At 70.3% G+C, this 111,159-nt stretch carries 113 protein-coding genes and 1 tRNA gene (1 of these 114 cut by a window edge); 38 read left to right on the forward strand and 76 right to left on the reverse strand.

Annotation, left to right across the window (positions count from 1 at the left end; all coding sequences use genetic code 11):
• Positions 1 to 361: 361 nt before the first annotated feature.
• The 6 genes from cobA to ACIBCT_RS31305 form a co-directional block, all read right to left on the reverse strand.
• Positions 362 to 1,594 (reverse strand): uroporphyrinogen-III C-methyltransferase, encoded by a 1,233-nt coding sequence (gene cobA / locus ACIBCT_RS31280; protein WP_344895543.1) that lies wholly within the window; start codon positions 1,592 to 1,594, stop codon positions 362 to 364.
• Positions 1,595 to 1,750: 156 nt separating this feature from the next.
• Entirely contained in the window at positions 1,751 to 2,833 is a 1,083-nt protein-coding gene (gene cobT / locus ACIBCT_RS31285; RefSeq protein WP_399194702.1) for a nicotinate-nucleotide--dimethylbenzimidazole phosphoribosyltransferase, read from the reverse strand.
• Between the two features lie 88 nt (positions 2,834 to 2,921).
• Positions 2,922 to 3,749: a sirohydrochlorin chelatase gene (locus ACIBCT_RS31290; RefSeq protein WP_344895537.1), complete on the reverse strand. Its 828-nt coding sequence runs from the start codon at positions 3,747 to 3,749 to the stop codon at positions 2,922 to 2,924.
• Positions 3,750 to 4,159: 410 nt separating this feature from the next.
• On the reverse strand, positions 4,160 to 4,894 hold the full coding sequence (locus tag ACIBCT_RS31295) for a lactate utilization protein C (protein ID WP_399194930.1): 735 nt from the start codon (positions 4,892 to 4,894) through the stop codon (positions 4,160 to 4,162).
• A gap of 95 nt (positions 4,895 to 4,989) precedes the next feature.
• On the reverse strand, positions 4,990 to 6,375 hold the full coding sequence (locus tag ACIBCT_RS31300) for a lactate utilization protein B (RefSeq protein ID WP_399194932.1): 1,386 nt from the start codon (positions 6,373 to 6,375) through the stop codon (positions 4,990 to 4,992).
• A 62-nt stretch (positions 6,376 to 6,437) separates the two neighbouring features.
• Positions 6,438 to 7,334, reverse strand: a complete 897-nt coding sequence (locus ACIBCT_RS31305; protein WP_399194705.1) for a (Fe-S)-binding protein — start codon at positions 7,332 to 7,334, stop codon at positions 6,438 to 6,440.
• Between the two features lie 58 nt (positions 7,335 to 7,392).
• Here ACIBCT_RS31305 and ACIBCT_RS31310 point away from each other — a divergent pair, with 58 nt between their 5' ends.
• Entirely contained in the window at positions 7,393 to 8,130 is a 738-nt protein-coding gene (locus ACIBCT_RS31310; protein ID WP_399194707.1) for a FadR/GntR family transcriptional regulator, read from the forward strand.
• Here ACIBCT_RS31310 and ACIBCT_RS31315 read toward each other — a convergent pair.
• Complete coding sequence (locus ACIBCT_RS31315) at positions 8,089 to 9,609, reverse strand: sulfatase (protein WP_399194709.1); 1,521 nt, start codon at positions 9,607 to 9,609, stop codon at positions 8,089 to 8,091. The genes ACIBCT_RS31310 and ACIBCT_RS31315 overlap by 42 nt on opposite strands.
• Before the next feature lie 110 nt (positions 9,610 to 9,719).
• Between ACIBCT_RS31315 and ACIBCT_RS31320 the strand changes: the two genes are divergently transcribed.
• The 3 genes from ACIBCT_RS31320 (at position 9,720) to ACIBCT_RS31330 (ending at position 12,675) form a co-directional block, all read left to right on the forward strand.
• The gene (locus ACIBCT_RS31320; protein ID WP_399194711.1) at positions 9,720 to 10,739 is read left to right on the forward strand and encodes an LLM class F420-dependent oxidoreductase; all 1,020 of its coding nucleotides are present in this window, start codon (positions 9,720 to 9,722) and stop codon (positions 10,737 to 10,739) included.
• A 214-nt stretch (positions 10,740 to 10,953) separates the two neighbouring features.
• Positions 10,954 to 11,604: a response regulator transcription factor gene (locus tag ACIBCT_RS31325; protein ID WP_344895518.1), complete on the forward strand. Its 651-nt coding sequence runs from the start codon at positions 10,954 to 10,956 to the stop codon at positions 11,602 to 11,604.
• A gap of 138 nt (positions 11,605 to 11,742) precedes the next feature.
• A complete protein-coding gene (locus tag ACIBCT_RS31330) occupies positions 11,743 to 12,675 on the forward strand; it encodes a DUF4328 domain-containing protein (RefSeq protein ID WP_399194713.1) in 933 nt (310 codons plus the stop codon).
• Positions 12,676 to 12,703: 28 nt separating this feature from the next.
• Here the strand turns inward: ACIBCT_RS31330 and ACIBCT_RS31335 are convergent, their stop codons facing one another.
• Complete coding sequence (locus tag ACIBCT_RS31335; RefSeq protein ID WP_344895512.1) at positions 12,704 to 12,982, reverse strand: DUF6504 family protein; 279 nt, start codon at positions 12,980 to 12,982, stop codon at positions 12,704 to 12,706.
• A 366-nt stretch (positions 12,983 to 13,348) separates the two neighbouring features.
• On the opposite strand from ACIBCT_RS31335, the gene ACIBCT_RS31340 reads away from it, so the two are divergent.
• Together ACIBCT_RS31340 and ACIBCT_RS31345 are read left to right on the forward strand one after the other, a co-directional pair.
• Complete coding sequence (locus ACIBCT_RS31340; protein WP_399194716.1) at positions 13,349 to 15,229, forward strand: serine/threonine-protein kinase; 1,881 nt, start codon at positions 13,349 to 13,351, stop codon at positions 15,227 to 15,229.
• A gap of 128 nt (positions 15,230 to 15,357) precedes the next feature.
• Positions 15,358 to 16,317, forward strand: coding sequence for a quinone oxidoreductase family protein (locus ACIBCT_RS31345; RefSeq protein ID WP_399194718.1), 960 nt, complete (start codon positions 15,358 to 15,360; stop codon positions 16,315 to 16,317).
• Between the two features lie 100 nt (positions 16,318 to 16,417).
• On the opposite strand, the gene ACIBCT_RS31350 is transcribed toward ACIBCT_RS31345, so the two are convergent.
• The 3 genes from ACIBCT_RS31350 to ACIBCT_RS31360 are packed head-to-tail and all read right to left on the reverse strand — an operon-like array spanning position 16,418 to position 19,300.
• On the reverse strand, positions 16,418 to 17,608 hold the full coding sequence (locus tag ACIBCT_RS31350) for a PucR family transcriptional regulator (protein WP_399194720.1): 1,191 nt from the start codon (positions 17,606 to 17,608) through the stop codon (positions 16,418 to 16,420).
• Complete coding sequence (locus ACIBCT_RS31355; protein WP_399194722.1) at positions 17,608 to 18,411, reverse strand: ABC transporter permease subunit; 804 nt, start codon at positions 18,409 to 18,411, stop codon at positions 17,608 to 17,610. The genes ACIBCT_RS31350 and ACIBCT_RS31355 overlap by 1 nt, the downstream gene beginning before the upstream one ends.
• Positions 18,380 to 19,300: an ABC transporter ATP-binding protein gene (locus ACIBCT_RS31360; protein WP_399194724.1), complete on the reverse strand. Its 921-nt coding sequence runs from the start codon at positions 19,298 to 19,300 to the stop codon at positions 18,380 to 18,382. The genes ACIBCT_RS31355 and ACIBCT_RS31360 overlap by 32 nt, the downstream gene beginning before the upstream one ends.
• Before the next feature lie 186 nt (positions 19,301 to 19,486).
• On the opposite strand from ACIBCT_RS31360, the gene ACIBCT_RS31365 reads away from it, so the two are divergent.
• Positions 19,487 to 20,359, forward strand: a complete 873-nt coding sequence (locus ACIBCT_RS31365) for a patatin-like phospholipase family protein (protein WP_399194726.1) — start codon at positions 19,487 to 19,489, stop codon at positions 20,357 to 20,359.
• 130 nt (positions 20,360 to 20,489) lie between these two features.
• Positions 20,490 to 21,524, forward strand: a complete 1,035-nt coding sequence (locus ACIBCT_RS31370) for a 1-acyl-sn-glycerol-3-phosphate acyltransferase (protein WP_399194728.1) — start codon at positions 20,490 to 20,492, stop codon at positions 21,522 to 21,524.
• A gap of 159 nt (positions 21,525 to 21,683) precedes the next feature.
• On the opposite strand, the gene ACIBCT_RS31375 is transcribed toward ACIBCT_RS31370, so the two are convergent.
• The 4 genes from ACIBCT_RS31375 to ACIBCT_RS31390 form a co-directional block, all read right to left on the reverse strand.
• Entirely contained in the window at positions 21,684 to 21,902 is a 219-nt protein-coding gene (locus ACIBCT_RS31375; RefSeq protein WP_344895488.1) for an SHOCT domain-containing protein, read from the reverse strand.
• A 183-nt stretch (positions 21,903 to 22,085) separates the two neighbouring features.
• Positions 22,086 to 23,597, reverse strand: a complete 1,512-nt coding sequence (locus tag ACIBCT_RS31380; RefSeq protein ID WP_399194730.1) for a cobyric acid synthase — start codon at positions 23,595 to 23,597, stop codon at positions 22,086 to 22,088.
• Between the two features lie 330 nt (positions 23,598 to 23,927).
• On the reverse strand, positions 23,928 to 24,833 hold the full coding sequence (locus ACIBCT_RS31385; protein WP_399194934.1) for a cobalamin biosynthesis protein: 906 nt from the start codon (positions 24,831 to 24,833) through the stop codon (positions 23,928 to 23,930).
• Between the two features lie 52 nt (positions 24,834 to 24,885).
• The gene (locus tag ACIBCT_RS31390) at positions 24,886 to 25,692 is read right to left on the reverse strand and encodes a phosphotransferase enzyme family protein (RefSeq protein ID WP_399194732.1); all 807 of its coding nucleotides are present in this window, start codon (positions 25,690 to 25,692) and stop codon (positions 24,886 to 24,888) included.
• A gap of 481 nt (positions 25,693 to 26,173) precedes the next feature.
• Here ACIBCT_RS31390 and ACIBCT_RS31395 point away from each other — a divergent pair.
• Positions 26,174 to 26,247 (forward strand) — tRNA-Arg (locus tag ACIBCT_RS31395).
• A gap of 407 nt (positions 26,248 to 26,654) precedes the next feature.
• Here ACIBCT_RS31395 and ACIBCT_RS31400 read toward each other — a convergent pair.
• The 22 genes from ACIBCT_RS31400 to ACIBCT_RS31505 all read right to left on the reverse strand — a co-directional run bounded on the left by ACIBCT_RS31400 (position 26,655) and on the right by ACIBCT_RS31505 (position 46,503).
• Positions 26,655 to 27,734, reverse strand: coding sequence for a hypothetical protein (locus ACIBCT_RS31400; RefSeq protein WP_399194734.1), 1,080 nt, complete (start codon positions 27,732 to 27,734; stop codon positions 26,655 to 26,657).
• 631 nt (positions 27,735 to 28,365) lie between these two features.
• Positions 28,366 to 29,781, reverse strand: a complete 1,416-nt coding sequence (locus tag ACIBCT_RS31405) for a tyrosine-type recombinase/integrase (RefSeq protein ID WP_399194736.1) — start codon at positions 29,779 to 29,781, stop codon at positions 28,366 to 28,368.
• Positions 29,781 to 29,975: a helix-turn-helix transcriptional regulator gene (locus ACIBCT_RS31410; RefSeq protein WP_399194738.1), complete on the reverse strand. Its 195-nt coding sequence runs from the start codon at positions 29,973 to 29,975 to the stop codon at positions 29,781 to 29,783. The genes ACIBCT_RS31405 and ACIBCT_RS31410 overlap by 1 nt, the downstream gene beginning before the upstream one ends.
• A 25-nt stretch (positions 29,976 to 30,000) precedes the next feature.
• Positions 30,001 to 31,782, reverse strand: a complete 1,782-nt coding sequence (locus ACIBCT_RS31415) for an ATP-binding protein (RefSeq protein ID WP_399194740.1) — start codon at positions 31,780 to 31,782, stop codon at positions 30,001 to 30,003.
• Positions 31,779 to 32,681: a bifunctional DNA primase/polymerase gene (locus ACIBCT_RS31420; RefSeq protein WP_399194742.1), complete on the reverse strand. Its 903-nt coding sequence runs from the start codon at positions 32,679 to 32,681 to the stop codon at positions 31,779 to 31,781. The genes ACIBCT_RS31415 and ACIBCT_RS31420 overlap by 4 nt, the downstream gene beginning before the upstream one ends.
• 78 nt (positions 32,682 to 32,759) lie before the next feature.
• Positions 32,760 to 33,239, reverse strand: coding sequence for a single-stranded DNA-binding protein (gene ssb, locus ACIBCT_RS31425; protein WP_399194744.1), 480 nt, complete (start codon positions 33,237 to 33,239; stop codon positions 32,760 to 32,762).
• A 189-nt stretch (positions 33,240 to 33,428) separates the two neighbouring features.
• Entirely contained in the window at positions 33,429 to 34,322 is an 894-nt protein-coding gene (locus ACIBCT_RS31430; protein WP_399194746.1) for a DNA-processing protein DprA, read from the reverse strand.
• Positions 34,312 to 34,665 carry a DUF4031 domain-containing protein gene (locus ACIBCT_RS31435; protein ID WP_399194748.1) on the reverse strand — a complete coding sequence of 118 codons (354 nt, stop codon included), beginning with the start codon at positions 34,663 to 34,665 and terminating at the stop codon, positions 34,312 to 34,314. The genes ACIBCT_RS31430 and ACIBCT_RS31435 overlap by 11 nt, the downstream gene beginning before the upstream one ends.
• Positions 34,662 to 36,536, reverse strand: a complete 1,875-nt coding sequence (locus ACIBCT_RS31440) for a DNA polymerase (RefSeq protein WP_399194750.1) — start codon at positions 36,534 to 36,536, stop codon at positions 34,662 to 34,664. The genes ACIBCT_RS31435 and ACIBCT_RS31440 overlap by 4 nt, the downstream gene beginning before the upstream one ends.
• 10 nt (positions 36,537 to 36,546) lie before the next feature.
• Entirely contained in the window at positions 36,547 to 37,968 is a 1,422-nt protein-coding gene (locus ACIBCT_RS31445) for a hypothetical protein (RefSeq protein ID WP_399194752.1), read from the reverse strand.
• The gene (locus ACIBCT_RS31450; protein ID WP_399194754.1) at positions 37,965 to 38,225 is read right to left on the reverse strand and encodes a hypothetical protein; all 261 of its coding nucleotides are present in this window, start codon (positions 38,223 to 38,225) and stop codon (positions 37,965 to 37,967) included. Before ACIBCT_RS31450 ends, ACIBCT_RS31445 begins: the two co-directional genes overlap by 4 nt.
• A 15-nt stretch (positions 38,226 to 38,240) precedes the next feature.
• Entirely contained in the window at positions 38,241 to 38,486 is a 246-nt protein-coding gene (locus ACIBCT_RS31455) for a hypothetical protein (protein ID WP_399194756.1), read from the reverse strand.
• 157 nt (positions 38,487 to 38,643) lie between these two features.
• Positions 38,644 to 39,756, reverse strand: a complete 1,113-nt coding sequence (locus ACIBCT_RS31460) for a hypothetical protein (RefSeq protein WP_399194758.1) — start codon at positions 39,754 to 39,756, stop codon at positions 38,644 to 38,646.
• Between the two features lie 153 nt (positions 39,757 to 39,909).
• Entirely contained in the window at positions 39,910 to 41,370 is a 1,461-nt protein-coding gene (locus tag ACIBCT_RS31465; RefSeq protein ID WP_399194760.1) for a hypothetical protein, read from the reverse strand.
• Entirely contained in the window at positions 41,367 to 42,251 is an 885-nt protein-coding gene (locus ACIBCT_RS31470; protein ID WP_399194762.1) for a hypothetical protein, read from the reverse strand. The genes ACIBCT_RS31465 and ACIBCT_RS31470 overlap by 4 nt, the downstream gene beginning before the upstream one ends.
• Before the next feature lie 26 nt (positions 42,252 to 42,277).
• Positions 42,278 to 42,712: a hypothetical protein gene (locus tag ACIBCT_RS31475; RefSeq protein ID WP_399194763.1), complete on the reverse strand. Its 435-nt coding sequence runs from the start codon at positions 42,710 to 42,712 to the stop codon at positions 42,278 to 42,280.
• Between the two features lie 10 nt (positions 42,713 to 42,722).
• Positions 42,723 to 44,651, reverse strand: coding sequence for a hypothetical protein (locus tag ACIBCT_RS31480; protein ID WP_399194764.1), 1,929 nt, complete (start codon positions 44,649 to 44,651; stop codon positions 42,723 to 42,725).
• 146 nt (positions 44,652 to 44,797) lie between these two features.
• Positions 44,798 to 45,022 (reverse strand): hypothetical protein, encoded by a 225-nt coding sequence (locus ACIBCT_RS31485; RefSeq protein ID WP_399194765.1) that lies wholly within the window; start codon positions 45,020 to 45,022, stop codon positions 44,798 to 44,800.
• A complete protein-coding gene (locus ACIBCT_RS31490; protein WP_399194766.1) occupies positions 45,019 to 45,612 on the reverse strand; it encodes a GIY-YIG nuclease family protein in 594 nt (197 codons plus the stop codon). The genes ACIBCT_RS31485 and ACIBCT_RS31490 overlap by 4 nt, the downstream gene beginning before the upstream one ends.
• A complete protein-coding gene (locus ACIBCT_RS31495) occupies positions 45,609 to 46,076 on the reverse strand; it encodes a hypothetical protein (protein WP_399194767.1) in 468 nt (155 codons plus the stop codon). Before ACIBCT_RS31495 ends, ACIBCT_RS31490 begins: the two co-directional genes overlap by 4 nt.
• Positions 46,076 to 46,282 carry a hypothetical protein gene (locus ACIBCT_RS31500; RefSeq protein ID WP_399194769.1) on the reverse strand — a complete coding sequence of 69 codons (207 nt, stop codon included), beginning with the start codon at positions 46,280 to 46,282 and terminating at the stop codon, positions 46,076 to 46,078. Before ACIBCT_RS31500 ends, ACIBCT_RS31495 begins: the two co-directional genes overlap by 1 nt.
• Entirely contained in the window at positions 46,282 to 46,503 is a 222-nt protein-coding gene (locus tag ACIBCT_RS31505) for a hypothetical protein (protein WP_399194771.1), read from the reverse strand. Before ACIBCT_RS31505 ends, ACIBCT_RS31500 begins: the two co-directional genes overlap by 1 nt.
• A 561-nt stretch (positions 46,504 to 47,064) precedes the next feature.
• Here ACIBCT_RS31505 and ACIBCT_RS31510 point away from each other — a divergent pair.
• Positions 47,065 to 48,426, forward strand: coding sequence for a hypothetical protein (locus ACIBCT_RS31510; protein ID WP_399194773.1), 1,362 nt, complete (start codon positions 47,065 to 47,067; stop codon positions 48,424 to 48,426).
• Here the strand turns inward: ACIBCT_RS31510 and ACIBCT_RS31515 are convergent.
• Positions 48,423 to 49,361, reverse strand: coding sequence for a phosphotransferase (locus ACIBCT_RS31515; RefSeq protein WP_399194775.1), 939 nt, complete (start codon positions 49,359 to 49,361; stop codon positions 48,423 to 48,425). The two genes, ACIBCT_RS31510 and ACIBCT_RS31515, sit on opposite strands and share 4 nt — an antisense overlap.
• Positions 49,362 to 49,370: 9 nt before the next feature.
• The gene (locus ACIBCT_RS31520) at positions 49,371 to 50,051 is read right to left on the reverse strand and encodes a GntR family transcriptional regulator (protein ID WP_399194777.1); all 681 of its coding nucleotides are present in this window, start codon (positions 50,049 to 50,051) and stop codon (positions 49,371 to 49,373) included.
• A 596-nt stretch (positions 50,052 to 50,647) separates the two neighbouring features.
• Between ACIBCT_RS31520 and ACIBCT_RS31525 the strand changes: the two genes are divergently transcribed.
• From ACIBCT_RS31525 to ACIBCT_RS31545, 5 genes are all read left to right on the forward strand, one after another.
• Positions 50,648 to 52,534 carry a DUF2075 domain-containing protein gene (locus tag ACIBCT_RS31525; RefSeq protein ID WP_399194779.1) on the forward strand — a complete coding sequence of 629 codons (1,887 nt, stop codon included), beginning with the start codon at positions 50,648 to 50,650 and terminating at the stop codon, positions 52,532 to 52,534.
• Between the two features lie 233 nt (positions 52,535 to 52,767).
• Positions 52,768 to 53,772, forward strand: a complete 1,005-nt coding sequence (locus ACIBCT_RS31530) for a hypothetical protein (protein ID WP_399194781.1) — start codon at positions 52,768 to 52,770, stop codon at positions 53,770 to 53,772.
• Between the two features lie 158 nt (positions 53,773 to 53,930).
• A complete protein-coding gene (locus tag ACIBCT_RS31535) occupies positions 53,931 to 55,352 on the forward strand; it encodes an HNH endonuclease signature motif containing protein (protein WP_399194783.1) in 1,422 nt (473 codons plus the stop codon).
• A gap of 288 nt (positions 55,353 to 55,640) precedes the next feature.
• On the forward strand, positions 55,641 to 56,237 hold the full coding sequence (locus tag ACIBCT_RS31540; RefSeq protein ID WP_399194785.1) for a hypothetical protein: 597 nt from the start codon (positions 55,641 to 55,643) through the stop codon (positions 56,235 to 56,237).
• A gap of 296 nt (positions 56,238 to 56,533) precedes the next feature.
• Positions 56,534 to 56,716: a hypothetical protein gene (locus ACIBCT_RS31545; RefSeq protein WP_399194787.1), complete on the forward strand. Its 183-nt coding sequence runs from the start codon at positions 56,534 to 56,536 to the stop codon at positions 56,714 to 56,716.
• Between the two features lie 36 nt (positions 56,717 to 56,752).
• Here ACIBCT_RS31545 and ACIBCT_RS31550 read toward each other — a convergent pair whose 3' ends face one another.
• Entirely contained in the window at positions 56,753 to 57,736 is a 984-nt protein-coding gene (locus tag ACIBCT_RS31550) for an aldo/keto reductase (protein WP_399194789.1), read from the reverse strand.
• 77 nt (positions 57,737 to 57,813) lie between these two features.
• On the opposite strand from ACIBCT_RS31550, the gene ACIBCT_RS31555 reads away from it, so the two are divergent.
• The 4 genes from ACIBCT_RS31555 (at position 57,814) to ACIBCT_RS31570 (ending at position 61,553) form a co-directional block, all read left to right on the forward strand.
• Positions 57,814 to 58,638: a helix-turn-helix transcriptional regulator gene (locus ACIBCT_RS31555; protein WP_399194791.1), complete on the forward strand. Its 825-nt coding sequence runs from the start codon at positions 57,814 to 57,816 to the stop codon at positions 58,636 to 58,638.
• 385 nt (positions 58,639 to 59,023) lie between these two features.
• On the forward strand, positions 59,024 to 59,830 hold the full coding sequence (locus tag ACIBCT_RS31560; RefSeq protein WP_399194936.1) for an NmrA family NAD(P)-binding protein: 807 nt from the start codon (positions 59,024 to 59,026) through the stop codon (positions 59,828 to 59,830).
• A 359-nt stretch (positions 59,831 to 60,189) separates the two neighbouring features.
• On the forward strand, positions 60,190 to 60,909 hold the full coding sequence (locus ACIBCT_RS31565; RefSeq protein WP_399194792.1) for a cellulose binding domain-containing protein: 720 nt from the start codon (positions 60,190 to 60,192) through the stop codon (positions 60,907 to 60,909).
• Between the two features lie 143 nt (positions 60,910 to 61,052).
• Positions 61,053 to 61,553 (forward strand): NUDIX domain-containing protein, encoded by a 501-nt coding sequence (locus ACIBCT_RS31570; RefSeq protein ID WP_399194794.1) that lies wholly within the window; start codon positions 61,053 to 61,055, stop codon positions 61,551 to 61,553.
• A gap of 110 nt (positions 61,554 to 61,663) precedes the next feature.
• Here ACIBCT_RS31570 and ACIBCT_RS31575 read toward each other — a convergent pair whose 3' ends face one another.
• The gene (locus ACIBCT_RS31575; RefSeq protein ID WP_399194796.1) at positions 61,664 to 62,059 is read right to left on the reverse strand and encodes a hypothetical protein; all 396 of its coding nucleotides are present in this window, start codon (positions 62,057 to 62,059) and stop codon (positions 61,664 to 61,666) included.
• A gap of 386 nt (positions 62,060 to 62,445) precedes the next feature.
• The gene (locus ACIBCT_RS31580) at positions 62,446 to 63,018 is read right to left on the reverse strand and encodes a TetR/AcrR family transcriptional regulator (RefSeq protein ID WP_399194798.1); all 573 of its coding nucleotides are present in this window, start codon (positions 63,016 to 63,018) and stop codon (positions 62,446 to 62,448) included.
• A 59-nt stretch (positions 63,019 to 63,077) separates the two neighbouring features.
• Here ACIBCT_RS31580 and ACIBCT_RS31585 point away from each other — a divergent pair, with 59 nt between their 5' ends.
• The gene (locus ACIBCT_RS31585) at positions 63,078 to 64,118 is read left to right on the forward strand and encodes a hypothetical protein (protein ID WP_399194800.1); all 1,041 of its coding nucleotides are present in this window, start codon (positions 63,078 to 63,080) and stop codon (positions 64,116 to 64,118) included.
• Between the two features lie 11 nt (positions 64,119 to 64,129).
• Here ACIBCT_RS31585 and ACIBCT_RS31590 read toward each other — a convergent pair whose 3' ends face one another.
• A complete protein-coding gene (locus ACIBCT_RS31590) occupies positions 64,130 to 64,705 on the reverse strand; it encodes a DUF1707 domain-containing protein (RefSeq protein ID WP_399194802.1) in 576 nt (191 codons plus the stop codon).
• Positions 64,706 to 64,824: 119 nt separating this feature from the next.
• Positions 64,825 to 65,646: an SDR family oxidoreductase gene (locus ACIBCT_RS31595; RefSeq protein WP_399194803.1), complete on the reverse strand. Its 822-nt coding sequence runs from the start codon at positions 65,644 to 65,646 to the stop codon at positions 64,825 to 64,827.
• A 401-nt stretch (positions 65,647 to 66,047) separates the two neighbouring features.
• On the opposite strand from ACIBCT_RS31595, the gene ACIBCT_RS31600 reads away from it, so the two are divergent.
• From ACIBCT_RS31600 to ACIBCT_RS31625, 6 genes are all read left to right on the forward strand, one after another.
• Entirely contained in the window at positions 66,048 to 66,302 is a 255-nt protein-coding gene (locus tag ACIBCT_RS31600; protein WP_399194805.1) for a hypothetical protein, read from the forward strand.
• Positions 66,303 to 66,525: 223 nt separating this feature from the next.
• Complete coding sequence (locus ACIBCT_RS31605; RefSeq protein WP_399194807.1) at positions 66,526 to 67,365, forward strand: MOSC domain-containing protein; 840 nt, start codon at positions 66,526 to 66,528, stop codon at positions 67,363 to 67,365.
• A gap of 357 nt (positions 67,366 to 67,722) precedes the next feature.
• Positions 67,723 to 67,986, forward strand: coding sequence for a hypothetical protein (locus ACIBCT_RS31610; RefSeq protein WP_399194809.1), 264 nt, complete (start codon positions 67,723 to 67,725; stop codon positions 67,984 to 67,986).
• Positions 67,987 to 68,198: 212 nt separating this feature from the next.
• On the forward strand, positions 68,199 to 68,816 hold the full coding sequence (locus tag ACIBCT_RS31615) for a restriction endonuclease (protein WP_399194811.1): 618 nt from the start codon (positions 68,199 to 68,201) through the stop codon (positions 68,814 to 68,816).
• Between the two features lie 140 nt (positions 68,817 to 68,956).
• Positions 68,957 to 69,619, forward strand: coding sequence for a DUF899 domain-containing protein (locus ACIBCT_RS31620; protein ID WP_399194813.1), 663 nt, complete (start codon positions 68,957 to 68,959; stop codon positions 69,617 to 69,619).
• The gene (locus ACIBCT_RS31625) at positions 69,616 to 70,137 is read left to right on the forward strand and encodes a pyridoxamine 5'-phosphate oxidase family protein (RefSeq protein WP_399194815.1); all 522 of its coding nucleotides are present in this window, start codon (positions 69,616 to 69,618) and stop codon (positions 70,135 to 70,137) included. The genes ACIBCT_RS31620 and ACIBCT_RS31625 overlap by 4 nt, the downstream gene beginning before the upstream one ends.
• A gap of 209 nt (positions 70,138 to 70,346) precedes the next feature.
• On the opposite strand, the gene ACIBCT_RS31630 is transcribed toward ACIBCT_RS31625, so the two are convergent.
• Both ACIBCT_RS31630 and ACIBCT_RS31635 read right to left on the reverse strand, forming a co-directional pair.
• Positions 70,347 to 70,490, reverse strand: a complete 144-nt coding sequence (locus ACIBCT_RS31630) for a hypothetical protein (protein WP_399194817.1) — start codon at positions 70,488 to 70,490, stop codon at positions 70,347 to 70,349.
• Entirely contained in the window at positions 70,487 to 71,515 is a 1,029-nt protein-coding gene (locus ACIBCT_RS31635; protein WP_399194819.1) for an AraC family transcriptional regulator, read from the reverse strand. The genes ACIBCT_RS31630 and ACIBCT_RS31635 overlap by 4 nt, the downstream gene beginning before the upstream one ends.
• 131 nt (positions 71,516 to 71,646) lie before the next feature.
• Here ACIBCT_RS31635 and ACIBCT_RS31640 point away from each other — a divergent pair, with 131 nt between their 5' ends.
• Positions 71,647 to 72,498 (forward strand): NAD(P)H-binding protein, encoded by an 852-nt coding sequence (locus ACIBCT_RS31640; RefSeq protein ID WP_399194821.1) that lies wholly within the window; start codon positions 71,647 to 71,649, stop codon positions 72,496 to 72,498.
• 69 nt (positions 72,499 to 72,567) lie between these two features.
• Here ACIBCT_RS31640 and ACIBCT_RS31645 read toward each other — a convergent pair whose 3' ends face one another.
• The 3 genes from ACIBCT_RS31645 to ACIBCT_RS31655 form a co-directional block, all read right to left on the reverse strand.
• Entirely contained in the window at positions 72,568 to 73,473 is a 906-nt protein-coding gene (locus ACIBCT_RS31645) for an aminoglycoside phosphotransferase family protein (RefSeq protein WP_399194823.1), read from the reverse strand.
• A 303-nt stretch (positions 73,474 to 73,776) separates the two neighbouring features.
• On the reverse strand, positions 73,777 to 74,127 hold the full coding sequence (locus ACIBCT_RS31650) for a DoxX family protein (RefSeq protein WP_399194826.1): 351 nt from the start codon (positions 74,125 to 74,127) through the stop codon (positions 73,777 to 73,779).
• Positions 74,128 to 74,142: 15 nt separating this feature from the next.
• Complete coding sequence (locus ACIBCT_RS31655) at positions 74,143 to 74,448, reverse strand: hypothetical protein (RefSeq protein WP_399194828.1); 306 nt, start codon at positions 74,446 to 74,448, stop codon at positions 74,143 to 74,145.
• Positions 74,449 to 74,553: 105 nt separating this feature from the next.
• Between ACIBCT_RS31655 and ACIBCT_RS31660 the strand changes: the two genes are divergently transcribed.
• Positions 74,554 to 75,483: a LysR family transcriptional regulator gene (locus tag ACIBCT_RS31660; protein WP_399194830.1), complete on the forward strand. Its 930-nt coding sequence runs from the start codon at positions 74,554 to 74,556 to the stop codon at positions 75,481 to 75,483.
• A gap of 54 nt (positions 75,484 to 75,537) precedes the next feature.
• Here ACIBCT_RS31660 and ACIBCT_RS31665 read toward each other — a convergent pair whose 3' ends face one another.
• Together ACIBCT_RS31665 and ACIBCT_RS31670 are read right to left on the reverse strand one after the other, a co-directional pair.
• Positions 75,538 to 75,888 (reverse strand): hypothetical protein, encoded by a 351-nt coding sequence (locus tag ACIBCT_RS31665; RefSeq protein WP_399194832.1) that lies wholly within the window; start codon positions 75,886 to 75,888, stop codon positions 75,538 to 75,540.
• Between the two features lie 440 nt (positions 75,889 to 76,328).
• Positions 76,329 to 77,357 carry a DNA-processing protein DprA gene (locus ACIBCT_RS31670; protein WP_399194834.1) on the reverse strand — a complete coding sequence of 343 codons (1,029 nt, stop codon included), beginning with the start codon at positions 77,355 to 77,357 and terminating at the stop codon, positions 76,329 to 76,331.
• Between the two features lie 255 nt (positions 77,358 to 77,612).
• Between ACIBCT_RS31670 and ACIBCT_RS31675 the strand changes: the two genes are divergently transcribed.
• Entirely contained in the window at positions 77,613 to 78,158 is a 546-nt protein-coding gene (locus tag ACIBCT_RS31675; RefSeq protein WP_399194836.1) for a GNAT family N-acetyltransferase, read from the forward strand.
• A gap of 209 nt (positions 78,159 to 78,367) precedes the next feature.
• Here ACIBCT_RS31675 and ACIBCT_RS31680 read toward each other — a convergent pair whose 3' ends face one another.
• Complete coding sequence (locus ACIBCT_RS31680) at positions 78,368 to 78,679, reverse strand: DMT family transporter (protein ID WP_399194838.1); 312 nt, start codon at positions 78,677 to 78,679, stop codon at positions 78,368 to 78,370.
• Entirely contained in the window at positions 78,676 to 79,320 is a 645-nt protein-coding gene (locus ACIBCT_RS31685) for an FMN-dependent NADH-azoreductase (RefSeq protein ID WP_399194840.1), read from the reverse strand. The genes ACIBCT_RS31680 and ACIBCT_RS31685 overlap by 4 nt, the downstream gene beginning before the upstream one ends.
• A gap of 87 nt (positions 79,321 to 79,407) precedes the next feature.
• Here ACIBCT_RS31685 and ACIBCT_RS31690 point away from each other — a divergent pair, with 87 nt between their 5' ends.
• Positions 79,408 to 79,968, forward strand: a complete 561-nt coding sequence (locus ACIBCT_RS31690; RefSeq protein WP_399194841.1) for a TetR/AcrR family transcriptional regulator — start codon at positions 79,408 to 79,410, stop codon at positions 79,966 to 79,968.
• 19 nt (positions 79,969 to 79,987) lie between these two features.
• On the opposite strand, the gene ACIBCT_RS31695 is transcribed toward ACIBCT_RS31690, so the two are convergent.
• Positions 79,988 to 80,554 (reverse strand): NADAR family protein, encoded by a 567-nt coding sequence (locus tag ACIBCT_RS31695; protein WP_399194843.1) that lies wholly within the window; start codon positions 80,552 to 80,554, stop codon positions 79,988 to 79,990.
• A gap of 153 nt (positions 80,555 to 80,707) precedes the next feature.
• Here ACIBCT_RS31695 and ACIBCT_RS31700 point away from each other — a divergent pair, with 153 nt between their 5' ends.
• A complete protein-coding gene (locus tag ACIBCT_RS31700; RefSeq protein WP_399194844.1) occupies positions 80,708 to 81,595 on the forward strand; it encodes an NAD(P)-dependent oxidoreductase in 888 nt (295 codons plus the stop codon).
• Positions 81,596 to 81,616: 21 nt separating this feature from the next.
• Here the strand turns inward: ACIBCT_RS31700 and ACIBCT_RS31705 are convergent, their stop codons facing one another.
• The 11 genes from ACIBCT_RS31705 to ACIBCT_RS31755 all read right to left on the reverse strand — a co-directional run bounded on the left by ACIBCT_RS31705 (position 81,617) and on the right by ACIBCT_RS31755 (position 91,699).
• Positions 81,617 to 82,435, reverse strand: a complete 819-nt coding sequence (locus tag ACIBCT_RS31705) for an AraC family transcriptional regulator (protein ID WP_399194846.1) — start codon at positions 82,433 to 82,435, stop codon at positions 81,617 to 81,619.
• A gap of 59 nt (positions 82,436 to 82,494) precedes the next feature.
• The gene (locus ACIBCT_RS31710; protein ID WP_399194848.1) at positions 82,495 to 83,415 is read right to left on the reverse strand and encodes a TauD/TfdA dioxygenase family protein; all 921 of its coding nucleotides are present in this window, start codon (positions 83,413 to 83,415) and stop codon (positions 82,495 to 82,497) included.
• A 28-nt stretch (positions 83,416 to 83,443) separates the two neighbouring features.
• Positions 83,444 to 84,403 carry an ABC transporter ATP-binding protein gene (locus ACIBCT_RS31715; RefSeq protein ID WP_399194850.1) on the reverse strand — a complete coding sequence of 320 codons (960 nt, stop codon included), beginning with the start codon at positions 84,401 to 84,403 and terminating at the stop codon, positions 83,444 to 83,446.
• Positions 84,387 to 85,445: an ABC transporter substrate-binding protein gene (locus ACIBCT_RS31720; RefSeq protein WP_399194852.1), complete on the reverse strand. Its 1,059-nt coding sequence runs from the start codon at positions 85,443 to 85,445 to the stop codon at positions 84,387 to 84,389. Before ACIBCT_RS31720 ends, ACIBCT_RS31715 begins: the two co-directional genes overlap by 17 nt.
• Positions 85,446 to 85,641: 196 nt before the next feature.
• Positions 85,642 to 86,400: an ABC transporter permease gene (locus ACIBCT_RS31725; RefSeq protein WP_399194854.1), complete on the reverse strand. Its 759-nt coding sequence runs from the start codon at positions 86,398 to 86,400 to the stop codon at positions 85,642 to 85,644.
• A 251-nt stretch (positions 86,401 to 86,651) separates the two neighbouring features.
• On the reverse strand, positions 86,652 to 86,729 hold the full coding sequence (locus tag ACIBCT_RS31730; protein WP_399194938.1) for a putative leader peptide: 78 nt from the start codon (positions 86,727 to 86,729) through the stop codon (positions 86,652 to 86,654).
• An 87-nt stretch (positions 86,730 to 86,816) separates the two neighbouring features.
• Positions 86,817 to 87,485 (reverse strand): response regulator, encoded by a 669-nt coding sequence (locus ACIBCT_RS31735; protein ID WP_399194856.1) that lies wholly within the window; start codon positions 87,483 to 87,485, stop codon positions 86,817 to 86,819.
• 205 nt (positions 87,486 to 87,690) lie between these two features.
• A complete protein-coding gene (locus ACIBCT_RS31740; protein ID WP_399194858.1) occupies positions 87,691 to 88,869 on the reverse strand; it encodes a sensor histidine kinase in 1,179 nt (392 codons plus the stop codon).
• 95 nt (positions 88,870 to 88,964) lie between these two features.
• Complete coding sequence (locus ACIBCT_RS31745) at positions 88,965 to 90,353, reverse strand: alpha/beta hydrolase family protein (protein WP_399194860.1); 1,389 nt, start codon at positions 90,351 to 90,353, stop codon at positions 88,965 to 88,967.
• Between the two features lie 119 nt (positions 90,354 to 90,472).
• Entirely contained in the window at positions 90,473 to 90,811 is a 339-nt protein-coding gene (locus ACIBCT_RS31750) for a hypothetical protein (protein WP_399194862.1), read from the reverse strand.
• A 270-nt stretch (positions 90,812 to 91,081) separates the two neighbouring features.
• Positions 91,082 to 91,699 carry a siderophore-interacting protein gene (locus ACIBCT_RS31755; protein WP_399194864.1) on the reverse strand — a complete coding sequence of 206 codons (618 nt, stop codon included), beginning with the start codon at positions 91,697 to 91,699 and terminating at the stop codon, positions 91,082 to 91,084.
• A 180-nt stretch (positions 91,700 to 91,879) separates the two neighbouring features.
• Between ACIBCT_RS31755 and ACIBCT_RS31760 the strand changes: the two genes are divergently transcribed.
• Entirely contained in the window at positions 91,880 to 93,127 is a 1,248-nt protein-coding gene (locus ACIBCT_RS31760; protein WP_399194866.1) for a YihY/virulence factor BrkB family protein, read from the forward strand.
• Positions 93,128 to 93,181: 54 nt separating this feature from the next.
• Here ACIBCT_RS31760 and ACIBCT_RS31765 read toward each other — a convergent pair whose 3' ends face one another.
• From ACIBCT_RS31765 to ACIBCT_RS31795, 7 genes are all read right to left on the reverse strand, one after another.
• On the reverse strand, positions 93,182 to 95,071 hold the full coding sequence (locus ACIBCT_RS31765; RefSeq protein ID WP_399194868.1) for an RICIN domain-containing protein: 1,890 nt from the start codon (positions 95,069 to 95,071) through the stop codon (positions 93,182 to 93,184).
• Positions 95,072 to 95,493: 422 nt separating this feature from the next.
• Positions 95,494 to 97,743 carry a family 2 encapsulin nanocompartment cargo protein terpene cyclase gene (locus ACIBCT_RS31770; protein ID WP_399194870.1) on the reverse strand — a complete coding sequence of 750 codons (2,250 nt, stop codon included), beginning with the start codon at positions 97,741 to 97,743 and terminating at the stop codon, positions 95,494 to 95,496.
• A 456-nt stretch (positions 97,744 to 98,199) separates the two neighbouring features.
• A complete protein-coding gene (locus tag ACIBCT_RS31775; protein WP_399194872.1) occupies positions 98,200 to 99,594 on the reverse strand; it encodes an SMI1/KNR4 family protein in 1,395 nt (464 codons plus the stop codon).
• A gap of 114 nt (positions 99,595 to 99,708) precedes the next feature.
• The gene (locus ACIBCT_RS31780; RefSeq protein ID WP_399194874.1) at positions 99,709 to 99,933 is read right to left on the reverse strand and encodes a hypothetical protein; all 225 of its coding nucleotides are present in this window, start codon (positions 99,931 to 99,933) and stop codon (positions 99,709 to 99,711) included.
• A 267-nt stretch (positions 99,934 to 100,200) separates the two neighbouring features.
• A complete protein-coding gene (locus tag ACIBCT_RS31785; RefSeq protein WP_399194876.1) occupies positions 100,201 to 100,665 on the reverse strand; it encodes a hypothetical protein in 465 nt (154 codons plus the stop codon).
• Positions 100,666 to 100,728: 63 nt separating this feature from the next.
• Positions 100,729 to 101,643: a helix-turn-helix domain-containing protein gene (locus ACIBCT_RS31790; RefSeq protein ID WP_399194878.1), complete on the reverse strand. Its 915-nt coding sequence runs from the start codon at positions 101,641 to 101,643 to the stop codon at positions 100,729 to 100,731.
• 178 nt (positions 101,644 to 101,821) lie between these two features.
• Positions 101,822 to 102,562 (reverse strand): hypothetical protein, encoded by a 741-nt coding sequence (locus tag ACIBCT_RS31795; protein WP_399194880.1) that lies wholly within the window; start codon positions 102,560 to 102,562, stop codon positions 101,822 to 101,824.
• A gap of 275 nt (positions 102,563 to 102,837) precedes the next feature.
• On the opposite strand from ACIBCT_RS31795, the gene ACIBCT_RS31800 reads away from it, so the two are divergent.
• From ACIBCT_RS31800 to ACIBCT_RS31810, 3 genes are all read left to right on the forward strand, one after another.
• Entirely contained in the window at positions 102,838 to 103,362 is a 525-nt protein-coding gene (locus ACIBCT_RS31800) for a PepSY domain-containing protein (RefSeq protein ID WP_399194882.1), read from the forward strand.
• A 435-nt stretch (positions 103,363 to 103,797) separates the two neighbouring features.
• Positions 103,798 to 103,983 carry a hypothetical protein gene (locus ACIBCT_RS31805; RefSeq protein ID WP_399194884.1) on the forward strand — a complete coding sequence of 62 codons (186 nt, stop codon included), beginning with the start codon at positions 103,798 to 103,800 and terminating at the stop codon, positions 103,981 to 103,983.
• Between the two features lie 113 nt (positions 103,984 to 104,096).
• Entirely contained in the window at positions 104,097 to 104,390 is a 294-nt protein-coding gene (locus tag ACIBCT_RS31810; protein WP_399194886.1) for a hypothetical protein, read from the forward strand.
• 89 nt (positions 104,391 to 104,479) lie between these two features.
• On the opposite strand, the gene ACIBCT_RS31815 is transcribed toward ACIBCT_RS31810, so the two are convergent.
• Positions 104,480 to 105,112 (reverse strand): uridine kinase, encoded by a 633-nt coding sequence (locus ACIBCT_RS31815; protein WP_399194888.1) that lies wholly within the window; start codon positions 105,110 to 105,112, stop codon positions 104,480 to 104,482.
• 348 nt (positions 105,113 to 105,460) lie between these two features.
• Between ACIBCT_RS31815 and ACIBCT_RS31820 the strand changes: the two genes are divergently transcribed.
• Positions 105,461 to 105,850 (forward strand): isoamylase early set domain-containing protein, encoded by a 390-nt coding sequence (locus ACIBCT_RS31820; protein WP_399194890.1) that lies wholly within the window; start codon positions 105,461 to 105,463, stop codon positions 105,848 to 105,850.
• A 72-nt stretch (positions 105,851 to 105,922) separates the two neighbouring features.
• Here the strand turns inward: ACIBCT_RS31820 and ACIBCT_RS31825 are convergent, their stop codons facing one another.
• The gene (locus ACIBCT_RS31825; protein WP_399194892.1) at positions 105,923 to 106,402 is read right to left on the reverse strand and encodes a DUF6789 family protein; all 480 of its coding nucleotides are present in this window, start codon (positions 106,400 to 106,402) and stop codon (positions 105,923 to 105,925) included.
• Between the two features lie 404 nt (positions 106,403 to 106,806).
• Between ACIBCT_RS31825 and ACIBCT_RS31830 the strand changes: the two genes are divergently transcribed.
• The gene (locus ACIBCT_RS31830; RefSeq protein ID WP_399194894.1) at positions 106,807 to 107,154 is read left to right on the forward strand and encodes an STAS domain-containing protein; all 348 of its coding nucleotides are present in this window, start codon (positions 106,807 to 106,809) and stop codon (positions 107,152 to 107,154) included.
• 106 nt (positions 107,155 to 107,260) lie between these two features.
• Here the strand turns inward: ACIBCT_RS31830 and ACIBCT_RS31835 are convergent, their stop codons facing one another.
• Entirely contained in the window at positions 107,261 to 107,665 is a 405-nt protein-coding gene (locus tag ACIBCT_RS31835) for an ATP-binding protein (RefSeq protein WP_399194896.1), read from the reverse strand.
• Positions 107,658 to 107,984 (reverse strand): STAS domain-containing protein, encoded by a 327-nt coding sequence (locus tag ACIBCT_RS31840; RefSeq protein ID WP_399194898.1) that lies wholly within the window; start codon positions 107,982 to 107,984, stop codon positions 107,658 to 107,660. Before ACIBCT_RS31840 ends, ACIBCT_RS31835 begins: the two co-directional genes overlap by 8 nt.
• Positions 107,985 to 108,049: 65 nt before the next feature.
• Here ACIBCT_RS31840 and ACIBCT_RS31845 point away from each other — a divergent pair, with 65 nt between their 5' ends.
• On the forward strand, positions 108,050 to 111,159 hold the 5' portion of the coding sequence (locus ACIBCT_RS31845) for a SpoIIE family protein phosphatase (protein WP_399194900.1). The gene runs 118 nt beyond the window's last position; 3,110 of the gene's 3,228 nt are visible here — the first part of the coding sequence; its start codon is at positions 108,050 to 108,052; the stop codon falls past the right edge of the window.

Below are 111,159 nucleotides of genomic sequence, written 5' to 3' on the forward strand. Positions count from 1 at the left end.
GAGGCGGGCGGGGCCGAGGGATTGTCCGCCCCGCCGGAGGCCCTGGGTGCGGCGGGACCGGCGGGCCGGCCCGGGGCCGGGGCGGGGCCCGCAGGCCGGAAGGTCGTGGCGGGACCGCCCTGCGGTCCTTGGTGGACGTCGGGAGAGCCCTGGGCCGGGGCCGGATCGGTCGTTCCCCCGGGTGGCCGGGCGCGGATGGAGGCGGCGTCATCGTCGGGACGGATGGCGCCGAAGGAGACCGTCTGCTCGCCGGGGGATTCGGTGTCGTCCGGCGGGGCGTCGTCGGATGGTTCCTGGGGGGTGCCGGCGAGGCGAGGATCACGGCCGCCCCCTTGTTGGGGAGGCCAGTTGGAAGCCGATATCACGGTACTCGCTCCGCTCGAACCATCTCGACCTCCTGGCCGACCTTCACGACATCGCCGATGATCACGATCGCAGGTGGCCGAATCCCAGCCGCGCTCACGCGCTCCGCCACGGTGGACAACGTGGCGTAAAGAGCTCGCTGGGTGGGAAGAGTACCGTCCTGTACCACCATTACGGGAGTCTCCGGCGAACGTCCGTCGTGGATCAGCGTCTCGGCGATCACTCCGATCCGTTCGACCGCCATCATAAGCACCAGCGTGCCACCGGATCTGGCCAGATTGGGCCAGTCGACGGTTGATCTCTCGTCGCCCGGGGGGACGTGTACGGAGATCACGTGGAATTCCTGGCTCACCCCGCGGTGCGTGACGGGCACGTTGGCGGCGGCGGGCGCCGCCACCGGGCTGGTGATGCCGGGGACCACGGTGACGGGGATGCCCTCGCGGGCGCAGGCCAGCATCTCCTCGCCGCCGCGGCCGAAGACGAACGGGTCCCCGCCCTTGAGCCGGACCACGAACTTGCCCTGCTTGGCGTGCTCGATGAGCAGCTCGTTGATCCTCTCCTGGGCCATGTAACGGCCGTAGGGGATCTTCGCGGCGTCGATCAGCTCGACGTCCGGGGAGAGCTCGTCGAGCAGGGCCTGCGGCGCGAGGCGGTCGGCGACGACCACGTCGGCCTGGGCCAGCAGCTGCCGTCCGCGTACGGTGATCAGGCCCGGGTCGCCGGGCCCGCCACCGACCAGGGCGACCCCCACCGGCTTGGCGCGGTTGCGCCGGGCCCCGACCGTGCCGTCCCTGAGGGCCCCGACGACGGCGTCCCTGATCCCGGCGGCGCGCCGGGGGTCGCCCCCGGCGGTGATCGCCACGCTGATCTCGTCCACCTTGCCGCTGGCCGGGGTCCAGGCGGCCGAGGCGTCCTTGTCGTCGGCGCGTACGCACCAGATCCGCTTGGCCTCGGCCTCCGCGGCCACCGCGGCGTTCACCGCGCGGTCGCTCGTGCACGCCTGGACCAGCCATGCCCCGTCGACGTCGCCGACCTGGTAGCGCCTGGCCTCCCACGTCACGCGGCCGGTCGCGATGAGGTCGTCGAGGGCGTGCGTCACGCTCGTCGAGACGATGGTGACCAGGGCACCCGCGTCGAGCAGCGTCGGGACCCGGCGCTGGGCGACGTGCCCGCCGCCCACGACGAGCACCCGCCGCCCGGAGAGACGCAGGCCGAGCAGGTAGGGCGACATGGCGACAGATCTCCCGTTCGCGAGTGACGGTGAAGCGGGGCGTGCTAGGAGGTAAACCTACCGGCTGGCGGCCCCGCCTTTGCTGCCACGGTGTTAACAGATGTCAAGGGGTGGCCGACCGTCCACCGTCGATCGGCTCTCCGGGGCTTTCGCAGGTCAGGCCGTCTTGTCCGTCACCCCGGCGGAATCGAACGTCGCCACCTCGTGCATGACCCTGGCCGCCGCGCAGACGAGCGGGTGGGCGAGCAGGCCGCCGGTGCCCTCGCCGAGCCGCATCCCCAGCTCGATGAGCGGGCGCAGGCCCAGGTGCTCCAGGGCGATGGCGTGGCCCGGCTCGGCCGAGCGGTGCCCGGCCACGCAGTGGTCCACGGCGTCGGGGGCCAGCGCCGCGGCGGCCAGCGCCGCGGCCCCCGCGATGACGCCGTCCAGGATGACGGGCACCCGCAGCGCCGCCCCGCCCAGGACGAATCCGGCGATCGCGGCGTGCTCCAGGCCGCCGACCGCGGCCAGCGTCTCCAGCGCGGGCACCGGCGGGGCCTCGCCCGGCCCGCGCTCCAGGCCGTTCACCCGCAGGGCCTCGCGGACCACCTCGACCTTGCGGGTCAGGGTCTCGTCGTCGACGCCGGTCCCCCTGCCGGTCACGACGGCCGCGTCCCGGCCGGTGAAGGCGCAGATCAGTGCCGCCGAGGCGGTGGTGTTGGCGATGCCCATGTCCCCGGTGACCAGGCAGCGGGCACCCTGGGCGACGAGGTCGCGGGCCACCGCGATCCCGGCCTCCAGCGCGGCGACCGCCTGCTCGCGGGTCATCGCCGGACCGCGGGACAGGTCGGCCGTGCCGTGGGCGACCTTGCTGACGATCAGGCCGGGCGCGGGGTCGAGGTCGGCGGCCACGCCGACGTCGACGACCGTCACCGAGGCGCCCACCTGGGTGGCGAAGGCGTTGGCCACGGCGCCCCCGGCGAGGAAGTTGCCGACCATCTGCAGGGTGACCTCCTGCGGCCACGGGGTCACGCCCCTGGCGTGGACGCCGTGGTCGGCCGCGAAGATCGCCAGAGCCGCGGGGGCCGGGAGCGGCGGCGGGCTGACCCCGGCCGCTCCGGCCAGCCGTACCGCCACGTCCTCCAGGGCGCCGAGCGCGCCCTGCGGCTTGGTCAGGCGGTCCTGGTGGGCTCGGGCGTCGGCGACGGCCGCCGGGTCGGCGGGAAGGATCGCCGCGACGGTCTCCTCAAGAATGGTCATGTGATCCAGTCTCTCGCGGAAACGTCGTTTCAGGAAAAGTCCGGAAAACCGGAAGCCGGGTAAGGGACGACGTCCGGACGGCCGCGGATCACCAGATGATGCCGCTGACCGCCTCCTCGTAGCGGTCGATCACCACGTCGGCCAGGCCCTCGCAGTCGCCGATGACGTCGGCGCAGCGGACGTCCAGCCCCGGGTGGCCCGCGGCGTAGGCCATGGCCTGCGCCCAGATCCGGTCGAGCAGGCTCCCGGCGAACAGCAGGTACGGCACGACGATCACGCGCTTGGCGCCCAGGCGGCGGCAGCGCTCGATGCCACCGGGGACGCCGGGCGGGGTGAGGGAGACGAAGGCCGTCTCCACGGTCATGTACTCGTGGGCGTGCATCTCCCAGAACAGCCGGGACACCCGGTGCACGTCGGCGTTGGTCTCGGGGCTGGTCGAGCCGTCCCCGACCAGGACCACCGCGGTCTCGCCGATCTCGATGCGCTCGGGCTCGTCGTCGAAAGGCCCGGCGGCCACCGGGACGAGCCGGAGGCTGGCGACCTCGGCGGCGGCGTCGGCCAGGCGCTCGGCGAGCAGCGCCAGCACCCGGGGGTCGGAGCCCAGGGGGCGGCCGTGGTCGCAGGTCAGCATGGGGTGCCTCTCCTGCTCGCGGGCCATCGCGGTGGGGATGTCCGCGCCGAGCCGCACGTCACCGGTCAGGCTCATCGGCTGGACCACCATCCGGTGGTGCCCCCGCGCGACCAGCGAGGCGACCGAGTCGCTCAGGCGCGGTCTGGCCCTGGCGATGTAGCCACCGGAGACGTCGGCCGCCGTCCGGTCCAGACGGCAGCGGAGCCGGTGGACGAACCTGCCGAACTCAGCAGATCCACTGTCATCGTGCGAGCCCTGCCCGATGAGCAGCAGCGGCGGTTTCATGGAAACAGGACTCCAATGACCTTGACCTGGGGTTACGCGAGTGCGAATCGCGACAATATCCGATCGCGGCGTCTCATGGGCAGGTAACGGATCGGTAAATGCATTTTTTAACATCGGTCGCGGCGGCCGGCGGGCCTCGTGGTCATGGGACCCGCCGGATGCCACGTCCTGGCACGGTAACCGGGCGTGCGCGGGACGTCCAGCCGCACCGCGCGGATCGTGCCGGATCCCCCCGGGCAGGCCGAGGGACCGCGGGCCGTACGGGCCGTGTCCCCAGGCCGGACGGGACCCGTCCTCGCGGGTGCCCCGAGGCCGGACGGGACCCGTCCTCGCGGGTGCCCCGAGGCCGGACGGGACCCGTCCTCGCGGGCACCGCGGGCCGGGCTCACGAGCCGCTTTACGGACGCGCCTCAGCGGATGACGACGACCTCCAGGGTGCGCGGCCCGTGCACGCCCTCCACCCGGTCCAGCTCGATGTCGCTGGTCGCCGAGGGACCGCTGATCCAGGTCAGCGGCCTGGACGGGTCGAGCCTGCCGACCGCCTCGGGGACACCGGCCGCGATCTGCCCGGCGCGCACCACGCACAGGTGGTAGTCGGGGACGAGCGTCAGCACCCGGCGTCCCTGTCCCGGCCCGGTGTCCAGCACGATCGTGCCGGTCTCCGCGATCGCCACGGCGCACCCGGTGAGGACCCCGTCCACCTCGTCCAGCTCGGCCGCGCTCAGCGGCGGATCGTCGGTGACCGGATCCGCGGGCGCCCACTCCGGCGGCAGGCCGTCCGGGACCACCACGCGGGCCGCACCCCGCCGGGCCAGCGCCGCCGCGATCGTCGCGGCCGCCTCGCCCTCGTCCACCACGTGCACGACGGCCCGGTAGTCCGCCACCCGCTCCGCGAACCGTTCCACGACCTCCGCATCCCCGGCACGCGCCCGATCCACCGGGACAGGAACCGAGCCCGAGGCCGGGACCGGGACCGAGCCCGAGGCCGGGACCGGGACCGAGCCCGAAGCCGAGGCCGGAGCCGAGCTTGGAACCGAGGTCGGAACCGAGGCCGGGACGGGAGCCGTGAGCGGCGACCCGCGGTAGGCGCGGGTGATCTCGACCTCCGGGGCTCCGGCGACGGCGGCCCGGATCCTCGCCAGGATCCGCTCCCTGCTTCCGGCGCTTCCGGCGCTTCCGGTGCTCCGCGTGCTTCCGGCGCTTCTCGTGCCGCTCGCTCCGTCGGCGGGTGTTCCGGCGGTCATCGGGCGCCTCCGTCGGTACGGTTCCACCAGTCGCGGAAGGACTCGGCGGGGATGTCGGGGACGTCGCGGGTGTCGGTCCAGGCCGCCAGCGGTCCTGGCAGGCGGCCGGGGACGAACCTGCGCAGGCGCCCGCCCAGCCGCTGGACGCCCGCCAGCCGTGCCGGGCGGTCGAACACCCAGCCCGCGGCGCGCATGCCCAGCCGCTCGGCACGCGCGTGGCGGACCTTGCCGCGCAGGTGGACCAGGACCTCGGGGATGTCGATGGCGACCGGGCAGGCGTCGAAGCAGGCACCGCACAGCGTCGAGGCGTACGGCAGCGACGCGTCCAGCTCCGAGGTGGTGCCGCGCAGCTGCGGGGTGAGGATCGCCCCGATCGGCCCGGGATAGACCGAGCCGTACGCGTGGCCTCCGGCGCGCTCGTAGACCGGGCAGACGTTCAGGCAGGCCGAGCAACGGATGCAGCGCAGCGCCTGGCGGCCGACCTCGTCGGCCAGCACGTCGGTGCGGCCGTTGTCGAGCAGCACCAGGTGGAACTCCTGCCCCTCGACCGCACCCGTCCAGGTGGAGGTGTAGGGGTTCATCCGCTCACCGGTGGAGCTCCTGGGCAGCAGCTGGAGGAAGACCTCCAGGTCCTGCCAGCTCGGCAGCAGTTTCTCGATGCCGACCACGCTGATCAGCGTCTCGGGCAGGGTCAGGCACATCCGCCCGTTGCCCTCGGACTCCAGGACCACCAGCGTGCCGGTCTCGGCGATCATGAAGTTGGCGCCGGAGATCGCGACCTTGGTCGACAGGAAGCGCTCGCGCAGGTGCAGGCGGGCCGCCTCGGCGAGGGCGCGCGGCTCGTCGGTCAGGTCCTCGGGCGCGGCACGGCCCCAGTCCGCCATCCTGTCCTGGAAGATCTCGCGGATCTCCGAACGGTTGCGGTGGATCGCCGGGACCAGGATGTGCGAGGGCCAGTCGTCGCCGAGCTGGACGATCAGCTCGGCCAGGTCGGTCTCGTACGCGGTGACGCCCTCCCGTTCGAGCGCCTCGTTGAGGCCGATCTCCTGGGTGGCCATGGACTTGACCTTGACCACGCTGGTCTCGCCGGTGGCCTTGACCAGGTCCGCCACGATCCTGTTGGCCTCCGCCGCGTCGGCGGCCCAGTGGACGTGCCCGCCCGCGGCGGTGACGGCCTCCTCCATCAGCAGCAGGTAGCGTTCCAGGTCGCGCAGGGTGTGGTCCTTGATCTCCTTGGCCGCCCGGCGGAGCTCGGCCCAGTCGGGCAGCTCGCCGACCACGGCGGCCCGCTTGCCGCGGATCGTCCGGGTGGCCTTGCGCAGGTTGTACCTGAGCTGCGAGTCCTGCACGGCCACGGCGGCGTTCGCCGGGAAGGCGGGCATGCCCAGGAACGTGCCGCCCGCCGCGGGACCGCGCGCCGTCCCGTTCCGGGGGCCGGGGGCGTTCACCGGGTCACCTCCGTGGCGGCGAGGATCTCGGCGAGGTGCATGATCCTCACTCCGGCGCGCTGGCGCCGCAGGGTCCCGCCGATGTGCATCAGGCAGGAGTTGTCGGCGGCGCAGAGCACCTCGGCGCCGGTGGCCGTGACGTTGTGCACCTTGTCCGCGCACATGGCCGCGGAGATCGCGGGGTTCTTCACCGCGAAGGTGCCGCCGAAGCCGCAGCACTCCTCGGCGCCCGGGAGCGGGACCAGCTCCAGCCCCCTGACCTGCCGGAGCAGCCGCGTGGGCCGGTCGCCCACGCGCAGGCCGCGCAGCGAGTGGCAGGTCGGGTGGTAGGTCACCCGGTGCGGGAAGTAGGCGCCCACGTCGGTGACGCCGAGGACGTCGACGAGGAACTCCGACAGGTCGTGCACCTTCGGCGCCGTCTCGGCGACCGCGGCGGCGAACGAGCCGGGCTCGGCGGCGGGGACGAGGCTCCCGGTGACCAGGCCCGGCGGGGGGCCGCCGGCCGTTCCGGACGTGACCGTGGCCGTGCCCTTCGCCGTGCCCGCCGCGACCGTGTCCTTTGAGGTCGTGGCGGGCACGGCGGGCACGGCGGGCGCGGCGGGCGCGGTCCCGGGGGTACGGGCCAGCCGGGGGTACTGCTCGCGGACCATCGCCGCGCACGACCCCGAGGGCGCCACGATCGCGTCGTACCCGGCGAAGACGTCCAGGAAGTGCGCGGCCAGCCGCCTGCCCTCGTCGGGGTACCCGGTGTTGACGTGCATCTGGCCGCAGCAGGTCTGCGCCTGGGGGAACTCGACGTCGCAGCCGAGGCGGCGCAGCAGCGTGACGACCGCCCGCCCGGTCCCGGGGAACAGCGTGTCGTTCACGCAGGTGATGAAGAGGGCGACGCGCACGGCGCTCCTTCCGTTCTATGGTCTGACCACAGTATGGTCTGACCATATTCCCCACAAGGTGGAGGGCCTGTTGAGCGGCTGGCAGCCGGTCCGGCGTACCCGGGCCTTCGAGGACGTGATCGCCCAGATCGAGCGGCGCATCGCCGGTGACGGCCTCACGGTCGGCGACCGCCTGCCCGGCGAACGACAGCTCGCCGAGCAGCTGCGGGTGAGCCGTTCCTCGGTACGCGAGGCGATGCGCGTCCTGGAGACGCTGGGGGTGGTGTCGTCCCAGGTGGGCAGGGGGCCGGACGCGGGCGCCTTCCTCATCTCCCGGCCGGCCGACGCCCTGAGCGACCTGCTCAGGCTGCACCTCGGCCTGTCCAGCCTCTCGCTGGAGGAGGTCGTCGACGCCCGCCTGATGATCGAACGGTGGTCGGCCTCGCACGCCGCCGTGCGCGGCGCCGACCTGTCGGCCATGACGGCGGCGCTGGAGCGGATGGACGCCGCGACGACGGCCGAGGAGTTCGTCGAACACGACACGGCCTTCCACGTGGCCATCGCCGAGGCGTCGGGGAACAGGCTGACCACCGCCATGATGCTCTCGCTGCGCGACTCGCTCCGCCGGTACGCGATCGAGGCGGTCGAGCGCCTGGGCGACACGGCCGGGCTGATGGCCGACCACCGCCGGATCCACCGGGCGATCGCCGGAGGGGACGCGGCCGAGGCGTCCACCGCGGTGGAGGCGCACCTGCGGCGGGCCTACCCGGGCATCTCACTGCCCCCAGGGAGTGAGCGGCATGGGTCCGGCGGGTAGCACGGGCGGCTCGGCCGCGTCGGCCCTGCGGCAGGTGGCGCCCGAGCAGGAGACCAGCGCGTCGAGCTGCCGGTTGAACTCGGCGATCACCGGCAGCGGGGTCTCGGCGATGATGTTGCGGAGCTGGTGGGGGTCGGCGACGAGGTCGTAGAGCTGGTACTCGCCGGTCGAGTAGCGCACGAAGGTGTGCCGGGCCGTCCGCATCCCCTGGTAGGCCGGGACCGGCGTCTGGCGGGCCGAGTTCGGGTTGATCGGCCGGTTGAACTCCAGCAGCACGTTCCGGCGCCACGAGGACGGCCGCTCCCCCCGCAGCAGCGGGAGCAGGGAGCGCCCCTCGGCGAAGTCCGGGAGGGTGATCCCGGCCAGGTCGGCGAAGGTCGGGGCCAGGTCCACGTTGGCGGCCAGGTCGCCGACCACGCCACCGGGTCGCACCCCCGGGCCGCGGACCAGCAACGGGACCCGGATGGACTCGTCGAAGGGCGTGGTCTTGCCCAGCGCGATCCGGTGCTGGCCCAGGTGGAACCCGTTATCGGAAGCGAAAAAGATGTACGTTTCGTCGAGCTTTCCCGAGACCCTCAGGGACTCCACCAGGGTGCCGACCATGTCGTCCACGCCGAGCATGGCCCGCAGCCGGTTCCGGTACTGCCGGTCGATCCGCCGGACCGTCCCGGCCCCGAACTGCGGGAGCGACCTGAGCCACAGGGGCTCGGCGGAGACGTCCGGCTGGTTGTAGGAGGGCAGGCGTGGGGCCACCTCGGTCGCGAAGGCGGCGGCGTGCCGCGCGGCGTGGTTGGCCGGGTTGTGCGGGGCGACCGGGGCGAGGTAGAGGAAGAACGGGTCGTCGTCCGGCAGGGAGACGAACGAGGCGGCCTTGGCGCTGAGCACGTCGGTCAGGTAGTCCTGCGGGGTGAACCCGTAGGCGCGCGGCGTGCCGTTCTCGTTGAGCGTGTAGCCGTACTCCTCGTACAGCCTGCGCACGGGCACGTCCCACTCGTCCCAGCCGGGAGGCACGTAGGCGGCGGCGGTGGTGCCGCCGGGGTAGTGGTTGAGGTACTTGCCCATCAGGCCGGTCCGGTATCCGGCCGACTTCATCCACGTCCCGATGTTGGAGCGTTCCAACCCCGAAAGATGATATTTGGTGAAACCTCCCTCGGGGGCGGTGTTGGTGAGCACGCCGTGGCTGTGCACGTACTGGGATCGCATGATCGACGCCCGTGACGGGCAGCACCAGGAGTTGTTCACGAAGAACCGGTCGAACCTGGTGCCGCCCTGACCGAGGAGCGCGGAGATGTTGGGAAATCTCCGCAGGTCCCCGGCCTCCAGGTCGTCGACCAGGATCAGCACGATGTTGGGCCGTCCCGCCGCCTGTGCCGCGGCCGGGACCGTTCCCACCGCCGGGGTCGTCCCGGCGGCGGCGAGCGCCAGGGCGAGCACGAGGAGGGAGATCAGGGAGAGGATTTTACGAGCGGCGTTGAGCACAAATGCACGCTTCCCTGGAGAACGAATTTCGACACCTCACACTCGACCGAGCAATATAGAACGTGTTCTAATTATGGGGCGCGTCCGGCGCATGTCGCGAGGAGGTCCCCGTGAGCACCGACCTGAGACTCGGCCTGAACCTCGGCTACTGGCAGCGGAACGCCGACGACGCCACCGAACTCGTCCAGGCCGCCGAGCGGCTGGGGTACGAGTCCGTATGGACGGCAGAAGCATACGGTAGCGATGCCTTCACCCCTCTGGCCTGGTACGGCGCACGGACGTCCCGCATCAAACTGGGCACCTCCGTGGTGCAGATCTCCGCCAGGACCCCGGCGGCGACGGCGATGACCGCGATGACGCTGGACCACCTCACCGGCGGACGGCTGCTGCTCGGCATCGGCGCGTCGGGCCCCCAGGTGGTCGAGGGCTGGTACGGCGTGCCGTTCCCGAAGCCGCTCGCCCGCACCCGCGAGTACGTCGAGATCATGCGGAAGGTCTGGCGCCGCGAGGAGCCGGTGACCAGCGACGGCGAGCACTACCCGCTCCCCTACCCCGGTGGCGCCGGCCTGGGCAAGCCGCTGAAGCTGATCACCCGTCCGCTGCGCCGCGAGATCCCCCTCTACCTGGGCGCGGAGGGCCCGAGGAACGTCGCGCTCGCCGCCGAGATCGCCGACGGCTGGCTGCCGCTCTTCGTGTTCCCGGAGAAGATCGAGCAGATGTACGGCCCCTCGCTGGCCGGAGCCGGGCCCGACTTCGACATCGCCGCCATGGTCATGACACTGATCACCGACGACGTCCGGGCGGCGCTGGACGGGGTCAAGATGATGCTGACCCTCTACATCGGGGGCATGGGCGCCAAGAGCCGCAACTTCCACGCCGACATCATCGGCAGGATGGGCTACGCCGAGGCCGCCGAGGAGATCCAGGCGCTCTACCTGGCCGGCCGCAGGGACGAGGCGTTCCGTGCGATCCCGGACGAGCTGGCCGACGGCATCTCTCTGGTCGGCCCGGTGGGCCGGATCCGCGAGCGCCTGGAGCCGTGGCGCAAGAGCCCGGTGAGCGACCTCCTGGTGATGGGCCCCCGCGACGAGACCTCCCTGCGGGCGATCCGGGACCTGGTCCTCGGCTAGCGACCCCGCCGTCGCACCCCGCCGACAGGCACCGCACCCGCCGACCGGCCCGGGTCGACACCGATCCGGGCCGACACCGGTCCAGGCCGACTCCGATCCGGGCTGGCGCCGGTCCAGGCGGGCCGGTCCGGGACGGTCCGGGACCGCCGTCCGCGCGGGCACATCGGCCGGATGTCCGATCCCGCCCCTCGCGCGGGCTGGCAGAATCCATCAGGTGACGATTCGGGTGCTCATCGCTGACGACCAGGAGCTCGTGCGGACGGGGTTCCAGATGATCCTGGACGCCCAGCAGGACATGGAGGTCCTGGCGACGGCCGCCAACGGCGCCGAGGCCGTCGAGCTGGCGCGCAGGCTGCGGCCCGACGTGTGCCTGCTGGACATCCGGATGCCCAAGCTGGACGGCCTGGAGGCCACCCGCATCCTGGCGGGGCCGGGGGTGACGGACCCGATGAAGGTGGTCATCGTCACCACCTTCGACCTGGACGAGTACGTCTACGGCGCGCTGCGGGCCGGCGCGACCGGCTTCCTGCTCAAGGACAGCGGGCCGACGCTGCTCATCGAGGCGATCCGGGCCGCCGCGGCCGGTGACGCGCTGGTCTCGCCGTCGGTCACCGTACGCCTGCTCGCGCACCTGGCCCATCCGCGGTCCGGGGCGAGCCGGCCCCCGGCCGAGCCGCTCACCGAGCGCGAGCTGGACGTGGTCCGGCTGGTGGCCAGGGGGCGGACCAACCAGGAGGTCGCCGCCGAGCTCTTCGTCTCGCTCTCCACCGTCAAGACCCATCTGGGGAGCATCCAGGCGAAGCTGGGCGCGAGGAACCGGGTGGAGACCGCGGCGTGGGCCTGGGAGTCCGGCGTCGTGAGCTGAGCGGAGCCGCGGGAAACAGGCGGGAAACGGGGCCGGAGGGGCAACGCGGGACGGACGGGCCGGACGGGTCCGATTAGCGGAAGAGCCTACGGGATAGGAAAGAGGCAGGTCCTCGGCGCATGGCGGGGGGAGATATACATGCGCTCTATCCCATCTCCACAGAAAAGGGCGACCTCGGCCGTCTACCTCGCGCTCACCGCGCTGGTGCTCGCGGCCACCGCCCTGGTGGTGTTCGAGCGCGCCCGCGGCAGGCGCCTGGTCGTGGAGATCTCCAGGCTGGGTGGCGACCCCCGGTCCCCGGGCGCGGAGGCGGTCTTCGGAGCGGTCACCGTCTTCGCGATTCTGATCATGCTCTTCGCCGGGGCCGCGATCGCGTGCGCGGTGGCGTACCTGAACTGGCTGGTCCGCGCCCGCCGGTACGCCGACCTGCCCGCGATCTTCCCGGTCCTGGCGAGCTGGCTCGTGCCGGTGGTCAACCTGTTCGCTCCCGCGCTGCTGGTCGACCGGCTTTGGTGGGCCTCCCGGCCGCCGCTGGACCGCCGCGAGCGCTGGGTGGCGCTGCTGTCCGCGTGGTGGCTGAGCTGGCTGGTCGCGCTCACCCTGGTGCTGGTACGGCTCTGGCCCGGCGCCTCCCACGGGGGCGGGAGCCTGACCGGCTTCGGGATGCTCGAACTGACCGCGGTCGTGGTCGCCTCCCTGCTCTGCGGGGCGACCGTCCGGCAGATCAGCGCCGTCCAGGCCGCGGGCGCCGGGCACCGTCACCGGGAACCGGCCGGACGCCGCCTCTTGCGGCCTCCGGCGGAGACGTCCGCGCCCCTCGCCACGACCGCATCCGCGTCCCCGGACCCGCAGGACTCCCCTCCCGTCTCCGCGTCCACCGCCCCGTCGGCCTCCCCGCCCGTCTCCCCGTCGGTCCCCCCGACCGGCTCCCCGTCCGGCTCCCGGGAGGCGGACACCCGCGAGGAGGGGCCGCGACGGGCCGGGCGGCCGGCCCCGGAGCAGGTGCCGCAGACCGCACAGGAGCCCGTCCGGCGGGAACGCGCCCAGGAGGTCCACCCCGCCGGGCAGTGAACCCCGACGGGAGATCGGGACAGGGCGATCAGGGCGGGGCGTCGTCCCATGCCCGGACCAGCAGCCAGTCGGCGCCCGCGGTGTCGAAGCGGAGCTCGTAGGTGCCGGCCCGGCCGCCCGTGGCGGCCTCGGCCCGCCAGAACCGGCGCTCTCCCGGATCGGTCTCGGAGATCTTCCACCACTCGCGTGCGACCACCCAGTGGTCGAGGACCCGGTGGACGGTGTAGAGACGGTCGCGCCAGACGAACTGGACGGGCCTTCCCTCGCGGGTCCACACCTCGACAGGGTCGCCGTAGAGTCTGCTCACAACGGTCTTCTCCCCGCGGCTTTCGGACGAGCACCCGGGGGAAGGCGGGCCTGGAGTATCGAACATACGTTCTCACGCCGCCGGACGCAAGTCACCGGGCCGCTCACGAGAGGGCCGGTGCCCGCCCGGGCGCGGACTCCGGAGGTCACGCCGTACGCCGGGCCGGTCGGCATGGACGGCGCACCCCGGCATCACCGGCTCTCCGGCCCCGGACCGGCGTACGACCACGGGCTCCCCCGCCACGGGACGCACCGGCGGCGGACGGCCGGGAAAAAGTGCGGCTGCCGCTGTTGCGACCGCCGACGCGCGACAACGGATCGGTAGGCTGATCCCCTCATGTGACGGCGTATGCGGTTAGGTACAAGGGTGAACAACCTCAGTCCCGACGAACCCCTGCAGATCGGCCGATACCGCGTGCTCAGCAGGCTGGGGCGGGGCGGGATGGGCACGGTCTACCTCGGCGCGTCCCCCGACGGGCAGCAGGTCGCCATCAAGGTCATCAACCCCGAGTACAGCCAGCACGAGCGGTTCCGGATGCGTTTCCGCCGCGAGGCCGACGCGGCGCAGCGGGTCCGCAGGTTCTGCACGGCCGCGGTCATCGAGGCGGCGCTCGACGGCGACCAGCTCTACGTGGTCACCGAGTACGTCGCCGGCCCGAACCTGGAGGAGGCCGTCGACTCCGGCGGGCCGCTCCGCGGCTCCAGCCTGGACGCGCTGGCCGTCGGGGTGGCGACCGCGCTGACCGCCATCCACGGCGCCGGGGTGGTGCACCGCGACCTCAAGCCCTCCAACGTGCTGCTCTCCCCCGTCGGTCCCCGCGTGATCGACTTCGGTATCGCCCGCGCGCTGGACACGCTCAGCGGGATGACCGGGACCGGCGAGATCCTCGGCACCCCCCGCTACATGGCGCCCGAGGTGCTGCGCGGCGAACCGGTCTCGGCCGCCTGCGACGTGTTCTCGTGGGGCTGCCTGATGGCCTTCGCCGCCAGTGGCCGAGCGCCGTTCGGCGGCGAGGCGCTGCCCGCGGTGCTGTACCAGGTGCTCAACACCGAGCCCTCCCTGGAGGACATGGAACCCGCGCTGCGCGGGATCGTCGGCCACGCCCTGGCCAAGGACCCCCGGCGCAGGCCCACCTCCCAGCAGCTGCTGGACCACCTGGTCGGCCGCTCCGCAGCGCCCGAGCAGGCGGCCCACTCGGTACGCGCCTCCTGGCAGGGGCCGGCACCGGTGCGGGAGGGCGGCCCCTGGACCGCGGGCGGACCGGCGGGCCCGCCCGCCGGCCCGGGACCGGGCGGCCCCGGGCCGGACGCCCCCGGACCGGGCGGCGCCTTCCACGGGCCCGGCACCGCGGCCCCGGCGTTCACCTGGTCCGGCCGGACGGTCTCCGACGTGCCGCCGACCGCGCCCTCCTCGCACCAGGGCCCCGGACACACCCTGCTCGGCACCGGGCCGGGCGACCCGGGGACCGGCCGGCCCGGATCGGTCACCGGGCGGCGGAAACTGGCCGTCGGCGCGGTCGCGGCGCTCCTGCTGGTCACGGGCGGCGCGCTCGGCGTGCGCATGGCGCTCTCACCGGGCGGCCCGCCCGAGAACCTCGCCCTGCTCTACCAGGACGACTTCACCCAGAGCGGCACCGGCTGGAGCGGCGGCGCCTACAACCCGCTGGTCAGCAGCTACGGTTACGCCCCCCAGGGCTACTACGCCATCGACGTCAGCGGCCAGTCCGCCGTCAAGCGGGAGCAGGCCCCGATCCCCTTCGTCCCCGCGCCGCCCGCGACCCCCGATCCCACGGCGAGCCCCACACCGGTCACGCCGAGCCGGATCCTGCTCGGCACCGACATCCTGATCCGCCCCGGCAGCATCGGCGTGGGCGAGTACGGGCTGTTCTGCCGGGGCGAGGACGACAACAAGGCGACCCGGTACGAGTTCCTGCTGGACACCACGGGGAACGCGCGGATCCGCAAGGCCGTCAAGGACGCCGGGGGCGAGCTCACCAAACCCGTCAAGATCGACCTGCCCAAGGGCGGGACCACCCGCCTGTCGGCCGAGTGCACCGGGGTCGACGGGGGCGTGCAGCTGACCATGTGGGTCGGCGACGAGCAGGTCCAGACCTACCTCGACACCAACCCGCTGCCCAACGGGCTGGTCGGCGTGATCGCCCGGGTGGGCGAGAACAGTGGCGCCGTGCTCAGGGTCGCGTTCGACAACTTCACCCTGCACGGCCCCGCCACCACCGGGAAACCCTGACCGGGAACGCCTCGTGTCCCCCGCTCCGGCCCGGTGGCCGGACGGCTCCGGGCGGGAGACCCGCGGCGAGCGCCCCGTACGGGACCGGGGAGGATGAGCGGACCCGACCTACCGAAGGAGTTCAGCAGATGCGCGCCATTGTCGTCTCCGCCACCGGCGGACCCGAGGTCCTCACCTGCGCCGACCACCCCGACCCCGAGGTGAACCCGGGCGAGGTGCTGGTCGACGTCGCCGCGGCGGGGGTCAACTTCATCGACGTCTACCACCGGATGGGACGCTACCCGCTCGCGCTGCCCTTCGTGCCCGGCGAGGAGGGGGCGGGCACCGTGGCCGCGGTCGGCGAGGACGTCCGCGAGTTCGCCGTCGGCGACACCGTGGCCTGGGCGGGCGTGCCGCGCAGCTACGCCTCCCGGGTCGTGGTGCCGGCCTCCAAGCTGCTGGCCGTACCCGACGGGGTGACGCCCGAGATCGCGGCGGCCGTCACCCTGCAGGGGCTGACCGCGCACTACCTGACCCACTCCACGTACGAGGTGAAGGCCGGGGACGACGTGCTGGTGCACGCCGCCGCCGGTGGCATGGGACTGCTGCTCACCCAGATCGCCAAGCTGCGCGGCGCCCGGGTGATCGGCACGGTCTCCACCGAGGAGAAGGAGGAGCTGGCCCGCCGGGCGGGCGCCGACGAGGTGCTGCGCTACGGGGGCTTCTCCGAGGCGGTCCGCGAGCTGACCGGTTCCGGCGTGCACGTCGTCTACGACGGCGTGGGCGCGGCCACCTTCGACCAGAGCATCGCCTCGCTGCGCCCGCGCGGCATGATGGCGCTGTACGGCCAGGCCAGCGGCCCGGTGCCGCCCCTCGACCCGCAGCTCCTGGCCCGGAACGGCTCGCTGTTCCTGACCCGTCCCACCCTGAACGCGTACGTCGCCACCCGCGACGAGCTCACCTGGCGGGCCTCGGACCTGTACGGGTGGGTGGCCTCGGGGCGGCTGCGGGTGCACGTCTCCGGGCGCTACCCGCTGGACGAGGCCGCTCGTGCCCACGAGGACCTGGAGGCCCGCCGCACGACCGGCAAGGTGCTGCTGATCCCCTGACGCCCTCGGAAGCGTCCGCCGGGGTGCCGGTGGGTCCCGGGAGCCGTACGGGGCCCCGAGGGCGCGGGGGCGCGGGCGCGGTGGTCGGCCCAGCGGGTGGTCAGCCCAGCGGGTGGGCGGGCCAGTCGAGGAGGCGGGCCCCCAGGACCGCCGTCTCCAGGGTGAACCGCTGGGTGGAGTCGTCCGGCGAGAAGCCCGTGAGGCGGCGGATCCGTTCCAGCCGGTAGGTGACCGCCCGGGTGCTGACGCCGAGCCTGCGGGCGGCCGCGGTCTGGTTGCCCTGGGAGGCGAAGACGGCCTCCAGGGTGTCCAGCAGCGGCCCGGGGCCACCGCGCGCCTCCAGCAGCGGGTTGAGCACCGTCGTCACCAGGTCCTCGATGGCCGCCCGGTCGCGCAGCAGCACCGGGAAGACCAGCAGGTCGGCGGCCTTGAGCACGGGGGCGCGCAGCCCCAGCCGGTCGCCGAGCCCGATGGCTCCGGCGCCCTCGCGGTAGGAGGTGACCACCCCGCCGGGGCCCCGGTGCGGCCGGCCGAGCCCGATCCTCCAGCCGGGTGCGAACGCCTGGCGCACGTGGTGGGTGAACTCGCCGATCGCGACGGTCAGGCCGCCCGGCGCGACGCACACGAGCATCCCGTCGCGGACCGCGACCAGCACGTTGTGCGAGCCGAACCTGGTGATCAGCGCCTCCTCGATCCGCCGGGCCGTCGCCTCGGTGACCCCGGCGGCCGCGGTGGCTCCGGTGGTTCCGCCGGCCGCGGTGGCCCTGGCCGTCGCGGTGGTCCCGGTGGCCGGGACGGTCCGGGTGGACCCGGCGGTTCCGGGGGACGCGGCGGTTCCGGGGGGCGCGGTGCCCGTGGGGTCGCCCGCACGTCCCGGGCCGTCCCCGGAAGCTCCCGGGACGCGGGGACGGGCAACGGCGACCACGTAGGTCTCGGCCAGGCGGAGCCCGAAGTGCTCGGCCCGCTCGGCGAGCCGGTCGGCACGCCCCTGGAGCAGGTCGTCGACGAACTCCCGGCGCGCGGCCTCCTCCCGGCGCAGCGCCGACCGCTGGGCGTGCTCGTAGCCCTCCATCAGGGCGGAGACCGTCCGCCGCAGGGCCGGGAACGGAACCGGGTTCACGGTCTCGGCCCCGGCCAGCGCGGCCTCGACCAGGTCGCGCACGCTCAGGCCCCGCTCGGCGGCCAGCGTCCCGGCCACGCGGCAGTCGTCGAGCTCGGCCCGGCCGGGTGGCCTGCCGGTGGCGGCCGCCTCCCTCAACGCCCGGAGGTGGCCGCCGAGCAGCTCGTCCATCAGACTCCCACGTCACGCCTGTCGAAGGCCGGTATCGCGACCAGCACCAGCACGGCGATCGCCCCCGCCAGCACGAGATACTCCCAGACGGGGAACCCGAGCTGGATCGGGCGGCCGTCGAGGTAGTAGTGGAACGGCGAGACCCAGCGCAGCCAGGAGACCCCGGCCACGTCCTTGCCGACGGTCTCGACCACGTACCCGCCCACGGCGACCGTCCCGACCACCGCCAGGGCGGCCCCCGGGCGCCTCATCACCGCGCCGACCGTCAGGCAGAGCGTGCCGAAGAACAGCGCGAGCAGGAAGACCCCGGTGTGACCGGCCAGGATCCTGTCCGCCGGGACGCCCAGGCCGACGGCCGCGGACAGGACCAGCACGATCACCAGGGTGGCCGCGGCCACCCCGAGCAGGGAGAGCGCCAGCGCCGCGAAGCGCTCCAGGAGCAGCCGTCGCCGGGTGATCGGCAGGGTGAGGGTCAGCTCCAGCGTGCCGGACTCCTCGGGCCTGGCGATCGCCCGGTTACCGAGCACCGCGGCGCACATGATGAACAGCAGCGGCCCGAACAGCTGGTAGACCAGCGTCTGCAGGAAGCCGGAACCGCTGCTGAAGCCGCCCTGCAGGCCGCCCATCAGGTCACGCATCGCCCCGGGGAACTTGTCGAGCGCGATCTCCCCGTACAGGTCGGGGCTGTCGGCGACGTTCGGGTAGAACGACAGGTACAGCGTGAAGAACGCTCCGATCCCGGCCGTCCAGCCGATCAGCGCCCTCCGGTCGTCACGCAGGCTCTTCGACACCAGCGCGGGCATGACGCGCCTCCTCTCCGCTGTAGTAGGTGAGGAAGATCTCCTCAAGGTCGGGCTCGGCGCTGACCATGTGCACGAGGGTGAACCTCGCCGCCGCCTTCACCAGCGCGTCCGGGCGGCCGTCGATCGTGCAGCGCACCCCGGCGCCCTCCACCCGCAGGTCCCGTACGCCGGGCAGGTCCTCGAACGCCTCGCGCGGGACCGGCGCGTCGAAGTGGAACTCCACCCGGCGCACCGCCTTCTCCCGGAGCGCGGCGACCTCCTCCACCGCGACCAGCCGGCCGGAGCGCACGATGCCGACCCGGTCGGAGACGTGCTCGACCTCGGCCAGCACGTGGGAGGACATCAGCACGGTCCGGCCGGAGGCGCGGACCTCGCGGACCATCGACAGGAACTCCTGCTGCACCAGCGGGTCCAGGCCGCTGGTCGGCTCGTCCAGGATCAGGAACTCCGGTTCGTGCATGAACGCCTGGATGAGGCCGATCTTCTGCCGGTTGCCCTTGGAGAGCTTTCCCATGGGCGCCGACAGGTCGGCCTCCAGTCGCTCGGCCAGTCCCTCGATCCGTCCCGCGGGCACGCCGCCGCGCACCGCGCCGAGGAAGGCGAGGTACCTCGCGGCGTTCTCCCTGCCCTCCAGGGCCAGTTCCCCGGGCAGGTAGCCGATCCTGCTCCGTACGGCCGCGTCCCGCGGATCGGCTCCCAGGACCGTCATCCGCCCCCTGGTGGGACGGATGACGTCCAGGAGCAGCCGGATCGTGGTCGTCTTCCCCGCGCCGTTCGGGCCGAGATACCCGAACACCTCCCCGGGCCGGATCTCCAGGTCGAGATCCTCAAGTCCCCGGCGCCCGCCGTAGAACTTGGTGAGCCCCTCGGTCTGCACCACCGCTGTCATGTGCCCGATCGTGCCCTCCGGGGCACGGCCGGGGCCATGGCCGGATCCCCACAGTTGGCCCCCTCTTCACTGCGCGGATCCGGAACCCGCACCGCGTACGCGGTGGTTCCCGGCGCGGTCTATCGTGATGCCCACACCGGATCGTGCGGCACCGTGCCGCGTTCCCTCCACTCTCAAGGAGAACCGATGAGCGTGGACACCGCCTTCGTCCTGGGGGGCGGAGGCGTCATGGGCGCCCACGAGGTGGGCATGCTGCGGGCGCTCGACGAGGCGGGCATCACGCCGGACGTGATCGTCGGCACCTCCGTGGGCGCGCTGAACGGCGTCGTGGTCGCCGCCGCCCCCGGCGAGGCGGTCGCGCGCCTGACCACGCTGTGGAGCTCGGAGATCGTCCGTACCGCGTTCGCGGGCTCGTGGGTGACGCGGTTGTCCACCCTTGCCCGGAGCGGCACCCACCTGCACTCCGCCGAGCCCCTGCGCGGCCTGCTGGCCCGGACCCTGCCGGTCTCCCGCATCGAGGACCTGGCCGTGCCGTTCCAGTGCGTGGCCGCCTGTGTCGAGCGCGCCGCCGCGCACTGGTTCACCGAGGGGCCGGTGGTCGAGGCGGTCCTGGCCTCCTGCGCGGTTCCCGGCCTGCTGCCGCCGATCCGTATCGGCGACGACCACTTCCTCGACGGCGGGCTGGTGCACAGCATCCCGATCGGCCGTGCCGTCGCGCTCGGCGCACGCCGGGTCTACGTCCTGCACGTGGGCCGGATCGAGCGTCCCCTGACGGTGCCGAAGCGGCCGTGGGAGGTCGGCATGACCGCCTTCGAGATCGCCCGTCGGCACCGCTTCACCGAGGAGATGGCCACCCTGCCGGGGGACGTCGAGGTTCACGTGCTGCCCTCGGGGGGCGAGGCCCGTCCCGGGGTGGATCTCTCCCAACTGCGCTATCGAGATTTATCGCATATATCTAAATACATCGAACGGGCGTACCGGGCCTCGGCCGCCTACCTGGCCGAGCAGGCGTCCACCGGGAGCGTGCCGGATCCACCCGGATCCGCCGGGACGCCCTGAACCACCCGCCCGGCCCCGTCCGACCCACCGTCCGACCCACCGCCCGATCCATCGTCCGGACCACCGTCCGGACCACCGCTCGTGAGGGACCCAAGACCACACCGCACCTTCGTACCGGCAGGAGCCGCTCGTGCTGCCTCCTCGCATCATCCGCCGCCTGGTCCTCGCCCCGCTGATCGTCGTGCTCGCGGTGGGAGCGGTGATCACGCTCCCGATCTGGCTGCTGGTGGTGACCGCGGCCTCGCTCCGGCTGCCGCCCCCGCAGCGGCGCGGGACCCGGCTGGTCTGGTTCGCGGTGGCCTGGCTGACGCTGGAGGCGATGATGCTGGGCGCCTGCCTGGGCCTGTGGGTGGCGAACGGGTTCGGCTCCCGCCTCAACCGGGACGAGTACCAGGAACGCCACTACGAGCTGATCCGGTGGTTCCTGGCCAAGATCTACGAGGCCGCCGTGCGGATCTTCCGGCTGAGCGTCGAGGTCGACGAGCCCACCCCGACCTCCGACGAGCTCTCCCGCCGCCTGACCCGTCCCGTCATCGTGCTGTCGCGCCACGCCGGTCCCGGTGACTCGTTCCTGCTGATCCATCACCTGCTCACCGGCTACAACAGGCGCCCGAGGATCGTGATGAAGGCGGCCCTGCAGTTCGACCCCTCGCTGGACGTGGTGATCAACCGCCTGCCGAACGCCTTCGTCCCGAACAGGGCCGCCGAGAGCGGCATCCTGGACGAGATCCGCCGCCTGTCCTCCGGCATGGACGCCGACGACGCCCTGGTGATCTTTCCCGAGGGCGGGAACTTCACGCCCAAACGGCGCTGGCGGGCCATCCTGCGGCTGGAGCAGAAGGGCCTGGCCGCCGAGGCCGCGCGGGCCCGAAAGCTGGAGCACCTGATGGCCCCGCGTCCCAACGGGGCGATCGCCGCGATCGAGGCCTGCCCGCAGGCGGACGTGGTCTTCGTCGCGCACACCGGCCTCGACGACCTGGTCACCCTCGGCGACATCTGGCACCGCCTCCCGGTCAGCGCCGAGATCAAGGCCAAGTGGTGGCGGGTCCGCGCGGCCGACGTGCCCCGCGACCGGGAGGAGCAGATCCGCTGGCTCTTCGACCACTGGGACGAGATCGACGCCTGGATCGCCGAGAACCGCCCGGCCCCCGCCCCCACGACCTGACCGCGGACACCGGTACGGGGCCGGGGGTCGCGATGGACGGCCCGGACAGCACGGGCTGTCCGAACGGGGTGGACGGAGCGGACGGTCCGGACGGAGCGGACGTGAACGGCATGGACGCCAGGACGGCGCGGACGGCGGCCGGGCGGGCCGCTCGACGACCTACCAGTCCTGGGACAGTCCCGACATGCGGCGGAGGTACTCGTCCTCGTCGATCTCCCCGGCCGCGTAGCGGCGCTTGAGGATCGCCCGCGGGTCCTCGGCGACGGGCTCGCGCGCCGCGGCCGCACGCGCCGCCGAGGCACGCACCAGCAGCATCACTCCGAAGATCACCGCGGCGATCACGACGATGACGAAGAGCAACATCATGAAGCGGCTCATCGGCGACCTCCCCTGTCGCGCCCGTCGAGACCGGCGGGGGCACTGCCGACTTTACCCGCCGAAAGCGCCGCATCCCGCCCCTGCCGGAGCGGAGCCCGCTCGCCCGGCGGAAGCGATTCCCTCGACCACCGGAACGGACCCCGCCACGCGCCGGAGCAGATCCTCCACCTGAACGGACCTCGCTCACCCGCCCGCGGAGAAGTCCGGGGCCCCGCGTCCGGTCCCGCCCGGTGGCACCGTCGGCAGCCCCGGCGGTGCCCCGCCCTCCAGCAGCCGGAGCAGGGCGTCCGTGTCGACGTTCCGCTCGATCAGGTCTCCCAGCGCGTCCAGCCTCTCCTGGCGCAGCGCGGCGAACGACACGTCCGGCGCCGGGACGAAGTCCCGTCCGCAGGTCGCGGCCACGTCGGCGAGGAACGCCCTGCGGAAGCCGTCGTTCTCCAGGGCTCCATGCCAGGTGGTCCCCCACACCGAGCCGTCCCGGCAGCCGTCCAGGAAGGGCTCGCCGCCGTCGGCGGTCACCACCCCGTGGTGGATCTCGTACGCCTCGACGCGGTGGCCGTAGGCGGAACCGACCGGGCGTCCCAGCGTCTTGTCCCGGGCGAACTCCACCGTCGCGGGCAGCAGCCCCAGCCCCTCGACCGGGCCGGCACCGGACTCGACGTCGTCGCGGATGGTCCTGGCGAGCATCTGGTAGCCGCCGCAGATCCCCAGCACGGCCCGTCCGGGCAGGGCTCCGGCCAGGCCGGTGGCGCGCAACCAGGCCAGGTCGGAGACGGTGGCCCGGGAGCCGGGCAGCACCACCAGGTCGGCGTCCTCCAGCTCGCCGGGCGAGGTCACGAAGCGGACCGTCACCCCCGGCTCGGCGGCCAGCGCGTCCACGTCGGTGAAGTTGGAGATCCGCGGCAGCCGTACCACCGCCACCCGGAGGGTCTGGCGTCCGTACGGGGCCCGCGTCCCGATCGCGGGCCGGTTCTCCAGCGCCAGCGAGTCCTCGACGTCCAGCCAGAGACCGTCCAGCCAGGGCAGCACCCCGTACACCGGGCGGCCGGTCAGCTCCCTGATCATGTCCAGCCCGGGTTCGAGGAGCTCGGGAGCCCCGCGGAACTTGTTGATCACGAATCCGGCGACCAGCGCCTGGTCTGCGGGTTCCAGCAGCGCCACCGTCCCGTACAGCGCGGCGAACACCCCACCCCGGTCGATGTCGCCGACCACGATCACCGGCAGGTCCGCGGCACGGGCCAGGCCCATGTTCGCGATGTCCCCCCTGCGCAGGTTGATCTCCGCGGGACTGCCCGCGCCCTCGCAGACCACCACGTCGTACGCGCTCCGCAGCCGCTCCAGCGCCTCCACCGCGACCCGGCGGAGCCGCTCCTTGACGTCCCAGTACTCCATGGCGTCGACCTCGGCCATCGGCCTGCCCATCACCACGACCTGGCTGCGCCGGTCACTGCCCGGTTTGAGGAGGATCGGGTTCATGTCCGCGGTGGGTTCCAGGCCGCACGCGGCGGCCTGCATCGCCTGCGCCCGGCCGATCTCGGCGCCGTCGGCGGTGACGAACGAGTTCAGCGACATGTTCTGCGCCTTGTACGGCGCGACCTTCACGCCCTGGCGGGCCAGCCAGCGGCAGATGCCCGCGGTGACGACGCTCTTGCCGGCGTCCGAGGTCGTCCCCGCGACCAGCAGCGCCCCCTTCACGCCCCGGCTCCGGCCCCGGTCCGGCGCGCGACCGGCACGTCCCCGTCGCGCGTTCCCGTTCCCGTTCCCGCTTCCGCTTCCGCGGACGCGCGGCCGTACGGCGAGCGAGGTGTCCGGCCCGGGAACGCGCCGGGTCCGTCACCCGGGGGCAGGGCGCTGCCGGTGCGGCGCGGCGGTCCGGGACGGATCGCGGTCGTGGGGGGTCCTGCGGTGGGATCGGCCGTCATGCCGACCAGCATGCCGGTCCCGCGACCGTGCCGCCCATCCGCCCCCGCGCCTTCGCCCGCCCGCTCCCTGCACCGGCGCCGCGGCGGCACCTGACCGTTCCCCTCACCGGCGCCGCAGCAGCAGGGCCGTCACCGCCAGGGCCGCGGCCCCCAGGCCCACCGCGCGCGCCAGCCGTACGGACCGGCGGATGTCGGCGACCGAGGGCGCGGGCCCGTCACCCATCTCCGGCCGGTGCTCCACGCGGGTGCCGTACACGTTCACGCCGCCCAGCGTGCGGCCCAGCGCGCCCGCGAAGGCCGCCTCGCAGCGGCCCGCGTTGGGGCTGGGATGGCGGTGGCCGTCCCTGCGCAGCACCGCCGCCGCCTCCCGGACCGACCCTCCCACCAGGGGGGCACCGAGCACGGCGAGCAGTCCGGTGACCCGGGCGGGCACGAGGTTGGCCACGTCGTCGAGACGGGCCGCGGCCCAGCCGAAACGCTCGTAGCGCGCGTTGCGGTGACCGACCATCGCGTCCAGCGTGTTGACCGCCCGGTACGCCAGCAGGCCGGGCACCCCGGCCACCGCACCCCAGAACAGGGGGGCCACGACCGCGTCGGAGGTGTTCTCCGCGACCGACTCGACGGTCGCCCTGGCGAGCCCCGGCGCCCCCAGCCCCGACGGGTCGCGCCCGCACAGATGCGACAGCCTCCCCCGTGCCCCGGCCAGGTCGCCGTCCTCCAGGAGGACGGCCATCGCCGTGCCCTCCCGGGCCAGCGTGGTACCGCCCACGACCGCCCAGGTCGCGGCCGCGCTCAGCACGGCCCGGACCACCGGGTCACGCGGCCTGGTCGCGGCGAGACCGAGCAGCGCCACCGGGACGACGCACGCGGCCACGTGCAGCACGCCCCGGAACCGGTCGTCTCCGTACAGCCGGCGCTCCACCGTGGCGGCGGCGGTGCCGAACAGCGCGACCGGGTGCCCGCGCCGGGGATCGGCGAACACCGCGTCGATCGCGATCCCGGCGAGCATCCCCAGCCCTTCGGCCCTTCCCGGCCCGTACCGGCGCCCGTCCTTCGATCTCCTACACGAGATGCTCATGAAGCTCATCCTGGTGGTTCTCCAGCCAGGCACAGGCCCGCCGGATGCGCTCGCCCGCCCCGCCGGCCCACATCCGGGCCCACCCTCCGTCCGCGGAGTCGCGCTCGGCCTTGACCCGCATCGCGTGGTAGGAACGGTCGAAGCGGAGCCGGGCGAGGTCCAGCAGACGGCGCCGGTCACGGGCCTCCAGGCCGTACGCGTCGCAGAACGACCGGAGCCGCGGGCCGACCTCCAGTTCGCGCTGGAGCGGCTCCAGATCCACCGGATCGGCGATCGGCGCCCAGTGGCGCAGCGTGGTCACCACGTCGAACAGCCTGGTCGTCGGCCTGGCCATGTCGAAGTCGATCAGCGCCACCGGGAGCCCGTCGCGGAAGATCACGTTGTCGAGGTTGACGTCGCAGTGCCCCACCAGGGCCGGGGCCGCGTCGTCGTTGGACCCCGCCTCCCAGCGGGCCCCCTCGGGCGGGACGAACCCCTCGGCGGCGTCGTGGAACCGCCGCAGCAGTCGCGCCAGCGCGACCAGCGCCTCGCCGGTGAGCGCGTACGCGGGCAACGGCCTGGCCGCGGACTCGCCCTCGACGTAGCTCAGTACCTCCCTGCCCTGCTCGTCCACACCCAGCGCCCGGGGAGCACCCTCGAACCCGGACCGCTCCAGATGGCGCAGCAACGCGTGCACCGACTCCGTGGAGGGCCTGCGAGGACGGCGTACGGTGTCCCCGACCCGCACCACTCCCTCGGTGACGTCACCCCCCAGGAGGGGGATCTCCTCTCGGACCGTGGCGACGAACATGGCATACGAGCCTAGACCGGTCCGCCTTCCGACGGGAACGATTCGGGCGGACCGCGTGGGCGGAGCGGAAGGGCCGGATGCCGGTCGCGGGCTTCCCGGCGGGCAGGTGGGGACCGTCCCGCCGACCCGATTGGTCCCGACGGCCCGATCGAAGATCGATCTCGGGGTGGTCGAGGGGAGACCGGGAGTCGGCCGGGGGCGGTCCGCGACCTCCAGAGGGTCTGCGACCTCCGGGGGCGGTCTGCGGCTTCCGGGGGGCTGCGGCTTCCGGAGGTCGGCCCGCCACCTCCGGGCCGGTGCGCGGCTTCCGCGGTCGGCACGCGGCTTCCAGGAGGAGACCGAACGGCGCCCCGTACCCGCCCTCCGGCCGGTGGAGGGAAGGCCACCCGCCGGGAGATGACGGAATCATGGAGTGACCTTCGCGACACAGCCCCGAAACCGATACGTGGGCACTCCCCGGATCATGCACAATTGATCGGGAGCACCCTTAGCTCAGCTGGATAGAGCATCGGACTTCTAATCCGACGGTCGCAGGTTCGAATCCTGCAGGGTGCGCGTCTCTTGAGCAGCGCGAAAGAGCCTCTGACCAGCAGCAATGCCGGTCCGGGGCTCTCCTGCTGTGTGCGGTGGTGTGCGGCTATCGGCGAGCGACTGCGACTGGTTGTGCCGAATACGTGCCCAAGTTCCGGGCGGGTTCCGGATCACCCGCCCCTCCCCAGAGTGTTGAAGACCCGGCACTCGGTGCATGTGGCGCTACTGGCCCGCTTGGACGCATCGCCCTCGTCTCAACAGGGGCGATGACCCGCATAGGGGGAGGCGTCACATGATCGTGACAGCCACGGTGACGATACCTTGCACAAGGGCGGAAATAAGCCACGCATTGTCAGCTTGCTCGCAAAAAGGGTCTTAGGAGGCCATCCTCGCACGCCACGCTTGGCCCGTATCTTGCAGTTCACGCACAGCTAAGGACGCCAAGGGGCACGCCCAGGACGCGCAATCTTATCAGGACTGAAGAGAGCAGCGGTCCACCATAGACTTGCCACATCGCACACCATCTGAATGTTCGGTTCATTGTTTGCTACGAAGCGTAGTGTGGCCAATCGCGCGTCTCGGGGTCTCATCCCTTGACCACCGACACCGTGAACAAGATGCCTCAGCTCTTGAACATGTCGAGCAGCTTCATCCAGGGTTTGACCTGGAAAACCGGAAATCAACTGAGACTCGTAGTTGTTGATAATTCCAGCGGCCCATGTTTTATGAGTCGCTATATCAAGCTGAGGCAACACATAGTCACGTAGACGTGAGGGCGAAAGGAGTTCCCACAAAGGAACTCCGCCTTGGACGCCGCCTTCCCAGATTCCTTGCAGGGTGCCAAGCGCCCGAAAGGCCGACCAAACCGCCTCCGGCTTTCCCCATTCAGATCCTACGCTGTTGACTGCGTCAATACCGAACCGCATATTTGCCCAGGCAATAGCCTGCTCATTGTGATCCAGCGCTCCATTGCGCACGAACTCGGCTGGGTCCGTGAACTTAAGCAAGAGACGGTTCGCGCCGGCGGCGGACCGCTTCAATAGGTCCTCAGCATGTCTGGCCGGGATTTTCTTTACGTCGGTTTTGTATATGCCTTTTCCACGCCCCGAGAGAGAAGGGCGACCATTGCCAACAGGCCATCCCCCCATGGAGAGGGCCCGCACATAGCCGCTCCCGTGCGGGAGGACCGCTACTTCGGAACCTATGCTCGTCATGAGGACGGCGGCCAATGGTTGAAACCTAGAAGTAAGTGGTGCGCATACTAGGGAGCCCGGCATCGCCTCCAGAAGACCGGTAAGTAGCATGTTATCGCGGCGATCGCTCCCTAGAGGTATCTGGGCAGCAGGTATTCCATTGATTAGATGGTCAATAATACGCCATACCATTTGACGCAACATAAACGCTTTAGTTGCCCCTAGGCGGTAAAATCGGAAGTCCGGCTGCGCCTCGCGAAGGTCGCGGACTGCTTTAACGGGAATTTTCTCCTGAAGGAAAGCCAACTGCAACGCCATCCACTGGTCGATGTGCGTGGCACTAAATCCGGGCGTTCGTGCCGCCTCCTCGACTGCACTCTGTAGCCCTTGGCCGGGAAATGTGTCTTGCGTAAGTTTCCGGCCTATGTCCGCCCTAAGGGAGCCTGCGGAGTTCTGGAGAGGTGTGGCGTAAACCAGCAGTCCTGGATCGCGAGAGCACACCAGCACTTCACCCTTATGCGTGCGAAACTGAAATCCCGCCTCAGCGAGCAAGCTTCTCATTTCAGTTCGCAGACGCTGTTGCACGGCAAGCCATGCAGAGGGTGTGACTTGCGGCGGGAGAGGCGCCCATTTGTTCATATACATATCATGACACAGTAGTCATAGCTTAAGCGCTGGTTAACAGTGATCCTCTAGACCCGGAAGTGCTGATCCGTAGAGTTTAGGCCAGGAGCGTAGCAAGTTATTGCCAGCTAGGCATGCCTTCGGCGGAAGCGCTCCGCTCTATCGAGGGCGGCCGGTATGCGACCGCAGACAAAGAAAGAGCCCCTGAGCAACGAAGAAGGCTGATCAGGGGCCGTCTTGGTGTAGGCGGTGGTGTGCGGTCAGCGGCGGGCGACTACGGTTGATCGGGCTGAATACGCGCTAGAGACCCCGGACTGGTTCCGGATCACTTGTCGTCTCCCTGGAGCGCCTCGGCGATCCGGCGCTTAGCGGCCTCGTCCTGGCCGACGATGCATTTGGCGTAAATCCGGAGCAGGACTTCCACGCTGTGTCCCGCCCACTCGGCCACTTGCGTGGGCGGCACCCCTGCGTTGAGCCAAGTAGAGACGCAGGCGTGTCTGAGGTCATAGACCCTCTTCGCCAGTGGTGAAGTGGCTTCCTCCGGGGTGAGTGCTTCTTGCCGGGCCTTGGCCCAGACGCGTCGGTAGGTGATGCTGGGTAGCTCTCCCCCGCGCACGCCAGAGAAGAGCCGGCCGTCGACAGCCCGACCGTATGGTGCGGCCAAGTGAGCGCGGAGAATCCGGACCAGTGCTGGTGGGATTGGCACTGGCCGGCTGTGGCCGTTTGCGCGGTGCTTGAGTGAGCGTTCCTCGCGGAGTGTTCCGTCATCGGTCCATTCTCGTCCGGCGAACGGGGCTGCCTTGGCGAAGTGCAACTCTCCCCACTCCCCCGACTCCTCCCACTCGCCGGATTCCTCGTTCAAGACTGGGGGCGGAAGAGTGACGTTATAGTCCCGCAGGTTGACGACTTCCTCGGGGCGCAGTCCCGCATAGTACATAAGCGCGAAGAACGCTACCAGGCGTTTGCCGCTCGGGTTCTGGCCCTCCACGGCGGCCAGCAAAGCGCGTACCTGAGCATGATTGACCACGCTGCGACGGTCCACCTCGTGGCTGGGCTTAGGCGCCTTCCACTTGATGCCCTTGAGCGGATTGGCGGGAAGGAGCTTCAGCTCCACGGCATAATCCAGGGCGTTTTGCAGGATGATCTTATTCCGGAGGACGGTGCTTGTGGCGGCCCGCTTGCCGTCGAGGCGGGATGTGGCCGTGTCGAGCAAGGCTCTCACGAGAACGGAGTCATCGCCTAGCGCGGACACGGGGTTGGTGTTGGCTGACAGCCAACGCAGCGCGTCGGCGATGTCGCCGGGCGCCTCCTCCCGCTGCTTAGTGTTGAACGCCCAGCGGCGCATAGCCGTTCGGAGAAGGAGGTCCTCGGGCTTGCCGCGCTCGTTCGCGAACATGGCAGGGGTGGCGGTGGTGAGCGCGCGGGCGATGTCCTGGCGGTACTTCGCCGATGCGTTCCTCCACTTCATGTCCACGAACTTGCAGGCGAACTCGTACCAGCTCATATCTGGGCGTTTCACGCGGTTCCACGAGACCGGCTCGCCGGTGAGCAGACTGAACGCAGCGCCCTTTCGTGCGGCGGCCTGGATTTCTCCTCGGTAAGTATCGGCCTGAGCGGCGTTGCGGAAGGGCTTCTTCCAGGTCCTATTACCGACCTTCCACCGGACGTAGTAGGTGGTCGTCTTCTTCCCCTTGTACGCGTCGGTCTTGTAGACGCGCACGTCGTAGCTGATGTCTTGCATCAAGCGGCGCCCTCCAGGTTATTGAGCCAATTCTCGAAATCAGTGCGGCGGATTCGGAGGTCTCCGTTGGGGAGCTTGAAGCAGCGCGGGGCGCGCCCCTTGGCGCGCCAGTCGTAGAAGGTCCGTCTGCTGATCTGAAGTTCGTCGCAGAACTCAGCAAGGGTGAGGGTTCCACGCGGCTTGGCCGTGGCCATGGATGATCCCCTTCATTCTGGGCGGTCAGGGTGCGAGGCAGTCGGGGTGGACGAGGGTCCCGGCGGCGGTGAGCGTGGAGTCCATGGGCAGGCCGCACTGGGGGCACAGGAGGTGGTCATCAGAGATTGGCTGCGATGCAGTGTCCGCAGCGCCCGTAGCGTCCGAAGGCGGTTGTTTGGCCACTTCAGGAATCTTTGATCTTGCGGTCGCTAGCTGATTTTCAGCGTCCGGGGTAGCGTCCCGAGCGTCCACTTTTCGATCCTGCGGACGCTGTTGGGGTGCTGCGTGGACGCTGGTGTTGGCCTCGGTGCCCGCAGGATCTCGCAGGTCAGGCGCCGTGCTGGACGCTGCGGAGGCTGCGGACGCTGTTTTGCAGCCGTTCTCTGGCTGGGCCCTCAGCGAGATCAACCGATGCCTGTGACGGTCAGATGATCGGGCGGTGTCATCGAAAGTGATCCCGACCGATCGCAGGATGGGTGCGAGGCGTTTGAGTTGCCCGCCGGCGCGGGTGGCGTCTTTGGGCCATTTGGGGTGATAGCCGTCCGGCGGCGGAACCTGCTCCAGGAGCTGCCCGGCCGTGCCGGTCCACTGACTCTGCTGCTGGATGAAGGCCACCACGGCGCTACCGAAAGGGTCTCCTTCGAGGGCGTCCGCGGCGACGTTGTCGGCGGAGGTGATGTAGGTCTCCAAGGTGCTCCAGCCCTGGATGGCGTCGATAGCAGCCAGGACGCAGGCGAAGTCAGCCATGCGAGGCATCCGGTCCAGGTGAATGCTGGGCAGCCGGTCCAGGACCTTGGCCAGCAGGTCCAGCAGGGCGGCGAGGATGGCGGGCCGGTCGGTCTCGAAGCGCCGATCAAGTTCTTGTTCGGTGCGCCGCTGGTCTTCGCTGATGAGCTGCAGGTCCAGCATGAAGATGCGCTCGGCGAGGTCTCCTGCCAGGGCGCCGGCGTCAATGGTGGTCATGGCCAGCACACGGCGAAAGGACAGAACGACGACGTCGTCGTCGGTGTACAGGGCGCGGTCGATGATGCCGTCGCCGGTGACGGCCTTGCACAAGGTGTCCGACAGCCACGGCGCGATGGTCGAAACGTTGTCCAGACACAACGCCCAGGAGTTGAACGCCTGGGTGGCCCAGGTTTTGACGTCGCGCGGCTGGGAGCGCTTGGTGGCGGCGGAGGGGTCTACCAGGTTGATGACCATCTGGGCAGTCTTGGACTTGCCGGTGCCCTGCTCGCCTTTGAAGGTCAGTACCGGGTGGGGGATGTGCGGCACCCAGGCGGCGACCAGCCAGGCTACGAGCTGGTGGAAGGTGGGGTTGTCCATGTTGACCAGACCGTGAAGCATGGCCAGGCCATCGCCGTCGCTGTGTGCGGGTTCAGGCATCGGGGACATCGCCCCGGAGCGGCGAAACAGCACCGGGGAGCGGCTGTGGACGCTCCAGCCGTCGGCGGTGACGATGACACAGCGGCCGTCGGCGGTGCCCAGGTCAAGCACGATCTGGTCGGGTCCGCCGGCCACGCGCAGATGGACCTGGACGGGGTCGGTGGCCATGGCCATGCCTTCCAGCACGGCCATGGCGTCGGTGAGCGCGGAGCTGGAAGGGACTTGCCCGCCGTTGGCGTCGGTGAACTGACGGGCAAGTTGAGCGCGCAGGCCAGCCTTTCCGCGTAGCGGCAAGGCGATGTTGGGGCCGCGCCGGCGTACGCCGTAGGGGCGGCCGTCCTCGCTCATGACCAGGTCGTAGCCCGCGCGAGCCAGGGCGACGAGCTGGGAGGCTTGGGAGGGGCCCTTTTCCTTGTCGCTCATGGTCGGACCCCTTTCACGGTGCGGTGGGCTGAGGCGATGGTGCGGCGGGCGGGCACTTCGGGATGGCCGCGGCTGACGGCGGCCTGAAGCAGCGCGGCGGTGGCGGTCTCGGGGTCGATGTGGGCGCTTTCGAATGCGCGGCAGGAGGCCCAGAACAGGCGGTTGTTGAGGTCGTCGGAGCCGCAGTCCAAGACGACGCGTACCAGCCCGCCCAACCGGTCCGCGCCCTTCGGCCGGGTGTTGGCGGGACTGATGAGAGCTGGGGTGTGTGGGGTGGTCAGCAAGGTCAGCAGCCAGGCGGGGACGGCGGCGATGCGGTCGAACTGACTGCCGGGGGCGAATACGTAGCGTCCGCGGCGGGTGGTGGAGCCGGGGCCGACCAGGTATCCGCCGCTGTCGCGGATGTCGATGCCGGGGGCGAGTTTGCTGACGGAGTTGCCGATGCGCAGGCCGGGTGGGGCGGTCATCCACAGGTGCAGTCCCCCGGAGGGGGTGAGCACAGTCGCGGTATCGGGCATGGTGTGGCCCTGCTCGCCGGCGAGGGCGTTGAGGGCAGCGGGCCCATCCAGGTCGTTCTTACGATCCAGGTCAATGCCGATCAGGTGGTGCGGGGCCCGGCCGCAAGCGATGCCGTAGCCGGCCGCCCACGGTGCGGCGGCGAACATCTCTCGGATGCGGTCGGGGTCGGCGCTGGCGTCGTGTACGCCGTGCCCCAGATTGCCGCAACAGCCGGTGCAGCGCACCGTGTCGCCGGGGTGTGCGGCGGCGATGGCGGGAAGCTTGGTGCGGCTGAGAGGGAAGACCGCCATACCCCAGGTAGCGGCGGTCAGCGCGCGAGCACGGGCAGCCATCCACGCCGGGGCCGGCGGCCGGTGGCGCGACAGGGTGTGTGCGGGCATGGTGAAGGTCCTTTTGCTCTCGTGGTTGATCAGGTGATGGACGGGGCGGCCGGTCACACCGGCCGCCCCGCAGCGGGATCAGAACGGCGGTTCGTCAGAGAACGCGCCGGCGGTCGAGCCGTTCACCGTTGAAGTCGCTCTTGCCGGCACCCACGGGTCGCTGGAGGGCGCGGCGGCAGTGCGGTTTGCGCTGGTGCGGCGGGTCGGGGTGGTGGTCGCCCATCTCAGGCTCGGGCCGATGTCTTCGATCTCCAGTCCGTAGCCGGTGCGCTGGATGCCCTCGGCATCGGTCCATTCGAACTGGCGCAGCACGCCGGTGGCGATGACGCGCTGACCTCTGGTGAGGGACGCGTCGATGTTCTCGGCCAGGTGCCGCCAGGCGGTACAACGCAGGAACAGCGGGTCGCCGTCGCGCCAGGTGCCGCTGCTCTGCTCGTAGAAGCGGGGGTTGGAGGCGATGGTGAACCGGCACATCGCGGCCCCGTCCTTCGTCTGGCTGATCTCGGGGTCGTTGGTGAGGTTGCCGATGATGGTCAAGGTCGTCTGTCCAGTGGGCATGGCGAAGCACTCCTTACACAGGCGATGGCCAGGGGCCGGGGGATGCACGAGAGCCTCGACACCGTCGGCGTCGAGGCTCTCGTGCGTTGACTTCGATATGGGTGGGCCCTGCTCTCTGAGCTGAAGGCGGGGCCGGTGTTGTCTTGGGAGGCGGCTACGGCTGGATGATGGGGCGGCGGTCGTCCAGGGTCAGAACACGGTCGCCTGGGAGCACAGATCGAGGAGGTTGACCGCCTGCTTGACCATGTCGTCGCTGTCCTGGACGGCGGTGATGCCTCCTCGAAATCCTGTGCGTGCGACCCAGGGCTGTTCCTGGTGAAGTCGCTGAGGGACGAAGACGTGCTTGCCCGTGCCCAGGACCATCGCGGTGTAGTAGTAGCTGGAGCCGCCGTCCTCGCCGTCAGTGATGTACGCGGTGGCGGCCAGTCCGCAGGTTGCCACGCGCTCCTGCATGATCGTGTGGTCGGCGGGGGTGGTGTTGGGCCAGAACGGGGAGACCAGCGCTCCGTGCTCGCTGATCTGCTGTGCGACCTTCGCGTACGGCCCAAGCACGTCGGGCGCTGCCCTCCCGCCGGCCAGCACGGCGAGCATACGGCCACCGGCGGCGAGCGCGGCCTCATGGACGGCCGCGTCCAGGTCGGTGCGCAGCGGTGCAACGACGGTCAATCCAACCCCGGCCAGAGCACGGGCGGCTGCAGCGGCCTGGTAGCTGTCGCGTTCGCCGATGACGGCGACGGCCCGGTAGTCCTCGGGGAGCATCTGGCCGCGGACCCACAGGAACGGTTGGTAGTTGTAGGCCCAGAACAGGTTGCCGGGATAGGTGTCATCCACGATGGTGATCAGGCTGACACCACCGGCGCGCATCGTGGCGATGAGGTCACGCGCCTGATTGAGGTCTTCGACGCTGATGCGGGAGCGGAGATCGGCGGCGTATGCCCGTTCGGTTTCGTCCAGTCCGATGTCGTCGCCGGCGATGAGCCTGAGGGCGCTGCCTACGACGGCGATCACCTCGGCGGTGTGATGCCAGTGCTGGGCGTCGGTGGCCTTAGTGAGGGCGAGAACGGCGGCTTGCTCATCGGTCATGGTCATCACCATTTCGAACCTGGTTGTGGACGGGGGCGGGCTTTCCTGCTGCGGTGGCCTGGCGTCTGTCGCGTTCTGTCTGGATCAGTGCGGCCATGTCCCGCCAGGTGATTGCGACCGCGCCGGCCTCGATGGCCTTGATGCGAAGGGATTCCGTCACGTCGTAGTGGCGGTAGGTCTGGAGGGGGTTGTCGGCCTTCTGGAACCATGACCTGCGCAGCCCTATGCCGGTGGCGAGCGCGTGTAGTTCCTCGTCGCAGGTGTCGGAGAACAGGTGCGACCAGCGCCCGGAGATGCGCCCGATGCGGGCCTTTTGCCTCCAGTCGTCCACGTAGATGGTCACTGCGGTGCCGCCTTTCTAGTGGGCTCGTGTGCCGGCGATGAAGTGGGTTCGGTGAGGTGGCCCCAGTGGGTGCCGAGGATTTCGGCGTCGGCCTCGATGGGCACGCCGCGGAAGGTGGTGGTCATGGCCTCGATCAGCACTTGCCGGGTGGACTCGGCCTGCTGAGCGGGGACTTGGACGATGAGTTCGTCGTGGACGAACAGCCACAACCGGTCATGCAGGCCGCGAGAGGTCACCAGCTCGTACACCGCGGCCACCAGCAGGTCGCGTGAGGTGGACTGGATGGCGTAGTTGCTGTTGGCGTACGGCCGGTCGGGGTCGGCGGGGATGCGCCGGCCTGAGCCGGTGATCACCACGGGTGCGTGGGCGATGTCTTGGCCGAAGCTGATGACGCGGGGGTAGGTGCGGCGCCAGCGCTCGATCACGCCGCGGGCGGTGGCCACCGGCACCCCAGTCTGGGCGGCCAGCGCGCGGGCGCCGCCGCCGTAGATGGTGCCGAACGTGGCCCGCTTGGAGACGGTGCGCTGCTGCTTGGTGTAGCCAGGCCCGTACATCAACTCGGCGGTGGCATCGTGGATGTCGACTCCAGAGGCGATGACGCGCATCAACGTCGGATCACGCGACAGCGCCGCCGCCACCCGCACCTCCACCTGGGAGAAGTCACACGACACCAGCACGTTGCCGGGATCGGCGCGAAAGCAGTGCCGAAGCCGGGGGTCGTGCTTTTTCAGGGTCTGTAGTGCGGGCGCGGTGATGGACATGCGTCCGGTACGGGCCCGCAGGGTGTTGATCGAGGGGTGGACCCGGCCGCTGGGGTCCGCGGCGGCCAGGAAGGACCGTAGGTTGGCGATGGTGTTGGAGGTGGCGGCCATCGCACGGCGCGCGGCGATCAGTTCCACTGCACCCGGCGCGAGGTGGGCCCGCCCGGCTTCGACGTCGCCGGCCAACTGGTTGAGGGTGTCGGCGGTGATCTGGGGCCGGCCGGTCGGGGTGCGGGGTAGCACGACGCCGGTGACCTGTTCGGCCAGCCAGGCGGCGAACTTCGGTGAGCCGCCCGGCACTCCCAGCCGTCCCCGGATCAGCTCGTCCGCGGCGCGGTGTTCGGCTTCGGTCTCGGCCAGCAGGGCGGCGGTGTAGGGGCGATCGAGCAGCAGGCCGCGGATGGTGATCCCGGTGGATTGGGCCGCTAGCCAGTGCTCCATCCGCACCAGGTGCGAGAAGACGCCGCACTTGGCCAGCAGGATTGGCAGCAGCCGCCGGGCGTAGATGGCATCCAGCCCGGCGTAGACCACATACGCCTCGTCGGTGGCGGGGAGGTTGTTCCACCCCCACGTCATGGCTGCGCCGCCGGCGCGGTGGCCGCGCGGCGCCAAGTGCCGGGCCCGCTCGTGCAGCGCCTGCTCAGCCTGGGTGAGGCCGTCGTCCAGGTAGCGGCGGGTCAGTTCCTTCAGGCCGTGGCCGGCGCGCTCATCAGGGTTAATGAGCTTGCTCAGCAGATGGGTATCGGCGACCCGTTGCCCCAGGGCGATCCCGAAGGCCGACCAGACCGCCAGGACGTCGTAGCTGGTGTGGGTGACGAACCGCCGCCGCGGATCGCGCAACACCTGCTCAATCGCTTCTCGCTGGCGGGGGATCATCGGGTTGAGCACCCAGGCAGTGGTCGGTGTGCCGAGCTGCAGCAGTCGCATCCCGGCGTCGGGGCCGAAGTGCCCAGGGCCGCCGGAGATGATCGCGCGAGTCTCCACGTCCAGTCCCAGCACCGGATCCGAGGCGGCGAAGGCTGCGAAGGCGACCGGGTCGAAGTCGCTCTCACCGGCGGGTGCGTGGATAGTCATGGTGTGTCCCGCATGGGTGCAGGTGTAGACGGTCATGAGGCACCTCTCAGGCAGCCAGGTCGCTCTTCGGCTGAGACGGAGCGTCAGCGATGGCGGGGATGTCGCAGGGCGAGCACTCCCATAGCAGCGGCACTGTGGCCAGACTCATCGGTTGGCCGCAGCGCGAGCAGGTCAACGCACGCGGTGGCGGCAGGAACGCAGCTAGCCACCCGTAGCAGTCGCCGGTCAAGGCTGTGGAGGCTGCTGTGGGGTTAGCCGCGATGTAGGGCAGGGATGCGGCTTCGGCAGGGGCAACGTCCTGCTCAGTGAACAAACCGTCTTGGACGGCGGGTTCGCTCCTGCCGGCGAGGCGGGCAACGCTTTGCCGGGCGGCGGGAATGGTGCACGAAGGCAAGCTGTCGCGCTGGGGGTTGCCGTCTGCCGCCCGAACCGCCGCTGTGACAGCCCGACGTGCGACTAAGTCGCCGACCGTGAGCGTGTCGGCCTTGTCGATGAACCAGCTGATGGACCGCTTGTGGCGGAACAGGTGATCCACGCGGCCTTCGATGGCGAGGATGTCGTGGGACAGGTCGGGCCGCATGGCGCAGCCCCAGGTGACATCGGAGATGGCGGCCAGGACGCAGATGGAGCAACTGAGCCGGGACATGATCTCGTAGGCCCAGTGCCATTCGAGGTTGTTTGCCCAGTGGCAGGCCCACACCTCCGCCAGCGTCCAGGAGTGCACGACCCGCCAGGTGTGGACCTTCCGCTTGGTCTTGTTGCTGGCCATACGGTTGTACTCAAAGGCGGGCTTGGCCTTACGGGCCGGGGATTCCTCGCCGCGCTCGCCGTTGATGTCGAGGATGCGTATCTGCCGGTCTAGGTTGGCGAGTTTGACCAGCTCGGTGTACAAGCGGTGCTTGGGGGCCCGTTTCTGTTCCGACGTGCAGTGACGGTTACCTGCGTCGGGGAACTTCCCGTACTGCTCGATCTGTTGCAGCAGGTCACCGCCGGTACGAGAACGCACCACGAACGGCAGCCCGTATCGGGTGGCTTGTCGTTCGGCCACGTCGCGTGCTGAGGGCCGATCGCCGAACAGTTCAACCAGCGTGGCGCCAAACCGCGTCCGGTAGTAGTTCGCGTGCTGGGCATCCAACGTGCGGGTAGCGGGCCATTCCACCCGGCCGAGGTCGTTGTGCAAGACCACGAGTCGGTCGCGCACCCCGGCAGCCTCAGCGAGGCGTACCGCTTCGTACAGGGCGACGCTGGAGTCTTTACCGCCGGAATGGTTGACCACGATCACGTCGTAGTAGGAGAGGTTGGCCGCGTGATCGCCACGAGCGGCCGTCGCTACCGCCTCGAAGTGCACCCGAGGCTGCAGCCCTGTCAGACGCCAGATTCTCCGAAACGGTGGGCGGGGAAGGAAGGGCCCAGATGCGGCCAGCGTGATTCGCGACTTCTGCTTCGCCCAGGGCAGGAGACGGATCACCGGTTGTCCTTATCTGGCGCAACCGGAGGCAGGCAGCGGGGATAGTGCATGTAGGGCCGCTGGGTGCAGGCTCGAATCTGCGGCGGGCTGGCTGTGCGCTCGTAGGCGGCGGCGCGGTTGAGGATGCCGATCATCAGGACGTTGCCGGGCTGCTTGGTGCCCATGACGATCCCTGCGGGGTCGGCGCTGGAAGCGGGAGGCGGGCCGCTGCACAGGGCGGCGATCAGGACTGCTGCGGCGAAGGAGCACAGGGGCATGGCGGGTTCCTCGTTTCAGCGGATGTTGAGCAGGCGGGCACCGGCGCGGACCTTGTGTCCGCTGCCGTGGCAGTCGGGGCAGTAGCCGAAGGAGTGCGCGAACAGTCGGCTACGGCGCTCTCCGGTGCCTTTGCAGCGGCGGCAGTCGGTGAAGGGGTGGCGCTTGAGGTTGAGCCGGTAGGTGGTTACGGCGATGAGCACAAGCACGGCTACGGCGGTTGAGTAGATCGCGAGGGTGGCCAGCGCGGTCAGAATGGACATGGCTGATCTCCAGACACAGGGGCGTAAAAGCGACGGGAGAGCGGAAGTTCAGGCGGAACTCAACGCCGTCCGTGCGGAAGCTCGGCCGGAACTCGGGGCGGAGCACTTGGCCGCGGGAGGCGGAACTTAGAAGCGGAACTCAGGGGCGCGATGGCGCCTAGTTGACCGCGCGGAGCACGACCTCAGGGCCGGAGACGTCGGCCGTCGCCGCGTTTTCTTCGAGTAGTTGTTCGAGGAGCTGGCGGCCGTATCGGTCGCTCACATTCAGGGCGCGTCCGAGTTCGGTGCCGGTGATGCCAGGGTTGTCGGTGAGCAGGATGCGAGCTCTGTCCTTGGCGCTCAGGCCATCGTGTGCGGTCTTCTTCGCAGGCGTTTTAGCGGTCTTCGCCCTGGTCTTGGGCTTGGCGTGTGCGGTGAGTTCGAGCCTGACGCGGGCCTCGGTCTCGACTTCGGCACGGCGGAGGCGCTGCTGCATTTCGATCTCAGCGTCTTGGCGGAGCTGGGTTTCGGCCTGCGCCATGAGGGCGGCGAATTGCGTGTCCAGTTCGGCTTCGCGCGCGGCCAGTGCAGCTTCCATCTCATCCTGAGATGCCTGGAGTTTGGCCCCGAGTTCCGCCTGAACTTCCGCTCGAACGGCCTCAAGTTCCGCCTCCCGGATGCGGGCGGCCTCCGCCTCAAGTTCCGTCCGGCGGGCCTGTACTTCCGCTTCCAGTTCCGTGCGAAGTTCCGCTTCAACGATGGGGCGAAGTTCCGCCTTCATGACGGCCAGTTCCGCCTCCTGCTGCTCCCAGATGATGGCCTCACGGGTGGCGGTGGCGGCCTTGGTGATGAAGTGCAGAGCCAGCAGGGCGGAGGCGTCCAGTACGAGGGGGATCGACCACTCGGCGCCGTAGCCGCCGCCGTAGGGGCGCATGACGGCGGCCTGGGAAGAGATGGAGGTCAGCATACTGATCCCGAACAGGGCCAGAATCGCGGCACGAAACCACTTGGCCGCCATGGGACTGACCAGGCCATGAGAGAGCAGCGCGGCGAACACCGCGGGGACCAGGGCGAAGATGATGCCCAGCACGGGATGTCCTGAGCCGACCTCCGCCGCGCTCTTGCCGGCGGCTTTCGCGGTGTCCAGCGTCTGTTGGCTGGTGAGGGACAGGGCATGCCACAGGTTGAGGATCACCGAGACCGTGGTGCCCATGATCAAGATGGTCCACCACAGGGCCGTCCCGTGTCCGGCTTGCATGTCGGGGGGCGCAGCGGTTTTGTGGGTGGCCACGGCCATCCCTCCTTTCGTGCGATATTGGGTGGGTGCGGCCGGGGTCACTCGTTAGCCAACGGCCGTTGCAGGGGCGCCCAAGCGCAGATGTGGTGAGAGGCGGCCTTGGTAGGTGCCACCAAGCCGCTGCGGAGCAGCGATCGGCCCTAAGACTCAGCGCGCCGGGGCGTACAGGCCGCGCTCCACACGGGCAACGTCGCCCTCGTTCACGAGCCCGCCGAGCCTGGTGCGGACGGAGCCAAGGGAGACCGGCTTGCCACCGTCGTCGTTGACAGCGTCCAGGACGCCCTCGGCGCTCATGGGCCCGTCGGCGTCGGCCAGGGCCGCCAAAATACGGTCCTCCAGGCGGACCTTCTTCGGGCCGCCCCCGCTGCTCTCGCCGGTTCCTGCCGAGCCCGTCCCCTGGCCCGCGCCTTTTTGCTGTTGGGCTTGACGGAACTGCTCGCACAGCGCCGCCATGGCGGCAGGGTCGTGGCGGAGCATGTAGGCGACGCCGGCGGTCTCGTGGGAGACCTCCTCCAGGCGGCGGGGCTCGTCGTTCCCGTACAGGGCAAGGATCTCCGGGTCCTTGCCGGGCAGGGGGGCGATGGAGCCGAGCCGCAGGTGCCGCATCATCGCGGTCGGGCGCGGGCCGGACAACAGATATCCCATGCCTTGTGTGCCCGGGGCGTCGTCTTCGTCGTCCTCAGGCTCGGAGTCGAACTGGCTGCGCAGCTCGCGCGGGGCGAGCGTCTTCGGGATGGGCATGAGCTGTTCCCCGGCCGGTAGCAGGCCGTCTGCGACCAACTGGCGCATCATGGATGACGACCAGCGCAGCAGGGTCACTTCGCCCTCTTTGAGCATGGCTCTGAGCGTGTCGCTTCCGCCGAGTTCTTCCAGGTGGGACGCCTGGGCGGACAGGCCGATGCTGACGCCTACGGAGCGGCCAGTGCGTCCCAGCTCCTTGATCAGGTAGGTCGCCAGGTCCCGATAGGGTGCCCCTCGCTCAAGTAGGCGGTTCGCTTCGTCGATGCGGACGTGCAGCAAGGGGTCCGCGCCGAGTGCGAAGCTGTTGCGGCCGGCCGCGCTGTAGCGACGCATGCGGTCTTGGGCGACGGCCACCGCCGCCATCAGCATCAAGATTGCTTCTTCTTGGCTGCGGGCGTACCAGTCGACGTTGCCCTCAGCCTCGGGGACCGACTGTCCCAGCTTGAGATCAGCGAGCCAGGTACATATCTTGTTGATCTTCTCGGCGATCAGCTCGATTTGCAGGGCGCGGGACTTGCCGGCGCCGGTGGTGCCGAACAGCAAGAACCGCTGTGCCGAGCCGGTCGAGGGGTCATAGAGCCGCTTTTTGACCGGGTGGCCGTTGTGATAGAGCCCGGTGACGATCCGGCCGTGCCGGTCCATCACCAGGTCCTCGCGGGTCACGGCCCGTACCTGTGCCAACGGGTTGGACGGGTAGACCGTGACCAGCGCCCGGCGCAGGCCGTCCGTCTCGACGGCCACGCGGGTGGGGTCGTTGATGTCCAGGGCCGAGCATAGCGCGGCCAGGTTGTAGCTGATCACCTTGCCCTGCGGCACTTCCAGGGTTAGTTCGACCACGTCGCCGGGCGAGGCCATGACCGCACTCATGCATCCTCCTCGGTGCGGGTCGTTGGGGCGGTCGTGTGGCTGGCACCCGGGCGGCCCACCCGGACGCCGGCTAGTACGGTCCCGGGCATCGCTGCCGGGGCGATGCGCTTGGTCCAGACCGTCGCCAAGTCGTCGTCGGGCTGGCCGATCGTCAGGCGTCGCACGCCGGCGCCGCGGCCGGGCACCGCGCCGATGTCGATCTCCTCTTCGGGGATGTCCATCAGAGCCGACAGGTGCTTGATGGACACCTCCGGGACCGGGCGGCCTGGGATGGTGGAGCGGATCACGGCCCGCATGGACGTCTCGCCGGTGCGCTGGATGTCGTCCAGGACGGTGTCGGGGGCGGCTCCACCGTCGATCGCGACGTGCTGGGCCCACCATCGGCCGGCCGGGTGGTCGTTGGCCACCTCCTCGACCGGGACCAAGGCGGTGGACGGGGCGGAAAGCGGTGGGGTGACCATGCGGCGGGCGACCTCGGCGGGGCGCAGCACCCACGTTCCCGCCGTCCATGCGGTTAGCGCCAGAGCTTCACCCCAGTGGATGCCCGGCACGATCTGTTCAGCGACCAGGAGGGCGGCCAGGCTCACGCCGGGGCCCAGGTAGAGCGCGCTGGCGGCGGCCCGCTGGTGACCTTGCGGCTTCCACAGCCGCAAGGTCACCAGGCCCCCCAGGGTGAGGGCTGCGTCCGCCAGCAGGGCCGCGCCGGTCAGCTCGCCGGTGAACAGGCCCGTCGCCGCGGCGGTGGCCCCGGCCAAGGTCGCCATGCGCCCTGTCGCGCTGCGGATGACGGCCAGGCGGCGTCGCGCCTTGACCAGCGCGGGCCACTGCGGAAGCTCCACCTCCACCGGCGCCAGCGGGGGCGGGGTCACGGACCTGTTCACGATCGTTCCTCCTTCGGTCCAGGTGGTCAGCGGTTGGAGTAGAACTCGGCCTCGGCCATGGCGACGGGCATCGCGTTGGCGGCGGCAGCGACCGACCCGTAGTCGGCCTCGTGGGCGGCGGCGGTCTGCTCGAACGACGTCGCCAGGTCCTCGGTGGCCTCGGCCATCGCTTCGGCGTCGGCCAGGACCGCACGCATGACGGTCGCCGCGCCGTGGTGCTCGCCCACGGTGTCGGGATCGACGCTCAAGCGGCCCATCTGATCGGCCAGGCGATCGACGGAAGCTGAGCAGCCTTCGACGTAGCGGTACGTCTGGCGCACCTGCTCGCTCAGCCCGCGCAGCCGCAGGCCGGCCGCGGTGAGCTGGACGAGCAAGATGCCGTACCGGACGACCCGGGTGATGACACCGCCGCTGTTCGCGACCACCTCGCCGGTGCTGTGTGCGCTGTTCAACTCGTGCATGAGGTTCCTCCTACTCGTCGTGGTACTGGCGCTCAGCCGGGCGGATGTGGCCGGCGTCGCGGACGGCATCGGCCAGGCCCTTGTGACGGTCGGCGGCGTTGGTCCCGGCGACGGAGATGGCCTCAGCGGCGGCGGGCAGGTTGGCGGCGATCGCCTCGGCGCGGGCCTTGACCGTCTGGGTCTTGTCCATGATCATCGCCATCATGCCGAGCAGGACACCCGGCACCTTCAGGTCGCTGATCTCGGCGTACAGATCCTCCAACCGGGTCATCAACTGCTCGCAGCCGTCCGCTGTTGCACGGGCATCGGCGACCCCGTCGGTGATCTCCTCCGCCATGTCGGCGTCGGCCTCGATCACGTCGTAGATGGTCAGGTCCGCATCGGCGTACTGGGTCGTCTTCACAGGCATGCTCACGATCGGCGCTCCTTGCTGATCCGGTGCTGACCGCGGTGACGAGGCCGAACGTGCGGCCGGCGGCACGGCGGGGCCTGCGGTCAGCGCGGCCTGCCCCACGGTGATCGCCGGGGCCTCAGGCCGTGGCCAAGGCCGGTCATCGACTCTCTCGACGGCCACGTGCACCGTCCGGTCGGCTCCTGGCGGTGGCCGCATCCCCTCCCACCCCGGCGGCGGGGGCGGTGCAGTCCGCTGCCGGCGGGCGCCGCCCTGGGTGCTCCTGGAGTTCTCACCGGAGCTGGTCTTGGTTCGGCGCTTCCACCAGCCGTGCTTGGTGCCCCTGGTGTTGCCCTTGCCTGCCCGCTTGGAGTTCTGGGAGTTCTTGGCGTCTCGCGTGGCCTTGCCCTCGTCGGCTTTGCCAAAGCGGGCCTTCCAGGTCCTCCAGCGCCAGGCAGTCGGGCGCTTGGGGTCGGCCGCCTTCTTACCGGACCTCTTGTTCCTGCGCTTACCCGGACGGTCTTGGGGTCTGGTCCCTTTGCCGGTCGCGTCGGTGCGTCCGGCCCACCGCTTCGGCCTGGCGGCGGCCTTCCTGCCCTCCTTGCCGCCGCCTTTGGGCGCTCTCCAGGTCAGACGGCCGGCACCAGGTGTCTTGTCGCCCTTGGAGCCCTTCGGCTTCTTGGCGCTGTTCTTGTCCTCGATCGCCTTGGTGAGCTTCGCTCCCGTGGCCTTCTTGCGGTGGCTGTCCTTGGAGCCCTTCGGTGTGGCACGTCTCTTCCACCAGCCCGCCTTGCCGCCGCGGACGGCCTTGGGGCCCTTGGAGCCTGCCCCACCCTTACCGCTTGGCTTGGCGGGAGGCCGATCGTGCGGGCCGCGCGAGGCCCTCCGCGGCTTCGTCTTGGGCCTCTTGGGCGGCTTGTCGTTCCCGCCGTTGTCGTGCGATCGGCGGGCGAAGGCCCGCGAGCCCTTCGGCTTCTTGGTGCCGCCTCCCGCTGGCGAGCGTAGAAGAGATCCCGATCCTCCCGAGGTGCCCGCGCTCTTTGTGCTCTTCGTGCCGCCGGGACTGGCCGCCGCTGCCTTGCTGGCCGCCTTGTCAGCCCCGGCGCGGGCCTGGTCCGCGAGCGCTTGGCGGTGTCGGGCACGGTGCCACATGCCCTGCGCGGCGGCCACGCCCAGGGCCGTCATCAGCGCCATGGCGGTCGCGGCCACCTCCCGCCCGGTCGGGTTGCCGGGATCTTCTGCAGGCGGTGGCGAGAAGGCGTCTTCGGCCTCGGAGCCGTCGGCAGCGGAGGCATTCGGGGGAGCGGCCAAGGGTGGGACGGGCGGCATCATCAGGGCGAACGGAACGCTCATCCCCGTGGGGCTCGGCAGGTTCGGCATGGCGCCAACCGGAACCGTCTCCTCCCCGTCGAAAGGGGCCTCGCCGACGGCCGGATCGTCCGAGGTAGAGGGCCGGGGCACGGAAGGCAGCGGAGGAGGGGGCGGGAGGGTCTTGTTCGACCGAGGCCGGAAGCTCACAACGGTGGTGTCGTCGGTGTCGTCAGCCACGATGTGCGCTCCTTGCAGAAGTTGACAGAAAGTGGCGGGACGGCGTACCCTCGCGCGCGCATGCGCTCGTGCGCGCGGGCGCTCGTATTACGCGAGGCCGGTCCGCCGTCGCGGTGAACATGAACATGCACATGAAGATCACCCGGTTACTGGCTGTAGCGCTGGCAGTAGTTGCTGAGGGTCAGCGCAAGGTCGTGCCACGCCGTCTCGTCGCCGTTGGCGGCACGGTCCCGCGCGATCTTCCTGGCCTGGTCCCACCACAGCTCGGCGACGCCCTGGGCGCCGCGGTCGGCCACCAGTTCCCGGCGCCGCTCGGCGTGCCGCCGCTGGTTGTAGATGCGCCGCTCGGCGCTGGTCATCGGTTGGTTCACGGCATCTCCTCACCATCTCGGTCGATAGGCGCTTCACGCGGCGGGGCGTCGAGCGAAGGAGGCAGCACGACTTTCGGGATCTCAAAGGGCTCACTCGGCTCTTCCTTGGCCTTGCGAGCTGACGAAACGTCGAGTGAGGGAGGCAGCACGAGCCTCGGCATCTCGAAAGGCTCACTCGGCTCTTGCTTGGCCTTGCGAGCCGGACGCTCCGGGTAGCGCGGCGGGGTGTCCGCGATCAGACGGTTGATGAAGTTACGATCCGCCCAGGGCGCGGGCGGCAGCAGCTGGGCGATCGTCGCCGGGAGCCGCCAGTACCCCAGGAGCGCGGCGGTTCCGGCGACGATCGCCACCGGATTCTCATCGCCGAAGTCGAACCACTCGCCGTGCTTCCAGTAACTGCGAAAACAGGCGTGCAGGACGCGCTCCATATCGCGCCCACCTGGGGCTCTCCACAGAATCCGCAGGGCAACCGGAGAGCCGACCTGCAATTCCTCCACCCGCCTGTCCGGGTTGAAGCTGACTCCGATCTTCACCGGGCGCACTTCGTCCGAGCCGACCAGGTACAGCCACCGCTGGCGCCTGCCGCTCATGCCGGCCGCTCCCCGCGGATCATGTCCATGAAGCTGCCGTCAGGCGACACCGCGCGGGGCCTGACAGACCTGACCTGATCGGCGCGAGCGGCGAAGCCGATACCGCGTGCGAGTTCGGGAGCCTGCTTGGCCTGCGCGGCAGCCTGGCGGGCGGCGGGGATCTCGTGGCGGCCACGCCGGTAACGAGCCTCCAACTGGAACGTCCGCGTGGCCGCCTTCTCCAGGAGTTCCTGGATCTCACCGAACGGGCCGGTCACCCAGCGGTGCCGCCACCATGTCTCGAAGGTGCTGTAGCCCGCGGGCGGGTTGGCCTTCCACATGGCTTCGGCATCCCGCCGGATTCTGGCTACGAACTCTGCCTGATCCGACAAGGCCCGCCGCAGTTGAGAGGCGAACGCCTCCATCATCTCCGGACGGTCCAGCATGTCCCCGGACCACTCCGGCCCGGACGAAGTTCTGCTCATCAAAGACCTCCTTTCTCAAGGGCATCCGCCACCTCGAACGTGCAGTTGGGTAGGTCAGCGGACGAGAACCGCCGCCGGCGGGGTTGCTGGTCGTGGATCGTATTGGTCAAATCCCGCACCGCGCCGGCCAGTTCGATAGCGCCGGTAAGTGCCTGAATCGCGGCGGCGAGGTCGGCCACGACGGTGAGGTAGGTCGCGGCGGCCATCACCAAATCACCGCCTCGGCGTCGGCCAGCTCGTCAGCGGCTTCGGTGAGCAGGTCGTCAAGGATGTCGGCGGCGGCAGCGCGTCGCGCCCTCATGTCGTCCCAGCTCTCACCGGTCAGGATCGGGGCGCTGAGGTCGGGATGCATGTACGTCAACACGTAGGCCAAGGGCCGGACGTCGATGTCCGGGGATGATGTCGTCTCAGTCTTCGCGAGCGACACGCGGGGGGCGGTGGAGTGACGGGGCATCGTGGATTACCTCTCTGAACTGGTGGTTGAGGGGTCACCGGGTGCGGTCGGAGCGCCCCGGCAGGGAGTCGAACCCTGCCTGCGACCATCGGGGCGGTAGATCGGTGGGCTCTTTGCGGGAGGTATGGGTTGCTCCCGTTGTAGGCAGAGCCCTGCCCTCCGGCTGCCAAGGTGCCGGGAACCTCGGCCCCCTCTGTCCGGGACCCCTTGAAGTGCGCGTGTTGTTTGCTGTACAGGTTCTAAGAGATATAGAACATGTACAGCAGCGAAGAGTCAAGGCTTGCAGGTTGGCTTCTTGAGGTTCCGCCGTGCCGGACCTTGATCTCTGCGGCTAACTCCAGGGAACCGCAGGACAAAGGGTGCAGGGCAGCGTGATCGCGGAGGTGCTCAGTTGCTCAGGGGGTGATTTTCGGGGGTGATTTATCCCCTGAGCGGGACAAACAAGATTTACGGATTCCGACGAAGAAGTGGTCGAGGAGCCTTGACGCGAGTCATTCTGGCCTTAACCGCATGATCGGAGTGAGGATGTCCCGGATGCCTAACCTCGTGCTGGCCGAAGCCATGCGCCGGGCTGACTGCTCAAACAAAGGGCTTGCATCGAGGGTCCAACTCGTCGCGCAGGAGGAAGGTGTGACCCTCCGGTGTACTCACGTGGATGTCAAGCGCTGGCTTGAGGGAGTCCAGCCGCGGCCGGCGACAGCGAAGTTCATAGCAGAAGCGTTGAGCCGCAAAGCCGGTGTGGGGTTCTCCCTGGAGGACATCGGCATGGGCGGGGTGCTCACGCCGACGACCTTGGAGCGGGGGCTTGAGTACGCCGATGCCGTACCCGAGGTCGGCTCCAGGCTGCTTGGGCTCACCCGCAGGGATCTGGTGGACGATCCACTTGCTGTAGAGGCTGTCGTGGTGCCTTCTGCGTGGACGCAACCGCTTTTAACGTGGCTGCTGTCGAGACCCGAACCACTGTCAGCGGGGAGTGGTGCGCAGGTCAATGTAGGAGAGTCTGATGTGTGGGCTGTTCGCATGACCACCCAGCTCTTCATGAAGCTGGACTTCCAGTTCGGCGGCGGACATGCACGCGCGGCCCTGGCGCAGTACTACGTTCGCGATGTCAGTCCGCTCCTGGAGGGGAAGTTCACCGAATCCGTCGGGCGGGAGCTGTTCTCTGCCGCTGCTGAAGTTGCTCAGCTTCTTGGCTGGACGGCCTACGACCTGGGGCGTCACGGCCTTGCTCAGCGCTACATGATCCAGGCACTACGCCTCGCTCAGGCTGCCGGTGATCGCATGCTTGGGGGGCGGCTACTCGGCAATATGAGCCATCAGGCGAATTATCTGGGAAATTTCCAGCAGGCAATACAGCTTGCCAGAGCGGCGCAGGAGGGCTCGAAGGGAATCGCAAGTGGTACCACCATGGCGAGCTTTCTTGCCATGGAAGCGAGAGCCCATGCAGGGAACGGCGACGATGCGGCGTGCTCGCGGGTACTTCACGAGGCAGAAAAGCTCTTCGAGCGCCGGGACGTTGCCCATGATCCTGAGTGGATCGGCTATTTCGATGATGCTGAATTAGCGGGAGAGGGCGCGCACTGTTTTCGAGATTTACGGAAGCCGCTTATCGCGCAAGAATTCGTTGGCCGATGCCTCGAACTTACCGACCCTGTTTACGCTCGCACCCTCGCGTTCATTCGACTGGTGCAGGCAGCGACGTACGTCCACCAGGGAGAGCCATGCCAAGCCGCTGTCTTGGCGACCGAAGCTGTTGAGCTTGCCGGTTCTCTCAAATCGATGCGCTATCTTCGGTACGTCTCCGATCTTTGTACCGATCTGAAGGGATATCACGGAAACCGCGAAGTCGAGAGTTTTCGGGAACTGGTAGCCAGTAAGTATCAGTCGATCGCCTAGAACGGTGTCCACGAGCGTGGCGCTTCATCGTCGCGGAGTGAGGAAAAGCGCTTTCTGAACTCCTGAGCGACTTTTTCACTCTCGTTGACATTCTGCATGAGCCAAGTGGTCATCTTCAGTTCGTTGATCGCGCGGAGTACGGGGAAACCTTCCCAGGAAATAACATCGAAGCCGTAGGCATCAGCGAATTTCTCATATTCTTCGGCAGTGTGCCAGCCGATAAGACGTTCTGTCGCGGTGACGGCTAAATCCGTTTCCGGCGAGCCGAAGGCGAACCGTTCGAAGTCGATGAGTAAGACCGTTCCGTCGAGAGCAACGATCAGGTTCTGCTGATGAGCGTCCCCATGTACCGCACATGGAGTCAGCGGGTAGCGGAGGCTCTTAGACTTCTCGCGCAGTTCGATGAGGCGGGCCGTAAGGAATTCGTGGTCCTGGTCCGAAAGCGCCTCTGTCTTAGCGATGCGCTCGGAAACTCGGCCGAATATGTCGAACTCAGGCAGAGGCAACTCTGGAGGGACCGGGAGACGATGGAGTCGTCGTAGAACCCGAGCAAGGTCTTTCATGCTTGCTTTATCGCCTTTATTTTCAATCAGGCGCCAGAAGGTAACCGGCCTACCTTGAATTACCAATGGCTGCTCATAGTCCGCAGGTTCTGCCGCGGGTAGACCTGATTCACGCAGCCATTCGGCAACGGCGACTTCTTTCTTCGCATCAGGTAGGACTTCGATACTACGGGCGATTCTGACGATCACCTTCTCTGTTGCGAGCTGGAAGATGGCATTTTCACCCAGGCGGAGGAGTGCTGCTTCTTCTGCGTGGAGCCCAGTTTTTCGGCATGCGGCATCGAGAGTTTTGCGCGCCTCGGAGGCGGTGAAGTGCAGGGGGGTTGTCTGTGACTCGTTCAATGGAACCTGCCCGTTCTTTGAGCGCTTCACGGTTATCGCTTATTGATGAGAGCTGGTAACGATTCGCCCGACCCCTCTCCTGCTCTCTATGATTCCCTCTGCTTCCAGCAGGGCCATGGCGCGTCTTACGGTAACTCGTGCTACGCCGTGCTGCTCAGCAAGCGCAGACTCTCCGGGAATGCGTGATTCTCTCGGGAAGTCTCCCGTAAGAATCGCTTTTCGGATGAACTCCGCAATTTCTTCAGTTCGAGTCAGCGCGCCTTGTGCGTCGCCTACGAACCAACCCTTGCCATGAACCGCTGTGATCCGCCCCTCGGCGGCCAGCGTCTGAAGCGCCTGACGTGCGGTCCCCTTGGACACCCCGTACTGCTCAGCCAGCGCCATCTCTTGAGGAAGTCGGCTGCCATGTGAGAGCTTGCCGCTGACGATATCCTGGCGTAGGGCTGCAGCTACGGCCTCGTACCGTGTCGAGGGAGGGCCCGGCTCACCGGACATCTCACCGACGACGCGTCGGCCTTTACCCATCTCACTTACCACCAGGCCCAGACGCTCCAATTCGGCGACCGCCTGTCGTACAGTGCCTCGGGCGACACCGTACGTCCGCACAAGGGCAGCCTCAGAATCCAGCATGCCGCCCTGCGGTGGGTCGCCGGCCTGAATCCGGCTGCGGAGGTCATTCGCGATTCGGATGTAAGTGGGCTGCTCGTTGCTCTGACTCATCGTGCTCCCTCGCTGAGGAACATTGCCCTCCAGGCTACGACGGTAGGCGCTGGTGCCCATCGCGGCCCGGGCGAGTCGGCTCCTGAGGTCCGCGTAGGTGTCTGGAGGTGCTCGCGCTGGCGGTTGCATGGATGCGCGCGTCCCCGAGCACAGTTGAGTCGGCGTAACAAAAATAGAGGCGCTGAGAGTGCCATAGACGGACGAACCGATGCGCCCCCCATGGGTGCGGCCTATCCCAAGATGCTCTTGTCTACGAGCCTCTCAGCCTTGATCGTTTTCGCCTGCGCTGAATACGCGCCAAACCGGCAAAGTCCTGGAGCGAACGGCCAGGTCAGAGCAGGTCTCGGCAGTGCCCTGTAAAACTGTCGGCTCAGCCTATGCAGGTTCAAGTCCTGCACCTGCCACATACGGCTCGCCTTCAGCGAGGGGAAAGGGGCAGGGCTACGACTCGAGCGTCGAGGCACTAGGGGTATCTAGCACATGAACGTAATGCCGCTCTGTCGGTGATCATCGCTACAGTACGGCTCGCACCACACCTTCGGTTCCCCCTTGTCTGCCGACCGCTGCGTTGGCTGTCGTCTCGAAGGAGCGCTCTCGTGGCGTTGCGTTGTCTGTACCAGGGCAGTGCCGGTGAACTCGCCGAGATCATCGCCCAAGGTCAATTGGTTGAAGAGTTGCGCCGCCGGTTCATCGCGACGCACGGAGCGAAACCGAAGGAGAGTGAGAGCGCCTCATGGGGCGGCAGCATCCATACTGTCGTCGACCTGCTGATGGGCAATGGCCTGGAGGACGTGCAGGTGCTGATCGAGTTGACCGCGCCCATCTGCGACGCGCGCATGGACGTCGTCCTTGTCGGAAGTGAGCGCGAGACCGGCGAGATCTGCGTAGTAGTGGTGGAGAACAAGCAGTGGTCGCAGGTTCGGCCGGTGCTCGGCACGCAGATGGTCCACGTTCCGAATGCGCCCGGCCGCAACCCACGCTTGCACCCGGCCGTCCAAGCCGATGGCTACCGGCAGGTCCTGCGTGACTTCGTGCCGATGCTACGGACGGCCAAGGTGATGAGCTTGGTCAACCTGCACAACATGCCGGCCGCAGTACTCGAGACGATCCGCGGCGACAACCAGGAGCTTGAAGGCGGCGCGAAGCGCACGCGGATGTACGGCCAAGAGCCCGAGGAACGCGAACGGTTCGCGGTGAAGCTCACAAAGACCCTTTCAGGTGACAAGGCGTACGACTACGCCCGCGACCTGCTGTCTGCCCGCGTGTCACCGACCGAGAGTCTAATGACCGCGGTCGCCAAGAGCGTGCGCGGGCGCTCTGTCTTCCCCCTGCTGGACGAGCAGCGCAAAGCCGTTGAGTTCGTCAAAGCGCAACTGGCGGCAAGCCGACAGGGCAACAAGAGGGTCGTGCTGATCGTGGGCGGCCCAGGCACCGGCAAGAGCGTGATCGCCTTGGAACTGCTGGCCGCGTGCAGCAAGGACGTGCTGAAGGTCGCACACGCCACCGGCAGCCGATCCTTCACCCGCACCTTGTGGGAGTACGCCGGCATCGACAAACGTGCCAGACGCATCTTCCGGTACTTCAACAGCTTCGCCACCGTCACCTCGAAGCTGGACATGCTCATCGCCGACGAGGCACACCGACTCCGCCGCCATGCGCCCGGTACGGGCCTGTCCCAGGTAGGACAACTGATCAACGCAGCGGACGTGCCCGTATTCCTGCTAGACGAGCATCAGGTGGTACGCCCCGGCGAAGACGGCACCATCCAACTGATTGAGAACACTGCCAACGAGATGAAGCACGAGGTCCTACGGATCGACCTGCGCAACCAGTTCCGCTGCGGCGGCGACCCAGAATACATCCGCTGGATCGAGCAGTTACTCGGCCTGGTCCCCGGAGAACCGCCGCGCCGGTGGCGGCCACTGGAGAACTACGAACTGTACGTCGCGCCCACCCCAGACGCGATGGAGAAGTTCCTCAACAAGCGCGCCACTGAGACCAACAGCAGCGCTCGCATCTCCGCCGGCTTTTGCTGGCCCTGGTCTTACCCCCGACGGGACGGCACTCTCGCCGACAACGTGCGCATCAACGGCTGGAACCGGCCGTGGAACGTCAAGGGAGACGAGTGGGTCGGCGACAAGCCCCCACATTCGCTGTGGGCAACACACCCCGGTGGCCGCGACCAGATCGGCTGCATCTACACCGCACAAGGCTTCGAGTACGCCTGGGCGGGCGTGATCTTTGGTCCCGACCTGGTCTGGCGAGACGGAGGCTGGCAAGCCGATATCAGCAAGAACCACGATCCGGCGGTCGAGGACGCCTCCGATTTCGACTTCCTAGTCCGCAACACCTACCGCGTACTCGCCACCCGCGGCATGCGCGGGACCGTGCTGTACTCCGTTGACCGCACTACCAACTTCATGCTGGGCAACCTCGGTGCTCGTCTGCTCGACTACGACGGCGTGCTAATGAACCCCTCCTGAGACAACCGGATTCCAGGCCGCCCCTAGCGGAGCTGGGAAATGCTTACGAAAACGTCAACCCAGAGTGGTAAACCCCCATTAGGAGGAGATCACTCGACAGGAGGACACGCCGGCCTTCCAGCCCACGCGACCCGCGGAACTCCCAGAGCGAAAGCGCCCCTTCCTCCAGCATTTAGCAACCCTGCATCGCTCGCGCCGAGTAACACCGCCCACGACCACCAGGAGCACGTCCCATGCGCGTGATGTTACAGCCAGCCTCCCTGAAGACCCTCGCAGTCGCCCGCCACTACCACGACACCATCAGCAACCATGTCGAGCTGACGGCGCACACCGACCTGTTCAGCGTTGACGACCTGGACGTGCTGCAGCGGCTCTACCCCAACGGTGCCGCACCCCTGTGGGGCGTCACCCCCGGCACCAACAACGCCAACGTCAGCAGGATCCGAAAACTGCACCGCGGCGACTACGTGTTCTTCTACGGCGACCACCACCTGTACCTGAGCGGGCTGGTCACCCACACCTTCCACAACGAGGCCCTCGCCGAGCGGCTGTGGGGCCGCGACCATAAGGACCAGACATGGGAGTACATGTACGCACTCGCCGAGCTGCGAGGTTGTCAGATTCCCATCGCCGAGGTGCGAGAGGCTCTGCCCACCGTGACAAGCCCGCGATGGTTCGTGCAGAACCCCACCGTGGTCGACGGAATCGGCGCTGACAACCTCATTAACCTCGCGCAGCTCGACGTAAGCGCCACTCCTCCCATTGAATCAAGTGAGTTGTCGGTTGACGATGTGGCGGGTGCCCCGCTCTTCACAGGCGAACTCGAACGTGAAACTTTACGTGCGGTTCGCGGGGAGCAGGAACAGCTCAAGCGGCACCTGTTGCCTGGCCAGACCGGCATCTGCGCCTTGTGTGGCCGCACTCTCGACCGCGGCCTGCTGGTGGCCGCGCACATCAAAAAGCGCATGCATTGCTCCGATGACGAGCGCCGCGACCTAGCCAATGTTGCCATGCTCAACTGTATTCTCGGCTGCGATGCCCTGTATGAGAAGGGCTACATCAGCGTCGGCGCGAGCGGCGAGATCCTCATCAGCAGCGCCGCGCTCAATGGCCTGGGCGTGGCCGAGCACGTCGAGATGTTCCTCAAGGGCCGCACCACATCGTGGTGGACCGGCGAACGCGAGAAATACTTCGCCTGGCACCGCACCCACACCTTCAAGGCCGACATCCCCACATAACTAGGCCCAACGTAGACGCGTTCACAGCCCGGATTCAGGCCGCGGACCTGGCCGGGCGCCGGGATGGTACTACTGACGACGCCCTAAAAGCCCTCTCGATAGAGACATTCGATCGTGACACAACCAGCCTTGTCGGTCCGCTTGGCTAGCCTGCATCTGTGGCGACCTCACTCCCCCTTGAACGTCAGTTCATCCAGCGGCTCGGGCACCTCAAGCCTCGCTCGCAGCGCGGGATCACCCCTCTTCATCGACCGCTTCTCCTGCTGTGGCTGCTCGGCCGAGTCGCTAACGCTGAACCTCGCCTCACCACCTGGACAGAAGCTAGAGCGGCGTTCGCGAAGCTAGCTGAAGCCTTCGGGAACAGCGTCGATGCTGATACCGCGCAGTACCCGTTCTGGGTACTGCATGCGAGTGATGGCCTATGGGTCATCGAGGAAGCAGAGAAGCTGGAGCTGAGCTCAGGTCAACGCCGACCGACGGTGACGCAGCTTGACGACGTGAATCCTGCTGCTGGCTTTGAGCCGGCGCTCTACGACATGCTTAGAGCCACGCCGAAAGTGCTTGCCAATGCGGCGTCGCTCCTGCTCGTTCGCTACTTCAATCCCGTTCCTAACGGGCTTCTCGAAGCGGTTGGGCTGGCGAGCCTTGTGGCCGGTAGGGAAGCTTCCGCCCTCTACCCGCCCTCTCGCAGTGTCACCTACACCAACCGCACCACTTTGGCCGATGCTCACGGCGGGCAAAACACTGGCGGTATCGGCCCGTTGGAAGACGGTCTAATGTGCGTCTTCTCTGACGAGAAAGGACCGTACGCTGATCGTCGCATTCCTGGTACTGAGCTGATCGAATACCGAGGACAAGGGCTGTCTGGCGATCAGACGCTGAAGGGCGGCGGAAACGCACAACTCGCCACCTGCCAACAAGAGCAGCGGGCGATTAGATATTGGCATAAGCCTTACGGCGGTGAATGGTCCTTTGAGACATGGACTGTCATCGTGGAACGACGCCTAGTCTGGGGCACCGGACAGGACGGCTTGTGGCGAAAAGAGTTCGCCTGGGTCTTGGCGCCAGTAGCCTCGCCCTTCCGAGACGAATGGCCTGATGATGTCCAGGCTTACCTGGACGCAGACAGCGGTCAGACTCACGACGACACAGTAGGTACACAGCCGCCTGTGGCCTCTTCTACCGGCGATGCGCGGGAGCGTTATGACAAGCTGTGCAGCTCCGTCGAAGCACGTGAAGGCACCAACCGAGGCCGGTCTACTCGCACCGCCGCAGCGCGGCACTTCCGATCAGCGAACGCACGCCTTGCTGTCCTGCTGCGATCCGCCGGCAAATGCGAGAACCCCAACTGCGGTGGCCAGGTGAACGACGTTACCGAGAAGGGGGATCCGATCCTCGAAATCGACCACGTGGAGGAGCTCGCCACCGGTGGCCGTGACCACCCGAGCATCATGATCGCCCTTTGTCCCAACTGTCATGCCATCAAGACTCGCGGCAAGACTCGAAAAGACCTTCAGCGGCTTCTCCTGAAGGAAGCACGCCGCCGGCACGAAAATTTTCAACAATGTAAAACGATCTAATCGGGCTCATCCGAGACGAGCCCAGGGAAGCCGCCATAGGTGAGACCACCTTCGGTGCCCGGCGACGTAAGGGCTTCCGGTCGAAAGGCGCTCATCCTAGAGCGCAACCGTCACCCCTAACACATCCACAAGATTTTTTACGAGAATATTTCAAACAGCTAAACCATCTAAGGTTATGGGAATACTCTGGTGTCCATGTCGATACGTCGCGATATCCCCGCCGCTGTCCAGGCCGCACTGTGGGCACTAAGTAACGGGCGGTGTTATGCGCCCGGTTGCCCCTTCCCTGTGGTCTACGAGGTGCGACCCGAGGTATATAAGAAGAATGCGCAAATCGCCCATATATACGGCGTTAAGCCTGGTTCTGCACGCTACCGACCATGTCAGACTCGCGAGGAGGAGAGGGAGCGCGATGCATTCAAAAATTTACTTCTTCTCTGTCTGGCACACCATGCAGAGATCGATGACGACGAAGAGCTCTATCCACCAGAGTTGCTATTCAAGTGGAAGCGGGAGCATGAAGGGGAGCACGGGACGCAGTTAGCTAGAATTGGGCCAATCAACGATGAAATCCTCGCCGAAGTATTAACTGAGGTGTTCATGCCCCCAGTCGTTCGCCTTGAGCAGATCGCCGAGCAGCTAGAGCGAACCGGAACACTCACCTCAGAGTCCCTCGGTGAACTGAAGGAGATCATCGCAGTCATGCAGGACCTTCCCACAGGTCCGGATGGGGCAACGGCGAGGCGTCTCGCCTACGCCGCAGAGGTGTTCTCCACCATTGGGCTCGCCAAGTCGGCATCCTCACTCAGTTACGCTGCGGAGACCCTCCCAGGCACACTGCGTAACTTGGATTCCAAGCTCCAGCAATTCAGGGACATACGCTGAGCCTTGATCGTGCCAAATACGTGCCCAAAACCCTATTCGACAATCACTTACGGACGAGTTCTCGCAGGTGAAAGGCGCAGAAGGCTCCTGAGGCATACCTGACTTCTAATCCGACGGTCGCAGGTTCGAATCCTGCAGGGTGCGCTGGGTACGACAGTGATCCACGACCACCGCAGCGGACCGTTGCCAGATCATCGAGCCAACTGCCGGCCTGCCGTGGAAGGCACGGGATCAAGGCCAGCGTGGACTCCGCCGCCTCCACGACCTTGGGAATCACCGACGTGTAGAGATCCGCGGTGGACGAGAACCTGCTGCGACCGAGCGTCTCCGACACGACCTTCACCGCCACGCCCGCCGTCGAGGCATCAGCGACGCCGCCGAGTGCCGTCCGGGGCGGTCCGGTGATGAACGCCGAGGGTGAGCGCCACGAACCCGAGTCCGGCCGGGCGAGGCAACCCTCCATCAGCAGCCCATCGTGACGTCGACGCGTCCGGTACGGATGGCGTAGGGCCCGGTCAGGCCGGGGTCCGGACGGTGCGGTGGGCGGCGAACGCCCGGCGGTCTCCCGACCAGGCCGCCCGGGGTACGGCCGCCTCCAGCAGGTCGCGATCGGCGGGGGACAGCACGATCTCGGCACTCCTGGCGTTCTCGGCCAGACGCGCGGCGCGCCGGGTCCCGGGGATCGGGACGACGTCGTCGCCCTGCGCCAGCAGCCAGGCGAGAGACAGCTGAGCCGGGGTCACCTCGCGCTCGGCGGCCAGTCGGCGCACCTCGGCGACGAGCGCCCGGTTGCGCTCCAGGTTCTCGCCCTGGAACCGCGGGTCGCCGCCGCGGAAGTCGCCGGCCCCGAAGGTGTCCGCGGTGACGGCGCCGGCCAGGAAGCCTCGGCCGAGCGGGCTGTAGGGGACCAGCCCGATGCCCAGCCGCCGGGCCGTGGGCAGCACGTCGTCCTCGATGTCGCGCCACCACAGCGACCATTCGTACTGTGCCGCGCTGATCGGGTGGGTGGCGGCCGCCCGCTCGAGCTCGCCGGGGCTCGCCTCGGACAGCCCGAGGTGTCGGGCTTTGCCCTCGGCGACCAGTTCGGCCATCGCGCCGACGGTCTCCTCGATCGGCACCTGCGGGTCGACGCGGTGCTGGTAATACAGGTCGATGTGGTCGACGCCGAGGCGGGCCAGTGACGCTTCGCAGTAGGCGCGGACGTTCTCGGGCCGGCCGTCGACCCGTACGCCGTCGTCATCACGGATGATTCCGAACTTGGTGGCCACGACCACCTTGTCGCGGCGTCCGGCGAGCGCCCGGCCGAGCAGCCGCTCGTTGTGGCCGCGGCCGTAGCTCATGGCGGTGTCCAGAAAGGTGACGCCCAGGTCGACGGCCCGGTGCAGGGTGGCGATCGACTCGGTGTCGTCGGCCGCCCCGTAGCCCTGGGACATGCCCATACAGCCGAGGCCGACCGCAGAGACGGTGAGACCTTCCGGCCCGAGGATTCGTGTGCTCATGACGTTCATGAGGGCAACGTAGCCACGGCTTATCCTGGTATCCACAGGTTGTTTTTCCTAGTAATGGAAGTGCCAGGATGTCTCACTCCGCGATCAGGGCGAGAGAGCTGGGGAACCTGCTGCGTTCCCGCCGCGAGCGGCTTCAGCCCGCCGACGTCGGCCTGCCCGCGGGGACCCGGCGCCGGACCCGCGGACTGCGCCGCGAGGAGGTGGCCCAGCTCGCGGCCATCTCCCCGACGTACTACACCTATCTGGAGCAGGGCCGCGAGGTGCGTCCGTCGCGCCAGGTGCTCGACGCGCTCTCGGCGGCGCTGCGCCTCGACGCCGCCGAGCGGAGCCATGTCCACGAGCTCGTTCACGGCGCTCCGCCCACCGGGACATCCGCCGTCGTCGAATCGCTCTCACCCGCCGTCGTCTCGCTCGTCGACCGGCTCGACCCGTGCCCGACATACGTCACCGGCCGGTGCTGGGATGTGCTGGCCTCCAACCGGGCCGCCCGGGCGCTGTGGACCGACTGGCCGGCCCGCCCGCCGGAGGCTCGCAACATGCTCTGGTGGATGTTCACCGATCCCGACGCACGGAAGGTCATGGTCGACTGGCCGGGCGAGGCGTCCGCGCTGCTCGGCCGATTCCGCACGGCCGCTGCACGGCACCCGGGTGACTCCGGCTTCAGCACGTTGCTCGATCGCCTGCACGCGGCGAGCCCCGAGGTGAGGGACTGGTGGCCGCAGCACAAAGTCGTACCTCTGGGCTCCGGCACCAAGCGGCTGTACCACCCGGCCCTCGGAGAGTTCGAGTTGCGCCACGTCGTGCTTCAGGTCGCCGACGCACCCGAGCAGAAACTCGTCACCTTCACCGCCACGGACCAGGACCAGGCCCGGATCTCCGAGCTGCTGCGGTAGGGGCGGCCCCTTTCAGCAGCAACCGATACCGACCGGCGGCAGCCGAAACTCTGTGGTGCCGGACTCCTGATCACACCCCCGCTGAACGCCCCGCGGAACTCCTGGCGGGCTGCGCCTGACATGGAGGCGGTACGGGTGAGGGCACGAGGCATCAGAGGGTGCCGGGGGTGCCGGGGGTGCTGTGTGAGCGCCTGTGTCCGGGGCGACGTGGCCCCAGCGGCTCAGGATGCCAGGTGCGGTAGTGATCATCGGTCAGGTGAGCGACCGGACCGACGGGCACGCCGGTGGCGGGCGGACTTCTTGACCTCGAGTGCGGTTGAGTTTCTAGGCTCGTCGGCGACTCATCCGGACAAGACGATCTAGGGACTCGACTGTGACGACCTTGGTGACAGGTGCCACCGGGAACACCGGCCGGCACGTTGTGGCAGAGCTGGTCCGCCGAGGAGAGCGGGTTCGGGCTCTGACGCGAGACCCGGCGGCGAACGCGGGAAGATTTCCGGCCGAGGTGGAGCTCGTGGCCGGCACGCACAACACACCGGAGAAGCTGGACGCCGCACTCCACGGCGTCAGCCGGTTGCACATCACGGTGACGGCGGGGCTGGCCGAGGTCGGGCCCGAGCTGGTCCAGCGGGCGGTCGCCGCGGGCGTTCAGCGCATCACCGTGCTGTGGGGCGGCTGGGTGGGCCCGGTCGAGCAGGCGGTGGCGGACTCAGGTGTGGAGTGGACACGGCTGGAAGCACAGGAGTTCATGTCCAACACGTTGAGCTGGGCCGAATCGATCCGAGCCGAGGGAGTGGTCCGAGAACCGTACGACTTTCCCAGCGCGCTGGTGCACGAGGCCGACATCGCGGCCGTGGCAGCCGTCGCACTGATGGATGACGGCCACGCAGGACGGTCCTACAACCTCACCGGACCTGAAGCGCTGACCCCACGTGAGCGAATCGCGATCCTGTCCCGAGCTGTCCGCCGCGACATCACCTTCGAGCCGATAACGCACGAACAGGCGATCGACAGGCTGATGGCCACCGGCGTGTCCCGGGCGGACGCCGAGTATGTCGTCGGCTGGTATGCCGAGCCCAGTGATTCCTCCACGACCGTGGACGACACGGTCGCACAGGTGACCGGCCGTCCGGCACGGACGTTCACGCAGTGGGCGGACGAGCACGCAGACCGTTTCCAGGCCGGAGGATGATCTCTGTCGGCCGATCTCCCTGGTTCAGGTCGTCGGCGCCACGTGAAACTTTCACCTGGTTCCGTCTGCCGTCCCACCTGGACGGCGGGTGGGGGGGAGGTGTTTCCCGAGGTCTTCAAGGCCCCTGCCCAGGCCCTGGTACGGGCCCCGGGGAGGCGGTGACCGTACGGCGATCACGGTGTCTGTACATCCTCCGGGAACCGTCCGAACCTGAAACCACCGGCGTGGACGGGCGGCGGCCGACGGGGTTTTCAACGGGAGGATGATCATTCGTGAGACTCGGTAAGGGTTCGTTACGGAACAGGGTTCTGACATCGGCCGCGGCCACCGCGCTCCTCGCGGCCGGGACCGGGGCCGTCATGGGCACTACGGCCGCCTCCGCCGACGCGGCGGTCGGTTGCGCCGTGACCTACACCTCGCACACCTGGGGCACCTCGTCGGGCGGCTTCACCGCCTTCATCGACATCACCAACACCGGAGACCCGCTCTCGGGCTGGGCGCTGACCTTCACGTTCCCGGGCACCCAGCAGATCACCACCGGCTTCAGCGCGCAGTGGAGCCAGAGCGACCGGCTGGTCACCGCCAGAAACCCCACCTGGGGCGGATCGATCCCCTCCGGGAAGACCTTCGGCATCGGCTTCAACGGAACCTGGACCGGCAGCAACCCGCCGCCGACGGACTTCGCCCTCAACGGTGTGCCGTGCACGGTCAAGCTGGTGCCGAGTCCCACCCCTTCACCCAGCCCCTCGCCCTCACCCCCGCGGCTGCGGATCCTCATCTCCCCCTCCGACCTCACGGTGCCCGAGGGCGGCACGGCGAGCGTCCAGGTACGGCTCAGCCAGCGGCCCCCGGGCAACGTCATCGTGGGAACCGGGCGGGTCTACGGCGACACGAGCCTGTCCGCCGGACCGCCGCTGACCTTCACCCCGGACAACTGGGACGTCCCCCAGCCTCTCACCGTGACGGCGGCCGAGGACGACGACGCGGTGAACGGCTCGGCGACGTTCGACTCCCGCAGCAGCCAGATCACCGGCAGCAGCGCCTTCCTGTGGGACGCCGTCGAGCAGGACAACGACTAGGACGCTCGTCCCGGCCGTCGGCCCGTCCCGAACCGGGTCCGTCGTCGGGGGGCGGACCCGGCCACCGGCCCACCGATCCCGCTCACCGCCTGCACGTCACCTGGGCGATCGTCACGCCAGGTGCTTCCCGTACCGTAGGCACCATGACCGAACAAGGGGCCCCGCCCATGGCCAGCCCTCACGCCGCGGCCGGGGCGCTCTTCTTCGACGACCACGGCCGCCTGTTGCTGGTCGACCCCCACTACAAGGACTGCCACGACGTCCCCGGCGGTTACATCGAGCCCGGTGAGACCCCGTTCCAGGCCTGCGTACGCGAGGTCCGGGAAGAACTCGGCATCCGGCCGCCGATCGGCGGCCTTCTCGTGGTCGACTGGCCGTCCCGCCACGAGGAGGGCGACGAGATCCTGTTCCTCTTCGACGGCGGGGTTCTCAGCCCGGCCATGCGCGACAGCATCCGGCTCGGAGCCGACGAGCTGGCCGGGTATGACTTCCATCCCGTCGAGGAACTGCCCGGCCTCCTGATCGAACGGCTCACCACCTGCGTCATGGCCGCCGTCACCGCCCGCAGCATCGGCCACCCGCTGTACCTGGAGAACGGCCGGTCGTTGCCGAAGTGGTCCGCACCGTCGGGTGAACGCCGGTGAGCACGAAGCGTCGTCGGTGCGGTGCGGGAGACGGCGACCGGCGGACCCCGGCGAACCTGTCGTCGTCATCGGCCGCCCGGGGCGCCAGGGGGATGGCGCCCGGTTGACGTTCACGCTTGCCAGACCGCGTTACGGCGGTGCCGCAACGGCGGAACGTCGAAGTCTTCGGCCGTCTCGGCGAGGCTGTAACCGTCGGATGTGGCGTTGACCGCCTGGCGGATCGACTCGGTGGAACGGCGAAGGCGCTGCCGCCCCCGACGCTCCTCGACCCCCGCGAACCATGCTACGAATCGGTCCCGCGGATCGGCCCACGCCCAGGAATAGACGACAGTCCTACGCCGGACAGGTTTCGGGTACGGCCGACGCCCGCTTCGAGCTGCTTCTTTCAGGCATACGTCGCTATAACGCAGATCAATGACGGTGATCGACCGCCAAGGACCAGGACGATCGAGGACATTGCCGCTGCCGGAACGCGACAAGGGAACATGGTGAGCGGTGCGGGACATGGGACTCCCTGGTCACACCGCCAGGTGTTTCCTGACGAGCTACGTGAAGCCCATTGGTCCCGTGGCCCGTTCTTCGCTCATTCCCCTCACCCTAACAACCGGCAGCAAGGATGGTCACGTGATGAACGCGATCCCGTTCCCCTAGGTGAGGCCGGGAGTCGCGAAGGCTTACGGAACGATTCCGGCTTGCGAACACACCGAAGGGGCCCGATGGCGAGCCGGGGCCCTGGGTGAAGTGCGGCCGGCTCAACGCACAGCTGCACGACGATGACGTGTCCGAGCGGGCGGGGCTTCCGTCGCTCGCGACACGTGCCGGCCGGTTGCGGCTTATCGTCGACGGCTACTGCCGGGCCTCTTCCGGGTTCTTCCCGGGCACGCGCCGGGGATCAGACACTGCCGACGATCAGGTCGGTCAGCGCCGTGACCGCCTCCGCGGCGGTCGCCTGGCCACGGTTCAGCTCACCGGCGATCGCTTCGGCCGCGCCCAGCGCCCCGGTGCAGCGCAGCCGGAGCGCTTCGAGGGTCAGGTTCGAGTGGGGCAGCAGCGCGGCGGCCATCCAGTCCCTGTAGCCGTCGAGCATCTCGTGCTGGATCTCCTCCATCTCCGGGGTGCCCTTCAGCGCGGCGGAAACGGCGTTCCACTCCGGCATGTCGGTGGCACAGGCGAAGTACGCGGTGCTCATGACGCGGGCGATCTCCCCGACGGAGGGCGCGGCCTCCCGCAACGCCTGGGCCGACGCGGCCCGGTGCCGTTCGTCGAGCCTGCGGTAGAGGGCCAGCAGCAGGCCGGAGCGGGTGCCGAAGTGGTCGTAGACGACCGGTCTGCTCACCCCCGCGGCGTCGGCGAGGGTGACCAGCGTCAGGCCGTCGGCGCCCTGGGCGCGCACGATCGTCATGGCGGTGTCGAGCAGCTGTTCCCGTCTGGTCTGCTTGGACAGGCGGGTCGATCCTGCGGCCATCGTCCTCCCTTGCGTCGGCACCCAGCATAAGCTACAAAATGTAAGCTACAGAATGTAGGTTGCTGGTCGAGCGAGAGGACGTCGTCGTGGAACACGCGAAATCCGTACTGATCATGGGTGGATCCGGCCAGGCGGGCTCGGGGGCCGCCGCCGTGCTGCGCCGATGGCACCCGGCGCTGCCGCTGACGATCGCGGGCCGCGACCTCGATCGCGCGCGGCGTGTCGCCGACCGGCTCGGCACCGCGACGGCCACGACCATCGATCTGCGACGCGGCGACCTCGGCCTTCCGTCCGGCCACGACCACTCGGCGGTCGTCGCGGCCGTGTGGGACGACCGTCTGAACGGGCTCCGTTACGCGCAGGACCGCGGGTTGCCGTACATCGGCATCTCCAGCGGCATGGTGGAGGTCGCGCCCGAGGTGGTCGCGGGCGGCCTGCGGGCCGGCGCCGCACCGATCCTGCTGGCCGGCCACCTGTACGCCGGGTTCCTCGTCCTCGCCGTGCTGGAACTCGCCAGGGGGTTCGACCGGGTCGACACCATCCGGATCGGCGCCGTGCTCGACGAGACGGACAGCGGCGGACCCGCCGGCACGGCGGACCTTCAGCGCCTGATGGCCGCCACCTCGGCGGGGTTCGTCCGCCGCGACGGCGTCTTCACCTGGCTCACCGGCCCCGACGCGCAGGCGGAGGTCCCTGGCGTGGACGGCGTCCTCCTGCCCGGCCAGGCCATCCCCACCCTGGACGTCCCGAGCCTCGCCCTCGCGACGGGGGCACCGAACGTCCGCCTCGACTTCGCCGTCGGCGAGTCCGCGAGCAGGCGCCGCGGCGGACCCGCCTCCGCCGAGATCAGGATCGACCTCGAGGGTCTGGATCTCACCGGTGCGCCGCGCCGCACCGGTCACCACCTCCTGCACCCCGAGGGTCAGCGCCCCCTGACCTCGCTCGGCATCGCCCTCGGTGTCGAACGGCTCCTCGGCCTGCGCGGCGAACCCGCGGCGCCGGGGATCCACACCCCCGAGGGCCTGATCGACCCCTCCTACGCGGTCGAGCGGATGACGGAGATCGGCGCCACCTTCGTCGACGTGCCGAGCGGCCGCTGAAACGGTGACCGTCAGGCGGTCGGGCGGTGGTACCGCACCCAGACGTCCCCCCTGGTGTGGCCGGACAGCCGCAACACCGTCCCGTCCGGCGAGGGGGGCCCGGGCGGCCTGTTGTGGACTCGCCGGAACGGCAGCCACCCGCCGGACGTCACCTCGTCGGAGAGCACCTGCCAGCCGGCAGGGACGCGGATGACGATGTCCCCGAAGGGGGAAAGGCACTGCATGTGCATGGTGATCTCGCGGTGCGGGCAGATCGCCTCCCTGAAGTCGATCACCGCGGTGCGCCAGGTGCAGTCGACGTCGATCCGCGCGGGTACCGTCCACCGCCCGGCCTGCCTGACCGTCCGCGTGTAGGTGTGGAGCCGCAGAACGTCCTGAGCGTCCGGTAGTACTACCTCACGTCTGCCCTCAGGCAGGTCGGCGATGACGGCGTCCAGCTCACCGAAGGTGCGGGACGCGTACACCCGGTCGAGACGTTCTGTCAGCTCCTGGATGCTGATGCGCCCGTCACCCGCCGCGACACGCAGCATCTCGGCGATCCGTTCCCGATCATGGTCACTCGCTCGTAACTCCGGCTGCATCTCCATGGCGAAAAGCGTAATGATCAGGGCCTTGCACTGCCAGCGATCGGTGCCGCGCACACTTCCTTCCGGGCCCGGGACGGGTCCCGTCCCGGGCCCGGAAGGAGGGGATCGCGGGCGTGCGGTCAGGGCCTCTTCCACACCCCGGTGGCCACGGCCTCCCGCGCGTAGGTGGCGAAGTCCTTTCCTGGACGTCCGAGGATCTCCTCCACGACCCCGGTGGGTTCGGTGTCACCCTGCGCCGCGAGGGACGCGAAGTTCTCGATCATGGTGTCGATCACCTCCTCCGGTACGCCCTCGGCGCCAAGGGACTCGCGGTACGCGTCCGGGGTGCCGTCGAAGTGGACCGCGGGCCCGCCCGCGTCCCGGATGCGGTCGAGGGCCTCCGGGAACGACAGCGCCTCCGGGCCGGTCAGCGGCAGGACCCGTCCGATGTGGTCCTCCCGGGTCAGGACCCGGGCCGTGACGGCGGCGATGTCGCCGGCGTCCACGAAGCCCTGGCGTGCCGAGCCGATGGGCACGCACAGGCGCCCGTCGATGACGGAGTCGCGGAAGAAGGTCTCGAAGTTCTGGTCGAACCAGTCGGGACGCACGATCGTCCAGTCACACCTGGATTCGCGTACCTGTCGTTCCGCCTCCTGCAGGGGGGTGACGTTCATGATGTCGACGCCGCGGTCCGAGTGGAGGACCACCCTGCGCACTCCGGTCCGGTACGCCTCCGGCATGAAGGACTCCGGCATGCCGGTCCGCTCGGGCAGGAGGACGTACATGGTGCGCACGCCTTCGAGGGCGGGCCTCCAGGTGTCGGGGGCCGACCAGTCGAACCGGAACTCGGCGTGCCTGGTGGCGACCCGGACATCATGGCCGGCGTCGCGCAGCCGGTCGGCGACCCGGCTTCCGACCGTGCCGGTGCCGCCCAGGACGAGGATGGGGTTGCTGTTGGTCATGGCGGAACGCTACGAACAATCGCGGCCGGTTCCTGTCCTCGTTTCGACGCGACACGGGACGAGATGTGTGATCCGCGTAGGGACGCGGTGTGACGTGGCCCGGGAACGGTCACCGGAGGGCGGCCGGATCCGCGCGACGAGGTCCGTGTCCTTCGGGGGCGTCGCGGCCGGAGCGGTCGCGGGCCGAGGAAGAGGTTCCGTCGCGGACGACGCGGGCCGGTCGGCGGGCCCAGCCGACATGGCGTCACGGGCGAGGCCTCCCCTGTTTTTCATCACGCGTTTCCGTGAAAAGGACCGGACATTCTGTGATGTAAGGCGTGATATACCCTGCTGGACCGGTTAGAAAAGGAACTGCGATTGATACGTCTGTAACGTTCACGACCACGAAAAGGAGAACGACGATGGATGAGGCGTGGTACCGGCTGGGGATGCTCCTGGTCCTCATCGCGGGTGTCTGGGAGGGGCCGATGGCGATCGTCTTCCGCCTCTTCACCGACAAGAGACCGAACGTGCTGACCGCCGCGAACTACCTGCCCACCCCCTGGTGCTACGTCGCGGCCGTGGGCGCGATGATCGTCGCCTTCGCCGTGATCGCCTTCCTGGACATCCGGCACAAGCGGACGCCGGCACTCGCGAAGCGATCGGACGCCGAGTAGGGGGCGCTGCACCGCCGGGTGCGACATCGGCCGGATACGCCGCTTGGTACGACATCGGCCGGAGCCTCGTCACCGCCCCGCGGCCCGGGGCTCGCTCCCCCGCCCCGGGCCGACGGGACGGGGCGAATCTCACAAAACGGTGTCAGATACGGCCGCCGAGTCTGGCGTCGTGTGCGGAGTCCCCGTAGTGTCGCGACGTGCGGGCGACACGACGGGAGAGACGATGACGGCCGTGATCAGCGAACTGATCTCGTATCCGATCAAAGGCTGTGCGGGTGTCCCGCTGGGCGAGACGGTGCTGACCCGTGCGGGCCTGGCCCACGACCGCAGCTTCATGGTCGTCGACAAGGACGCGACGTTCCGCAGCCAGCGCCGGGACCCCCGGCTGGCGGTGATCCGGCCGTCCGTCGACGCCCGTGGCGAACGGCTCACGCTCCGCGCCCCCGGTTTCGAGGACCTGCACGTCGCCATCGACCTGGACGCCCCCCGCCGGGAGGTGGACCTGTTCGGCCAGAAGTACCGGGGGATCGACCAGGGCGAGGCACCCGCCGAGTGGCTGTCGTCGGTGCTCGGCTCGCCGAGCAGACTGGTACGGGTGCCACCGGAGCACGACAGGGCCGCCGACGGCCTGACACCCGGAACCTCCGGGTACGCCGACAGCCACGCCGCCCACATCCTCTCCCGGGCCACGCTGGACGAGCTGAACCGGCGGGTGAGCGGGCCCGCGGTACCGATGTCCAGGTTCCGCCCGAACATCGTGATCGACGGGTGGGACGAGCCCCATCGGGAGGACCTCGCCCACCGGGTGGTCGTCGGCGACGCGGAACTCGGATACGCCAAGCTCGCGGTCCGCTGCGCCGTCACGCTGGTCGACCAGGACAGCGGCGAAGGTGCCGGGCCCGAGCCCCTCAGGACCCTGGCCACCTATCGCCGTACCGCCAAGGGCGTCGTGGTGTTCGGCGCCAAGTTCTCCGTCCTGCGCCCGGGACGGCTCGCCGTCGGTGACACGCTGACCGTGCCCGTCTGGGCCGAGTCCCGGCACGGCGAGCCACTGCCCGTCTGACCGCGGTCCCCGTCGCGGCCCGGCCCGTAGGGTCCCGTCACGGTCCGTAGGATCCCGTCACGGCTCATACGGCCCCGGTCCGGCCGTACGGCGGTGGCCCGGCCGTACGGCGGTGGCGATAGTAGCGGCGGGGCGGCGGGGACGGACATTCTTGGGGGCCTTTCATTTCAGCGCTGACGGCGGTCTCCCCTATCGCTCGCCGAAACCGGAACATTCCTCTCACCACGCGGATACGCATTTCTCATCGTCCGTCCTTGACGAATCCCTGCCATTCGGATGCCGTTCTTCGGTGGCGCGTGTTTACATCTCATGTGGTCCACCGTGCCCATGAATCCACCCGCCCCCAAGGAGGGGACCATGCCCGAAGGCAGGTTCTACCGGCGAGGCCATTGGGTCAGGAAACGCGGCTCGAAAGGAAGGACCGGTTCGGGGTGGCTGATGCTGGCCCTGCTGGCCGGAGCGGTGTTCCTGTGGTCACAGGTGTTCGACGGCGGACAGGAGGCACCCCCGCCGTCGCCGCCGGCCGTGGAGACGGCCGGGCCTGACGAGGTCCCGCCTCCCGAACCGACCACGGATCCGGCGGACGAGCCTCCGCCCCCCGAACCGACCGGAGAGCCGTGAGATCCCGGCCCCGGTTCTCACGGTCCTCGCGTTTCCCGCGGCCCTCGCGGCCCTCGCGTTTCCCGCGGCCCTCGCGGTCCTCGCGTTTTCCGCGGCCCTCGCGTTTCCCGCGGCCCTTGCGGTCCTCGCGTTTCCCATGGTTCTCGCGGCTTTTCCAGCCGCGGATGCCCGCCGGGCCTACGGAATGGTGTGCCGCCGCCGTCGTCGTACTGGTGACCGGTTTCTTCGCGGTCAAAGGAATTCAGGCCGTCATCGGCCTGGTTCTCGGCACCTGGTACGTGGGCGTCCCGGTGGGGGTGGGCGCCGTCGCGACGATCGCCGTCTGGACGCGAGGGAGGGTCGTCTCCCACCGGCGCCGGGCCGAACGCCTGCGGGCCCTGCGCCTGACCCTGGCCGACCTGGACGCCATGTCCCCCACCGAGTTCGAGCTGGCCGTACGCGATCTCATGATCCGTGACGGTCTCCGCGCCGAGCACGTCGGCCGGCGAGGGGACAGGGCGGCCGACGTCATCGGCCGCGACCGTCTCGGGAACGTCGTCGTGGTGCAGTGCAAGCACACCACCACCGGCGCCAGGGTGGGGGCGCGGGTCATGTACGAGGTCAACGGAACCGCCGTCTCGGTCCACGGGGCCGACTACGCGGTGGTGGTCACCAACGGCTCCTTCACCCGTGACGCCCGGCAGATGGCGGAGCTTTTCCGCCTCCGCCTTCTCGGCAGGGAGGAACTCGACCGCTGGGCGGCGGACGGGACACCGTTCCAGCACTTCGCGGGCCCGTCGAACCCGCTGCGCCGGTGGCGGCGCCCGCGCCTGCCCTCCACCCGTCCCTGACCGGACGCGTTCAAGAACCGGGACCAGGACCGGGACCATGACACCCGCCCGGTCCGGCCGAAGAGGTTCCTTCAGGAGACGGTACCTGTTAGGTTCTTCCCCATGAGTTCCCTTAGGGAACGTACGGAGGGGAGTCCATCGTGAACCGTCCCGAGGTCGTCTCGGAGCAGGAGTGGCAGGCCGCGTGGGAGGCACTGCTGGTCAAGGAGAAGGAGCACACCCGCGCCCTGGACGCGCTGGCCGCCGAGCGGCGCAGGATGCCGATGGTCCGCGTCGACAAGGACTACGTCTTCCAGGGCCCGGACGGGCCGGCGAGTCTGCTCGACCTGTTCGACGGGCGGCGTCAGCTCATCGTCTACAGCTTCATGTGGAACGACGGCGAGCACTTCTGCTCGGGATGCTCGATGTTCACCGACAACATCGGCCACCTGGCCCATCTCCACGCGCGTGACACCACCCTGGTGCTGGCCTCCCGTGGCCCGCTGGACGAGATCACGCCGTTCAAGGAGAGGATGGGCTGGACGATCCCGTGGTTCTCGTCGCTGGGCACCGGCTTCAACGAGGACATGGGGGCGGGTGACGGGTTCGCGCTGAACGTCTTCCTCCGCGACGGCGACGAGGTCTACCGCACCTACTTCACCACCGGGCGGGGCGTCGAACGGCTCGGCAGCAACTGGACCTTCCTCGACCTGACCCCGCTCGGCAGGCAGGAGACCTGGGAGGACTCGCCCGAGGGCCGGCCGCAGACCGAGCCCTACGAGTGGTGGCGCCTGCACGACGAGTACGCCGGGCGCGAGGCGTGAGCACCGCCCTCCCCGTCGCCGAGCTCCTGTTCGGCGAGGCCGACGCGACGCCGATCAGCACGGACGAGGCGACGGTGAAGCCGTGGGAGCTGGCGCGGGAGTGCCTGCGGACGGCCCCGAAGGTGTGGCTCTCGACCGTGCGGCCCGACGGCCGCGCGCACGCCATGCCCGTGATGCCGGTCTGGGCCGACGACGCCCCCTGGATCACGACCCGCCCGACGTCCCGCAAGGGACGGAACCTTGCCGCCAACCCCTCGTGCGTCGTCACGGTCTCCTCCGAGACCCTCGACCTGGTGGTCGAGGGCGAGGCCGTCCGGGCGCGGGACGAGGCCACGCTCCGGCGGGTGGCCGCCGCCTTCGAGGCGAAGTACGGCTGGGAGCTGGCGGTACGCGACGGCTCCGTGTACGAGGACCACCTTCCCGGCTCGCCCGAGTACGGCTTCTACCGGATCACGCCCGTGCGCGCCTTCGGCTACGGCGCGGACGGCCTGACGGCGACGCGCTGGCGGTTCTCGTAGCGCGGCGTTCCCGCGTTCCCGCGTTCCCGCGTTCGCGCAGTACGGCGCTCCCCGGCTCGGGCAGTGCGGCGTTCCCCCGTTCGTGTGACGCAGCATTCCCCGGCTCGGGCAGCGCGGCGCTCCCGCGTTCGTGTGACGCGGCGTTCCCCGGCGAAAAGGCGACCGCGGCGCGGGTGTGACCGCACCGCCCTCAGGGGCGGGCGGTGCGGTCACACCCCGCCCGCCGTGCTCTCCCACACGATCGACCGGTACGGGATCACGATCTCGGCCGCCGACGTCGCCGTCCCGTCGGCCGAGCAGCAGGCCGTCGACGTCTTGGCCCGCGGGTCGCGGCCGAGCAGGGCGCGCGTCACACCGGCGCCTCCCGGCCGGTGGGCCGTGGGTCACCGCTCCGGGTCCCGGCCCGGCTCCGCCGGTAGGCGCCGGGCGCGATGCCGTACTCCCGTTTGAAGGCGGCGGCGAAGGCGAACTCCGAGGCGTACCCGACCCGGCCGGCCACCTCGCCGAGCACGGCGTCGGTCTCGCGCAGCAGCCGGGCCGCGACGGTCATGCGCCACCAGGTCAGGTAGGTCAGGGGCGGCCGGCCGATCAGCGAGGTGAAGCGCCGGGAGAAGGCCGCCCTGGACAGCCCGGCCCGCGCCCCGAGCGTCTGGACCGTCCAGGGACGGGCGGGGTCGCGGTGCAGGGCGTGCAGCGCGGCACCGATCGCCGGGTCGCCCAGGGCCGCCGCCCAGCCGGTGGCCGTGCCGCGCGCGGCCTGCTCGTCGAACCAGGCCCGCAGGATGTAGAGCAGCAGCATGTCGAGCAGGGCGGGGACGACGGTGCCCACGCCGGGACGCGGATCGTCCAGCTCTCCGCCGAGGAGGTCGACGGCGGCGCGCAGTTCGGGACGGTGCCCAAGGCGGGCGGGCAGGTGGACGATCTCCGGCAGGTCGCCCAGGAGCGGGTGGGCGCGGCGGGCGTCGAGCCGGTACCCGCCGCAGAGGGTCACGGTGACCGCCTGCGACCCGTCCGGCCCGGTCCTTCCCACGGACGCCGAGGCGTAGCGGTCCTCGGACCGGGAGTCGCTCAGCGGGTCGCAGGCAGGCCCGTTCAGCGGGGTGCCGGGGCCGTCCGCCAGCGCGTACCCGCCTCCGTGCGGCAGGAACACCACGTCGCCCGCGTTCAGCACGACGGGGGTGCCGTCAGCGCCGTCGCAGGCGTCGGAGGCGTCGCCGGGGGTGGGGATCAGCAGGCACGATCCCTGCAGGACCACGTGGAAACCGGCCGAGCCGCGCACGGCGGGGAAGCGCTGCCCCCAGGGCGCGTACCAGCGGACGCACGCCGAACGGGGCTCCCCGGCCCGGGTCGCGGCGACCACGTCGCTGAGCACGTCCATGGCGGGAGTCTAGACAGGGGCTCCCCGAAGACGGACACGTATGAGAACGAGACTCATCCGCATTGGCCGTCTCTTCGTCCCCTCGTACGGTTGGGCGCAGGTGAAACGACTCGACCGTTGGGAGCCTTTCGATGACGCGGCGACGCAGGACCCTGGTGCTCGGAGCGACCGGCACGGTCGGCCGGCAGGTCGTGGCGCGGCTCCTGGAGACGGGCGCCGAGGTCCGCGCCCTGGCCCGTGACCCCGGCACGGCCGGCCTGCCGGACGACGTGCAGGTGGTACGCGGCGACCTCGGCGACCTCGGCGACCCGGGTGACCTGGGTGCCCTGCGGGCGTCCCTGGACGGGGTCGAGGCCGTGTTCCTGCTGTGGCCGTTCGCCACGGCCGAGGGGGTGCCCCCGCTCCTGGACGCCGTCGCCGAACATGCCCGCCGCGTCGTCTACCTGTCCTCGGCGGCCGTACGCGAGCACGAGCGGCACATCGAGCGGATGATCGAGCGGTCCGGGCTGGAGTGGACGGTCCTGCGGCCGCACGCCTTCGCGGCCAACGCCCTGCGCTGGGCCGGGCAGATCCGCGCCGAGGCGGTCGTGCGCGAGCCGTACGGCGCGGCCGCCATGCCCCCGCTGCACGAGCGGGACCTCGCGGCGGTCGCGGTGCACGCCCTGCTCGGCGACGGGCACGACGGCGCGACCTACGAGCCGACCGGGCCCGAGACCCTGACCCAGGCCGAGCAGGTACGCGTCATCGGGGAGGTGACCGGCCGCCCGGTGCGCTGGGAGGAGGTCTCACCGCGGGACGCGCGCCGGCGGATGCTCGACCTGGGCTGGCCGCCCCCGGTCGCGGACGGCGTCCTGGCGGCCCAGGCCGCGCTGGTGACCGAGCCGAGGGCCGCCACGGCCACGGTGGAGGAGATCACCGGCACCCCGGCCCGCACGTTCCGCACCTGGGTGACCGACCACGCGGACGCCTTCACTCCCCCGTGAGCCGGCCCGCGCCCCTGACCTGGCGAGGGCGACAGGGGGCGACGGAGGGCGACAGAGATGACGCGTCCGTCATCCCTCGCGCCGGTGGTCGGCGAGGACCTCGGACGTCGCACGCCGCCCCACGTCGGCGAGCACGTGGTTCCTGGCGCGGTAGTAGTTCTCGGCCGTGAGCCCGAAGCACAGGGCCCAGCCACGCCCCCGCGCCCACGTCGCGTCGTCGACGGCGGACGCCTCGCGGAACGCGTCGCGCGTCCCGGCCGAGAACAGGGTCCAGGCGGCCATCATGTCGCAGGCGGGATCGCCGACGCCCAGCCCGCCGAAGTCGATGACGGCGCTGAGCGCTCCGTCGCGGACCAGCAGGTTTCCCGGAAGCAGGTCGCTGTGCACCCAGACGGGGTCGCCGTCCCAGGACGGAGACCGCAGGACGTCCTCCCACGCCGCGGTCGCGGCGTCGGCGTCCACCGCACCGTCCGCGGCCAGTCCGCGGACGGCGGCCCGGACGTCGTCGTCGCGCGCGCTCACCGGCCCTCCGCGGAAGGAGAGCGGCCCGCCGGTGGCGTCGAGACGCCGCAGGGCCGTCCCGAAACGACCCAGTTCGGCCGCCGCCCGTTCCAGGTCCGCGATGGGCGCGTCGTAGGCGTTCTCGCCGTCGAGCCAGCGGCACACCGACCAGGGCAGCTCGTAGCCCTCGCCGGGAACGCCCCTGCCGAGGACCTCGGGCACGGCCAGCGGGAGGTGCGGGGCCAGGTACGGCAGCCAGCGCTGCTCCGTGCCGACCTGCCGGGCCGCACCGGGAAGCCTCGGCAGGCGGACGACCATGGTGTCCCCCAGCCGGTACATGGCGTTGTCGGTACCGGCGGAGCGGACCTTCACCACGGGCAGGTCCGCCCACCACGGGAACTGCGCCGCGACCAGCCGGGCGACGAGCGAGGTGTCGATGTCGAGCTCGTCGGCGTGCATCTTCGTACCGGACACGGATCTCCTCGGCCTGGACCGTGCTCGACGTCGGCACGGGCTCGACGTCGGCACGGGCTTGACGGCACATCACCGGGGCGGAGCCTAGCCACCGGCGCCGCGTCGCCGCCACGGCTTTTGAAGGCACCGGACGGGCCCCGGCCGGTGACGGCGCTGACCGTCAGGCCGGAGACCGGTGAGCCCGTCCCGGTGATCGCGGTGGCCGTCAGGGCCGGAGACCGGAGGACCCGTCCCGGTGACGGCCCACGACGGCCCCCGCACGACGGCGCCGTGTCCCATCCGTGCGGGCGACGATCCCGGTGTTCATCGCGCGACCGCCAGGACCAGGGAGGCGACGGCCAGCGCGAGGTAGACCCCCGGGAAGGCGATGTTGTGGAACACGCGAGCGCGGACGTGGACGGCGACGGCGCCGACGAAGAACAGGCAGAGCCCGGCGGCGGCCGCGACGCCGACGGGCCGGACGCCCAGCAGGCCGAGCAGGAGCCCCGTGGCCCCGGCGGCCTTCAGCGTGGCGAGCACCGGGAGCCACGACGGCGGGACCCCCACCTCGGCCCCGTTGGCCAGGACGAACCCGGCCCGCGCCAGGTCGGCCACGGCGATCCCGGCGTTGACCACGATCGTGACGACGGTGACGACCACGTAGGCGGTGAACATTCGCGCGGCCCCGGTTCAGCCGAGGGCCCGGTAGGCCCCGAGGACCTCGAACGGCCGGGGCTCCGGGGCGGGTCCCACGACCCACCTGGCCACCGTCGCCTGCAGTCGCCGCGCCGCCTCCATGCCGGGCAGCGGGTTCTCGGCGCCCTCGTCGAGCTCCAGCAGGGCGACGAACTCGGTGCCGCCGGCGCGGCGCAGGTAGGTGTACCGGATGCCGTCCGGCCGCCGCTCCTCCACCTCGGCGAAGGCCGCCCGGACGACGTCGGCGACCTCCTGCGCACCCTCGTCGGCCACCTGGTAACGGATCATCAGAACGGGCATGGCGTCTCCTCGCCGGTCGTGGACGGTGGCGAGCCGCCGCTCGCCGCGTCAAGCCTCGACGAGGGCCGGGAACGCGTCCAATATCCGTATCCATAACCTGGAGGCATGGACGTCGACACGCGGTTGCTGCGGTACTTCCTCGCCGTGGCGGAGGAGGGGAACCTCACCAACGCCGCCGGGCGGCTGTTCGTGTCGCAGCCGGCGCTGACCAAGCAGATCCGGCAGCTGGAGACCCGGCTCGGGGTGCGGCTGTTCACCCGGTCGCGGACCGGCATGGTCCTCACCGAACCGGGCCGGGCCCTGGCCGAACGGGTGCCCGCCCTGCTGGCCGGCTGGGACCAGGCGCTGCGGGAGACCAGGAGCACGACCAGCAGGGTGGCCCGGGTGCTGCGGGTCGGTTTCCTGGCCAGTGCCGCCAACGAGGCCACCCGGCACATCATCGCGGCCTTCGCCCGGCATCGGCCGGGGTGGAGGGCCGACATGCGGCAGGCCGCGTGGTCGAACCCGACCGCCGGGCTCGCCGCCGGGGACGTCGACGTCGCCCTGCTGCGGCTCCCCTTCCCCGGCCAGGAGACCCTGCGGGTGGAGGTGCTGTTCACCGAGCCCCGCTGCATCGCGCTCCCCTCGGCGCACCCGCTCGCCACGCGCGACCTGATCTCCTTCCCCGAGCTGTGGGACGAGCCGTTCGTGGCGGCACCGGCCGAGTCGGGCTGGTGGCGGGACCACTGGCTGGCGGCCGACGAGCGTGACGGCCGTCCGGTCCGCGTCGGCGCCGTCACCGACCGGCCCGACGACTGGCTCAACGCGATCGCCAACGGTTACGGCATCGCCCTGGCCCCCGAATCCGCCGCCCGCTTCTACGCGCGTCCCGGCGTCGTCTACCGGCCCCTCAGCGGGGTCGGCCCCAGCCGGGTCGGCGTGGCCTGGGCGCCCGCCGACGACACCGACCCCGTCGTCGGAGACTTCGTCCACTGCTGCCTGGCCGCTGCGGCTTCCCGCCACGACGAGACCGGCACCGCCACGTTCCGACCGTGAACGAGCGGGTCACACGAGTCTGGTCCGGTAATTGCCCGCCGAGGGGAGCGGCCTTCACGCTCTGCACAGACAGCAGCGGTCGAAGTCGAAAGGCTCCGCTGACGCCTCCTCCCAGATCCGCTCCCGGTGGGGACTCCAGGAGTCGAACGTGATCAATCGAACGATCACGAGAGCGACCACTGCATGGGCACCGGCCTCGTACAGGGCGGAAGCGGCACTTTGCACATGAGCACCGGACACGACCAGGTCGTCCACCACGAGCACCCGCTCACCGTCGATCCGCTCGCCCGACACCCGAAAGGCATCCGGGTGCGAACAGCGCTCCGCGAGCGCGCGTGCGTTTTCGGTGTCGGGCAGCAGGAGCGGCTTGTACAGGCCCTTCAGCGCACCAACCATGGAGATCACCCGCGACATCGTGGAGGACGTCTCGGTGCACCGGCTCGGCCGGGTACTGGGAATCGTGGTCACCCGTGTGAAAGGACCGCCTGCGACTCCTGCCAGGCAGCCGGCATGTGCCCGGTAGAAACGCGCCAGCGTCGCGGCCATCAACTTTTCCGACCTTTTCCGGGCCTGAGAAGGATTGATGGATCTGTAGGTCACGATCCTGTAGAGCTGGCTTTCGTCTCCTTTCTTTACGGCGAGCGAGATGGGCACTACATGCTCGGCGTGCCGACGAACACTCCTTGTAGTGAGGTCGCAACTGGCGCAGATGTCGTACGGCTCTCCTGTGAAGCGATCGTCGTTCGGTCCTGTACGGCAGATCCGGCAGACCCCGGGACGTACTGCCGGAACGTTCCTGTAGAGCGGGAGGACGCGATCGGTTATCGCCTTGTCGTCACCCATGTTCAGTACACGGTCGGCTGGGAGGTCATATCTACGATATTGACCGCCTGCCGACATAGGGCGTCAATATCTTGAACGGTAGTGATGCCTCCCCGGAAACCCGCTTGAGCGATCCATGGTTGTTCCTGGTGAAGCCTCTGATGCACGAATACATGTTTTCCCGTTTTCAGGGCGCCTTCGACGCACCTGAAGGAGAAGCCGTTTTCGCGGCCGTCGACCACATGGACGGCAGCCGCCAAGCCGCAGGTCACGATACGTGTCAATTCCACCGTCCGCTGCGTGAAAGCGGTATCGGGCCAGAACTGGGAGACCAGCGCGCCGTCGGCGGCTATCTCCTTGGCCATACTGGCGTACTCATCGACAGTTGCCGGCTCATTGATGCCAGAGGCCAGGACGGCGAGCGTACGCCCGCCAGCAGAAAGGGCGGCCTTGTGGATCGCTACATCGATCTCGGACCTGAGACCCGCGACGATGGTCAGACCGGCCCCGGCCAGCGCGCGAGCCGCTTGTACGGCCTGGTCGATGTCATGTTCGCCGATGACGGCGACCGCCCGGTAGTCGTTCGCGAGCAATCGGCCACGAATCCACAGGAAAGGCTGGAGGTCATAGGCCAATTCGAGGTTGCCCGGATATTCTTTCTCCAGCACAGTGATCAGTTGAGCACCACGAGTTCGGGCGTCCGCGATGAGCCGCTCGGCCCAGGCCAGGTCCCCCGGCCGGAGGTTACGGACGACATCTGCGATATGGGCCCGATCGTCTTCGTCCAGGCCGATGAAGTCACCGTCCACCAGGCGTAGGGCGCCGCATCCGGCCCGAATGACGCGAGCGGTGTGATGCCACTGCCCGGCGGTGGCCTTGGTCAAGGCGAGTACCGCAGCCTTTTCCTTGATCGATGACATGCTGATCACCATCTCGAATGCGGATTCAGGAATGAACATGAGTTCGGGGACCGACAGGGGACAGACGCAGGTGATGCGTTGAGGAGTGGATTCCCATCGTGCCGGGACCGGTGCGCGGATGTGCGGTTTCACGGAGGTGACCTATACCGTGTTGGGGACTTGACGGCCCCGACGCCGAGGCGGCCACCTGCCGGGTCACGCGGTGGACATGGCCGGTTCAGGCGTCCAAGGGAAGGCCGCCACGGCATCGGCGAAGTCGTTGAACCGGTTTCCCGTACGGTGCGGTCAGGAGGATCGGGTCGTGCGTCACGGCACGATCCCTGAGTGCCCTCGCCGTGTCCACGGGACCGGACGCCGCGAGGTGGCCCGACCGAGGGGAAGGCGACCGTGGTCGAAGTGGTGACCGAGCGGCTGGTGCTGCGTCGCTGGCGTACGGAGGACCTGGAACCGTTGGCGGCGATGGACGGGGATCCGGAGGTCATGCGCTTCATCGGCGACGGCTCGGTCCGTACCAGGGAGCAGACCGCGGCCACGCTCGCGTTCATGGAGCAGGGCTGGGAGGACCGCGGCTTCGGGCTGTTCGCCGTGGAGCTGCGCGAGACCGGGGAGTTGGCCGGTTGGGCAGGGCTGGCGATCCCCGCCTTCCTGCCCGAGGTGCTACCGGCGGTGGAGATCGGCTGGCGGCTGGGCCGGCGTTTCTGGGGGCGGGGCATCGCCACCGAGGCGGCCCGGCAGGCGCTGCGCTTCGGGTTCGTCGAGGTGGGCCTGGATCGGATCATCAGCATCTGCCGCGTCGACCACTCCGCGTCGGCCCGCGTGATGACGAAGCTGGGCATGCGCCAGGAGCGGGAGACGGTGGTCCCCGGCCAGGGGCGGTCGGTGCGGGTCATGGCGATCACCCGCGGTGAGTTCGACGCCGGCCACGGCGGCTGAGCGGATCGTCGGAGCCGGGCGCCCGGCACACCGTCACCGCGTTCCCGCTCGGACGGCGATCGGACACGTGATCGACGACCGCGCGGGCGGAGGGCCGCCGTGGCGGGTTCGGGTGTCGAGCCCGGCCGGGGGTGAGGCGGCCTCGGTGTCCGCGGCGGGCGGCTCGCGCGCCGACGCGTGATCCGCCCCGGCCGTCGGGACCGGGCGGGTCAGGCGAGCCTGGCGAGCACGATGCCGCCGACGATCAGCGCGATGGCGGCGATCCGGCCGGCGTTGAGCGGGTCGTCGTGCAGCACGACGCCGAAGGTGACCGCGCCGACCGCGCCGATGCCGGTGAAGACGGCGTAGGCGGTGCCGACCGGGATGTCGTTCATCGCCCTGGACAGCAGCCAGACCGCACCGGCCGCCAGGGCGAAGCAGACCAGGGTGGGCAGCGGCCTGGTGAAGTTCTCCGTCGGTTTGATGCTCTGCGACCAGGCGATCTCGACCAGCCCGGCGAGCACCAGGATCGGCCAGCTCATCTCTTCGCCTCCTCCAGGACCCGCAGCTCGGCCGCGGCCCGCGACTCGGCCTGCCCGTCCCGCAGGTGGGAAAGTCCCGGGTCGATCAGGGCGTTGGTCAGCTCCGCGTGGACGAACACCACGTCCTCGACGCCGAAGTGTCCCCTGAAGAAGTCCCGCAGGTAGCGCTCCTCGTGGTCGACCGGCTCGCGCGGGGTTCCGGGGCCGTAGGCGCCGCCGCGGGCCCCGGTCACCACGAACCGCCGCCCGGCCAGCGACATCCTGGGGAACGTCACCTGGTCGAGCCATGCCTTGAGCGCCGAGGGGACCGAGTAGTTGTACATCGGCGTGCCGATGAGCACCACGTCGGCGGCCACCAGCTCGTCCAGCAGCGGGGCGAGGACCGCCCACGCCTCCCGCTGCGCGGGGGTGCTCACGGCCTCCCGGTAGCGGCCGATGTCGGTGATCCCGTGCGTCAGCACGTGGTCGCACAGCTCGGTCCACGCCTCACCGATGTGCGGTACGGGGTCGGCCGCCAGATCGCGGTAGGTGTAGTGCCCGTCCGGATGCGCCGCGCGCCAGGTCTCGGCGAACCTGCGCGAGAGGTCCCGGGAGACCGAGTTCCTGCGGGCGCTGGCGTCCAGGTGGAGCAGATGGCTCATGGGGGTCCCTCCAAATAAGCGGACACGATGTCCACTTAGAGGATCGTACGCGATAAGCGGACAAGGCGTCCAGATATGCTCTGGGGCATGGAGAGAGCCGACGCCGCTCGCAACCGCGCCCGGATCCTCGAGGCGGCGGAACGCCTGTTCGCGGCCGAGGGTGCGCCGAACGTCACCATGGAGGACATCGCGCGCGCCGCCGGGGTGGGACGCGGCACCCTGTACCGGCGCTATCCGGACCGGGCGTCGATCGCCCTCGCCCTGCTCGACGAGCACGAGCGGGTCCTGCAGGAGAAACTGCTGCGCGGCGCCCCTCCCCTGGGTCCTGGCGCGCCGCCCGCGGCCCGACTGTCGGCCTTCTACACCGCCGTGGTGCGGTTGCTGGAGGACCACGCCCACCTGGTCCTCGGCGCCGAGACCGGCCGTTCCCGGTTCGCGACCGGGGCGTACGGCTTCTGGCGGGCGCACGTACGGTCCCTGCTCGTCGCCGCGGGGGTGCCGGACCCGGACGCGCTCACGGACCCCCTGCTCGCCCCGCTCGCCCCCGAGGTGTACGGCTTCCAGCGCACCGACCGCGGGCTGACCCCCGAGCAGATCGCGGCCGCCCTGACCCGGCTGGCGAACGGCGTCCTCGGCGGGCCCGGGTGACCCGGACGGCCACCGGTCCTCACCCCTGCCGCAGTGCCCTCCGTACCTCCATCAGCGCGAACCCCAGCAGGTTCGGCCCGAGCCACTGCTCGGGCCGCCCGGCGCGCTCGTCGTCGGCGGCCAGGCCGATCCCCCAGACCCTGTCCACCGGGCTCGCCTCGACCAGCACCCGCTCCCCCGTCCCCAGCAGGAACTCCCGCAGCTCCGGGTGCTGGGCGAACTTGGCGAGGTTGCCTCGCACCACCAGGTCGAAGCGGGCCTCCTCCCAGGCCCGCTCGTCGAAGCCGCGCACCCGCCGCCCCAGGTCCTTGGCCCGCTTCGGGTGCTCCGCCGCCACGATCTCCGCCGCGGTCTCCTCGTCGCCGAACAGCCGAGCCTTGCCCGCCATCATGAAGTGCTCGGCGGTGCGGTAGACCACCCCGTCCACGGTGAAGTCCGCCGGCCACCACTGCGACAGGCACCCGGTCCCGACCCCGCCGGAGCGCGGCGGCCGGTGCCCCCAGAACATCAGGTACCTGACGCGCTCACCCCGCTCCACGGCCGCGATCAGACTCGCCACGTCACGCACGCCCGCCACCTCCGTCATGCGCGCCACCCTGGCAGACCACCACCGCCGGCGGCCAGCGGATTTCCCCGCGTTCCCGGTCGTCCCCCGCCTCCGGCCGTGTCCGCCCGCACAATCGTTCAAGACCGCCGAGGGCGTCACGGGTTAGAACGGTGCCCCACTCGGGAGGGCAACATGGACGTCGGCTTCGTCGGTCTCGGGCTCATGGGGCGGCCCATGGCGCTCAACCTGGTACGCGCGGGGACACCGCTCGTCGTGTGGAACCGCACCGCGGAACGGACCGGGCCGCTGCGCGAGGCCGGGGCGACGGTGGCGGCGAGCGCGGCCGAGGTGTTCGAGCGGGCGCGCGTGACCTTCCTGATGCTGGCCGACGAGGCCGCGATCGACTCCGTCCTCGGGCGCGGAACGCCCGGGTTCGCCGCGACCGTGGCCGGGCGCACGATCGTCCCCATGGGCACCACCACGCCCGTCTTCTCCGCGGGCCTGGAGGCCGACGTCCTGGCCGCGGGTGGCCGCTACGTCGAGGCGCCCGTCTCGGGGTCGCGCGCGCCCGCGAAGGCCGGACGGCTCGTGGCGATGCTGGCGGGCGAGCCCGCGGCCGTCGAGGAGGTCCGCCCGCTGCTGGGGCCGATGTGCCACCAGGCCGTGGACTGCGGCCCGGTGCCCAACGGGCTGCTGATGAAGCTCGCGGTCAACGTGTTCCTGATCACGACGGTGACCGGCCTGGCCGAGTCCTTCCACTTCGCCGACCGGCACGGCCTCGACCTCGAACGGCTCCGGGAGGTGCTGGACTCCGGCCAGATGGCCAGCGACATCTCCCGGATCAAGCTCGGCAAGCTGATCGGGCAGGACTTCGCCCCCCAGGCGGCGATCGCCGACGTGCTGAAGAACAACCGGCTCATCGCCGAGGCGGCGCGGAAGGCCGATGTGGCCTCGCCGCTGCTGGACGTCTGCCACGCCCTGTTCGGGGAGACGCTCGCGCTGGGGCACGCCGACGACGACATGGCGGCCGTCGTCCACGCCATCGAGGCCAGGACGCGGGCCGTGCGGGACCGGTCGTAGCCATCGCCGCGACCACGACCGTCAACGCCGGGCCGTGAGCGCGGTGGTCCAGCGGGCGGGTGTCAGCCCGTAGGCGCGCTTGAACATCCTGGTCAGGTGGCTCTGGTCGGCGAAGCCCGCGGCCTGCGCGGCGGCGCCCGGCGGCGTCCCGCCCGCCATCAGCAGCCGCGCCCGGTCGAGCTGCCGCATGGTACGGAACCGGGTCGGGCTGGTGCCGTACGCGGCGCGGAACTGGCGCGCGATCGTCCACCGGTCCAGGCCCGAGACGGCCTCGAACTCGGCGAGCGAGTGCCTGACCGCCGGGTCGGCGACGATCAGCTCCCGTACCCGGGAGAGCGCCTCCAGCGCGAGCGGCTCCCGCCTGACGGCCCTCGTCCCGGAGTGCCGCTCCAGCGCGTCCGCGACGAGCAGCGCGATCTCCAGGCGTTCGGCCTCCTCCAGCGGACGGTCGATGTCGGCCAGGCAGGCGGCCAGTGACGCGGGCATCCCGCCGGGCCTGACCACGGGGTCGGCGACGAACGGCAGCGGCCTGCCGCCCAGCGCCTCCTGCACCAGGGACGGGTCGAGGTAGACGATCCGGTAGCCGAACCCCTCGTCGGTGCCGGCCGCGCCGTCGTGGACCTCGTCCGGGTGCAGCACGTGCCACTCGCCGGGCAGGCAGTGCCGCAGCTCACCGCGGTAGCGGAAGGTCTGCACGCCCCTGAGCGTCATGCCGATCGCGTACGTGTCGTGGCGGTGCGGCGCGAACGCCGTGCCGACCAGCGACGCCTCCAGCCGCTCCATCCCGGCCGCGCCCGAGCCGAACCGCAGCCGGTAACCGGGCCCGCTCACCCGCTCCATCTCCCGGACGCTACTACGCGCGGGGCCGGTCGGCACCACCCCGCGCGCGGCAGGCCGGGTCAGGCGCTCCCGGCGACCTGGAACGGGTGAGCGGGGCCGAAGGGACGGTCGCCGCGCAGGGTGATGCGGTGCATCACGCGGCGGGCGGTGCCGTAGTCGCGGTTGGCGTAGTGGGAGGTGGAGCGGTTGTCCCACATGGCGACGTCGCCGACGCTCCAGCGGTGGCGGACGATGTGCTCGGGCTTGGTCAGGTGGGCGTAGAGCAGGTCCAGGATCGCCCGGCTCTCGGCCTCCGACACCCCCACGATGTGCGAGGTGAACCCGGGGTTGACGAAGATCCCCTTGCGGCCGGTCTCGGGGTGGACCCGCACGACGGGGTGCTCCACCGGCTCCAGCCGGGTGACGGCCTCGTCCTCCCAGACGTTGCCCCGGCCGCCGCGCCGCTGCGCCAGGTAGTAGCCGAACTCGCGGGTGCCGTCGTGCACCGCGGTGAGCCGGTCCACCAGGTCCCGTACCGGGGCGGAGAGGGAGTCGTAGGCGAGCTGGGAGTCCGCCCAGCTCGTGTCGCCCCCGGTGGGAGGCAGGACGACGGCCCGCAGGATCGACCCGAGCGGCGGGCGGGGCATGAACGTGACGTCGGTGTGCCAGACGTCGGCGAAGCCGTTGTCCGCGCTGTCCAGGGCGTAGATCTCGGGGTGCGCCTCGTCCACGCCCTCGATGACGGGGTGGGAGACGGTCAGCTCGCCGATGCGGCGGCCGAGCGCCACCTGGGTGTCCTCGTCGAGGTCCTGGCCGGAGAAGAACAGCACCTTGCGGTCGACCAGGGCGGCGCGGACCGCGAGCAGTTCCTCGTCGGTGGCCGTCGCCAGGCCAAGTCCCTCGACGCGGGCCCCGAAGTGCGGTCCGAGGGGGGTCAGGGTCAGCGTGACGGGGGTGGCGGGGGTGGTGGCGGCCGGTGCGTCGACGGTCCGGACGGTCATCGGGTTCTCTCCTCGCGGGTGGGCGTTCTCACGCGGCGGCGGCGCGTACGGCCTGGCCGACCGTGGCGCGGAACGCGGCGTACTCGGGAAGGGCGCGCAGCTCGTCGGGGCCGGGCCCGGTGCGCGGCAGGGTGATGTCGAGGTCGAGCGCGATCCGGCCCGGACGCCGGGTGAGCACCACGACGCGGCTGCCCAGGAACACCGCCTCCTCGACGCTGTGGGTGACGAACACGCAGGTGCGGCCGGTCTCCGCGCTCACCCGGCGCAGGTCCTCCTGGAGCCGTTCGCGGGTGAGCGCGTCCAGGGCGGCGAACGGCTCGTCGAGCAGCAGCAGCGGGTCGTCGCCCGCCAGCGCCCTGGCGATGGCGACGCGCTGCTGCTGGCCCCCGGAGATCTGCCAGATCCGGCGGTCCGCCACGTCGTGCAGGCCCACCCGCTCCAGCAGTTCCGGCACCCTGCGGGCGCGCTCGGCGCGGGGTACGCCCGCGTACCGCAGGGCGAGCTCGACGTTGCCGCCCACGCTCTTCCAGGGGAAGAGCCGGGGCTGCTGGAACACGACCCCGGCGCCCCGGCCGGGGACCGGTTCGGTGCCGCCGCTGCGGACGACACCGGAGGTGGGCCGCTCGAAGCCGGCGATGAGCCGCAGCAGCGTGCTCTTGCCGCATCCGGAGGCGCCGACGATCACGAGGAACGATCCCCTGGGGACGGTCAGCGAGACCGGGCCCAGGGCGGTCACGGCGCCACCGGCCGTACCGTAGACGTGTTCGACGTCGCTCACCTGGACGGCGGCATCGGCGGCGGCGGTCGCGACACCGGTCCCGGTGGTGGTCCCGACGGTCCCGGTGGTTCCGGCGGCGGTGAGGACCTCGGTGGCCGCGGGGTGCGCGCCGCCCGCGAGCCTCCCCGAGACCGGGAGACTCCCGGAGGCCGGGAGACCCCCCGAGGACGCCGGGCTCCCCGAGGCCGGGAGGTCAGAGGCCGAGAACACCGGGGAGTCCCTTGTTGTAGATGGCGCGTTCGACCGTCGCCAGGTCGGGCACGGAGTCGATCTTCTGCTGGTCCTTGAGGAACTGGGCCGCGCTGACCAGGTTCTTCGCCAGGCCGCCGACCTTGTCCGGCGTGCCGAGCCACTCGGGCGAGGCCAGGTCGGCCGGCTTCAGGAAGACCCCCTGGCTGAGCTGGGACTTGGCGTCCTCCTTGCTCAGGTTCAGCTCCGCGCCCACCGCCTGCGCCGCGGCGTCGGGATCCTTGGCGATCAGGTCGAGCGCCTGGGCCTCGGCCTTGCGCCAGGCGTCGACCGCCCCGGGGTGCGCGCCGACGAACGCGGTGGACACCACGCCGAGGTCCAGGGTGGGCTTGCCCGCGGTCGCCAGCTCCCGGCTGGCGACGAGCACCTTGCCGTTCTTCTTGAGCTCCTCCAGGGTGGGCAGCCAGGTGTAGGCCGCGTCGATGTCGCCCCGCGTCCACGACGCCAGGATGTCCTGAGGCTCCAGGTCCACGATCTTCACCTCGGACTCGGCCACTCCGGCCCGGTCCAGGGCGGCGAGCAGGCTGTAGTGGGCGGTGGAGGCGAAGGAGGTGGCCACCTTCTTGCCCTTCAGGCCGGACACGTCCGAGATCCCGGCGTCGTTCCTGACGACCAGCGCCTCGTTGTCACCGGCCACGTCCAGCACGAACGCCACCTGGTAGGGGATGTTCAGCGGCGCGGACAGCCCGCGCGCGACCGGGCTCGACCCGATGGCCGCGATGTCGACGCTCCCGGCGACGAAGGCGGTGTTGATGCTGGCGCCGGAGTCGAACTTCGTCCAGGTGATGGCGTAGTCGGGGAGCGCCTTCTCCAGCCATCCCTTGTTCTTCACGATGAGGTCGCCGCTGGGGAACGCCTGGTAGGCGATGCGGATGGTCTTGGCCGCCTTGTCGCCGCCACCGCCTCCGGCGGAGGCCGTGCCGTTACCGCATCCGGTCAGGGCGAGGGCCGTGGCGACGGCCAGGAGGAGCGAGAGCAGGTGTGTCGGACGCGGCCGTGACATGATCGGCTTCTTTCTGGGCTGGGTGGTACGTGGATCGGTGCCGGGTGGTGCGGGGATCGGCATCGAGTGATGCGGGGATCGGCATGGGGTGGTACGTGGATCGGTGCCGGGTGGTGCGGGGATCGGCACGGGATGGTGCGTGGCGGGCACCGGGTGGTGCGGGGATCGGCGGGAGCGGGGACGGCGGGCGGGAGGCTCAGACGCGGCCCCTCCACGGGATGAGCCGGTTCTCGGCGACGCGCAGCAGGCCGTCGAGGAGCAATCCGGAGATGCCGATGGCGAACAGCCCGAGGACCACGACGTCGGTCTGCAGGTAGCGCTGGGCGTCGCGGACCATGCCGCCGATGCCCGGCACGCCGTTCACGGTCTCGGCGGCGACCACCGAGGAGTAGGCGACGCCCACGGCCAGCCGTACACCGGTGAAGATCTCCGGCAGGGCGCTGGGCAGCACCACGTCCTTGATCGTGCTCCACCGGGACGCGCCCAGCGCGCGGGCCGCCTCCACCAGGCCGGCGGGGGCGCCGTGCACCGCGGCCGCCGTGGCCACCGCGACCGGGGGAAGCGCCGCGATGGCGAGCAGCCACAGCTTGGGGGTCTCGTCGATGCCGAACCAGATGATCAGCAGGCTGAAGTACGCGAGCGGGGGAAGGGCACGGACGAAGGTCACCACCGGTTCGGCCACGAAGCGGATCCACGGCACGACACCCAGCACGACGCCCAGCACCAGGCCGCCCGCCACCCCGAGCGCCGAGCCGATGAGGATGCGACGCAGGCTGATGCCCAGGTGCTCGACGAGAAGGTGGCCGCTGTAGCCGCGGATCCCGTCATGGGTGCTGGACAGCAGCACCAGCTGGTCCCACACCGCGCCCGGAGCGGGCACGAACGACGGGTTGTCCGCCGCGATCGCGGCGAGCTGCCAGAGCCCGAGCAGGACGAGCAGCGACAGCGCGCGCACGCCGAACCGCCGGGCCGTCCGGGCGTACCGGGCCGGTTCCCGGCCGGGGCGCGTCCCTTCCGGGGCACGCGGGCCCGGAGGGCGGACGGAACCGGCGTCGGGGCCCGGCGAGACGGGGTCCGGGGAGAGGGAGGTGGGTGCGGAAGGGGTCACGGCTGTCACTCCGGGAGGTCATCGGTCCGCGCCACCGGGAGCCGGGCGCGGCATGACACGAAAAAGGAAGGCGGGTGGCCGCGGACGGAAGGCGGCGGTCAGGAGCGACAGGTCGAGCCGGCCACCCGGCACAGATCGAGGTGGAGGCGCCGGACCAGGCGCACGGTCGTGAACATGCCTATTTCCTACCAATAAATAGTGGATTAGGCAATCGCGGCTTCGTTCTCGGGTCCGATCGGGCCGGTACCGAGAGGGATGGGACGTCAGTCCCCGGGACGGTCCGGGGTGACGAGGCCGCTCTCGTAGGCGTAGACCACGGCCTGGGCACGGCCGCGCAGGTCCAGCTTGGCGAGGATCCGGTTGAGGTGCGTCTTCACCGTCGCCTCGGCCAGCCGGAGCCGTTCGGCGATCTCGGTGTTCGACAGGCCGCGCGCCACGTGCAGGAGCACCTCCCGCTCCCGCGCGGTGAGCCCGTGCGCGTCCCTCCTCGGGATGTCGTCCGGCAGGTGGACGGCGAAGCGCTCCAGCAGGCGCCGGGTCGTGCTCGGCGCGACCACGGCGTCCCCCGCGTGCACCGACCTGACGGCGCCGAACAGGTCGGCCGGGGGCACGTCCTTGAGCAGGAAGCCCGACGCCCCCGCCTTGATAGCGGCGAAGGCGTACTCGTCCAGGTCGAACGTGGTGAGGATGAGCACCTTCGGCGTCCCGTCGGTGGCGCCGTCGCGGATGAGGCCGGTCGCCTCGACGCCGCCCATCCGCGGCATCCGCGCGTCCATGAGCACCACGTCGGCCTCGATCGCGCGCAGCACCTCGATCGCCGCCGCGCCGTCCGCGGCCTCGCCGACCAGCTCGATGTCCGGCTGGGAGCGCAGGACCAGCCGGAATCCCGCCCGTACGAGTTCCTGGTCGTCGACCAGCACGACTCGGATCATGGTGTCCCACCCCGCTCCGGCGATGTCCGCGCTCCCGGCGCCCGTCCTTCCGGCCCGCGTCCCCTCGGTCCCCTCGGTCCCCTCCCCGGCAGATCCCGTCGCGACGGGTCCCGTTCCAGCGACACCCGTCCGAACGGCGCCCGTTCCGTGGCGTCCGGTTCCGGTGTGTCCCGGTGGACGGTACCCCGCCCTGCGCCGTGGGGACTCATTCGTCCCGGCCCACGGGGATGCGGGCGAGCACCTGGAAGCCGCCGCCGGAACGGGGAGCCGCCCTGACCGTCCCGCCGTACACCGCCGCCCTCTCGCGCATGCCGACCAGCCCGTGGCCACCGGTGCTCCCGCGCCCGGCCGGCCCCCGGCCGTCGTCGGCGATCTCCAGCTCGACCTCGTCGCGGCCGAACCCGAGCTCGACGACGGCCCGGGTACCCGGCCCGGCGTGCCTGAGGGTGTTCGTCAGCGCCTCCTGGACGATCCGGTAGATCACCAGCTGCTCCCCCTCGGGCAGGCCCCGGGGGGTCCCGCGGACGGCGAGCTCGGTCGGCAGGCCGGAGGCCCGCGCCTGGTCGACGAGCTCGCCGAGCCGCGCCAGGCCCGGCTGGGGGGCGTGCGGTTCCGCGGTCCCCGTGTCGTCGCGCAGCACGCCCACCAGCCGGCGCATCTCTGCGAGCCCCCTGCGGCCCGTCGTCGAGATGGTCCGCAGGGCCTGGCGGGCCAGTTCGGGGTCGCTGTCGAGGGCGTACCCGGCGCCGTCCGCGTGGATGACGATCACGCTCATGTTGTGCGCGACCACGTCGTGGAGCTCGCGGGCGATGCGCACCCGCTCGGCCGCGGCCGCGATGAGGGCCCGCTGGTCCCGCTCCCTCTCCGCCTGCTCCGCCCGTCCCACCAGGCTCTCCACGTACCGGCGGCGGGTGCCGGCGTTGATCCCGGCGATCCAGACCGCCACGACGAACACCGAGAACGCGGCGTACTCCTTGACCAGTACGGACACCGTGTCGTCCGGCCGGAACACCACGAGCAGGATGCCGAGCTCGGCGACCGCCCCGGCCGCGATCGCCCAGCGCGTCCGGCACCGGGAGGCCACCCCGTACATGGCGACCAGCACCGCGACGTTCCCGGCGATCATGCCCAGGCCCGTCGCCCACTGGACGAAGCTCACCGACGCGACGACCGCGAAGACCGTGAGCGGGTACCGGCGCCGCCAGAACAGCGGGATCAGCAGGGCCGCGACCAGGACGAGGCCGCCCCACGTCCCGCCCGTGCGCATCTCCGGCCCGCCCGGGTGGATCACCTGGATCAGGCAGAACGGGACCAGCGGCGCGACGACGAGGGCGTCCCCGAGGACGCCGTGGCGCGCCACCCAGGCGCGCGGTCTGCTGAACACGGGCCCAACGATACGTATCATCCGTTTTGTCAGGTTCCCCCTCCGGACGGAGATCCGGCTACACCCCCGGTTGCACTCCCGGGACGGGCATCGGACTACGGGATCGGCTTCACCTCGGGGTAGGCCGTGGAAGGACGGTCGAAGAGGCGGGTGTGCCGTCCCCGCAGGTGCAGGTCGAAGAAGGCGGCCAGGTGGGCGCGCTGGGCCGCGACCGAGCGCGCGGGGTCGATCGTCCCGATGGTCTCGGCGACGGGCACGTCCTTCAGCTCCCCGGCGATCTGCGGGAACATCGCCTGGAGGTCGAAGAACGAGAAGTGCCGCGCCCCGGTGAACCGCACCTCGCGCTTCCAGCCGGTGGAGTTCTCCCAGAAGGACTTCCAGGTGGGCTCGGTCCGCCGGGTGGTGGTCTCCCCCGCCACCTGCAGGAACGGCCTGGACACGCCGCTTTTTGCGACCGGCCCCAGCAGGACGCCGTCGAGGTTGACCCCCGCGTCGACGCGCCGGTCGTCGTGCACGAGCTGGGCGGCCGTGGCCCCGCCCATGGAGTGGCCGAAGACGCCGACACGGGACAGGTCCGGGGCGCCGCGCAGCCCGGACGGCAGCCTCGTGCGCGCCGCGTCGGGGTTCCGCCCCCGGTCCAGGTGCGCCAGCCGGTCCAGGACGAACCGCATGTCCGCGACCCGGGTCGGCATCAGGATGTCGAACAGCCTCGCCTGCTCCTGCTCGGTCCGCACCGGCGGGAGCTTGGACCTCTCGACCCGGCCGCCGGGGAACTCCACCTGGTCCAGCTGGTGGGTGTGGTCGACCGTGACGACGAGGTAGCCGCGGCCGGCCAGCTCCTCGACCAGGACGGTGCTGAGCGTGCGCGGGGCCTCGTACCCCGGTGAGAACAGTACGACCGGCAGGCCGCCCGCGCCGCGGTCCACCGGGGCACCGGCGCGGGCGTGCGTCCTGGTCGCCGCCCAGTCCACCTCGCCGGGCCTTATGCCCAGGTCGGCGGCCGTGTCCCGGTCGAAGTCGGCCGCGGCCAGCGGCGGCATCTGCGGCGCCAGGGGGAGGTTCCCCGACCGGCGGGCCGGATACCAGAGGCTCACCATGAGCTCCCGGTAGGGCTGGGAGGGCACCAGGGAGTCTGGGCGCGACCGGTCCACCAGGTGCAGGGAGACCGTGCCGATCGGGTGCCGCCCGGTGGGCGCCGGCAGCGACACCCTGAGGGCCTTCGCGGACGTACCGGACGCGCCGGCCAGGACTGACGCGGGTGATCCCGGCGTACCGGTGGGGACCGCAGGTGATCCCGGCGTGCCGGTGAGGGCGGACGCAGATGATCCCCGCGGGCTCTCCTCGGCGGCCGGGCCCTTCCCGTACGGCACGGGTCCGGCCGCCGCCGGGGGCGCGGCCTGCACCGTCAGCGCGGCGGCGACCCCCAGCCCGGCGATCGCCCATCCGGTACGGCGGGCTCGGGCGGTTCGTGCGGAAGCTGTCATCGGTGATCTCCTGGTGGCCGTTCCGGTGTCCTCCCAGGAGCCTTCCAGCGATGTCCGGCCCGTCCTTCGTCCTCGGGGACGAACCCGGAGTGACGCGGCGGGTGGGCCGGAAAGGATCATCATCCGCCGGGATGACACGGCGACGCGAGCGGCGGAGAGCCGGTCGCCGCCTTCGAGAGATCGCGCGTCAGGGCAGAGCCGGCACGGCAGCCGTACCAGGCCCTGCCGTCGGGAGTGCTCCACCGTTCGGAGACATACCGCTCGACCAGCGAATAGGGGTTCGAGTCCGTACCGAACCGCCAGGAGTGGGTGGACGTCGTCAGCGTCCTGGTGTGCCAGTAGGCCCCCTCCGGGGGAGCGCCCGCGGTGGCGGACGGCGCGCCCAGGACGGTGGCGCCCACGGCCAGGGCGACACCGAGAATGATCGACCGCCGGGTCGGCGTGGTCGCGAACGTCATCGGACTGCTCCATCGATTCGAAGTCACACTCATCCACACACCTGAGCCCTCCGAAGGGTTGCCCGCAGAGTTCTCCGCACGAGCGGGCAACCGTCGCGAGGGCCGAAGTGTGTTAGGAGGCGTGAAAGTGGACGGACAGCCGTGAGTGACCTGGAACTGGAACATGACTTCGGCGCTTTCGTGGCCGCATGAGGCCGAACTGAAGAGGATCGGAGAAGGGCTCACCTCCACCCTGTGATCCGGTCTCCGAACCGTCCCGCCGGGATCACCTCAGTGGTGCAGGCCCCGCTTGTCCGGCGTCCAGAACGGCTTGACCCTGATCGACGTGCGGGGCCAGTCGTGCTCGCGGACCAGGTGGTCGCGGACGAGCCGGCAGGTCCGGGCCTCCCCCGCGACGTACGCCGTCCCGGCGTCGCCGGGGAGGTCGAGCTCCGCCACCCCGGCGAGCAGCGCCTCGGAGGCCACGGCCGAGGCGCCGTTCCGGTGGACGCGGTGCAGCCTGTGGGGTCCGCCGGGCACCGGGACCTCGTCCTCCTCGGTGTCGCTCTCCAGCACCGCGAACACCGCCGCCTGCGGCCCGAGGGCGCGGATCATCGGGCCGAACGCCGCCGTCGCGGTCTCCTCGCCGACGAACAGGTGGTACGGCGCGGGCCGCGTCGCGAAGTTCCCCATCGCCCCCCAGAACCTCACCGGGTCGCCGACCGTCACGTTGCGCGCCCAGGTCAGGCCGATCCCCTCACCGTCGTAGAGGTGGGCACGGAGCTCGAACTCCCGCGACTCGGGCGAGTGCTCCCAGATCGTGTAGGTCCGGAGCGTCTCGACGGGACGGAGGATCCCGTACAGCGAGAGCGGGTCGTTGATCTCGATCCTGACGTGCTGCCCCAGCACGTAGGGGCGCTCGTTCAGCTCTCGGCAGTGGATCCTGCGCGATCTCTGCGGGATGTTCGCCCTGACCTACGAGCCCCCACCGGCCGCCCAGCCCCGTCCGGCGCCCTGAGGGACACTCCCGCGCATCCCGACGGTGGTCAGCGGCGGTGAAACGCGTTCCTGCGGGTAGGGTCTGGCCTCATGACGGCCACCGCGAGGGCAAGCCGGTGGACCGACCGGCTCACCAGGGGATGGAACGACCTACGGCAGCGGTACGACTGGCTCGACCATCTCGTCCGCGCCGCCATCCACTACGACCGCACCGACGCGGGCCGTCTCTCGGCGGGCATGACCTATCACGCGTTCTACGCCACCTTCGCGCTGGTCCTGCTGGGCTTCGTGATCATCGGCCATGTGATGGACACACCGGCCGCGATCTCCCAGGTGGAGAACTACCTGAGCGAGACGCTGCCGCGCCTGAACGTGCAGGCGCTGCGCGACGCGCGGGACACGGCCGGGGTGATCGCCTCCTTCGGCCTGCCGCTGACCGGCCTGTTCTGGATCGACTCCATGCGCTCCTCCATCCGGGCCGTCTGGGGGCTGGTGCAGTACCCGGGCAACTTCTTCCTGCGCTGGCTGATCGACCTGGCCGTGATGGTCATGCTCGGGCTGCTGCTGTCGGTCTCGCTGACCCTCTCCTTCGGCGCCCAGACCGCGCTGACCTGGCTGATCGGGGAGACGATCGGGACCGAGGCGACCCCGGCGCGCTGGACGCTCTCGGCCGCGGCCTTCGTGCTCGGCATCGGCGTGAACCTGCTGCTGTCGACGGCGCTGCTGACGCTCACCCCCCGGATGCGCCTCTCCCCGCGCCGGGTCATCGGCCCGGCCCTGATCATCACGATCGGGCTGGAGCTGATCAAGAACCTCGGGCAGGCCTACTTCAACGCGAGCTCGGCCAACCCGGCGTACCAGGTCGTCGCGGGCGCGGTGGGCATGCTGCTGTTCCTGAAGCTGGTCAACGTGCTCATCCTGTTCGCCGCCTCGCACGCCGCGACCAGCCATCACGGCACGGCCGTCGACCTGTCCACCGGCCAGCCGGTCGAGGAGCCGCGCACGGAGGTCGTCACCGCCCCGGTGATCCCCGAGGTCGCCGAGCCCGGCAGGGCGGCCCCGAACCCGGAGCGGCCTCCCGCACCGGCCTCACCCTCACCCTCCCCCTCCCCCGAGCCGGAGACCGGGCCCGGGAACGGGAACGGGAACGGGACGGAGAACGGGACGGAGAACGGACCCGGGCCCGGGACGGGGAACGGGAAGGGCCCGGATAACGGGACGGGCCCGGATAACGGAACGGGTCCGGCGCCGGAACGGCCGGCACCGCGGGTCAGGCCGCGCCGGTACGATCTCCGTTCACGCCGGTCCCCCCGCCCCGCCGACCCGCCGACCCGCTGACCCGCCGATTCGCCGATTCGCCGACCGGTGACGGCGGGGCCTCGGGCCGATCGCTCAGGTGGCCCTGATGGCGAACCGCTGGCAGATGTTGTCCAGCCAGGCCCACTGCGCGATCTCGGCACCGGCCGCCAGCCCGCAGGAGGCGAGGTCGAGGGCCTTGCCGCTGTGCCGGGCCGTGAACCGGACCGAGCCGTCGGTGAGCACCTCGATCCGCCACTGGGAGTTGTTGCCGGAGCAGGCCCCCTGCGTCACGTCGGCGCCGTCGGCGGTGGAGGCGGCGTTCACGATCAGGCAGCTCCCGGTGCTGTGGGCGGGACGGATCCGGTAGTGGCCGTTGTCGGTGTGGCCGAAGGTCCACTTCTGGCAGTCGGTGTCGAGCCAGGGCCACTGGCGGACGTTCGCGCCGTTGCCGGTCGAGCAGTCGGCCACGTCGAGCACCTTGCCGCTCTGCAGGCTGGTGATCGCGACGTTCCCGACCGGCTGCAGCCGCCACTGCTGGCAGGTGGTGTTCGACCAGGTCCACAGCCGGACGTCGACGCCGTCGGCGGTGCCGCAGTCGGCCACGTCGAGCACCTTGCCGCTGCTGCGGCTCTGCAGCCGCAGCCAGCCGTCGGAGGTGGTGATCGGCTGCCACTGCTGGCAGGTGTTGTCCAGCCACGCCCACTGCCGGACGTCGGTGCCGTCGGCGGTGCCGCAGTCGGCCACGTCCAGGGCCTTGTTGCTCTGCTTGTTGACCAGGCGGTGGTGGCCGTCGGCGGTGGAGTCCAGCACCCACTGGGCGGCCGTACCGGAGCAGGAGTGCTGGGCGACGTTCGCCCCGTCGGCGGCCGATCCGCCGGTGGTGGCCAGGCACAGGCCGCTGTTGCGGTTGACGAGCGTGTACGCGGCGCCCTTCACCGCCGTGGTGATCGGGCCCAGCTCACCGGAGGGCACCGGCAGGTCGGTGCTCGTGGAGACGGGCGCGCCGAAGTTCGGGGTGCCGTCGGAGTTCCAGGTGAACTTCTGTGCCCGGGTGGACCGGGTGCTGCCGCAGCCCTCGCCGGTGGAGGCGTTGCCGTGGTAGACGATCCAGTCCTCGGTGCCGTCCGGGGAGGTGAAGAAGCCGTGGTGGCCGGGGCCGTACACGCCGTTGGCGCGCTGGAAGACCGGGTTGGGCGCCTTGGTCCAGGAGGAGGCGCTGAGCGGGTCGCTCCCGGTCAGGGTGAGCATGCCGAGCTTGTAGTCCGGCGTGTTGCAGGAGCTGGCCGAGTACACGATGAAGGTCTTCCCGTTGCGCTGCAGCACCTCGGGCGCCTCGTTGGTGCGCCCGCCCACGGTCTCCCAGGAGTGGGTGGGCCTGGAGATGAGGACCCTGGAACCGGTGACCGTCCAGGGGTCGCTCATCCGGGCGATCCACAGGCTCTGGTCGGCCCCCTGCCACTCCGACCACAGCAGGTGGAGCTGTCCGTTGAGCTGCAGGTAGGAGCCGTCGATGTTCCAGGTGTCCGGCATCGGCGAGCCCTTGAGGGTGTACGGCCCCATCGGGTCGTCACCGGCGCTCTCCAGCACGGTCAGGTGCTGGCGGTCGAGGTTGGCGCTCACCCCGGAGGTGTACATCATGTACCAGCGGGTGCCGTTGGGGCCGTTGAGCCGGTGGAACTCGAAGGCCCAGAAGTTGCAGCAGCTGTCGGCTGCGGTCTCCGACCAGACGTGCTGCGGGGCGGCGGTGCGCAGACCGGCCAGGGTGGGCGACTTGCGCATCACCAGCTGGGAGTTCCACGTGGTGGTGGCCAGGTAGTAGTTGCCCGCGTGGTACCGCAGCCACGGATCGGCGCCGTTGGGCAGCAGCGGGTTGCGGAAGGTGGTCTCGCCCACCGCCTGGGCGGGTGCCGTGACCGCGACCAGGCAGCCGAGGCTGAGGAGAAGCGCGCAGATCGCGCCGACGATGCCCTTTCTTCGGGACATGAGGGGTACTCCTGGAAGGTGGAGGGATGGAACTCCGGACGATCGGCCGGTGGCACGGGAGCGGGGTCACCGGTGCCCTCTCCGGACGACACCGCGCACCGCGCCGAGGGTGGGACTCGGCATGCGGTGCCTCCTCGATGGGTGTTAGCGTTAACAAAACGGGGCGGGAAGCGGCCGGGGTCACGGAGATCTTTCACGGGTTCGGGCAAGTGTCGGGGCGGCCCCTACCGTCGTCAAGGGAGCGCCGACCGTCCGGACCGACCGGCGAGGCTTTAGGAAAGCGCTTGCCTGGGACTTCGTCCCGCGGAACGCGCCGTATGGAGACGAGCCTCGATGTACGTTTCATCCCGAACGGCACGGCGGGTGGCCCCGTGGACACGGGCGGGGTCCGACCCGGAGACCCCGCCCGTGTCCGTCCGGCGTCAGCGGGGCCGGACCGGCACCGCCCCGGCGCGGGCCCGCGATCCCGGACGGGCGAGCGCGGTGCCCAGCCCGGTGGGACCGGTGACCGGCCGCACCCGCGCGGGCGGGTGGTGCAGCTCGGAGTCGTCGTAGCGGCGGGTCCGCAGGTGCCAGAGCAGGACCCCGGCCATCCAGTCCTGCAACTCCCGTACGTGAGCGTCGAGCGTCGCCCGGGCGGCGGAGTCCAGGTCGTGCTCGTCGTACAGGACGGGCAGCTCGGTCGCGACGATGTGCTGGAACTGCCGCATCCGGGAGGTCATCAGGTCGTTGACGATGTCGGCGGCCCGCCGCCGGTCGCAGCCGAGGAAGTCCTGCACGACCAGCACGCAGTTGTGCAGCTCGCCCTCGAACTCGACCTCCTTGCGGTACGAGCACAGGTCGTTGACCAGGCAGGCGTAGTCGGCGGCCGAGTCGTCCAGGGCGCGCATCGTCCGGGTGCGGTAGATCTCGGGCGGGACCGACCGGCCGTGCGCCAGCCGGGACAGGCTCATCGTGAGGTCGGAGCCGAACGTCCTGCGGCGCATCTCGATGTAGTCGACCGGGTCGGGGACCCGGTTCTGGGCCTGGTTGGCCAGCTCCCACAGCCAGCTGTCGGTCATGTCCCGTACGGCCCGGCGGAACGTGGCGCGCGCGTCCCGCGACATCGGGGCGGCGGTACGGACCCACAGGTCGGCCAGGCCGCGTTCGACCGGGTTGGCCGGCGGTGGGACGGCGGAGAGGTCGAGCGGCATGAACGCCGCCAGCCGCGCGTCGAACAGCTTCGCCCCCGCCAGGTCGCGGCGGGACCCGAAGACCACCGGGACGTAGTCGTCGGCGTAGGTGCCCCAGGTGAGCCAGAACGTCGACACGTCCAGCTCGGGGCCGGTCGCGTCCGGAGCGATCGCCCCGGCGCAGACGGCGAAGTCGTAGGAGACGAGCTTGTGCTCGGTCCACACGGCCAGCCCGGGAAAGCCGGGAAGCTGCTCGAACATCCCCATCTCCCGGGCCCACTCGACGGCGTTGCGGCGCGAGCGGTCCATGTGGGGGTTCATCCGGGCGGTGTACGGCATGTAGATCTCGGGCAGCGGCGTCGGCCCGACCTTCCGCAGCGGGACGTGCGTGTGACTCCTGATCCCGCCCGGCCCGGTGAGGCCCGGCGCCAGCCTGATCCGCGACGCCGCGACGCCCAGGCCGGTCGGGCCGCCCAGCAGGGCCGGGGCGGCGACCGGGGAGTCGCGCGAGGCATCGTTCATGTAGCGGCTGGAGCGCAGGTGCCACTCGTGGCCGCCCGACTGCCAGTCCTGCAGCCCCTTGACGTAGGCCAGCACGTCCAGGCGGGACCTCAGGTCCAGGCCGTGCTCCTCGAACAGCGCGGGCAGCTCGGTCAGCGCGGTGTTCTCGAACTGGTGCAGCCGGGAGGTGATCAGGTCGTTGACGGCGTCGGCGGCCTGCTGGGTGTCGTAGCCCAGGAAGCGCTCGAAGACCAGCACGCCGTTGCTGAGCTCGCCCTCGTCGCCGACCTCGCGCTCGTAGGAGAAGAGGTCGTTGCGCAGGTGGACCGCGTCGGAGAACGTGTCGCGCAGCACGCGCATCGGCCGGCTCGCGGCGACGGCGTCCGGGACCTCGGCCCCGGCGGCGTGCTCGACCAGGTTGGCCGACCAGGGAGCACCGCCCACCTTGCGCCGCATCTCGACGTACTCGATCGGGTTGGCGACCCGGCCCTCGTTGATGTTGGCTAGCTCCCACAGCGACTCGTCGAGCAGGTTCCTCGTGCTCTCGGCGAACCGGGCGCGCCAGCCGTCGGACCTCGCCGGGACGGTGCGGGCCCACAGGTCGGCCAGGCCGCGCTCCACCGGGTTGCGCGGCTCGCCGGGCGTGCCCGTGGGGTGCACCGGCATGAAGGCGGCCAGCCTGTCGAGGTACTCCCGGGCCCCGGCCAGGTCGCCGCTGCGCTTGAAGGTCTCCAGGAAGTGGTCGTCGAAGAAGAACACCCAGACGTACCAGTCGGTGATCAGGTCGAGCTCGGCGGCCGGGGCGTCGGGGTGGGTGTAGGCGCAGAGCAGGCCGTAGTCCATGGCCTCCAGCCTGGCCTCGTCCCAGATCCCGAGCTCCTCGTCGAGGATGCCCATGTCGTGGGCCCAGCCGCGGGTGTGCTCGCGCGCGGTCTGCACGTGCGGGTTGAGCCTGGCCGGGTACGGCACGTAGAAGTCGGGGAGCTCGAAGGGGGGCACGCGCTGTCCTTCCGGTCTGCCCCGGCCCGCTCGCGGACGACCCGGGCCGGACACCGGGACACGCGGCGGAGCGGGAGGTGGTCACGCTCGGCGGATCGACGAGACGGCCGCCCTCGGGGGCCCTCGACACGCAGAACGTTACGCAATGGCCACGGAGAGTGAAAGCCTTCTCCGTGAATCCCCGTGTCACTCTCGGGCAGGGCGTCCCCGCCGCGTTCCGGGGGTCCCGGGCCGGCAGGCCACGACCGCGCACGACGGTCCTGAGCACGCCGCCGGGGATCCCGCGACGACCGGGGTGTGACGACCGTCGCGGGGACGCTCCCGCGGGTCGGCGCGACGGCCCGTTCCCTCGACGGCCCGTTCCCTCGACCCGGCCCGTTCCCCGGTCTCGTCCGGTCTGTTCGCCCCGTCAGGGTCGTCAGGGTCGTCAGGGTCGTCAAGGTCGTCAGGGTCGCGTCAGGGGGAGCCGGAGGCGCCCGGGTCCGTGGCCGGTGACGACTCGGCGACCTCCCACTCCAGCCGACCGTCGACCGCCCGGGGCCTCATGTGCCCGATGGAGCCGCCGGTCTCCAGGGCGTCCGCGGTGGCCTTCAGCAGGGCGTAGTACGAGCGGATCGCGATTCCTCCGACGGTGAAGCGCATGTTGCCCTCGTGATCGGTCCCTCCGACGTCGCGTCTCACCGAGTCGACCACCAGATGGTTCCCCGATCCGTCGGCGGTGATGGGGATCATCCGCCCGTCCCACCACTCCGATCGCGGATCGGAGAGAGCTCCTTCGCCCCCGTCGCCGGAATCGATCCTGCACAGCATCCGCCACGTGTCCCGGATCTCCCGGACGCTCAGGTTCATGTCCCCCTGGAAACCGAATCGCCAGACGCCCTCCACGAAGACGGTCCCGTCGTGCCTCAGCAGCGAGGCCCGCAGGGAGTCGGGGAAGCGCAGGCCCGTCTGCGCCTCCGCCACCGCGATCGTCCGGGCCCTCGCGGGCCTGCCGAGCGTGCGACGGCTCGCGGGGGCGTTGGTCCTCAACCACCTCTCGATCCGCCGCCACTGCCGGTTCACCGCCCGCGTCACCCTCGGATCGACCGGCCGCACGCGGGGGACGGCGGGGGCGGGCCGGCAGTCCGCGTCGGTAGCCGGCCCGTGGTCCGGCTCGGGCGTCTCCGGCGTCACGTCCGGCACCGGCGACTCCGACTGTTCCGGGGGCCCCGACGGCTCCGACGGCCCCGTGGGCGGAGAAGACGGCTCCTCACCGAGGACCGCGTCGGCCCTCGGCCCGTCGTCCGTACAGGCGTAGGTGAGGGCGAGGGGATCCCGGCCCTGGGTGCACGATCTCGCGTACCGGCCGGAATCCTCGATCGGCGTCCCCGAGGGGAAGACCGCGGACTCAAGGGCCTGCGTGGTGCCCGCCAGCAGGAGGAACGCGAGCCCGGCGGCGCCCCAGAGGCGCAGCCTGCGCCGGGCGGCCTTGTTCAGCGGCTCTCGCGGCGATCGCGGCGATCGGGCGAGAAAGCGCTCGACGGCGGAACGGAGGGCGGAGGGTCCGGCGTCGTGGCGCTTGAGATCCTCGGCGGTGGGGACACCGAGGACCGGGACCGGGGGCCACGGCGGGACGGGCCCGCTCACCGCCCTGGCCGGGGACCCGGCCTGCGCCGGAGACGAGGCCCCGGCGGGCGGGGCGTCGTGACGGAGGGGGCCGGAATCCCGGCGTGCCCGGATCGGGATCGGGATCGGGCTCCGGATCGGGCTCCGGCTCCGGTGGAGACGCGTGACGATCGCGATGACCACCATCGCCGCCGCGCCGACCGCGAGCGCGAGCCGTACTCCTCGGGAAGTGATCAATCGCCGCACGTCCGGCAGAGTATCTCGAATCAGTCATGCCGGATCGGCGTTCCGCGACCTCACCCGCGCGACCTCACCCGCGCGGCGGCGTACCCGGCCCGTCGGAACGGGCCGGCGTCCCCCTCACTCGTCCCCGACGCGCTCCCTGATCCACTCCAGACCGTCCTCCCAGGAGGCGAAGGCCTGCAGGTAGCGGCCGTCACGGGCGTGGAAGGCGTGGTAGCGGAACTCCCCGTCGCTGCCCGTACGGATCAGGTCGTAGAGGTCGCCCTTGGAGCGGTACCACACGCACTCGGCGTCGGCGGGACGCGAGGACGAGGCATAGGCGAACTCACGTGTGATGGACATGGGACGGATGGTACGGATCGCCGAATCACCAGGCAATGCCGTATCCATTTCATTAAGGGATATTCCGCCCTCCCGGGGAATCCGGAAGGGCGGAATGCCCGGCAGGGATCGGAAGGGCCCCGTCCGTCACCCGGTGACCGGCGGCGGGGCCGCGCTCATCCGGCACGCGGTGTGAGGAGCCGCCTTCACCCGGCGCGCCGGAGCCGCGTCCACCCGGCACGCGCCTTCGGGGTCGTGTTCATCCGGTACGTGGTTCCGGGGTCGCGTTCATCCCGCGGGCGGGGCCGGGGTCGGGCTCACCCGGTGGTCGGTCAGGTGCAGGTCGCCGCCCAGCTCCTGCCGCAGCTCGTCCAGGACCTTCCGCGCACCGAGCACGGTCCACAGGTCCCCCACGAGGTGCGGGTTGTACTCCGGAGCCTGGTCCATCCACTGGTCCTTGCCGGACTGGGTGACGAAGGTGCTGATGAAGAACCGTCCCGTGGCGGTCTTGCAGGCCCCCGTCCGGATGTCGACCGCGTCGACCTGAATCTCGGGCTTGCAGCCGACCTTCTCGGCCAGCTGCTCCACGGTGAGCGGCGGCCCCGCGGGAGCGGCGTTGCCGGCCGCGGCCGCCGCCGGGGCCGCGGGGGGCTGCTCCGCGCTGCAGGCGAGGGAGAACGAGAGGGCGAGGGTCACGGTGGCGACCACGCGGATGTTCCTGGCGACACCGATCCGGCGCGAATGTGTCAACATCCTTCAGATACGCTCACCGGCCCCGCCGGGTTCACCGCATCCGGCACCCGCTCGTGCGAGGCGTCAGCCCGCGAGCTCGTCGCGCAGCTCGCGCAGGAACCGCTTGCTCTCGGAGAGGGAGTACGCCTGGACGCACAGGCGGTCCATGACCTGCATGTAGTGGTCGGTCTCCTCGAGCTTGTCCACGTACAGGGCGCTGGTGAGCTGCTCCATGTAGACCACGTCGGGCAGGTCCCGGTCGGCGAAGCGCAGGATGGAGAAGGGCCCTCCGGCCGCGGCGTGACCGCCGTGCTCGAACGGCATGATCTGCAGCTTGATGTTGGGCATCTCGACGACCTCGAGCAGGTGGTCGATCTGCGCGCGCAGCACCTCGGGCCCGCCGATGGGCCTGCGCAGCACGGCCTCGTCCATCACGGCCCACAGGGTCGGCGCGTGCGGCCTGCTCAGGCGCTCCTGGCGGGCCAGCCGCAGCGAGACGCGGCGGTCGACCTCCTCCGCCGAGGCGGCGCCGTGCACCAGCATGATGACGGCGCGCGCGTACTCGGGACTCTGCAGCAGACCGGGGATGAACTGCACCTCGTAGGTGCGGATGACCGAGGCGGCCTCCTCCAGGCCCACGTAGACCTCGAACCAGCTGGGCAGGAGGTCGCCGTACTTGTGCCACCAGCCGGGGGCGTTGGCCTGGCGGGCCAGGGCGAGCAGCGGGGCCCTTTCCTCGGTATCGGTCACCCCGTACATCGTCAGCAGGTCGGCGACGTCGCGTTCCTTGAAGCCGACCCGCCCGAGCTCCAGACGGCTGATCTTGGCGTGGGAGGCGCGGATGGCGTAACCGGCCTGCTCGCGGGTGATGTTCTTGGCGACGCGCAGCCGCCGCAACTGGGAACCGAGCAGAATGCGCAGGATGGTGGGGCCGCCACCGCCCGAGTAGGCGAGGACGCCGCTCTGCGCGTCACTGTCCTCGGCGGTCTGTCCGGCCATGTCGGCTCCCTGTCTCACCTTTCTGCGATGTCATACCTTTCCATACTACTGTGAGATTTGCACGGCCCTACGCGCCCGCACGTGCCCGATGCACTTGCAACAGCATGTGCATACGCCATCGAATTGTCATTTAAAGACATATTCCAGGACAACGTCACGGCATCCGAAAACCCCGGGGTCACTGTCCCACCGCGAGCCCGTACGCGCCACGGACACCGCCCGTCGAGCCCACCGAGCCTGCGGCACCCGCCGAGCCCGCCGTGCCGGTCCCGTCGGACCCGTCGGCCTTTCCGGGAAGGACGCCCCGGTTCTTGGCGGTACGCCGGGAGAGCATCCCGCGCACGATGTCGCAGAGCTCGCTCGTCTCGCGCGGCGAGAGCACCTGGCTGAGACGTCGCTCGACCACGCCCCCGCTCAGCGGCCCCGGGGCCCTCGTCACGTTGAGGTAGCCGGACAGGAACGCGATCCGGAACAGCTTCTCCTGCGAGGGCGACTCGGCCCGGCCACGGGCCGACCTCTGCGGCGCGTCCCCCTCCCGGTGACGGGACACCTTCAGCCCGGGGAGCAGCAGGTGCGCGGCGGCCCGCTGCAGGGCCCTGCCGTAGGCGCGCATCGGCCCCTCGGGGGAGAACGCCACGATCGACCTGCCGACCGCCTCCGCCGCCTCCGCCGGAAGGTCCGCGATGCCGGTCTCCTCGCCCAGGCAGGTGTAGACCCGCACCACCCTCTCCCCCACGTACCCCGGCTGGACGTGCTGGGAGAGGGTGACCGTGACCGTCGACCCGTCCGGGTTGCGCAGCTCGGCGATGTCGGCCGCGTGGGTGATGTAGGTGGTGGGGTGCTCCCGCTCGCACCACGACGGGCACGAGACCCCGTCCCGGAGACGAAGAGTGCCGACGGAGGCCGTGATGTCGTCCATCCCAATCCTTCCAGCGCGCGGATCCGCGACGGCGGCACGAGGGACGGCGGCCCGCGTCCGGCCACGGGCCGGGGAGCGCCGCCCCGGCCCGCACCGCCGGTTCCAGGGTCGCTTTCATCCGCAGGTACGCAGGAACGGCGCGCCGGGTTCATCCCGGCCCCGCACCGGCACTTCACCGGCCCTTCGCACCGCGATCCAGTGCTCCGGCCGGCCTTAACCTGCCTTTAGGGTTGCCGCAGCGTGACGCTAACGGGGTCCCCGGCACAGTGGTGGACATGCGAAACACGACGAAGATCACCATTGCCGGTGCCGGACTTCTCGCCGTCGTCGCCGGAGGCGGCGCCGCGGCCTTCGCCGGAACCGCGACGCCCACCCCGGCTCCGAGCGGCACGGCGACCTCCCCCGCCCCGGTGAACACGACCCCCGGTGCCGAGACCGCCCCCGCCACCCCGCAGCCCGGTGAGGCCGAGGCCAAGATCAAGCGGGACGCGGCCGTCAAGATCGCCCAGGACAAGGTGCCCGGCGCCAAGCTCGTCAACGCCGAGTTCGACGGCGAGGAGACCCCCACCACCTGGGAGGTCGAGCTCCTCCAGGGCGACGTCGAGCACGAGTTCGACATCGACGCCACCAGCGGCGCGATCCTGGAGCAGGAGCAGGAGATCAGCACGGCCGCCGAGCGGGCCGCCGACCAGGCCGAGGACCAGGCCGAGCAGGCGGGCCAGGACGACGACCAGAACGAGCAGGCCGAACCGGCCGAGCAGGACGACCAGAACGAGCAGGCCGGCGGCCAGGACGACTGACACCACCGGACCGCCCTGACGCCCCCGCGACGGGGAGCGTGAAGGGCCGGGGACGATCACACCTGCCCCCGGCGCGACCGGCCCCCGGGTCCACGTGACCTCGGGGGCCGCTCCGCGTCCGGCGAGCGTGCCCCGAACCCCGCGACCGTGCCCTGCCGCGCGCTGCCGTGCCCTGCCGTGCCCTGCCGTGCGCTGCCCCGCTGCCGTGCGCTGCCGTGCGCTGCCGTGCGGTGGCGTGCGGTGGCGTGCTCTGCCCCCGATGCCGCACCCTGCCCTGCCCTGCCGTACCGCGCGCTGCCGTGCCGTCCGACCCCGGTGGCGGCCGTCCCCGGGACCCGCGGCCCGCGGAGGGCGCCGTCACGGGCGAGGTCGTGGAGTCGAAGCCCGAAGCAGGGGTATGGGGAGCGCATGAGCCTTCAAGAAGAACTGCGTCAAGTGGAAGCAGATTTGGAGAGAATGCGCGCCGAGGTCGCCGAGATGCGCCGTCAGGTCGGGGACGTCGGTCCCACCGACCCCACGGAGCAGTCGATGATGATCAACCAGGCGGACGAGCAGGAGGTCCTCATCGCCTCGCTCGACGCCAGACGCGAGGAACTGCTCAAACGCCTCCGCGAGGAGTGACCCGGGCCGCGCGACCCCGTCCCGGGTGAAGCCCTCACCTGCGGTTCGTGACATTCGGTTATCCATCATCCCAGGGGGTAACCATAAGAACGAACCATCATCGGGGGGACGAAATGATCAAAATGCTTCACAAGATGGGCGTGAAGTCCGGCGCGATGTACGTCGCCGGTATCGCCTCGATCGGCGTGTCGATCGCGGTCTGGGCGACGTCGCACTCGTCGGAGAAGGCGGGTATCGACCGCGCGGACCGATGGGGGATCTTCATCGGAGAGTGGGCGCCCACCTTCTTCGCGATGGGGGTCGCGCTGCGCATGGAGGAGGTCCGCGACGAGGCACAGCCCTCCGAGCCGGAGCAGCTCCACAGCTCCTACTCCGAGGGCAGGATGCCCTCACGGGCGGGTGTCTAGCGGCACCACCGGATGATCGGACGGCGGGGCGCGTCGAGGGACGCGCCCCGCCGTCATGTCCCCTGATGTTCCCCGCCCCCCGGGCCGGGTCAGGCCGGGGTGACCAGGGCGGGATGCCGGGGGTCGTCGACCCGGACCACCACGTCGGCGATCTCCGCGGGCCCGACCTCCTCCTCGTAGCGGGCGTAGGCGGGCAGCGTCCAGCGCTCGTCGTCGGGGGTACGCCGGGCGAGCGCGCCCGGCGAGAGCCGCAGGTGCACGGTCAGCTCGAACGGCAGCCCCCGGCCCAGCAGCAGTGGGCCGTCCAGCAGCAGCACCCCGCCCGCCGGCACGGTGACGTAGGGCGCGCGGGTGGCGCGGTCGGTGACGCTGTTCCAGAGGGTGGGGAGCACCTTGCCCGACCCTCCCGCGTCCAGCGGCCCCAGGACCTCGCGGGTCAGCCCTCCGTGGTCGAACCAGTCGGTGTAGAAGGAATCGGGGTCGGTGCGGCCGAACTCGAAGCGGAGCGAGGCCGGGCGCAGGAAGTCGGCGGCCGAGACGCGGAACACCTCCCGGCCGCGGATCCTGAGCGGGCCGGCGAGCGCGTCGGCGAGGTCGCCCGGCCGTGCCGCCGGGGCTCCGTCGAGCGCGACGCGCACCCACTCCCCGCGGGGCCGCGCGGCCACCCGGTCGGCGAGTTCCTCCACCAGTGACGACGGGGATATCGGCCGTATCTGCTGCACCCCACCATCCTCGCCGACGCGCGGCCGTGGCGGACCCGCGGGCGCGGGCACCTCGCGCGTTCCTACCCGCCGGTACGGGCGCCGGATCACGGTCGCGGGCCGGTCGCCCCCCATGACCTGGTCAAGGTCGGACGTGATGGCGCTCAAAACTTGGCGTGTCCCGGTTGTCCAGCCGCTATGGGCGGTAACGAACCATATGGATCGACGGCTCGGCCGTGACCGGGCGTCGGCCTCTGATCGCGTCACGTCTCTGTCGGCGCGATCCGGTAGTTGGCGTGATCTTCACGCTTTCCGCAATCGAGATCACGGCGCATTACGTACAGAGACAGTGATGTCAGGAGGATTTCAGTGATCAAGCGCGGTAAGCCGACCAAGAACGGCCAGGTCAAGCTGACTTTCACCGTAACGGAGAACCCGGGCCATGGCGGGGTCTCCCTGGTCGGCGACTTCAACGACTGGGACCCCTACGCCCACCCCATGGAGCGTAAGGAGAACGGCGCCTACCAGGTGAGCGTCGTCGTTCCCGCCCGGCAGCCCATTCGCTTCCGCTATCTCGCGGACGGCGGCGTGTGGTTCGACGACGCCGACGCCGACCACCACGACGAGCACGGCGGCCGGATCAACCCGGTGGACGTACCGGAGATGCCTGACATGACCGCGGCGCATACCGTGGGCAAGCCGATGCGGCAGACCCTCTCGGCCGGGCAGTCCGCCTCGGCCTCGGTCCCCGCCTCGTAGACGGGAGCCCGTCCTCGGACGGGACCTCGTTCGCGGGGACGGCCGGATCCGCGGTCCCCGCGAACCCCGCGCTCATCCGCGCGGATCGCCGCTCCCCGGTCCGGCAGGGCCGGTGGAGCGGCTCATGCCGTTCACGGCGAGGGTGAGCGTCGCGCCGTACACGACGTGAGCCGCGGCCATCACCGCCGGGCGTCCCGGCCGGTCGTCGGAGATCGGCGGCATGATCCCCAGCATCGGCACCCAGCCCTGGTAGCTGACCACCCAGATCGCCAGCCCGTACCCCACCCCGACCGGCAGCGGGGCGCGTTCCTTCCCGAAGAACGCGCCGAACGCGGCCCCGCACGCGCTCCCGAAGGCGAAGTGCGTGAGGGCGCCGAGCACTCCCTCGCCACGCTTGGGACGGTGCCGGTACCCGGGCATGAAGGCACGGACGATCTTCTTGGGCGGCTGGTCGCCCATCAGGCCCGCGCGGTCGCCGGCGAGCATCACCGCGCTCATCGCCGCGGTGGCGAGGACGCCACCCGCGGCTCCCTTGACGAGATCACGAAACATGACCGTTCCCTTTCGCCGTGTCCGGTTCGCAGGACTTCGTCTTCACGGTCTCCCCCGTTCCCTGCCACTCCTGACCGTTTTCGGCCATCTGTCGCGGTCCGCGCGTCCCCGCCGGACCGGTGGACCGCTCCCTCGCCGTGCCCGGGACCGGAGCGGGCAAACGGCGGCCTCCCCGGCAGGTCGGACCGGCCGTCGGCGGCGGTACGGCGAGGGTGCGGACGGGCGGGCGGACGACGGCGCCCATGCCTTCTGATCACCGGTGGTATGCCATCAGGCGTTGAACTGTCACGAGCCACGGGCGTACGGTGGAGGCGAATGGCACCCGTCCTTGTACGGCTCCCGACCGGGCGCTGTCCCCAATCTGCCGTAGACAGCGGGGCGATATGACTCGACTTTCCGTCACCGTGGACACACGTCCGCACTTCTCCGTGGTGACCCTGACCGGAGATCTGGACAAGTCCTCGGCACCGCGGCTGGAGGAGAGGCTCGCGGAGTTCATCGGGCGAGGTCATGTCTACCTGGTCATCGACACCACGGACCTGGAGTTCTGCGACTCCACGGGCATCTGGGTGCTGCTGACGAGCCTTCGGCGCGCGTACGAGCGGAAGGGATGGCTGCGCCTGGTCGGCGTGCACGGCTTCCTCGGCCGCCTGCTCGAACTGACCCGGCTGCGCGACGCGTTCCCCATCGACTCCACCCTTGAGGAGTCCCTGCGCGAGGTGTCCGGCGGAGGCGTCCCGGTCGCGCGCTGATCCCGGCGGGCCGCGCACGCGGCCGTCACGAAACGGTCAGTGCGGAGCGGCCGTCACGAAACGGTCAGTGCGAAGCGGCCGGCATGAAGCGGCCGGCGCGGAGCGGTCAGTGCGGAAGCAGCATCGTGAGCCGTACCGTCGATCCCCCTGGGTCGTGCAGGATCTCCACCGAGTCGCACAGCGTGCGCATCAGCCAGATCCCGTAGCCGCGGCGGGATCCCACGGGGGGCTGCTTCATGCCCGCGTGGGGATCGATCAGCAGACCGGCGTCGTCGTGGATCTCCGCGACGACCCGTCCCTCCAGGTGGCGCATCGTGAGGGTGCCGGTTCCGCCGGAGTGGTCGAGCACGTTGTTGGCCGCCTCGCTCAGGGCGAGGACGAAGTTCTTCTCGGTGAGCTCGTCGAACTCCGCCCGGACCAGGAAGGTGCGGACCTTCGCCCTGAGGGAGGCGAGGTCCCCGGAGATCGGGAAGGTCACGCGAGCGATCTCTGCACCGCTCCCGTCACCCATGGGACTCCTCGACGATCCGGATCACCTGGTCGAGGGCGGAGACCCGGAAGAGCTGCCGCAGATGCTCGCCCACCCCGGTCAGGACGAACTCCACCCCGGCGCGCTCGGCGTCGGCGTGGGCGTCGAGCAGGGCGACGATCCCCGAGGAGTCGCAGAACGGCACGCGCGTCAGCTCGACGACCAGCAGGGCGGGAGATTTCCGCAGGTCCGCGTCCACCGCGGCGGCCAGTGGCTCGGCGGAGTCCCGATCCAGCTCGCCGATCGGGACGAGCACGGGAGAACCGTCGGGGTCGATCCTTCGCTCCAGACGAATGGCCATATCCTCACCGCGAAAGCCGTCGCTCCACCAGGTATCGTCACAGTACCTGACGGTCAGGGAGTGAGATGCAGCAGGTGAGCCCCGCCGGCGGGGAGATGGGACGGCGGATCGGGGCCCACGACTGGGCCGCCACACCGCTGGGCCCGATGGAGAGCTGGCCCGCGGCGCTGAGAGCCGCCGTCGACATCGCGCTCTCCTCCCGCGCCCAGATCGTCATCTTCGCCGGTCCGGACTACGTCGCGCTCTACAACGATCCGTACATCCCCACCATCGGCGCGAAGCACCCGGCGGCGCTCGGCCGGCCCGCCGAGGAGAACTGGTCCGAGACCTGGGACGTCCTCAAGCCCCTGCTCGACGACGTACGGGAGACCGGCGAGCCCTTCTGGGCCCAGGACCACCTCTTCCTGCTGGAACGCCACGGTTTCCTGGAGGAGACCTACTTCGACGTCTCCTACGGCCCGATCCGGGTCGAGGACGGAACGGTCGGCGGGGTGATGTGCCTGGTCAGCGAGACGACCGGGCGGGTGCTCGGGGAGCGCAGGATGCGCACGATGAGCCGGGTGGGCGAGGCGGCCACCGGCGGCACCCGCGAGGAGGTGGCGCGGGCGGCGCTGTCGGCCCTGGCCGAGGCGCACGACGACGTCCCGTTCGCCTTCGCCTACCTCGCCGAGGAGACCGGTCCCGCCGATCCCGCCGGTCTCACGGGTCTCACGGGTCCCGGCGGGGACGGGAACGGCCCGGCCGGGGACGGCGGCACGAGCGGGCTGCGGATCGTCGTACCGGACGGGACGGCCCCCGAGCGGATCCCCGTCACCCTCGACGGTGTCGCCGGCGGTGACGGGGGGGTCACGCGCCCCGCGCGAGGCGTCATTCCCGTGCCCGCCGAGCGGTTCGGCGCGCGGGGACCGGCCGTCGCCCTGCCGCTCACCTCCGGCGACGAGACGCTGGGACTGCTGGTGTGCGGGGTGAACCCCCGGCTGCAGCCGTACGACGACTTCTTCGAGACGATCGCGGCGAGCGTGTCGCGGGCGCTGGCCGCGGCGGCGGCCCACGAGCGGGAGCGCGTCCAGGCGCGCAGGCTCGCCCGGCTCGACGCCGACAAGACCGCGTTCTTCGCCAACGTCAGCCACGAGCTCCGCACCCCGCTGACGTTGATCCTGGGGCCGCTGGAGGAGCTGCTGGAGGACCCCTCCGTCGCCCCGGAGCAGAGCGCGGTGCTGCGGACCGCCCGCCGCAACGCGGTGCGGCTGCTCACCCTCCTGGACGACGTGCTGGACGTCACCAGCATCGACGCGGGCCGGACCCGCGCCTACCACCGGCCGACCGACCTGGTGGCGCAGACCGGTGAGCTGGTGAGCGTGTTCCGCTCGGCGACCGAGAGCGTCGGGCTCACCCTGGACGTCGAGTCCGAGCCGCTGCCCGAACCGGTCTTCCTCGACCGGCGGATGTGGGAGCGGATCATCTTCAACCTGCTCTCCAACGCGGTCAAGCACACCTTCGCCGGGGGGATCACGGTCGGCGTGCGCTCGGGCGGCGACCACGCGGTGGTCACGGTCTCCGACACCGGCATCGGCATCGCCGGCGAGGAGATCCCACACCTCTTCGACCGTTTCCACCGGGTCCCCGGCTCCCCGGCGCGCAGCGACGAGGGCACCGGCATCGGCCTGGCCCTGGTTCACGAGCTGGTCACCCTGCACGGCGGGCGCATCGAGGCGAACAGCGTCGTCGGCAAGGGGACGACGTTCACGATCAGGCTGCCGTACGGGTCCGCGCACCTTCCCCCGGCGCAGGTGGGCGAGGCGGCGAACCCGTACGAGTCCGGCTCCGACCACGTCTCGCACTGGCTGCCGCTGCCCGGCGAGTCCTCGGGGCGGCCGGCCGCGGACAGGGCCGCGCCGCCGGTGGAGCCGCGCGGGACCGAGCACATCCTGGTCGCCGACGACAACGAGGACCTGCGCCGCTACCTGGTGAGGCTGCTCAGCCCGCACTGGGAGGTGACGGCCGTGGCCGACGGGGCCGCCGCCCTGCGGGCCGCCCGGGAGCGGCTCCCCGACATGATCGTCGCGGACGTGATGATGCCCGGCATGGACGGCCTGGAGATGGTCCGCAGGCTCCGCGCCGACGCGGTCACCCGGAGCGTCCCGATCATGCTCCTGTCGGCCAGGGCCGGGCAGGAGGAGTCGCTGACCGGCCTGATCGCGGGCGCCGACGAGTACCTGGTGAAACCCTTCTCCGCGCGCGAGCTGCTCACCCGCGTGCGGGGCGTGCTGCGGCTGTCGGCCATCCGGTCCCGGCACAACCGCCGGCTGCGGGAGCTGACCGAGGCGGCGCTCGCGCTCAACGGCGCCTCCAGCGCGGCGGACGTGCTCAGGGTGGCCGGGAGGTACGGGGAGCTGCTGGCCGACACCTCCGGGGTGCGGGTGACGGTCACCGGTGACGCGCCCGGTGGCGACGGGACCGGGCCGGCCGGGACGGTGCGGATCGCGGTCTCCGGTGCTCCCCCCGAGGAGGTGGCGGACGACACCGTGCTGCGCCAGCTCGCCCAGCTCACCTCGGCCCGGCTGCGGGACCTGGAGCAGTTCGAGCAGGAGCACCGGATCGCGACCACGTTGCAGCTGGCCCTGCTCCCGGACGTCCCCGAGATCGGCGGCACCGTGATCGTCGGCCGGTACGTGCCCGGCAGCGACGAGGCCGGGGTCGGCGGGGACTGGTACGACGTCGTCCGGATCTCCGACGAGGAGGTGGTGCTGGTCATCGGCGACATCGTCGGCAAGGGGCTGCGGGCCGCGGCCTCGATGGGCCGGATGCGCAACGCGCTCAGGGCGTACGCGCTGGAGGATCCCGACCCCGGGCGTACCCTCGGCCGGCTCAACCGGATGACCGCCGGGCGGCACGACCGCATGCACGCCACCGTGCTGTGCGTGCGGCTCTCCCTGGCGGACGGGCGGCTGGAGTACGCCAGCGCGGGCCACCCGCCCGCACTGCTCTGCACCGCGCGCGGGCAGGCGGACTTCCTCGGCGGGGCCCTCTCCCCGCTGATCGGCGCCATGCCCTCGACCGTCTTCTCGACCGGGACGGCGCGGCTGGGACACGGTGACCGGCTGCTCCTCTACACCGACGGCATCGTGGAGAGCCGGTCGTGGAGCATCCTGGAGGGCATGGACCGGTTGCGCGG

Origin of the sequence: Streptosporangium sp. NPDC050855, from assembly GCF_044456585.1 — a bacterium.
GTDB classification, from domain to species: domain Bacteria; phylum Actinomycetota; class Actinomycetes; order Streptosporangiales; family Streptosporangiaceae; genus Streptosporangium; species Streptosporangium longisporum.

Bases quoted from the DNA above. Each gene is read 5' to 3' on its own strand.
- cobA (WP_344895543.1), bottom strand. From the start codon at position 1,594: ATGTCGCCCTACCTGCTCGGCCTGCGTCTCTCCGGGCGGCGGGTGCTC.
- cobT (WP_399194702.1), bottom strand. From the start codon at position 2,833: ATGACCATTCTTGAGGAGACCGTCGCGGCGATCCTTCCCGCCGACCCG.
- ACIBCT_RS31290 (WP_344895537.1), bottom strand. From the start codon at position 3,749: ATGAAACCGCCGCTGCTGCTCATCGGGCAGGGCTCGCACGATGACAGT.
- ACIBCT_RS31300 (WP_399194932.1), bottom strand. From the start codon at position 6,375: ATGCCCGCCTTCCCGGCGAACGCCGCCGTGGCCGTGCAGGACTCGCAG.
- ACIBCT_RS31330 (WP_399194713.1), top strand. From the start codon at position 11,743: ATGCGCTCTATCCCATCTCCACAGAAAAGGGCGACCTCGGCCGTCTAC.
- ACIBCT_RS31345 (WP_399194718.1), top strand. From the start codon at position 15,358: ATGCGCGCCATTGTCGTCTCCGCCACCGGCGGACCCGAGGTCCTCACC.
- ACIBCT_RS31350 (WP_399194720.1), bottom strand. From the start codon at position 17,608: ATGGACGAGCTGCTCGGCGGCCACCTCCGGGCGTTGAGGGAGGCGGCC.
- ACIBCT_RS31355 (WP_399194722.1), bottom strand. From the start codon at position 18,411: ATGCCCGCGCTGGTGTCGAAGAGCCTGCGTGACGACCGGAGGGCGCTG.
- ACIBCT_RS31360 (WP_399194724.1), bottom strand. From the start codon at position 19,300: ATGACAGCGGTGGTGCAGACCGAGGGGCTCACCAAGTTCTACGGCGGG.
- ACIBCT_RS31365 (WP_399194726.1), top strand. From the start codon at position 19,487: ATGAGCGTGGACACCGCCTTCGTCCTGGGGGGCGGAGGCGTCATGGGC.
- ACIBCT_RS31375 (WP_344895488.1), bottom strand. From the start codon at position 21,902: ATGAGCCGCTTCATGATGTTGCTCTTCGTCATCGTCGTGATCGCCGCG.
- ACIBCT_RS31385 (WP_399194934.1), bottom strand. From the start codon at position 24,833: ATGCTCGCCGGGATCGCGATCGACGCGGTGTTCGCCGATCCCCGGCGC.
- ACIBCT_RS31390 (WP_399194732.1), bottom strand. From the start codon at position 25,692: ATGTTCGTCGCCACGGTCCGAGAGGAGATCCCCCTCCTGGGGGGTGAC.
- ACIBCT_RS31400 (WP_399194734.1), bottom strand. From the start codon at position 27,734: ATGGCGTTGCAGTTGGCTTTCCTTCAGGAGAAAATTCCCGTTAAAGCA.
- ACIBCT_RS31405 (WP_399194736.1), bottom strand. From the start codon at position 29,781: ATGCAAGACATCAGCTACGACGTGCGCGTCTACAAGACCGACGCGTAC.
- ACIBCT_RS31410 (WP_399194738.1), bottom strand. From the start codon at position 29,975: ATGGCCACGGCCAAGCCGCGTGGAACCCTCACCCTTGCTGAGTTCTGC.
- ACIBCT_RS31415 (WP_399194740.1), bottom strand. From the start codon at position 31,782: ATGAGCGACAAGGAAAAGGGCCCCTCCCAAGCCTCCCAGCTCGTCGCC.
- ACIBCT_RS31420 (WP_399194742.1), bottom strand. From the start codon at position 32,681: ATGCCCGCACACACCCTGTCGCGCCACCGGCCGCCGGCCCCGGCGTGG.
- ssb (WP_399194744.1), bottom strand. From the start codon at position 33,239: ATGCCCACTGGACAGACGACCTTGACCATCATCGGCAACCTCACCAAC.
- ACIBCT_RS31430 (WP_399194746.1), bottom strand. From the start codon at position 34,322: ATGACCGATGAGCAAGCCGCCGTTCTCGCCCTCACTAAGGCCACCGAC.
- ACIBCT_RS31440 (WP_399194750.1), bottom strand. From the start codon at position 36,536: ATGACCGTCTACACCTGCACCCATGCGGGACACACCATGACTATCCAC.
- ACIBCT_RS31450 (WP_399194754.1), bottom strand. From the start codon at position 38,225: ATGCCCCTGTGCTCCTTCGCCGCAGCAGTCCTGATCGCCGCCCTGTGC.
- ACIBCT_RS31455 (WP_399194756.1), bottom strand. From the start codon at position 38,486: ATGTCCATTCTGACCGCGCTGGCCACCCTCGCGATCTACTCAACCGCC.
- ACIBCT_RS31465 (WP_399194760.1), bottom strand. From the start codon at position 41,370: ATGAGTGCGGTCATGGCCTCGCCCGGCGACGTGGTCGAACTAACCCTG.
- ACIBCT_RS31475 (WP_399194763.1), bottom strand. From the start codon at position 42,712: ATGCACGAGTTGAACAGCGCACACAGCACCGGCGAGGTGGTCGCGAAC.
- ACIBCT_RS31490 (WP_399194766.1), bottom strand. From the start codon at position 45,612: ATGAGCGGCAGGCGCCAGCGGTGGCTGTACCTGGTCGGCTCGGACGAA.
- ACIBCT_RS31495 (WP_399194767.1), bottom strand. From the start codon at position 46,076: ATGAGCAGAACTTCGTCCGGGCCGGAGTGGTCCGGGGACATGCTGGAC.
- ACIBCT_RS31500 (WP_399194769.1), bottom strand. From the start codon at position 46,282: ATGGCCGCCGCGACCTACCTCACCGTCGTGGCCGACCTCGCCGCCGCG.
- ACIBCT_RS31510 (WP_399194773.1), top strand. From the start codon at position 47,065: ATGCCTAACCTCGTGCTGGCCGAAGCCATGCGCCGGGCTGACTGCTCA.
- ACIBCT_RS31520 (WP_399194777.1), bottom strand. From the start codon at position 50,051: ATGAGTCAGAGCAACGAGCAGCCCACTTACATCCGAATCGCGAATGAC.
- ACIBCT_RS31530 (WP_399194781.1), top strand. From the start codon at position 52,768: ATGCGCGTGATGTTACAGCCAGCCTCCCTGAAGACCCTCGCAGTCGCC.
- ACIBCT_RS31550 (WP_399194789.1), bottom strand. From the start codon at position 57,736: ATGAGCACACGAATCCTCGGGCCGGAAGGTCTCACCGTCTCTGCGGTC.
- ACIBCT_RS31555 (WP_399194791.1), top strand. From the start codon at position 57,814: ATGTCTCACTCCGCGATCAGGGCGAGAGAGCTGGGGAACCTGCTGCGT.
- ACIBCT_RS31565 (WP_399194792.1), top strand. From the start codon at position 60,190: ATGGGCACTACGGCCGCCTCCGCCGACGCGGCGGTCGGTTGCGCCGTG.
- ACIBCT_RS31570 (WP_399194794.1), top strand. From the start codon at position 61,053: ATGACCGAACAAGGGGCCCCGCCCATGGCCAGCCCTCACGCCGCGGCC.
- ACIBCT_RS31575 (WP_399194796.1), bottom strand. From the start codon at position 62,059: ATGTCCCGCACCGCTCACCATGTTCCCTTGTCGCGTTCCGGCAGCGGC.
- ACIBCT_RS31580 (WP_399194798.1), bottom strand. From the start codon at position 63,018: ATGGCCGCAGGATCGACCCGCCTGTCCAAGCAGACCAGACGGGAACAG.
- ACIBCT_RS31590 (WP_399194802.1), bottom strand. From the start codon at position 64,705: ATGGAGATGCAGCCGGAGTTACGAGCGAGTGACCATGATCGGGAACGG.
- ACIBCT_RS31595 (WP_399194803.1), bottom strand. From the start codon at position 65,646: ATGACCAACAGCAACCCCATCCTCGTCCTGGGCGGCACCGGCACGGTC.
- ACIBCT_RS31600 (WP_399194805.1), top strand. From the start codon at position 66,048: ATGGATGAGGCGTGGTACCGGCTGGGGATGCTCCTGGTCCTCATCGCG.
- ACIBCT_RS31605 (WP_399194807.1), top strand. From the start codon at position 66,526: ATGACGGCCGTGATCAGCGAACTGATCTCGTATCCGATCAAAGGCTGT.
- ACIBCT_RS31610 (WP_399194809.1), top strand. From the start codon at position 67,723: ATGCCCGAAGGCAGGTTCTACCGGCGAGGCCATTGGGTCAGGAAACGC.
- ACIBCT_RS31635 (WP_399194819.1), bottom strand. From the start codon at position 71,515: ATGGACGTGCTCAGCGACGTGGTCGCCGCGACCCGGGCCGGGGAGCCC.
- ACIBCT_RS31640 (WP_399194821.1), top strand. From the start codon at position 71,647: ATGACGCGGCGACGCAGGACCCTGGTGCTCGGAGCGACCGGCACGGTC.
- ACIBCT_RS31650 (WP_399194826.1), bottom strand. From the start codon at position 74,127: ATGTTCACCGCCTACGTGGTCGTCACCGTCGTCACGATCGTGGTCAAC.
- ACIBCT_RS31655 (WP_399194828.1), bottom strand. From the start codon at position 74,448: ATGCCCGTTCTGATGATCCGTTACCAGGTGGCCGACGAGGGTGCGCAG.
- ACIBCT_RS31660 (WP_399194830.1), top strand. From the start codon at position 74,554: ATGGACGTCGACACGCGGTTGCTGCGGTACTTCCTCGCCGTGGCGGAG.
- ACIBCT_RS31680 (WP_399194838.1), bottom strand. From the start codon at position 78,679: ATGAGCTGGCCGATCCTGGTGCTCGCCGGGCTGGTCGAGATCGCCTGG.
- ACIBCT_RS31685 (WP_399194840.1), bottom strand. From the start codon at position 79,320: ATGAGCCATCTGCTCCACCTGGACGCCAGCGCCCGCAGGAACTCGGTC.
- ACIBCT_RS31690 (WP_399194841.1), top strand. From the start codon at position 79,408: ATGGAGAGAGCCGACGCCGCTCGCAACCGCGCCCGGATCCTCGAGGCG.
- ACIBCT_RS31695 (WP_399194843.1), bottom strand. From the start codon at position 80,554: ATGACGGAGGTGGCGGGCGTGCGTGACGTGGCGAGTCTGATCGCGGCC.
- ACIBCT_RS31700 (WP_399194844.1), top strand. From the start codon at position 80,708: ATGGACGTCGGCTTCGTCGGTCTCGGGCTCATGGGGCGGCCCATGGCG.
- ACIBCT_RS31705 (WP_399194846.1), bottom strand. From the start codon at position 82,435: ATGGAGCGGGTGAGCGGGCCCGGTTACCGGCTGCGGTTCGGCTCGGGC.
- ACIBCT_RS31710 (WP_399194848.1), bottom strand. From the start codon at position 83,415: ATGACCGTCCGGACCGTCGACGCACCGGCCGCCACCACCCCCGCCACC.
- ACIBCT_RS31720 (WP_399194852.1), bottom strand. From the start codon at position 85,445: ATGTCACGGCCGCGTCCGACACACCTGCTCTCGCTCCTCCTGGCCGTC.
- ACIBCT_RS31730 (WP_399194938.1), bottom strand. From the start codon at position 86,729: ATGTTCACGACCGTGCGCCTGGTCCGGCGCCTCCACCTCGATCTGTGC.
- ACIBCT_RS31735 (WP_399194856.1), bottom strand. From the start codon at position 87,485: ATGATCCGAGTCGTGCTGGTCGACGACCAGGAACTCGTACGGGCGGGA.
- ACIBCT_RS31745 (WP_399194860.1), bottom strand. From the start codon at position 90,353: ATGACAGCTTCCGCACGAACCGCCCGAGCCCGCCGTACCGGATGGGCG.
- ACIBCT_RS31750 (WP_399194862.1), bottom strand. From the start codon at position 90,811: ATGACGTTCGCGACCACGCCGACCCGGCGGTCGATCATTCTCGGTGTC.
- ACIBCT_RS31760 (WP_399194866.1), top strand. From the start codon at position 91,880: ATGACGGCCACCGCGAGGGCAAGCCGGTGGACCGACCGGCTCACCAGG.
- ACIBCT_RS31765 (WP_399194868.1), bottom strand. From the start codon at position 95,071: ATGTCCCGAAGAAAGGGCATCGTCGGCGCGATCTGCGCGCTTCTCCTC.
- ACIBCT_RS31780 (WP_399194874.1), bottom strand. From the start codon at position 99,933: ATGTCCATCACACGTGAGTTCGCCTATGCCTCGTCCTCGCGTCCCGCC.
- ACIBCT_RS31785 (WP_399194876.1), bottom strand. From the start codon at position 100,665: ATGTTGACACATTCGCGCCGGATCGGTGTCGCCAGGAACATCCGCGTG.
- ACIBCT_RS31790 (WP_399194878.1), bottom strand. From the start codon at position 101,643: ATGGCCGGACAGACCGCCGAGGACAGTGACGCGCAGAGCGGCGTCCTC.
- ACIBCT_RS31795 (WP_399194880.1), bottom strand. From the start codon at position 102,562: ATGGACGACATCACGGCCTCCGTCGGCACTCTTCGTCTCCGGGACGGG.
- ACIBCT_RS31800 (WP_399194882.1), top strand. From the start codon at position 102,838: ATGCGAAACACGACGAAGATCACCATTGCCGGTGCCGGACTTCTCGCC.
- ACIBCT_RS31810 (WP_399194886.1), top strand. From the start codon at position 104,097: ATGATCAAAATGCTTCACAAGATGGGCGTGAAGTCCGGCGCGATGTAC.
- ACIBCT_RS31825 (WP_399194892.1), bottom strand. From the start codon at position 106,402: ATGTTTCGTGATCTCGTCAAGGGAGCCGCGGGTGGCGTCCTCGCCACC.
- ACIBCT_RS31835 (WP_399194896.1), bottom strand. From the start codon at position 107,665: ATGGGTGACGGGAGCGGTGCAGAGATCGCTCGCGTGACCTTCCCGATC.
- ACIBCT_RS31840 (WP_399194898.1), bottom strand. From the start codon at position 107,984: ATGGCCATTCGTCTGGAGCGAAGGATCGACCCCGACGGTTCTCCCGTG.